Raw genomic sequence first — 114,157 nt, 5'->3', positions numbered from 1 at the left:
GGAGCGGCACGGTCTTCTCCGCCGGTGCCGGCTCCTCCTCGGGGCGGACGTTCACTGGCTGGGCCTTTCGGGCGGGGCGAGCGGGCGACACGTACGGGCCGGGGCGGCCCCCGGCTCAGGACGCGAGCGCGTCGGCGGCGGCCTTGAGGTGGTCCTCGTTCTGCTTCTTGACGTCCGCGAGCGCCTGCGCGTTCTTGTCGACCGCCTGTTCCTGGTACGCGTAGTCGACGGCGAACCACACCCCGACGACGTTCTCCGACTTCCGGCACTCCTGGTCGGCGACCGCGACCTTCTTCTCGGCCTCGGTGGCCTGCGGCGTCTTGCTCCAGCGCGGGTCGCCGACCGCCTTGAGCGGATCGGGGTACTCGTAGCCGCGCTTGGCCATGCAGGCGGACCACTCGCGGAAGACCGCGAGCGTGCGCTTGTCCTTCTGGGCGGCCACGAGGGTGTCGAACTTGATGTCGTTGACGAAAGTCCCGTCCGTGCCGGGCTCCGCGGTGACCTTGCCGCCGATCTTCTTGTTCGCCTCGCCGAGGCAGCCGTGGTCGGGGACCTTCGCGCCGCCGATCATCATGCCGCCCGCTCCCCACTTCTCCTTGTCGCCGCGGGCGCCCGTGAGCACCTGGCGCATCTGCGCGGTGAGCTTGGCGCTCCCGTCCCCGCCGCCCCAGCCCTCGGTGGGGTCCTTCGTGCTCGTGGCCCCGTGGTAGCCGTACTGCCGCGCCTTCGCCATGCTCTGCGGGCCGAAGCGGCCGTCGACGCGGGTCGTGCGCCCCTCGCTCTCCTGCTCGGAGAAGTCGGAGACGGGCATCCGGTACTGGAAGCCGAAGCGGTTCATGCAGCGCGCGACGAGGTCGCTCTGCGCCTGCGAGAGGGTGCGCTGCTGCTCGGGGTTGAGGAGGTACGCGTCGAGCGGCATCCCCTTGTCGTCCGCGCTCGTCAGCTTCGGCGTCGCGCTGACCTTCGGCGCGGAGAGCGCGCGGTTCCCGCCCTTCGTGTCACCGCCGCCACCGCCACCGCCACCGCCGCCGTCGTCGTCGGAGGAGCAGGCGGTGAGCGCGGTGGCGAGGCACAGCGCGAGGAGGGCGCCGGTGCCGAGGGGGCGGAGCTGACCGGGACGGGCCACGCGGGTGTCCTTCCGAGGAGGCACAACTCAACGTCGGTGAAGGGATCTTGAAAAGAGGGCTCGCGCTGGCTCGGGGCCATCTCGCCCCGTGCGCGCGGCAGTTCACACGGTACGGGACGCGCCGCGCGGGCCGGGCGGTTTCCCCGAGAAGGGAGACCGCCCGGCCCGCGCCCGCTGCGGGAGCTGTTCAGCCGACCGGCTGTCAGGTGACGCGGCCGGACGCGTTGTTGTTCTTGATGTTGGCGTTCAGGTTGACCGTGTTGTACGCGCTCACGGTCTGGCAGGCGACCGAGCAGCCGTAGTTGGAGTTGAAGTACACGGTGAAGTTGGAGGCGACCCAGCTGTCCACCGCCGCCGCGTGGTTCTTGACCTCCACCCCGGCGCCCGCACTGCCGTTGCGGCCCGCGCTGAAGTAGCGGCCCGCGTAGTTCGGGACGTCGCTGGTCTGCCGGAACACGGCCCCGTAGCCGTAGGAGCTGCTGTTGTAGTAGATGCAGACCTGGCCCGTGCTGGTGCAGTCGTACGTGATGGCCGACGCCGCGGCCGACGCCGGTGAGGCGCCGAACGCGAGCGCGCCCGCCGCCGCCCCGGTGAGGGCGAGAGCGGTCATGGATCTCCGGATGTGCATGAATGTCCTCCTGTGCGGACCGGCCGCGAGGGGTCCGGTCCATGGGCACGACAGAGGGGGCACGACGTTCTCCCCCGAAAACGATGGTGCGAAGGGCCTACGGCACCCGGACGCGCTGATTGTGCGTTCCCGGTGACCGGCCGCCCGGAAGGTATCCACAATCGCGCCACGGAAACAACGATGTTTTCGCGCCAGAACAAGGGTTGTGGGAGGCGGAACGGGTCCGGATGGGCCGAAACTGGTCGTTCGTGTCCGGAAGCGGTGAAACCGGTTCCGACAATGATTGCCCGGCCTTTGCCGCCGGGCTCCCCGGTCCTTGCGGCGCCCCGGCCGAACCTTGCGCGACGAAGGACCGGCGCCGCACGGGCAGTGAACCTGCGCCGCACCGGTCCACGGCAGCGCCGACCCCCTAAGGTCGCTCCCATGACTGTGCAACGGATGGACAACGTCGCCGTCGTCGTGGACGACCTCCCCGCGGCTGTCGCCTTCTTCCTCGCGCTCGGGCTCGAACTGGAGGGCGAGGCGGAGATCGAGGGGCTGTTCGCGGACCACACCGTGGGGCTCGACGGCGTCCGCAGCGCCATCGCGATGATGCGGACCCCGGACGGCAACAGCCGCCTGGAGCTGACCAAGTACCACCACCCGGCACCGATCGGGGCCGGGCCCGCCGCGCCCAACACGCTCGGCCTGCACCGCGTGATGTTCGCCGTGGACGACATCGACGCCACGATCGCCCGCCTGCGCCCGCACGGCGCCGAACTCCTCGGCGAGGTGGCGCGGTACGAGGACAGCTACCGCCTGTGCAACCTGCGCGGCCCGGCGGGCATCATCGTGGCGCTCGCCGAGCAGATCGGCTAAGGCGGGGGCGGAGCCCGTACGGGGCGGGACGGGGCGGAGCCGCGCGACGGACCCCGCCCCGCCCCCTCCCGGACCCGCCCCGCCCGATCCCCCTACGACCCCACGATCGACGTCAGGAACTCCCCGACCCAGGAGAGCAGTTCGCGGTTCGCGAGCGGCTTCCCGCCGATCTTCGCCGTCTTGGGGCGCGGCACGAGCGCCGACTGCTGCGCCGGCTTGAGCACCGTGCCCGGGTAGAGCCGGTTGAGCCGCAGCTCCTGCGACTCGCGCAGTTCGGGCAGCGGCGCGAAGCGCACGTTGTTGCCCTGGAGGACGATCTCGCCGACCCCGCAGGCCCGCGCGAGCAGCCGCAGCCCGGCGACGAGGAGCAGGTTCTCGACGGGCTCGGGCAGCGGCCCGTACCGGTCGGTCAGCTCCTCCCGTACCGCCGTGATGTCCTCCTCCGAGGTGGCCGCCGCGATCGCGCGGTACGCCTGGAGGCGCAGCCGCTCGCCGGGGGCGTACTCGTGGGGGACGTGCGCGTCCACCGGGAGTTCGATCTTGACCTCGGGCGGCAGCTCCTCCTCGGAGGTGCCGTCGAGCTGCGCGCGGTAGTCGGCGACGGCCTCGCCGACCATCCGTACGTACAGGTCGAAGCCGACGCCCGCGATGTGCCCGGACTGCTCGCCGCCGAGCAGGTTGCCCGCGCCGCGGATCTCCAGGTCCTTCATCGCGACGTACATGCCCGCGCCCATCTCGGTGTGCTGCGCGATCGTCGCGAGGCGTTCGTGCGCGGTCTCCGTGAGCGGCTTCTCCGGCGGGTAGAGGAAGTACGCGTACCCGCGCTCGCGGCCTCGGCCGACGCGCCCGCGGAGCTGGTGGAGCTGGGAGAGGCCGAAGTTGTCGCCGCGCTCGACGATCAGCGTGTTGGCGTTCGAGATGTCGATGCCGGACTCGACGATCGTCGTGGAGACGAGCACGTCGAACTTCTTCTCCCAGAAGTCCACGACGACCTGTTCCAGGGCCTGTTCGCTCATCTGCCCGTGCGCGGTCGCGATGCGCGCCTCGGGGACGACGGCGCGGAGCCTGGCCGCCGCCCTGTCGATCGAGTCGACGCGGTTGTGGATGTAGAACACCTGGCCCTCGCGCAGGAGTTCGCGGCGGATCGCGGCGCCGATCTGCTTCTCGTCGTAGGGGCCGACGAAGGTGAGGACGGGGTGCCGCTCCTCGGGCGGGGTGGTGATGGTGGACATCTCGCGGATGCCCGTGACGGCCATCTCCAGCGTGCGCGGGATGGGCGTCGCGGACATCGTCAGCACGTCCACGTTGGCGCGCAGCTTCTTGAGCTGTTCCTTGTGCTCGACGCCGAAGCGCTGCTCCTCGTCCACGATGACGAGCCCGAGGTCCTTGAACTTCGTCTCGGAGGAGAAGAGCCGGTGCGTGCCGATGACGAGGTCGACGGAGCCGTCCCGCAGCCCCTCCAGGGTCGCCTTCGCCTCGGTGTCGGTCTGGAAGCGGGAGAGGGCGCGGATCGTGACGGGGAACTGCGCGTACCGCTCCGAGAACGTCGAGAAGTGCTGCTGCACGAGGAGCGTCGTGGGCACGAGGACGGCGACCTGCTTGCCCTCCTGGACGGCCTTGAAGGCGGCCCGTACCGCGATCTCCGTCTTGCCGTAGCCGACGTCGCCGCAGATGAGGCGGTCCATCGGGACCGTCTTCTCCATGTCGGACTTGACCTCGCTGATGGTGGTGAGCTGGTCGGGCGTCTCGGCGTAGGGGAAGGCGTCCTCCAATTCGCGCTGCCAGGGCGTGTCGGGCCCGAAGGCGTGGCCGGGGGCGGCCATGCGCGCGGAGTAGAGCTTGATGAGGTCGGCGGCGATCTCCTTGACGGCCTTCTTGGCGCGCGCCTTCGTCTTCGTCCAGTCGGCGCCGCCGAGCCGGTGCAGGGTGGGGGCCTCGCCGCCCACGTACTTCGTGATCTGTTCGAGCTGGTCGGTGGGGATGTAGAGGCGGTCGCCGGGCTGGCCGCGCTTGGCGGGCGCGTACTCGACGACGAGGTACTCGCGCGTCGCGCCCTGGACCGTGCGCTGCACCATCTCGATGTAGCGGCCCACACCGTGCTGCACGTGGACGATGTAGTCGCCCGTCTCCAGGGTGAGCGGGTCGATGGACTTGCGGCGGCGGACCGGCATCCGGGCGCCTTCCTTGCCCGCCGCCTTCTGCCCGGAGAGGTCCGTCTCGGTGAGGACGGCGAGTTTGCGCGCCGGGTCGATGAAGCCGTGGTCGATGGAGCCGCAGGAGACGTGCACGACGGCGGGCGAGATCGCGCCGAGGTCGGGGTCGAGGCGGGCCGGGATGCCCTCGGTGCCGAGGACTTCGGCGGTACGGGACGCGGGGCCCTGCGCCTCCGTGACGTACACCGTGCGCCACCCCTCGCTGACCCAGCGCTTCGTGTCGGCGAGGGCGCGCGCGGTGTCGCCGCGGTAGGTCTCGGGGGCGTGCATCGCGAGGCTGATCGTGTCGCCGTCCAGCTCCTCGTCCACGGCGAACGGCGAGACGGACCACCACGGGGTGCCGAGGTCGTGCACGGCGTGCTCGCGCACGTCGGCGAGCGACCACAGCGAGGCGGCGCCCACGTCGATCGGGGCCTCGCCGCCGGTCGCCGACGCGGCCCAGGAGGCTTGCAGGAACTCCTGGCTCGTCGCGACGAGGTCGGCGGCGCGGGTACGGACCCGCTCGGGGTCGCACACGAGCGTCAGCGAGCGCTCGGGCATGACGTCGAGCAGCAGCTCCATGTCGTCCACGAGGACGGGCGCGAGCGATTCCATGCCCTCGACGGCGATGCCCTCGGCGATCTTGCCGAGCAGTTCGTGCAGCTCGGGGTGCTCCTCGGCGAGCACGGCGGCGCGGCGGCGCACTTCCTCGGTGAGGAGGAGTTCGCGGCAGGGCGGGGCCCACAGCCCGTGCTCGGCGATCTCCAGCGAGCGCTGGTCGGCGACCTTGAAGTAGCGGACCTCCTCGACCTCGTCGCCCCAGAACTCGACGCGGAGCGGGTGCTCCTCCGTCGGCGGGAAGACGTCGAGGATGCCGCCTCGTACGGCGAACTCGCCGCGCTTCTCGACCAGCTCCACGCGCGCGTACGCGGCGGCGGCGAGCGCTTCGACGATCTCCTGGAGATCGACGCTCTGCCCCTGCCGCAGCGCGACGGGTTCCAGGTCGCCGAGCCCCTTGACCTGCGGCTGGAGCACGGAGCGGATCGGCGCGACGACGACGGAGACGGGCCCGGCCTCGGGGTCGTCCGCCTCGGGGTGCGCGAGGCGGCGCAGCACGGCGAGGCGGCGGCCGACGGTGTCGGAGCGGGGCGAGAGGCGCTCGTGCGGCAGCGTCTCCCAGGAGGGGAACTCGACGACGCCCTCGGTGGGGATGAGCGTGCGGAGCGCGGCGGCCAGGTCCTCCGCCTCGCGTCCCGTCGCGGTGACGGCGAGGACGGTACGGCGCGCCTCGCGCGCGAGCGCGGCCACGACGAAGGGCCGCGCGGCGGGCGGCCCGACGACATCCGCCTGGGTGCGGTGCCCGTCGCCCGCGGCCTTGACCGCCTCGGCGAGCGCCGGGTCGTCGAGTACCGCGTCGAGAAGACCGTGCAGACTCATGAATGCCATCCGTCCTTGGCCGGGGTCCGTGCTTGTCCCGGCGGTCCGTCCTGGGCCCGGGGCGGAGCGGCCCGGAGCAGCGCGAAAGACCGGCACGCGGTACGGGCCGGGGGTCTTCCAGCGTACGACGCGAGAGCGACGGACGGGCGAGACGGTCACCCTCCGTACGGAAACGGCTGCGGCGAGTCGGACAGCTGAGCGGCGCACGCACGGCCGCGCCGGACGGTTCCCCGGCCGCGGGCGCGGCGCTCTCACTCTTCGTACACGACCGCCCCGGGCGCCGTGTCCACGGAACGGGGTGTCCGCACGGGGAGGCGCGGTGGGTGGAGGAGGCCCTTCAGGTGGTCGATCTCGTGGTGGACGAGGCGGGCCAGGGGCTGGGTGTAGGTCGTGGTCAGGGGGTGGCCGGTCAGCGTCGTCGTCCGCACCGTGATCTCGTTCGGGCGGGACGTCGGTGTCCGGGGGCCCGAGCGGCCGGGGCAGCTCTCGTACTCCTCCGCCGTCTCCCGCGAGCCCGCGATCACGCAGGGGTTCAGGAGCGTCACCGCCGGCGCTCCCCACGGGGGCTGCACCAGCGCCGCCGCGCGCGGTACGCCGATCTGCGGTGCCGACAGGCCCACTCCCCCGGGAAACGGGTACGCCCGCAGCACGCGGTCCAGCACCGTCTCGATCTCCCGCACCGTCCTCGCCGCCTCCTCCCGCTCCCTCGGCAGATCGAACTCCCGGACCGGCGCCGCCAGTTCCGGCGCCCCCTCCAGCAGCACCCCCAGCTCCCCCATCCGCTCCGGCTCCCACCGCTCCGGCTCGGCGGCCAGGCACCGGCCCGGGTGCCCCTCGTAGAGCCCGCACCGCTCCTCGCGCGCACACGGCCGCAGCAGCCTCGCCTGGTACGGGGGCATTTCGCGCGTGAACGTCACCCACACCGCCCCCTCCCTCAACTCCCGTACCCTCCCCATGTGTTCGACCCCCTCGTGCGGCTCCAGCGCGCACCGCGTGCGGCTCGCCGGTTCCCCGCCCACCGTGTGGATGCTCAGCCGCTTCGCGAAGATCCGCATCAAGTGCGGCACATCCGTCTCCGCGTCACAACGCACCGGCCGCAACACCGCGTTCGCCAACGTCGTGTCACTCATGGGGGCTCCAGGTTTCCGTTCGTCCGCTTCGGTCGGTACGGGGATCGGTGCGGCGACCAGCTCGTACCAAGCGCCGTCCACGTCCGGGAACCGCACCCCGAACGGCCCCCCGCTCTCCAGCAGTTCCCCCACCGCCGCTTGCAGGACCACGTCCTCCGCCCACGCGCGCAGCGCCGTCGGCGCGTCCGGCCCCGGCGCGTACGTCGGCCGTACGAGCCCGCCCGGCGCCCACCGCACCCTCGGCCCCGGGTCGAGCCGTACCGCGAGCCGCAACGCCGTCGCCCGCAGCCACGACCCGCACTCCTCGCCGTCCCGCACCTCCCCAGCCGCCAGCACCCACGCCCCGCGCGCGTCCCCGCCCCTCGCCCGCACCGCGAACCCCCGCTCGACCGGCAGCCCGAGCCGCCCGGCACGCTCGGCGGCCACGCTCACCGCTCGCTCCCGGCGCCGCGCACCGCCGCCCCGCCCCCGGCGTGCGGGTGCCGTTTGCGGAGCACACGACAGTCCGTCTCGGCCGAGTAGTCACACCGCGCACGCGCGGCCCGCTCCTCGCGCAGAAGTTCGAGACACCTGGGGCAGTCCGTGACCGAAAGCCCGGAACGACGCTGTGCGGCTGTGTTCATGCCTCTACAGTGCGTCACCAGGATGCGGGCCGACAGCCAGAACCCCATGCACGTAGGGGTAGTCCCATTCCCCCTTGGGGAGCATTATTCAAACCGCAGATAGGAGAGGGGAGTTAGTACGCGTGAGCGAATCCTCTCGGCGAAGCAGGGCGATTGCCGCCTTCGCCGAAGAAGTGCGTCAGCAGCGGCAGCATTTGGGGATTAGTCAAACGGCATATGCCAATTTGCTGGCCTTCTCACAGCCCTTGGTTTCGAAAGTCGAACGCGGTGAAGTACCGGCGAGTCCGGAGTTCGCGCGAGCTATGGACAAGGCGGGGAAGACGGGTGGGGTGTATGTCCGACTGCACGGTGAGCTGTTCCGTCAGGACTACCCGGATTGGTTCAAGCCGTACGCGGACCTTGAGCAGGACGCGGCGGCGATAGTCGACTACAGCCCGACCCTGCTGGTCGGGCTCGTCCAGACGGAGGCGTACGCGGCAGCCGTGTTCCGCGCCTGGAACCCCACCGAGACGGTGGACGAGATCATGGCACGCGTCGAACTCCGTCTACAGCGACAGCAGATCCTCAACCGCCCCCACCCCCCGCGTCTATGGTTGGTGGTGACGGAGGGCGTGCTCCGCATGGAGGTGGGCGGCGCCTCAGTCATGCAGGAGCAGCTCGCCTATCTTGTGGACTTGGCCGAACGCCCGAACGTCACACTCCAGGTTCTCCGGGCCCGGGACGGCGCGCCTCCCGTCCACATGCCTTTCACCTTCCTCACTGTGGATGGCCAGCAAGTGCTCTACTCGGAAGCATGGGTAGGTGGCGGCTTCGTTGATCGGTCCCCCGAGGGAATCGCAAAGACGACGGCGGTGTGTGATCATCTGCGCATGACGGCGGCGTCCGCCCAGGATTCGCTGGACCTACTCCGCAGCATGGCAAAGCAACAAGGAGCAGACGAATGACGAAGAATTCCGCTCGGACGTGGACCAAGAGCACCTACAGCGGCGGCGACAACGGGAATTGCGTCGAAATCGCGTTCGGCGAGCCGATCATTCCTGTGCGTGACAGCAAGCGCGCCGACGAGAGCCCCGTGGTTGAATTCGGTCGTGAGGCGTTCGCCGCCTTCCTCGGGTCCGTGACGACGGACCGTTAAGACGTCGCGTGTCTGCCACTTCCCCCCCTCGGTGGCAACCCCTGCACGCGACCCCGAAGCCCGCCGCGCTCCCCGGACCAGGGAGCCCGGCGGGCTTCGCCTTGCGCAGGGCTGGGCAGGCTTCAAGCCCGTACGAGAGACGAGGGAGCGGCCCGATGACGGAGCAGACGCGCAGGTGGGTCAAGAGCAGCTACAGCGGTGCGGACAACGGCAATTGCGTTGAGCTCGCGGTCGGAGAGGCGGCCTTGCCCGTACGCGACAGCAAGTGGGGCGACGACAGCCCCGTGGTCGAGTTCGGCCGGGAGGCGTTCGCCGTCTTCCTCGGGTCCGTCGCCAAGGGGCGCTGACAGCGCGTCCGTTCGCTCACGCCGGGGTCTCCGGCCGGTGCGGGGGTGCCTGCGCCGGGCCGGTGACCGGTTTGCGGTAGCGGACGTACTCGTTGCGGCGCCGGAAGCCCACGCTCTCGTAGAGGTCGTAGGACCGGTGCGGGTTCGCGGTCCCGGTGTACAGGCGGGCGGTCTCGGCGCCGTGCGCGCGCAGGCAGCGCAGGCCGTCCAGGAGCAGGGCCCGCCCGAGGCCCAGCCGCCGCGACTCCGCCCGGACGCTCAGCTCCTCGACCTCGCCCACGGTGGGGTCGTGGCGGCGGAGGGAGCACAGGGCGACCCCGGCCATGTCCCGCCCGTTCCAGGCGGCCCGCCAGCAGGCCGGGTCGGCGGTGGCGAGGAAGCGCGCGAACGTCCACGTCTCGGTGAAGGCGGCGCCCGCGTACGAGTCGACGACCGTCCTCCAGGCCGTGTGGTAGCCGCTCGGCCCGACCGCGCCGACGCGCACGCCGACCGGCAAGGGCGGGCGTTCGGGGAGTTGGCCGAGGTCGTCCAGCTCCAGCTCGACCAGGCTGAACACGCGCCGGTACCCCGCGTCGAGCAGCAGCGCCGTCGCGTCCGCCTCCGAGGCCATGGCGTCCGCGCCGAGGACGGCCGCCCGCGCGGTGCCGTGCCGGCGTACGAAGTGGCGGACGCGGTCCTCCGCCCAGGCGAGCATCGCCGAGCCGGTGCCCCGGCGGCGGTGCTCGGGGAGCAGGTAGCCGCGGTGCGGGTACAGCCACGTACCGTCCGGCTCCTCCCACCACCGGATCGTCGCGTAGCCGACGACGCCCCCGCCGTGCTCCACCAGAAGCTGGTTGCCCGAGGGGTCGTCCAGGCGGGCGCAGTCCTCGGCGATCGCCGCCGCTGTCGGGAGCCCTTCCACCACCGAGCGGGCGTCGACCCCGTCCCGTCGCGCGCAGCCCCGCCGTACGGCGGCCATCGGGCCGTGGTCGTCGTCGCCCCGGTACGGGCGGAAGACGTAGCCGGGCCCCGGTGCGCTGTCGCCGCTCACGCCGTCCCCCCGTCGCGCTGCCTCGCGGTGTTCCCGGTCACGGCGGCGCAGGGCGTGCGGAACGCGCGGCGGAACCGGTTTCCGGGCCGGGGCCGGTGGGCCGCCTCGGGCGATCGGGTCCCGGAGCCCTTCAGCTCCGTCCCGTCCGGTCGGTGCGGCGGTGGGAGAGGAGCCAGTCGTAGAGGGCGGGGTTGTCGTAGGTGCGGGTCCAGGAGTCGTGGCCCACGCCCGGGTAGCGGGTGAAGCGGACGTCGGCGCCCAGCTCCTCGAGGCGCGCCACGATCTCCTCGGAGCGGCCGATCGGGACGGCCTCGTCCTCCTCGCCGTGGAAGGCCCAGACGGGCACGTCGCACATGGGGTCCGGGCGTTGCATCCACAGGCCGCCGCAGACGGGGGCGACGGAGGCGAAGCGCTCGGGGTAGCGGACGGCGAGGCTCCAGGTGGCGTAGCCGCCCATGCTCAGCCCGGTGACGTGGATACGGGACGGGTCGATGCGGTACTCGGCCTCGACCTCGTCCAGGAGCCCCGCGAGCGTGGTCACCTCGGGGACCCACTGGCTCGACGCGGGGCACTGCGGAGAGGCGACCACGAAGGGGAACTCCCGTCCCTCCTCGGCCAGTCCGGGTATGCCGTGGCGGGTGACCGCCTCCAGGTCGGAGCCGCGCTCGCCCGCGCCGTGCAGGAACAGCACGAGGGGCCAGGCGCGTGCGGGGTCGGCGTCGTAGTCCTCCGGGAGGTGGAGGAGGTAAGGCAGCACATCGGCCGGGGCGGGCTCGCCCTCGACGACCTCGTGCCGCCGCGCGAGCGGGGTCACCCTTCGTACCTTCCGCATCACATGTCCCTCCATCGGGTGAACCGTGCGCCCGGCCGTCGGCCGGGACCGGTCCATCCTGCCCACCCCGCACCGCCGGCGCTCCTCCACCCCTCCCACGAGTCCGGCTCTCACCGGCGATGGGGGGCCCACGAGGAGGTCGCCGCCGCCTCGGACCGGGCACGGGCCGGGGCGGACACAGCGGTCACGGAGGGGGCGAGGGGCTAGTCGTTGGTGGCGCGGTTCCAGAACTGATGCGTCAGGCCGCTCGTGGACGCCGTCGACTCGACGGTGAAGCGGTCCTGGATACCGTCAAGGCCCTCCCACAGCAGGACACCCGTCCCGAGCGTGATGGGGACGGTGACAAGGTGCATGAAGTCGACGAGGTCGGCGGCGAGGAACTGCCGGATGGTGGAGGGACCGCCGCCGATGCGGACGTCCTTGCCGTCCGCCAGTTCCTGGGCGCGGGCGAGCGCTTCCTTGGGCGTCGCGTCCATGAAGTGGAAGCTCGTCCCGTTGTCGAAGTGCAGGGGCTCGCGCGCGTAGTGCGTGAGCACGACGACGGGCGTGCGGAACGGGGGCTCCTCGCCCCACCAGCCCCGCCAGCCGTCGTCCGGCCACTCCCCCTCCTGCGGGCCGAACTTGCCCCGGCCCATGATCTCCGCCCCGATGCCCTGACCCCAGGTCGTCGTGAGCGCGCGATCGAGGGTGATCGGCGCGTCCACGGCGTCCACGCCCTCGATGAACCGGCCGTCGAAGGGCGCGAAGAGCCCCCCGGCGTCCCCGATGGGCTTGTCGAGCGTGACCGTCTCGCCCGCGCCGTAGCCGTCGAGCGAGATGTGGAAATTGTGTACACGGACCTTGCTGATGGCCGATCACTTCCAGTGTGTGCTTGCGGACCTCAATCAGTGAGCGCACTGTACGAGGAGAAGGGACAAGTCGTGACGAGTCAGGAAGTGCGTGTCGTTCCGGTGCCACGCGTCACGCCTCATCGGTCACCCGTCACGGGTGGGTGAAACGCGGGACGGCCCGGCGGTTTTCCCGCCGGGCCGTCCCGTTCCCCCTGGCGGTCGGTGTGGCCCCCCGTAGCGCCACACCGACCGCCGGTCCCCCGCTCACTCCGTGGCGATCGCCCCCAGGACGTTCATCCGCCCCGCCCTGAACGCCGGTACGAGCGCCGCGAGGAGCCCCACCAGCGCGGACCCGGCGAAGACGCCGCCGATCGTGGCCCACGGGATGTCCAGGACCTTCAGGCCCTCCAGCGAGAGGAGGGACTGCGCGCTCGCGCCCCAGCCGAGGCCCAGCCCCAGGCCGAGCGCCGCGCCGAACAGGGCGATGACGACCGATTCGAGGCGGATCATGCGGCGGAGCTGGCGGCGCGAGAGGCCGATGGCCCGCATGAGGCCGATCTCCCTGGTGCGTTCGACGACCGACAGGGCGAGCGTGTTCACGACGCCGAGGACGGCGACGACGATCGCGAGGGCGAGAAGCCCGTAGATCATGTTGAGGAGCTGGCCCACCTGGTCCTTCAGGAGCTGCTTGTAGTCGGCCTGGTTGGCGACCTCGTACTGCGGATACGGGTCCATGACCTTCTTCAGCTCCGCGTACGCCGCCTTCTCCTTCCCGTCGTCGGCCTTCGCGAAGAGCGCGACGGACGGCGGGACCTTCCCGGCCGGGAGGTGCGCGCGGGCGGTGTCGAGCGACACGTACCAGGCGCCCTTGTCGAAGACCGTCTCGTCCGAGGTGATCGCGCGGACCGTGAGCCGCGCGGTGCCGCCCTCGTGGAAGGCGACGGGCAGCTTGTCGCCGACCTTCACGCCGTACTTCGCGGCCGTGCCCTCGTTGAGCGACATGCCGTCCTTGCCGTAGGCGGCGGCCAGGCTGCCCGCGACGGTCTTCTGGTGCACGTCCTCCATGTACGTCGGCTCGGTCGCGGAGACGTCCTCGCGCTTCTCCGTGCCGTCCGGGAAGGTCACCGTCGCGCCGACCCGCTTGAGGTGCGAGACGTGCGCGATGCCGTCGATCCCCGCGATCGCCTTCTCGGCCTTCGGCACGAGCGGCTGGCTCATCGTGTCGACGATGAAGTCCGCGCCGACCGACTCGTCGAGCTGCTTGCTCGCGGACGTGACCATCGAGGAGCCGACGACGGAGAGGCAGGCGACGAGCGCGAGCCCGATCATCAGCGCGGCCCCGGTGGCGCCCGTCCGGCGCGGGTTGCGCAGCGCGTTGCGCTCCGCGAGGCGGCCCATGGGCCCGAAGACCCGCAGCACGACCGCGCCGATGACGCGGACGACGAGCCCGGCGAGCAGCGGCCCGACGAGGATCAGCCCGAGCAGGCTCAGGAAGATCCCGCCGCCGAGCCACGGCGCCCCGTCCCCCGCCTTCTCCACCGTGGAGACCTGGTAGAGCGCGGCGGCCCCGCCGAGGGTGAGCACCGCGCCGAGCGCGGAGCGCACCGCGCCCGCACGGCGGTCCGTGGGACTGCCCGTCTCGCGCAGCGCCGCCATCGGCGAGACGCGCCCGGCGCGGCGGGCCGGGAGGTACGCGGCGAGCACCGTCACCGCGATGCCGAGCACGAGCCCGATGACGGGCGTGGTCCAGGCGATCGTGAGGTCGTTCGTGGACAGGTTCATCCCGGCCGCGTTCATGAGCTTCATGAGCCCGACCGCGAGCCCGACCCCCGCGCCCGCGCCGAGCACCGAGCCGACGACCCCGAGCAGCAGCGCCTCCACGAGCACCGAGCGGTTGACCTGGCGGCGCGAGGAACCGACCGCGCGCAACAGGCCCAGCTCGCGGGTGCGCTGGGCGACGAGCATCGAGAAGGTGTTGACGATGAGGAAGATCCCGACGAGGAAGGCGATCCCGGCGAAGCCGAGCAGCGCGTACTTCATGACGTCGAGGAAGGACGCGGTGTCCTTGCTCGACTCGTCGGCGGACTCCTGCTGCGTGAGCAGCTTGTGCCCGGCCTTGTCCAGCACGGCGCTCGCGTCCGCCTTCAGCGCGGTGTCGCTCACGCCCTTCCCGGCGGTGAGGTTGATCTGCGTGAAGCGGCCCGGCGCGTCGATGAGTTCGCGCTGCGCCGTCGCCGTGTCGTAGTAGAAGACGGCCGCGCCCGGGTTGGTCACGGTGAAGGTCGCCACGCCGCTCACGTGCGAGGTGAAGTCGCCGTGCGCGGTGATCGTACGGACCTCGTCGCCGGACTTCAGGTGGTGCTTCTTCGCCGTGTCGGCGTCCACGACGACCTCGGCGCGCGAGCGGGGCAGGTGCCCGGAGGTCAGCTTCATGGACTGCTCGTCGGTACGGGTCCAGTTCCCCGCGAGCGTCGGGGCGCCCGTGGAAGCGCCGAGGCTCTTGTTGTCCGCGCCGACGACGGTGACGGACTGCGTGCTGACCGCGCCCTCGGCCCGCGCGACCCCGTCCACGCGGGCGAGCCGCGCGACCTCGGCGGCGGGCAGCGTGGCCCCGTTCTCGCTCTGCGCGCGGTCCTGCGCGGCCTTGCTCGGGCTGACGGTGACATCGGCCGCCGTCTTCGCGAAGAGCTTGTCGAAGGTCGTGGACATCGTGTCGGTGAAGACGAGAGTGCCGCACACGAAGGCGACGGAGAGCAGCACGGCCACGGCGGAGAGCGCCATACGGCCCTTGTGCGCCCAGAAGTTGCGCAGGGAGGTACGGAAGACGGTCACGAGGTCCGCCCCCGCGCGTCGAAGTCCTTCATGCGGTCGAGGACCTGCTCGGCGGTCGGCTCGTACATCTCGTCGACGATCCGGCCGTCCGCGAGGTAGAGGACCCGGTCCGCGTACGAGGCGGCGACCGGGTCGTGCGTGACCATCACGATGGTCTGCCCGAAGCGGTCGACGGAGGTACGGAGGAAGCCGAGCACCTCGGCGCCCGCCCGGGAGTCCAGGTTGCCCGTGGGCTCGTCGCCGAAGATGATCTCCGGGCGCGCGGCGAGCGCGCGGGCCACGGCCACGCGCTGCTGCTGGCCGCCCGAGAGCTGGTTGGGGCGGTGCTTGAGACGGCCCGCGAGACCGACCGTCTCCACGACCTGGTCGAGCCAGGCACGGTCGGGCGCGCGGCCCGCGATGTCCATGGGGAGCGTGATGTTCTCCAGGGCGTTGAGCGTCGGGATGAGGTTGAACGCCTGGAAGATGAAGCCGATCCGGTCCCTGCGGAGCCGCGTGAGCCGCTTGTCCCTGAGCCCCGTGATCTCGTCCTCGCCGAGGTACACACGCCCCTCGCTCACGGTGTCGAGCCCCGCGAGGCAGTGCATCAGCGTGGACTTGCCGGAGCCCGAGGGCCCCATGATCGCGGTGAAGCGCCCCTTCGCGATGTCCACGTCGACGCCGTCGAGCGCCCGTACCCGTGTCTCCCCCGAGCCGTACGCCTTGACGAGCCCCCGGGCCCGCGCGGCCACTGCCGCCTGCCCGCCCGCGCCGCCCTGGCGCGGGTGTGTGGTCAGTGCCGTTGTCACGTCATGTCTCCTATGTCGGTCATCAAGGCGCGTGAGCGCGCCCCGCGCCGCCCGCCGTTTCCCCCCGGGGGCGGCTCGCGGAGCGGAAATCCTGTGGTGCGGAAGTCCTGTGGTGCGGTGGTCCTGTGGTGCGGGAGTGCTGCGGTGCGGGACCGGGTGAGCGGTGGTCCCGCGTGAGCGGTGGTCGTGTGCGAGCGGGTGTGCGGCGGTGCGTGGCGGGCCGCGCCGGCACCGTACGTACGCGCCGTACGTGCCGTGACGCGGGCCCGCTCCGCTCCGCTCCCCTACCTGCTTACGTGCTCCATACTTCCCGTCCCCCGTGCCCCCGCGCAGTGCGGCTGAGCGCACAATCCGCAGGGGGGTTAGCCCCCCTGCGAGCCTGTGGTCAGCCTCGCTCCGCCAGGCTAGGCGCGCGCCGGGGCCGTCCACCTCCTCCGCCGGTACCACCGGACAGGGGCCGCCCTCAGGGGGATCCCCTAGGGGAGTCCCCTAGGGGACGGCTCGGGGTACCGGGAGCGCCGCGCGGCCCCGCGCACGTACCCCCGGCACCCGCGACCGATCCGGACCACAGAGGATCAGCGGATGGCGCGCGGTACACCCCCCTGCATCCTCTTTCCCGGCACGGGTTTTACGGGCACCGCACCGGCAGCGGTCGCGGTGCGGAATGGCACCGCCTCACGGGGCGCCGCGCAGCCCGTCCACCACGATGCGCCCCACGACCCCGATGACCGCGTCCGCCGCGGGGACGACGTGCCCCGTGTCGGCGGCGCGCGTGAAGACGGCCACCGCGTAGCGGCCCCCGTCCGGGTACTCCACGACGCCCACCTCGGCCCGCAGCGTCGGGAGCGTGCCCGTCTTGCCGAAGACCTGCACGTCGTCGAAGGGGAAACCCGAGGCGAGACGGTGCGGCCAGACCTGGAGGCCGAGCAGCCTGCGCACCGCCGCCCCGTGCGGCTCCGGCAGGAACTCGTCCCGCCACAACGCCGCGAGGAGGCGCGTGAGTTCGCGCGGGGTGGAGCGGTTGCCGTGCGCGGGGTCGAGGGCGCGCAGGCGCGCGAGCACGAGCGGGTCGGTGAGGGCACGGGCCCCGGCCGGGCCCGCGTCCTCGCGCATGCCCTCCTGCGTCGCGGCGAAGCTCTCCACCGCGCGGGTGCGGCGCAGCCCCAGCGCCTCCGTCGTGCGATTGACCTCCTCCAGACCGATCCGCGCGAGAAGCAGGTCGGCCGCCGCGTTGTCGCTCACGGCGATCATGAGGTACGCGAGGTCGCGCAGCGACATGCGCGGCGCGTCGAGCATCGCCGCGAGCCCCGTACCCCCCGGCGTACGCCCCTCGACGGGGCACTCGACCCGCTCCGTCAGGTCGATCCGGCCCGCCGCCGCGAGCCGGTGCAGCGCGAGGAGCAGACACAGCTTGTGGACGCTCGCCGTGCACACGAGCCGGTCCGCCTCCCACCCCGTCTCCGTCCCCCGGTCGATGTCCACCGCGTGGACGACGCCGTCCACCCCGGCGTCCGCGAAGGCGGCGGCGATACGGTCCGCGACGGCCGTGCGGGCGGGCGCGGTGCGTTCCTCGGATGCGTCGTTCACAGCCAGTACTCCGCCGCTGGACGTAGGTGCAAAGGTCGTACAGGGGTGCCGGACCCGGGGGCCGCCGGGTCCTCGTGCCGCTCGGCCCCCGTGCCCCCGGCGGCGGTCCCGCCCCCGTCCACCACGGCGCCCTCCCGCTCGCGCAGCGCCACCGTCACCGCCTCGGCGAACGCGGTGACGGCCGCGTCCTCGCGACCGGCGGGCCAGGCCGCCGAGTGGCGGCGGGAGAGGGGCGCCCCGGCGAGCGGGCGCCACACGAGCCCCGGCACGTCGACCGCCTCGGCGCGCGGGACGAAGGCGACGGCCTGCCCCGAGAGCACGAGGCCCCGGACGAAGTTCTCACCCCGGCCGTGCCGCACGGCGCGCGGTGTCCAGCCCTCGCGGGCACAGGAGTTGAGGAGCTCGTCGTAGAGCGCGGGGGCTCCCGCGCGCGGGAAGAGGACGAGTTCGCGGTCGCCGAGCGCCGCGAGCGGCACCACCGCGTCCGCCGCCGCGTCCGCCGACTCGGCGAGCAGCACGCCGAGTTCGCGCCGGAGCACGGGGCCGAGCGCCAAGCCCTGGAGCGCGCAGGGATGATGGACGAGGCCGACGTCGAGTTCCCGCGCCCGCAGCGCCGCGAGCTGTTCGGCGGTCGTCAACTCCCGTACCTCCAGCTCGACTCCGGTATCGGCCCGCCGGAAGCCCGCGAGGAGCGCGGCGACCGTCGGCCCCGCGAGGTCGGGCGGCAGCCCGGCCCGCAGGAGGCCGCTCCCGCCCTCGCGCACGCGCCGTGCGACGGCGCGCAGCGCCTCGTGCCGGTCGAGGAGCGTGCGCGCCTCCGGCAGCAGGAGCTGACCGGCCCTGGTGAGCGCGACGCGACGGCTCGTGCGCTCGAAGAGCCGTACCCCCAGCTCCTTCTCAAGACGCTGCACGCGCTGCGAGAGCGGCGGCTGCGCCATGCCGAGCCGGCGCGCGGCACGGCCGAAGTGTGACTCTTCGGCAACAGCCACGAAGCACTCCAGGTGCCGGATCAGGTCCACGAGCAGCAATGATACGCACATCCATATGGATGAATGATTGATAGCGAACTTGGACAGAGTGGGTGCCGCGCTGGTCTGCTCGGCCCATGACGACCCACCACAGCACCCCCGGCCCGCCGCTCGCCCCCTGGGAGCCGCAGGGCCCGCCGCGCCGCTCCCGCACCGCCGTCAGAGCGCTCCTCGCCGTCGTCCTGGTCCTCGCGCTGACGGCGCTCGGGCTGTACGTCGCGAAGGCGGGCCCCTTCGCACGGCCGGGCGCGGACAGGCCCGACCCGGCGGTGGCGGCGCAGGCGCGCGGCTTCCTCGCGGACTGGTCGCACGACCGCCTGGACGCCGCCGGAGCCCGTACGACGCACCCCGCCGAGGCGAGCCGCATCCTCGGCAGCTTCACCTCGGGCCTGGAGATCACCCGCCCGCGCCTCACCGCCGGGGTCCCCCGCGAGGCGGAGGGCGGCGCGGTGGAGGTCCCCTTCACGGCCCGGATGCCGGTCAAGGGTCTCGGCACGTGGACGTACACCTCACGGATGACCCTCAGACAGGCGAAGGACGGCGACGGCGGGCGCTGGCTCGTCGACTGGAAGCCCGGCCTCGTCCACCCGCGCCTGAGCGGCGTCGCGAAGTTCCGCCTCGACCGCGAGGACACGAGCGAGCCGAAGGCGAAGGACCGCCACGGCAAGCCCCTCACCTCGGCCGCCGCCCCCTCCCTCGCCCCCGTCCTCGCCCAGCTCGGCGCCGGCGGTGCGGGACCGCGCGGCGCGATCCGCCTCGTCGACCGCACGAGCGGCGAAGTCCTGCGCACGGAAGCGAGGTTCGGCGCGAAGGAGGCGACGGACAAGGTCGCCGAGACGACCCTCGACAGCACGTGGCAGACCGCCGCCGAACACGCGCTCGCCGCCGAGCCCGAGGACCGCAACGCCTCGCTGGTCGCGCTCCGCGGCGACACGGGCGAGATCCTCGCCGTCGCCAACTCCCCCGCCACCGGCTTCAACCGGGCGGTCTCCGGCACCTACGCGCCGGGCTCGACCTTCAAACTCGTCACGAGCAGCGCCCTGTTGATGAAGGGCGTCGTGCGCCCCGACACGGTCGTGGACTGCCCCAAGCAGCTCGTCGTGGGCAAGGAGTTCCACAACGTCGAGACGTCGTTCTTCCCGGACGCGACCTTCCGCAAGGACTTCACCGAGTCGTGCAACACGGCCTTCATCAGCCTGCGCGACAAACTCGCCCCGACCGCCCTCGGCGACGTCGCCCGCGAGTACTACGGCATCGGCCAGGAGTGGCACATCGGCGTTCCCTCCTACGACGGATCGGTCCCGGCCCCCAAGGACGAGACCGAGAAGGCCGCCTCGATGATCGGCCAGGCCCGCCTCCAGGCGAACCCCCTCATCATGGCCTCGGTCACCGCGACCGCCACGACGGGCCGCTTCCGCATGCCCCACCTCGTCCCGAACCCGAAGGACACGACGAAGACGACCCCGCTCCCCGCCCAGGTCACCACCGACCTGCGCACCCTCATGCGCGCCACGGTCACCGAGGGCACGGCGCACATCCTCTCCGACCTCCCCGGCGAGATCGGCGGCAAGACCGGCACCGCCGAGGTCTCCGACGACGCCCCCAACAACGGCTGGATGGTCGCGCGGCGGGGCAACGTGGCGATCGCCTGCGTCGTGGAGGGCGGCGTCACGGGCAGCGGCTCGGCGGGCCCGATCCTCCACGAGCTGCTGTCGCGGGTGCCGGGGGACGGGGAGTAGGGGGCGGGGGGCGCGGGGCGGGGCCGTACGGCTCCGGGGCGGGGCGGGGCCGCTGGGGCCAGGCGGCTGCGGCTGGGCGGCTGAGCGGCTAGGCCGCGTCCGCCCCGTCCCCGTACTCGTACTCGCTCGCCTGGTTGAAGACGACCGTGAGCGACACGATCCGGTCGTCCCTGATCGCGAAGTAGTTGCTCATGATCAGCTCCTCGGGCAGTCCGGACTTGTCGTAGTCGCCGTCGTAGCGGCCCCTGACGACGACGTCGCCGTAGTGGTCGAGGACCTCCACGGGCTCGACGGTGACGTGCTCGCCGACCATCTCCTTCTCCACCCAGCGGCGGATCGCGGCGGCGCCCCGGATCTCGCGCCGGTTGTCGTTGACGTACGCGTCCGGGGCGAACGTCGCCATGATCGCGTCGACGTCGAAGGCGTTGACCGCGCGGATGTGGTCGGCGACGACACCGCGCAGGGGGATCTCGGTGGTGGCCATTGCTTCTCGCTCCTCTCGTCCCGGGCTCTCCGGGAACGACTCCACCGTGGGCGCTCCCGCAGGGGCAGGGGCAAGCGCGCGCCGCTCCTGGTGTCTCCCCCTGGGGGAGGGGCCAGACTGGAGGGATGTCCGAGCTGCTGTCGATCGGGGACTTCGCCCGCGCCACCCACCTGAGCGTGAAGGCGCTGCGCCACTACCACGAGCAGGGCCTCCTGGAGCCCGCCGCGACCGACGAGGTCTCCGGGTACCGGCGCTACGACCTCGCCCAGATCCCCACCGCGCAGATCATCCACCGCTTCCGCGACCTCGACATGCCGCTCGCCGACATCCGCGAGATCCTGCGCACCCCCGACCCCGGCGCCCGCAACGCGCTGATCGCACGGCACCTGCGCCGCCTGGAGGACCAGCTCGCCCGCACCCACGACGCCGTCACCTCGCTGCGCGACCTCCTCGAACACCCCGAGGCGGCCGGGGCGATCACCCACCGGCGCCTGCCGGCCCGCAGGGTCGCCGCCGTCACCGCCGACGACCTCCCCGTGGCCGACATCGGCGCCTGGTACCACGGCGCGCTCGGCGAACTCTTCGCGACGCTCGCGAGCCAGGGCCTGCCGCCCTCCGGCCCGGCGGGAGGCGTCTACGACGACGCCCTGTTCACCCTCGAACACGGACGCGCCACGGTCTACGTGCCGGTCGCGACGGAGCCGCGCGCGGCAGGCCGCGTACGGATGACGGAACTCCCCCCGGCGGAACTGGCCGTCATCACCCACGAGGGCCCCGAGACGGGCATCGACCGCGCCTACGGCACCCTCGCGACGTACGTGACCCGCCACGCCCTCGCGGTGGCGGGCCCGATCCACGAGTTCTACCCGGTCACCTTCCACGACACCCCGGACCCGTCCCACTGGCGCACGGAAATCGGCTGGCCGGTCTTCACGACGACGGCCCCGGCGTGACGGCAGCCACGAAGGCCCTGAGCACCCGCCGCGAACGCTCTCAGCGCCCGCCGCGAAGGCCCCGCCCCCGCGCCACCGCCTCCCGTACGTCCGGCTCGCGGGGGCCGAGGGTCGGGGTGCGGTGGATCAGGGTGTCCAGGGCCGCCTTCGGGGCGGCCAGGAGCTCGCGCGTCGCTCCGTAGTACCAGGTGACGTCGCGCGGGTCGCGGGCCGCGACGCCCTGTGCGTCGATGCCCGCCGCGCGGCACAGCGCCACCGCCCGGCGGATGTGGAAGCCCTGGCTGACCAGCACCGCCCTGTCCACGCCGAAGACCCGGTGCGCCCGCACGCACGAGTCCCACGTGTCGAACCCCGCGTAGTCCCGCACCACTTGACGCCTCGGGACACCCGCCCGCGCCAGGTAGTCGCGCATCGCCGTGGGCTCGTCGTACGACGTGCGGCTGTTGTCACCCGTCACCAGCACCGCCGTGACCCGCCCCGCCGCGTACAGCCGCGCCGCCGCGTCCAGCCGGTGCGCCAGGTACGGGGACGGCTTCCCGTCCCACAGCCCCGCGCCGAAGACCACCGCGACCGGGGCCCGGTCCACGTCCGCCTCGGCCCGTACCCCGCCGTCGCTCGCCACCCGTATCCACGCCGAGGGCAGCAGCGCGAGCACACACAGCCCCACGACCGCCCACAACGCCCGCCGCCGCCCCCGCCGCGACCGCGGCCACCCCGGCACCCGCACCCGCGCCCACCAGCCCGCCGCCACCACCGCACCCCGTTCCCGCCCGGCCCCCGAGGGACCCGCGCACCCGCACCCCCGCGCCCGCGAACCCGCCCCCGCGCGCCCTCACCCGCAAGCACGCGCCCCGGAACCCCCCGGTTCCGCCTCACCCGTGCGCGTCCGCCGCCGCCCCGTCCGCCGCCTCGTCCGCGACCGCGCCGCCGCGCCCCGTCAGCGCCGCCAGCGCGCCCTTGATGTGCCGCAGATGCGCCCGCACCCGCTCGCTGTGCTCCGCCCGTGCCGCCGCGTACCGCTCCGCCTCGCGCAGCACCGTCGAGGCCCGCGCCGCCGCCTCCGCGCGCAGCGCCGTCGCCCGCGCCTCGCTGTCCTCCTGCCGGTGGCGGGCCGTCTCCTCCGCCTCCGCACGGGCCCTGCGCGCCGCCGCGAGCACCGACTCCGCCGTGTCCAGGCGCGCCGCCGCCGCCTCGGCCGCCTCCGTGCGCGCCGCCTCCGCCGCGCGCGCGAAAGCCGCCGCACGCTCGCCGTGCTCCTGCTCGACGGCCGCGCGGTGCGCCGCCGTCGCCTCCTTCACCTCGCGCAGCGCCGCACCCGCGTCGCCCCGCACCCGCTCCGCGTCCGCGCGCGCCGCCGCCCGTATCTCCTCGGCCTCCGCGACCGCCGCCGCGCGCCGCGAGTCCGCGTGCGCGTCGGCGCCGGTACGCACCGCCGTCGCCGCCTCGTGCGCCGCCGCCGCGAGCCGTACCGCCTCCGCGCGCGCCCGCTCGTCCAGCGCGTCGGCCTCCGCGCGCGCGGTGGCCGCCAGCTCCTCCGCCTCCTCCTCGACGAGACCGAGCAGATCGACGGCCCCGCCACCGAGCACCGCGTAATCCGCGGGCGGGAGCGCCGCGACCGCCTCCCGCAGCGCCTCGGCCTCCGCGCCGAGCCGCCCCGCCTCGGCCTCCAGCGCCTGGACGCGGGCGCGCGCGAGGGCGTACTCCTCACCGAGCCGGTCGAGGAACGCGTCGACCTCGGCGGGACGGTAGGCGCGGGGACGGACGGAGGGGGGCGCGGGCGGGAAATCGTGCTCGTTGCTGCTCACGCCGGGGGCCTCCGTCTCCGCTGATGACACTCCCAAGGATGCGTCATCGAAGCGCCGGAAGCGCCCCGCGCGAGTGAGCCCCACCGCACACCGCGAGCCCTACGACAGCCCGTCCCACAACTGCTCCAGGATCACCGACCACCACGACTCCGCCGAGGCCAGCGCCGCCGGGTCCAGCGCCGCCAGCTCCGCCTGGAAATCGACCGTCCAGCGGCCCGCCTGCTCCTGCGTGAGGCCGTAGCGCAGCCGCCACATGCGGCCCAGCATCGCCAGGCACCGCGTGAACTCCACGAGCCCAGAGTTCACGAACTGCGGCGGCACGGGAGCCCCGCCCGGACCCGCCTCCACCGGCACCGCGACGATGTGCCCCGTCCCGTACTGCACGCACAGCGCCTTGCCGAAGTCGCTGCCCACGACGAGGTACGTGCCCGCGTCCGGGGCCGCCGCGACACCGCGCTCCTGCGCCAGCTCCGCGAGCGTCGGCACCGGACGGCCCGGCTGCGCCTGCGCCCAGAAGAACGGCCCCATGTCGAACGGCAGCCCGGCCGTCGTCAGCGAGGCCGCGACGACCTCGGGGACCCCGGCCCGCGCGACCGCCTGCGGCTCGAAACGGAACACGCCCTGCGGCCCGAAGGCCCCCGCCAGCTCCCGCGCCACCTCGTCGAGCGGCACGGCGGGCGCCTGCGGCACCCGCGGCAGCGGCACCCGCACCGGCGCCGGACGCGCCGGACCGTCCGCGACCTGGTGCAGCTCGCCCTGGTGCGCGAGCAACTGCGCCATCCCGCGCTGCCTGCTCGCGTGATCCGTCCCGTACGGCGCGATCGACGTGATCCGCGCCTGCGGGAACGTCTCCCTTATCATCCGCGCGCAGTACGCCCCGGGCAGCTCGCACGACTCCAGCTCCGTGTGGAGTTCGAGCACCTGCTGCGGCGGCACGTTCATCGCCCGCAGCTCGTGCAGGATCTGCCACTCCGGGTGCGGCAGCCCCGGCGCCGAACGCCGGATCACCTGCTGCTCGGACCCGTCGGGCGCCCGGAACCGCAGCACCGCCTGGTAACCCGGGCCGACCGTCGGCACACCGGGACGCGGATAGCCGTAGCCCTGCGGGGACTGCGGGGACTGCGGGGACTGCGGGGACGCCACCGGGCCCGGCGGGGTCGCGGGTACGGGGCCGGGCGACGGCGGGACGGGGCCCAGCGGGGTGGGCGGTACGGGGCCGGGTGCCGACGGGACGGGGCCCGGCGCGGAGGCCGCGTTCCGCGGGCTGACGGGGGCCTGTGGGGCGGGGGACGGGGGCGGCGGGGGCGCGGCCGGGCCCGAGGGGCGCGACAGGACCGTGGCCGCGTGCGCCACCCCGTCCGGCGGGGTGTTCGCGGGCGGGGGCGGGGGCGTCGAGGGGGTCCCGGCGACGGGGCCGGGGCCGGGCGGAGGGGGCGCGAAGACGGTGGGGGCGTGGTGCACCCCGGCGCCGGAGCCGCCCTGGCCCGCACCGGCACCCTGACCTGTACCGGCACCCGGGCCCGTACCGGCACCCTGGCCCGCGCCGGGCCCGCTCTGACCCGTACCCGCGCCGCCCTGCCCCGTGCCGCCGGGACCGGCGGGACCGGCGAGCGGACCCGCCGGGGCCGGGCCGGGCGGTGGCACCGGGCCCCGCTCCTGACGCCTCGGCGTCGCCTTGCTCGTCGCGACCTGGCTCAAGTCCTCCGCGCCCGGAGCCGGACGCGGCGGCACCGCCGGAGGGCCGGGCACACCCGGCGCCTCGGGGAAACCGGGCGGCGCCGGTACGGTCCCGTCCAGCAACCGCGTCCGCGCCTCCGACGCCGGGACGCCCCCGGCCCCCGGGCCGCCCGCCGCCTCCTCGTCGCCCTGCGTGAACACCGTGTCCGGCGGCACGACCAGACGGCCCTGCGCCGCCCCTGTCGTGTCCGCCGCCTCCCACGCCCCCTCCCCCGCCACCGGCTCGGCGGGCCGCGCACCGCCCGCGACGGAACCGCCCGCCGCCGGACCGGTCGGCGCCGGACCGCCCGCGCCCGCGTCGCCCGCGGTCGCGTCGGCCGCGGTCGCGTCACCGCCGCGCGAAGCGTCCGCGCGCCCGCCCGGGATGCCGAGCTGATCCGCCGCCTCCTGCAACCACTCCGGCGGCGACAGCAGGAACGACGTCTGGTTCAGGTCGATCCGCTCCGGCGGCTCCGGCACCGCCTCGTCCGCCGCCGCGGCCCCGTACTCCTCCTCGTACCGCCGGATCACCTCCGCCACCGGAAGATCCGGCCACAACGTCACGTCACGGCCGTCCCGCGCGATCACCACACGCTGCCCGCCACCGTCCGAAGGCCCCGCCTCCGCGCGGTCCTCCGCCCACACCACGAAACCGAGCCCGAACTCCCGCACCCGCACCTCACGGTGCTGATAGCGCGGCACGTCCCCGTTGATCCAGCGCTCCCCGCGCTCCTGCGCCTGCGCGAACGTCACCACGTCACTCACTCCCCCACCGGGACCACACGCGCGAACCCACCGTCCACCATCAACTGCGCCACCGTCTCCAGCTCCGGCGGACTCCCCGCCAGCCGCGACAGGAACGCGTCGAAGTCCTCCCCGCACGGCAGCAGCAACTCCCGCACCCGCGCCGCCGCATCGAGCCCGTCCCGGTCCCGCGCGTCGTCGTACGGGCAGAACCACACCGAACCCGTCGCCTCACCCCGCACCTTCACCACCAGGAGCCCGCCCTGCACGAAGGCCACCCCCAGGTAGTCCTTCGTCACGTGATCGCGCAAGCACTTGTTGACGTACGCGAGATCGTTGACCGCCGCCTCCTCGCGCACCGTGAAGAACGGCTGGTCCACGAGCAGCCCCAGCTCCGCGTCGAGTGCCACCCCCACCGGCGCGCACCCGCCACCCGCCTTCAGGAACGAGCGGTACGCGCCCGGCAGCCGGTACCCCAGGTCCTCCTCCAGCGCCAGGACCTGCCGCTCCTCGACCGCCACCAGCTCACGCGGCAGCCCGAAATGCGCCGGCTTCGTCTGCTGGAGAGGCCGCGTCCCGCGCCGCCCGTGCTCCACCCGCGCCGTCGCCAGACCCCCGTGATGCCGCAGCAGCGCCTTCACCTCCACGGGCACGAGTTCGAGCCGCCGCGAATCCGCCACGTGGTGCCAGGTCCAGCCGTGCGGGGTCGCCACCGGGGACAGGCCCTCCCACAACTCGTCCCCCGAAGCCGCCATCGCCGCGTTCGCCGACACGTAGTCCGTCAGCCGCAACTCGTCCACACCGAACCCCGTCGGCGGCTCCGCGATCTCCACGGCGGCCCGCGCGTACGGCGTGAACACCGGCCGCCCCCCGCCGTCCACCACGACACCCGCCGGATACCGCGCCGCCCGCACCGGGTCGGGAAAACGCACCGCCTGCCCCGCGTACGCGGCGTTCGGCGGCACCCGGTCCGCAGACGCCGCCCGCACCGGAGAACCCTGCGCGGGCACCCCCTCACCGAGCCGACCTGTCGTCATGGCGGTAGCCCCCTGCACCCTCGCCGACACCAACACTGACACCAATGGACACCAACCGGACACCGCCCCGGAAGCGGTCGCCCCAGCCTATGCGGTGGGCCCCCCACGGTCACAGGGCCGACCGCAGCGGGAGCCGGGACGGACGGCTCCCGACGCCCGCGCGCGCCCGCGCCGAACCGTTCCCGCAGCCACCACGTGCGAAGCTGTAACCCCGGCAGGACACCCCCACCACCACCCGGGAGCGCACGTTTGGCAGGCTGTCAGCGCTCTCCAGGACCGGCCAGGGCACCACACGGTCCGCCCGGGAGAACAACACGGGGGAAGGTACGGAGGGGAAGAGCACCGCCATGCACACCGCACAACCAGGCCCCGAGGCCACCGCGCACACCGCCCCCGAGACCCCCGCGACCCCCGGCCCCCGCACCCCGCGCCCCTCCTCCCTCCTGCCGGCCCACGACCCCCGCGTCGACTGGAGCCACGACGGCAACCGGCCCCCCACCCTGCGCCACCGCCGCGACGGCATCCTCCCCGCCGTCGCCGCCGCCTTCTCCGTACGCGGCACCACCCTCACCGGCACCGGCGCACGCGGCGACCAGCCCCCCGCCCTGCACCCCCTCGTCCAGGACTTCCTCGACACCCTCACCAGCGAGAGACGCGAACGCTTCACCGGACGCTGCGCCGAAGCCGTCCTCCTCTCCCGCCACCTCACCGAGGCCGACGCCACCCGCACCGCCCGCTCCAAACGCGCCGCCCGCCGCCCCATGACCCTCGGCGAAGCCCGCAAAGCCCTCAAAGGCGCCAAACTCACCACCCGGCACATCCGCGAGGACGGCGACCCGCTCCACGGCGCCTTCGCCCCGCCCTGCCGCTCCTGCACCGCACTCGCCGAACACTTCGGCGTCCGCGTCATCGACCCCACCCTCCAGGACTGAACCCGGACCGGCGAATCCCATGAAAACCCCGCCCCACCCCCTCGAAGAACTCACCCGCCTCGAAGGACTCGACGCCCTCGGCGAAGCCCCCACCGGACGCTTCCCCGACGCCGCCGACTCCGCCCTGCGCACCGCGGGCTGGACCCCCGGCCGCTGGGACATCGCCCAGGCCGAGATCTGGGCCGACACCCTCCGCGCCCACACCTCACCCGCCGGACACCAACACCACGTCTCCCCCGCCGCCGTCGAAGCCTGGGCCGAATTCGGCGGCCTCACCCCGCACCCCACCGCCAAAGGCCGCCACCTCGCCCCCGCGAGCCTCGACCTCGACCCCCTCCACGGCCTCCACCTCGCCCGCACCCTCGGCGACCTCGGCCACGCCCTCGGCACCCACCTGTGCCCCCTCGGCCTCGACACCACCACCCACGCCGCCCTCGCCATCGACGACGAAGGCCGCGTCTACGCCCTCGACCACACCGGCGACTGGTACCTCGGCGCCGACATCGACCAAGGCCTCACCACCCTCCTGACCGGCACCGCCCCCGAACGCCTCACCCTCACCGTCACCGGCGACTGAACCCCGCGCTCACTCCCCCACCGGCAGCACCGCCGACACCCGGAAACCCCCCGCGTCCGTCGGCCCCGCCACGAAGACCCCGCCGAGCGCGAGCACCCGCTCCCGCATCCCCACCAGCCCGTTCCCCCCGCTCGGCAGCTTCACGTCCACACCACCCTCCGGCGGCGGACCGTTCTCCACCTGCATCGCGACCTCCCCCGCCCGCCGCGCGAGCCGCACCCGCGTCGCCGCACCCGCCGCGTGCTTGTGCGCGTTCGTCAACGCCTCCTGCACCACCCGGTACGCCGTACGCTCCACCCGCGCCCCGTACCCCGAGCCCTCGCCCTCCACCGAGAACTCCACCGCCATCCCCGCCGCCCGCGACTGCCCCACCAACTCCTCCAGCTCCGCCAGCGACGGCCCCTGCTCCTCCTCCACCAGCACCGCACGCGGCTCCGGCACCGCCACCACCGGCTCCGGCTCCGGCTCCGCCGCGCGCGCCACCGGCACCCCCGACGACGCCCGCATCACGCCGAGCATCTCGCGCAACTCCGTCAACGCCTGCCGCCCCATGTCCCCCACGAGCGCCGCGTTCTTCGCCGCCGTCTCCGGGTCCTTCAGCGCCACCGCCTGCAAAGCCGTCGAATGCACCACCATCAGACTCACCCGGTGCGCCACCACGTCGTGCATCTCGCGCGCGATCCGCCGCCGCTCCTCACCCCGCGCCCACTCCGCCCGCTCCTCCGCACGCTCGGCGAGCAGCTGAAGCTCCCGCTCCAGCGAGTCGGCACGCTCCCGCAGACTCTCCATGAGCCGACGCCGCGCCCCCACGTACAGACCGAGCAGCACCGGCGGCGCCGTCGTCCCGAGCGCCACGAGCACCGCCATCGACGGCGTGAACCACGGCGTCGTCGCCGCGCCGCTCTCGTCCACGTGCTGCCCCATGCGCACGAGCGAGACGAGGAGCGAACCCAGCCCCGACATCGACGCGAGCACGGCCGTGATCCGGCGCGGCACCTCCGAGGCGGCGAGCGTGTAGAGGCCCACGAAGCCGAGGACCATCCCCATCTCGGCGGGCGAGACCGCCAGCGCCACCAGCACGACGGCGACAGGCCACCGCCGCCGCAGGACGAGCACGGAACCGACCACGAGCCCGAGCAGCACCCCGAGCGCGGAGCCGAGCCCCACCCGGTCCGTGAACACCGCCCCCTCGACAGCGCACTCCAGCGCCGAGACCCCCGCCAGCACCACATCCAGCACGGCACTCCGCCGCCGCTGCCACCACCACGGCCCCCCGGCCGCCCGGTGCTCTTCCCCCGTCGTGGTCATGGCCCCCAGCGTACGGGCGTTCCGTCCCGAATCCCGGGGGAGTGCGCCAGCCCACAACGCCCACGACGCGCGCCGCGCACCACCCCCACCCTTCACCCGATCAGGCGAAAGCCACCCGAACCGTGCCGGAACCTGTGATTCCGCCATGAAGATCGCCCTCATGGTCGCGGCACGCACAGACGCACGGAAAAAGGCACGAGAACTTCACCTGAAGGGATGGACCTACGACCGGATCGCGGAGGAGGTGGGCTGCGCGAAGAGTTCGGTGTCGCTGTGGGTGAGGGACCTGCCGAGACCGGCGCGGGATGTCGCGGCGCACATGGATCACATGCGGTCCGTACGGCTCCGCTCGCTGGCCGAGGCCGAGAAGGAACACCGGGACGCCCTCGCGACCGCCCGCACGACAGCCCACGTGCTGTCCGACGAGCAGCTGCGGACGGCCGGGGTCGCGCTGTACTGGGCGGAGGGCATGAAGGACAAAGGGCACCCCGGCCGTCGCGCGATTCAGTTCACCAACAGCGACCCCGACGTCATCCTCGTCTTCCTGCGCTGGCTGGAACTGAACGATGTCGCACGAGACCGCTGGCGCCTCCACGTGGCGATCCACGAGACCGCCGACGCCGCGCGGGCGAAAGCGTTCTGGGCAGAGCTGACAGGGGTTCCCGCCGAGGACTTCAACCGCACCACCGTCAAGCGCCACAACCCACTGACCAATCGCCGGAACACCGGCGACAACTATCGGGGTTGCCTCGTCGTCTACGTAACGAAAAGCAATGATTTGTACCGTCGCATGGAGCGGGCCTGGTACGGCATAGTAGGGGGCGCGCACAGACGGGTGGTCGAAATGCCCGATTCACCCCCTATGCAGTCCCCTGTGGTGTAATTGGCAGCACTGAGGCTTTTGGTGCCTTATGTCCGGGTTCGAGTCCTGGCGGGGGAGCACATTCGAGCGCCTCCCCCCGAACCACCCCACAAGGCTCTGACCCCCCAGGTCAGGGCCTTTCCCGCGTTCCCCCGCACACCCCCCGGTATTGTTCGCGTGTCATCCGCACCGAAGCCGAAGGGCCCGCTCGTGAGTGCCACCAATCGCCCGGCAGCCGTCGTCGTCCTCGCAGCGGGTGAGGGCACCCGCATGAAGTCCGCCACGCCCAAGGTCCTGCACCGCCTCGCGGGCCGCACCCTCGTCGGCCACGTGCTCCAGGCCGCGAGCGAGCTGGAGCCCAAGGAGGTCGTGGTCGTCGTCGGCCACGGCCGCGAGCAGGTCACCGCGCACCTCGCGGAGAGCGACGCGGCGGTCCGTACCGCCGTGCAGGAGGAGCAGCGCGGCACGGGCCACGCCGTCCGCACCGCGCTCGCCGAGCTGGGCGGCACCGTCGAGGGCACGGTCGTCGTGCTGTGCGGCGACACGCCCCTCCTCACCGGCGCGACGCTCGACGCCCTGTGCCGTACGCACTCCGCCGACGGCAACGCCGTCACCGTCCTCACCGCCGAGATGCCCGACGCGAGCGGCTACGGGCGCATCGTGCGGGACGGCTCGGGCGCCGTGACGGCGATCGTGGAGCACAAGGACGCGAGCCCCGAGGAGCTGGCGATCCGGGAGATCAACTCGGGGGTCTTCGCCTTCGACGGGCGGCTGCTCGCCGAGGCGCTCGGTCAGGTGCGCACGGACAACGCGCAGGGCGAGGAGTACCTGACCGATGTCCTGGGCATCCTGCGCGGGGCGGGCCACCGCGTCGGCGCGGCGCTCGCGGGCGATCACCGGGAGATCGCGGGGATCAACAACCGGGTGCAGCTCGCGCAGGCGGGCCGGGTGCTCAACGAGAGGCTTCTCGAGGCCGCGATGCTGGGGGGCGTGACGGTGGTGGACCCGGCGAGCGTCTTCGTGGACGTGACGGTCGGTTTCGGGCGGGACGTCATCCTGCACCCGGGGACGCAACTGCTGGGTGCGACGCGGGTCGAGGACGGTGCCGAGGTGGGGCCGAACTCGCGGCTGACGGACACGGTGGTGGGCGCGGGCGCGCGGGTGGACAACACGGTGGCGGTCGGGGCGGAGATCGGCGCCGAGGCGAGCGTGGGGCCGTTCGCGTACCTGCGTCCGGGGACGCGGCTGGGGACGGGCGCGAAGGCGGGCACGTACGTGGAGATGAAGAACGCGACCGTGGGGGCGGGCACGAAGGTGCCGCACCTGTCGTACGTGGGGGACGCGACGATCGGCGAGCACACGAACATCGGGGCCGCGAGTGTCTTCGTGAACTACGACGGTGTGAACAAGCACCACACGACGATCGGCTCTCACTGCCGTACCGGTTCGGACAATATGTTTGTGGCACCCGTCACGATCGGGGACGGCGTGTACACGGCGGCGGGCTCGGTGATCACGAAGGACGTGCCGGCCGGTGCGCTCGCCGTGGCCCGTGGCCAGCAAAGGAATATCGAGGGCTGGGTGGCCCGTAAGCGTCCCGGGAGCGCGGCGGCGAAGGCCGCCGGGGACTCCTCCCGGGGTTCGGAAGGCGAAAGCTGACCGAAAACAGGTGCGTCCTTCACGGCGTACCGTGATAGATGCACGCGATTCGGCTGGCTCGTTGGTTCTGGGTGTCGTGATGGGGTCCGGGATGCCCGACGGGTGCAGCAGCGAAAGAACTCGTCCGAGGAGACAAGTGCTGTGACCGGAATCAAGACGACCGGCGAGAAGAAGCTCATGTTCTTCTCCGGCCGCGCCCACCCGGAGCTGGCGGAGGAAGTGGCGCACCAGCTCGGTGTCGGCATAGTTCCGACCAAGGCCTTCGATTTCGCCAACGGCGAGATCTACGTGCGGTTCCGTGAGTCCGCGCGCGGTGCGGACTGCTTCGTGATCCAGAGCCACACGGCTCCGATCAACAAGTGGATCATGGAGCAGCTGATCATGGTGGACGCGCTGAAGCGGGCTTCCGCGCGTTCCATCACCGTGATCGTGCCGTTCTACGGTTACGCGCGGCAGGACAAGAAGCATCGCGGGCGTGAACCGATCTCGGCGCGTCTGATGGCGGACCTGCTGAAGACGGCGGGTGCGACGCGGATTCTCACCGTGGACCTGCACACCGACCAGATCCAGGGCTTCTTCGACGGCCCGGTGGACCACCTGTTCGCGCTGCCGATCCTGGCGGACTACGTGGGCGCGAAGGTGGACCGTTCGAAGCTGACGATCGTGTCGCCTGACGCGGGCCGGGTGCGTGTCGCGGACCGCTGGTGCGACCGGCTGGGCGCGCCGCTGGCGATCGTGCACAAGCGGCGAGACAAGGACGTCGCGAACCAGGTCACGGTGCACGAGGTCGTCGGTGACGTGAAGGACCGTGTGTGTGTCCTGGTGGACGACATGATCGACACGGGCGGGACGATCTGCGCGGCGGCGGACGCGTTGTACGCGCACGGGGCGGCGGATGTCATCGTGACGGCGACGCACGGGGTGCTGTCGGGTCCGGCGGCGGACCGGCTGAAGAACTCGAAGGTGAGTGAGTTCGTGCTGACGAACACGCTGCCGACGCCGGGTGAGCTGGAGCTGGACAAGATCACGGTGCTGTCGATCGCGCCGACGATCGCGCGTGCGGTGCGTGAGGTGTTCGAGGACGGTTCGGTGACGAGCCTCTTCGAGGAGGAGCCGGTGGGCTGAGGCCCCTGGTGAGGGTGCGGCCTCGGGTGCAGGAACGGTTCTGCACCGGGGTTCGCGGCCTGAGGTGATCGATTTCCGGGGCGGCCCCCCGGCCGGGTAGACTCGCGAGAGTTGCTCGGCGAGGGAGGCCGTCCCGTCCGTTTTCCGGACGTGGTTCCGGCGCTCCGTTATCGACGCGCTCTTCGTAGCAGGCCGTTCGTGGCCGGGTGACCGCCCCTGTGAACCGTCTGTTGAGGAGAAGAGCCATGGCCGAGGTCAAGCTCGCCGTTGAGACCCGTACCGAGTTCGGCAAGGGTGCGGCCCGCCGTATCCGCCGCGAGAGCAAGGTGCCCGCCGTGGTCTACGGCCACGGCACCGAGCCCGTCCACGTGACCGTCCCGGGCCACGAGCTGATGATGGCCCTCAAGACCTCGAACGTGCTGCTCGCCATCGAGCTGAACGGCAAGAACGAGCTGGTCATCCCGAAGGCCGTGCAGCGCGACCCGCTGAAGGGCTTCCTGGAGCACGTCGACCTCCTCCTCGTGAAGCGCGGCGAGAAGGTCCAGGTCGACATCCCCGTGCTCGCCGAGGGCGAGCTGGCCCCGGGTCAGTTCCTCCTGGAGTACGTCCTCAACTCGCTTCCCGTCGAGGCCGAGGCCACCCACATCCCCGAGCAGCTGACCGTCTCGGTCGCCGGCCTGGAGGCGGGTGCCTCGATCGAGGCGAAGGACATCGAGCTTCCCAAGGGCGTCTCGCTCGCCGTCGAGCCCGACGCGGTCGTCATCCAGGTCCTGGCCGCGCAGGCCGAGGAGGCCCCGGCCGAGGAGGACGCCGAGGAGGGCGCTTCCGAGGAGGGCTGAGCCCTCGCGGGGGCCCGCGGGCTCTCACGGATCGATGTGGCGGGGTGGTGCGTCCGGTGGGCGTGCCACCCCGTCGTCGTACGTACCAACAGCGGTGGAGGACGCAATGGCAGCGAGCGCGGGCGCGGACGAGAACGCGCCGTGGCTGGTGGCGGGGCTCGGCAATCCGGGCCCCGAGTACGCGGGCAACCGGCACAACGTGGGGTTCATGGTCGCCGATCTCCTCGCGGCGCGGCTGGGCGGGCGCTTCAAGCGCGCGGCGCGGGCGCAGGCGCAGGTGGTGGAGGGGCGGCTCGGGGTGCCGGGGGTGTCGAGTACGCGGGTGGTGGTCGCGAAGCCGCTCTCGTACATGAACCTCTCGGGCGGTCCGGTGACGGCCTTGCGCGATTTCTACAAGGTGCCGCTGGAGCGGGTCGTGGCGGTGCACGACGAGCTGGACATCGACTACGGAGTGCTGCGGCTGAAGCTCGGGGGCGGGGACAACGGGCACAACGGGCTGAAGTCGATGACGAAGGCGATGGGTCCGGCGTACCACCGGGTGCGGTTCGGGATCGGCCGGCCGCCGGGGCGGATGCAGGTGGCGGATTTCGTGCTGAAGGACTTCTCGTCGGGCGAGCGCAAGGAGCTGGACTACTTCGTGGACCGTGCGGCCGACGCGGTCGAGGCGCTGGTGACGCAGGGCCTGGAGCGGGCGCAGGGGTCGTACAACTCCTGAGGGGCTGTCACGGGTACGGATACGGGGCCGGCCCCGGCGACGTGGTGTCGCCGGGGCCGGTCGCGTGTGCGGGGCGGGGGTCGGCCCGTGCCCGCCCGTGGGGGCGGGGCGGGGTGCCGCCCGTGCCCGCGGGTGTGCTCAGCCGGTGTTCTTGAGGCCCGCCGCCACGCCGTTGACGGTGAGGAGGAGGGCGCGGGCGAGGAGCGGGTCGGGTTCCTCGCCGGCCTCGGCGGCGGCGCGCTGGCGGGCGAGGAGGGTGACCTGGAGGTAGGAGATCGGGTCGAGGTAGGCGTCGCGGATGTTGAAGGTCTGCTGGAGGGGCTTGTTGGAGTCGAGGAGCTGTTCGCCGCCGGTGATCTTGAGGACCTCGGAGACGGTGAGGTCGTGCTCGGCCGTGATGAGGTCGAAGACGTGCTTCAGCTCGTCGGGGACGAGGGTGTCGACGTAGTGCTGGGCGATCCGCAGGTCCGTCTTGGCGAGGGTCATCTCGACGTTGGAGAGGAAGTTGCGGAAGAAGTGCCAGTGCTCGTGCATCTCGTCGAGCACGCCGTCGAGCCCGGCTTCGCGCAGGGCCTTGAGGCCGGAGCCGACGCCGTACCAGCCGGGGACGATCTGCCGGGACTGGGTCCAGCCGAAGACCCAGGGGATGGCGCGCAGTCCGTCGAGGCCGCCGCTGGAGTCGGGGCGGCGCGAGGGGCGGGAGCCGAGGTGGAGGTCGCCGAGCTGGTCGACGGGGGTCGAGGCGAGGAAGTAGGCCGAGAGGTCGGGGTCGGAGACGAGGTCGCGGTAGGTGGTGTGGGCGGCCTCGGAGACGAGGTCCATGGCCGCGTCCCAGCGGGCGAGGGCTTCGTCGGACTGGCGCGGCGCGGTGTGCAGGGCGCTGGCCTGGAGGGTGGCGGCGACGGTGAGTTCGAGGTTCTCGCGGGCGAGTGAGGGGACGAGGTACTTGTCGGAGATGACCTCGCCCTGCTCGGTGACCTTGATCTCGCCTTCGAGGGTGCCCCAGGGCTGGGCGAGGATCGCGTCGTGGCTGGGGCCGCCGCCGCGGCCGACGGTGCCGCCGCGGCCGTGGAAGAGGCGCAGGCGTACGCCGTGGCGGTGGGCGACGTCGCGCAGGCGGCGCTGGGCGCGGTGGATCTCCCACTGGGAGGTGGTGATGCCGCCGAACTTGGAGGAGTCCGAGTATCCGAGCATGACCTCCTGGACGTCGCCGCGCAGGGAGACGAGGCGGCGGTAGGAGGGGTCGGAGAGCATGTCGTCGAGGATGGTGTCGGCGGCGCGCAGTTCGTCGGTGGTCTCCAGGAGCGGGACGATGCCGATCTTGGCCCAGCCGGAGTGGAGGTCCATGAGCCCGGCCTCGCGGGCGAGGACGGCGGCGGCGAAGACGTCGTCGGCGCCCTGGCACATGGAGATGATGTAGGACTCGATGACTTCGGGGCCGAAGACGTCGAGTGCGCGGTGGATGGTGTGGAAGACGCCGAGGGTCTTCTCGCCGGCCGCGTCGAGGGGCGCGGGGGTGGGGGCGAGGGGGCGGCGCGAGCGGAGTTCCTTGGCGAGGAGCTTGGCGCGGTACTCGCGGGGCATGTCGGCGTAGCGCCAGGATTCCTCGCCGAGGCGGTCGAAGAGCTGGCCGAGCGCGTGGTGGTGGGCGTCGGCGTGTTCGCGGACGTCCATGGTGGCGAGCTGGAGGCCGAAGGCGGCGAGGGTGCGGATGATGCGGCTGAGGCGGCCGTCGGCGAAGAGTCCGCCGCGGTGGGCGCGCAGGGAGTCCTGGACGAGGGCGAGGTCGGTGAGGAGTTCGCTCGTGCCGAGGTAGTCGCGTCCGGGCTCGTGGGGGGTGCCCTTGGCGAGGCGGTTCTTGGTGTTCTCCAGCTTCTGGCGGACGCAGGTGACCTTGAGCCGGTAGGGCTCCTCGGCGTTGAGGCGCTTGTAGCGGGGGCTGATCTCGGGCAGGTGCGCGAGGTCGTTCTCCAGCGAGGCGGTGAGTTCCTCGGTGACTCCGGTGTAGCGGATGGAGTTGGAGAGGAGGCCGCGGAGGTAGTCGATCTGTTCGAGCGCGTCGTTTATGCCGTGCTCGTGCTGGAGGATCAGGACGTCCCAGGTGACCTGCGGGGTGACGTTGGGGTTGCCGTCGCGGTCGCCGCCGATCCAGGTGCCGAAGGTGAGGGGGCGGGTGTCGTCGGGGATCTTGACGCCGATGCGTTCGAGTTCGGCGCTGAGGTCTTCGAGGACGTCCCCGACGGCGTCGGCGTGGAGTTCGTCGAGGTAGTAGATGGCGTTGCGGGCCTCGTCGGCGGGTTCGGGGCGGACGACGCGGAGTTCGTCGGTCTGCCACACGAGGTCGATGTTCTCGGCGAGGCGGGTGTCGACGCGGCGGCGGTCGGCGGGGTTCGCCGGGGTGTCGAGGAGTTCGGCGACGCGGCGGAGCTTGTTGAGGACGCTGCGGCGGGCGGCCTCGGTGGGGTGCGCGGTGAAGACGGGGCGGACGTTGAGGTGGGCGACCGTCTCGCGCAGGTGTTCGGGGTCGGCGTCCTTGAGGCGGTCGGCGGTGCGGGCCAGGAGGCTGCCGTCCTCGGCACGTCGCTCGCGCAGTTCGCGTCCGCGGTGGACCTGCTCGGCGATGTTGGCGAGGTGGAAGTACGTGGAGAAGGCGCGCACGAGCTGCGCCGCGGTCTCCAGTTCGGTTTCCCCGAGCAGACGGGCGGCGGCCTCGCCGTCGCTGCGGGTGAGGTGGCGCACGCGTTCGACGAGTTCGAGGAGTTCGGGGCCTTCCTGGCGGACGAGGGTCTCGCCGAGGAGGTCGCCGAGCCTGCGGATGTCGGCGCGCAGTTCCGGTGCGGCGGCCGGGGCGGGAAGACGGTGGTCGTCGGCACTGCTCACAGGTGCGGCTCCTTGCAGTGTGGTGGCTGAAGAGGAGGGAACCCGGGCGGTGGGGCCCGGGCGGGTTTCCGAGCGGACCGCGCTGTCCGACCGTCCCCACAATAGGTGGCGCGGTGGTAGCACGGGCGTTCGGCCTCTTGCCGGGGCGCTGCGCGCTGCCATACTTACGTCACCGTAGGTTACGTATCCGTAGGAGCGGAGCTGTGCGTGGCCGCGCCGTGGCGTGGTGCCGTGAGTCTGCCGTCGCTCGGGCGTATCTACGTGTACGGGTCTACGGAACGGGATCTTCCCGGTCGCACGGCTTCCCACACGCACGACCTCGTCACACGGTTCCCGCCGTGGGTAGGCGTAGGGGAAGGGCCGTGCGCCGGCCCGTCGCGGGACCTTCGGGACAGACAATCCTCGACACACGCAAGGGGCTCATATGACCTCGACCGCATCGCCCGCCGAGGCGGGGACGGAAGAGCAGCAGCCGGGCGGCGGCGCGGCGGCGACGATGGGGGGTGACCGGAAGGGCTCGGTGGAGCAGTTCGCGCTGCTGGCCTTCATCGTGGTGCCGTTCGCGGCGCTGCTCGCGGCGGTGCCGCTGGCCTGGGGCTGGGGGCTGAGCTGGCTCGACCTCGGCCTCATGGTCTTCTTCTACTTCCTGGGCTGCCACGGGATCACGATCGGTTTCCACCGCTACTTCACGCACGGTTCGTTCAAGGCGAAGCGATGGGTGCGGGTCACGCTGGCGATCGCGGGGTCCATGGCGGTGGAGGGTCCGGTGGTGCGCTGGGTGGCGGATCACCGCAAGCACCACAAGTTCTCCGACGCGGAGGGCGACCCGCACTCGCCGTGGCGGTACGGGGAGACGCTGCCGGCCCTGATGAAGGGGCTGTGGTGGGCGCACCTGGGGTGGATGTTCGACGAGGAGCAGACGCCGCAGCACAAGTACGCGCCCGACCTGGTGAAGGACCCGGCGATCCGTCGCGTCTCGCGGCAGTTCGCGCTGTGGACGCTGGTGTCGCTGCTGACGCCGCCGCTGGTCGGGGGGCTCGTGACGTGGTCGTGGTGGGGGGCGTTCACGGCGTTCTTCTGGGGCTCGCTCGTCCGGGTGGCGCTGCTGCACCACGTGACGTGGTCGATCAACTCGATCTGTCACGCGGTGGGCAAGCGGCCCTTCCGCTCGCGGGACCGTTCGGGGAACGTGTGGTGGCTGGCGGTGCTGTCGTGCGGGGAGTCGTGGCACAACCTGCACCACGCGGACCCGACCTCGGCGCGGCACGGTGTGGAGCGGGGGCAGATCGACTCCTCGGCGCGCATCATCCGCTGGATGGAGCTGGCGGGCTGGGTGCACGACGTGCGCTGGCCCTCGGCGGAACGCATTCGCTCCCGCCGCAGGGACAAGGCGGCCGAACCGGCATGATGGGACCGTGGCGACGGATGCGGTCTCAGGTGTCTCAGGTGTTCCCGGCAAAGGTCCTTCCGGCAGGGGCGTCTCCGGCAGGGGTGTCTCCGGTACGAGCGGGGAGAAGTCCCGGCGGACGCGCCGTACCCGGATGACGGGTGCGCAGCGCAGGGAACAGCTGCTCGACATCGGGCGCACGCTGTTCGCCGCGAAGGGGTTCGAGGGGACGTCGGTGGAGGAGATCGCGGCGAAGGCCGGGGTCTCCAAGCCGGTGGTCTACGAGCACTTCGGTGGCAAGGAGGGGCTGTACGCGGTCGTGGTGGACCGCGAGATGCGGCAGCTCCTGGACATGGTGACGGGTGCCCTGACCGCGGGGCACCCGCGGGAGCTGCTCGAACAGGCGGCTTTCGCGCTCCTGGACTACATCGAGACGTACACGGACGGTTTCCGCATCCTGGTCCGTGATTCCCCGGTGGCCCAGTCGACGGGCACGTTCGCCTCGCTGATCAGCGATATCGCGACGCAGGTCGAGGACATCCTGGGCAGCGAGTTCAAGAGCCGCGGTTTCGACCAGAAGCTGGCCCCGCTGTACGCGCAGGCGCTGGTGGGGATGGTCGCGCTGACGGGCCAGTGGTGGCTGGACGTCCGCAAGCCGAAGAAGGCGGAGGTCGCGGCACACCTGGTGAACCTGGCGTGGCACGGACTGGACGGGCTGGAGCAGAAGCCGAGGCTGATAGGGCACCGGCGGCAGTGAGGTTCTGTGCGGGGCGGTCGTGGGGGGCGGGTGCCTGAGGGCTGGGGGCCGGTGTCCGGGGGTGGGGGCTGGGGGCTGAGGGCTGGGGCGTCAGCTTCGGGGTGTTGATCACTCTTTGTACTGACGCACGGCCAAAGCGCCCGTTACCGTGGCTCCAGCGCTCAAGACTCGCGTCCATGGGAGGAACGATGACCGCCGATTCCCCGCAGGACGCTGGTTACCGCTGGCCGGTGCCGCCCCCGGGTGGGTGGACCGTGGAGGACCTTTTCACGCTGCCCGATCTCCCGCCGCACACCGAGTTGCTCGACGGGAGCCTGATCTTCGTGAGTCCGCAGCGAGACACCCATTCCGTGATGATCGACCTGTTGGTCGCGGGACTGCGCGACACGACCCCGCGGCAGTTCCGGGTGCGCCGGGAAATGACCGTCATCCTGGACGAGGCCAATGGACCCGAGCCGGACGTCACGGTACTGCGTGCCGAGGCCGTGTCCAGGGAGAAGACGCGGTACACGGCCGCGGATGTCGTGCTGGCGGTGGAAGTGATCTCCCCCGAGTCGCGGCGCCGTGACGAACAGTACAAACCGCGCAAGTACGCCGCCTCGGGCATCCCGCACTTCTGGCTCGTCGAGATGCCTCCGGACGACACGCACCCCGTGGTGCGCACGTACGAGCTCGACCCCGTGACAGGCGCGTACGGCCTGACCGGCATCCACCACAAACGTCTCCAGGTCTCGGCTCCGTTCGACGTCGATCTCGACATCACCTGGGACGCTGTGGACTCCCTGTAAGGGGTTCGAGGAACTCCAGCCTGTTGCCCACCGGGTCGTCGGCGTAGAAGCGGCGGTGGCCCGGGAGGTTGTCGTCCCAGGTGACGGGGATGGCGTGGGTGGTGAGGCGGGTGGCGAAGGCGTCGATGGCGGTGACGCGGAGGCCGGGGTGGGCCTTGCGGGCGGGGCGGAAGTCCGCCTCGATGCCGAGGTGGAGCTGGACGGACCCGCTGCCGAACCAGCAGCCGCCGCGTGCGGCGAGGGCGGGCGGCTTGGGGAGTTCGGTGAGGCCGAGGACGCCCGCATAGAAGGCGCGGAGCGCGTCCTCGCTGCCGGGTGGGGCGGAGAGCTGCACGTGGTCGAGTGCGGTGATCATTCGTACCCCCTGGTCAGGCGGCGTGGGCGACGGCGAAGAGGCGGCGGAAGGGGAAGACGGTGCCGTGCGGGCCCGCCGGGTAGGCGGCGCGGAGGGCGTCGCGGTAGGTGGTGAGGAAGTCGGCGTGGGCCTCGGGGTGGGGGGCGAGGGCGTCGAGGACGGGGCGCAGCCCGGTGCCCTTGACCCAGTCGAGGACGGGGTCCTCGCCGGTGAGGAGGTGGAGGTAGGTGGTCTCCCAGACGTCGGCGGCGAGGCCGAGCGCGGTGAGCCGGGCGAGGTAGTCGGCGGGTGCGGCGACGGCGTCGCCGTGGCGCAGCACCCCGTCGAGGAGCGGGCGGAAGCGCGGCAGAGCGGCGGTCTCGCGCATGAGGACGTGGCTCGGGGCGCCGAAGTTGCCCGGGACCTGGAAGGCGAGAGTGCCGCCGGGGTGGAGGGACTCGGCCCAGGCGGGGAGCAGGTCGAGGTGGCCCGGGACCCACTGGAGGGCGGCGTTGGAGACGATGAGGTCGTAGCCGCGGTCGGGGTGCCAGTCGGCGAGGTCGGCCTCGGCGAAGTCGAGGGAGCCACCGCCGTCGAGGGGCCCGGCGTACTCGGTGCGGGCCCGGTCGAGCATCGCGGGCGAGTTGTCGAGCCCGGTGATGCGGGCGGCGGGCCAGCGGGCGGCGAGGAGCGCGGTGACGTTCCCGGCACCGCAGCCGAGGTCGACGACGCGGGGCCGCTCGGTGGCCGGGTCGGGCACGCGGGCGAGCAGCTCGGCGAAGGGCCGGGTGCGGTGGTCGGCGTGGCGCAGGTACTGGGCGGGGTCCCAGCTGGGGGCGAGAGGCATGACGTACTCCTGACGCGGGCCGGTCAGACGGCCGGGACGGCGAGCGCTTCGATCTCCACGCGGAAGGCGGGGTGCACGAGGGCGGCGACCTGGACGAGGCTGGAGGCGGGCGGACGCGCGGGGTCCTGGTGCTCGTCGCGGACCGCGCGCAGGGCGGGGAGGTCGCGGGCGAGGTCGGTGAGGAAGAAGGTGTACTTGACGACGTGCGCGAGGCCGGAGCCGGCCGCTTCGAGCGCGGTGGCGAGGTTCGCGTACACCTGCCGGACCTGCGCCTCGGTGTCGTTCTCGCCGACGAGTCCGCCCTCGGCGTCGAGGGGGACCTGGCCGGAGACCACGACGAGCGGCCCCGGTACGGCGACGGCGTGGCTGTAGCCGTTGACGGGCGGGGAGCCCTCGGGGCGTACGTGGTGGCGCGGCACGACGGTACCTCCTCGGCAGGGGATCGTGTGCTGTCATCATGAAGCCGAGTTATCTCGACGTCAAGAGACTTCACGTCGAGCGACCCACTACACTGGGGGCATGGAGGACGAGGTCGACCGGCTGGTCGCGGCCTGGCGCAGGGAGCGCCCGGACCTCGACGTGGAGCCGCTGGAGGTGCTCAGCCGCGTCAGCAGGCTGGCGCGTCATCTGGACCGGGCCCGCAGGCTCGCCTTCGCGGAGCTGCACCTGGAGACGTGGGAGTTCGACGTGCTCACGGCGCTGCGCCGCGCCGGGCAGCCGTATCAGCTCTCGCCGGGCCAACTGCTCACGCAGACGCTCGTCACCTCGGGCACGATGACGAACCGCATCGACCGGCTCACGAAGAAGAACCTCGTCGAGCGCCTCCCCGACCCGAGTGACCGCCGCGGCGTCCTGGTCCGTCTCACGCCTTCGGGCCGCGAGGTCGCCGACGCGGCTCTCGCGGGACTCCTGGCCCAGGAACGCGCCCTGCTCTCCGAACTGAGCCGCACCCAGCGCCAGGACTTGGCCGATCTTCTCCGCCAGCTCACGGCGCCGTTCGACAACACTCCGAACTGACGGTCGGCGGCGGTCGGCGGCCCCTGTCCGGAAAACGGTCCTCACTCGAAAGTGTGAGAGGTTTTCTGGGTTTCGCGAAGTTATCCACAGATTCGCGGTTGTGGTCGGGAGGGGTGTGGGCGAGCCGGAAGAATTGATGGCAGCGGGTGGCCCACCTCCCCTTTGGGAGGGTGGGGTCTGTCCGCGTCGGGAGAACGGTCGGGTCTGTCCGCCTCGGGAGAACGGTCGAGTCTGTCCGCGTCCGAAGAACGGTCGAGTCTGTCCGCGTCCGAAGAACGGTCGAGTCTGTCCGCCTCGGAAGAACGGTCGGGTCTGCCCCCCTCACCCCACCCGCTGATCCACCGGCCCCACTCCCGCCCTCCGCGCCAGCGCCACCGCCGCCAGTGTGGAGTGGACGCCGAGCTTGCCGAGGACGTTCTGCATGTGGGTGCGGACCGTGTGCGGGGAGAGGTAGAGGCGGTCGGCGACAGCTTTGCGGCCGAGGCCCGCGACCATGCAGCGCAGGACCTCGCGTTCGCGCGGGGTCAGGGACTCGACCAGGCGTTCCGACTCGGTGCGGTGGCGGCGGGCCGCCGTCAGTTCGCGCAGGACGCCGGTGAGCAGCGCGGGCGGGAGGTGGGTCTCGTCGCGCAGCACTCCGCGTACGACCGTGAGCAGCCGGGAGAGCGAGCAGTCCTTCGCGACCCAGCCGCTCGCCCCCGCCTGGAGGGCCAGTGCCGCGCGGCGCGGGTCGTCGCGCTCGGCGAGGACCACCGTGCGCACGCCGGGCTGGGTCGCGCGCAGGCCGCCCACCAGGGAGATCCCGTCGAGCGGCTCCTCCGCGGCGGGGGCGCCCTGCGGGCGGGGCTGGCGGGGGACGGGGCCCACGCCGAGGTCGGCGTCGACGAGGACGACGTCGAAGGGGCGTTTCTCGGTCGCGGCGCGTTCCAGGCTGCGCAGCGCCGCCGGGCCGCTGCCCGCCGCGCCCACGTCGACGTCCGGCTCGGCCGCCAGCGCGGCGGCGAGCGACTCCGCGAAGATCCGGTGGTCGTCGACGACAAGCACCCTCGTACGCATCCCGGCCTCCCCCTCCCTCCGTCCCTTGACGGAGGTGACCCCGCCTCAGAGTACGGACGTGGGCTCTTCCCAGGAGAGGATTTCCCCGATTCCCGCCCGAAACACCCCCGGCCGAGGGGGCCTGCGGGACGGCGGTGACCCGCCACCCCTCTCACGGTGCGCCGTCGTCCCTCTCAGGGGGCACCGCCGTCCCTCTCACGGTGACCCGCCATCCCTCTCACGGGGCATCGCCGCCCCGCCCGGGGGTCAGCGGACGCGGCGCGCGCCCTCGCTCGGCACCGCCGAGAACACCCTCGGCTCCCGGTGTCCCGCCTCCGCGAACGTCCGGCGGACCTCGGCCTTCACCGGCTCCGCCAGCCCCGCGTCGACCAGCACGATCGCCGAGCCGCCGAAGCCGCCGCCGGTCATGCGGGCGCCGAGCGCCCCGGCGCGTACCGCCGTCTCCACGACGAGGTCGAGTTCGGGGGCCGAGACGCGCAGGTCGTCGCGGAGCGAGCGGTGGCCTTCCGTGAGGACCTGGCCCACGGCCCGGATCTCGCCCGCGTCGAGGAGCCGCGCGACGTTCTCGACGCGCTCGTCCTCCGTGACGACGTGCCGCACGTAGCGGCGCACGCGCTCGTCGTCGAGCTTTTCGAGCGCCTGCGGCAAGGTCTCGAAGGGCACGTCCCGCAGCTGGTCCACGCCGAGGAGGCGCGCCCCCTCCTCGCAGCCCGCGCGGCGTTCCGCGTAGGCGCCGTCGCCGAGGGCGTGCTGCACGCGCGTGTCGAAGACGAGCAGGTCGAGGCCGTGCGCGGGCAGGTCGAAGGGGACCTGGCGGGCGCTCAGGTCGCGGGTGTCGAGGTGGAGCACGTGCCCGGCGGCGCAGCGTGCCGAGGCGGTCTGGTCCATGATCCCGGTCGGGACGCCGACGAAGTCGTTCTCCGCGCGCTGTCCGATCCGGGCGAGTTCGGCGCGGTCGATGCCGAAGGAGAAGAGGTCGTCGAGCGCGAGCGCCGTGACGACTTCGAGCGCGGCCGAGGAGGAGAGCCCGGCGCCCGTGGGGACGGTCGAGGCGAGGTGGATGTCGGCGCCGCCGACGTCGTAGCCGGAGGTGCGCAGGACCCAGACGACGCCGGTCAGGTAGCCGGCCCAGCCGGTGTCGGCGCCGGGCGCGAGCGTCGCGAGGTCGAGGCGGAGCGCGGGGCCCTCCATGTCGGCCGAGTGGACGCGCAGCACCCCGTCCGTGCGGGCGCTGACGGCGGCGACCGCCGTGTGCGGGAGCGCGAGCGGCATGACGAAGCCGCCGTTGAAGTCGGTGTACTCGCCGATGAGGTTGACGCGTCCCGGGGCCGCCCAGATGCCCTCGGGCTCGCTCCCGTACAGCTCGCGGAACCCGGCGGCGACCTCGTCGGCGTGTGCGAGGGCGGTGTCCTGCGGGAGGGCGGTGTCCTGCGCGGGCGCGGGGCCGTTGCCCTGGCCGGGGATGAGGTCGCTCATCGGGCGGCCTCCGCGAGCTGCTGGGCGAAGGCCCAGGCGTCGGCGACGATGCCGGTCAGGTCGGTACGGGAGGGCTGCCAGCCGAGCGCCTGCCGGGCCCGTTCCGCCGAGGCGACGAGGACGGCCGGGTCGCCCGCGCGGCGCGGTCCGCTCTCGGTGGGGATCGCGTGCCCGGTGACCTTGCGGGCCGCCTCGATGACCTCGCGGACCGAGAAGCCGGTGCCGTTGCCGAGGTTGCAGATCAGGTGCGTGCTCCCGGCGGCGGCCTTGAGGGCGAGGAGGTGGGCCTCGGCGAGGTCGGCGACGTGGATGTAGTCGCGTACGCACGTGCCGTCCGGGGTCGCGTAGTCCTCGCCGAAGACGGAGACGGCGGCGCGGCGGCCCTGGGCGACCTGGAGGACGATCGGGATGAGGTGCGACTCGGGGTCGTGGCGCTCGCCGAAGTCGCCGTAGGCGCCCGCGACGTTGAAGTACCGCAGCGAGACGGCGGCGAGGCCGTGGGCGCGGCACTCGTCGGCGATCATGTGGTCGACGGCGAGCTTCGTGTTGCCGTACGGGCTCGTGGGGATCGTCGGGTCGGTCTCGACGATCGGGGTGTTCACGGGTTCGCCGTACGTCGCCGCGGTCGAGGAGAAGACGAGGCGGCCGATGCCCTTCTCGCGCATCGCGTCGAGGAGCGCGCGGGTGCCGCCGACGTTGTTGCCCCAGTACTTCTCCGGCTTCTCGACGCTCTCGCCGACCTGCGAGGACGCGGCGAAGTGGAGGACGCCGTCGAGTCCGTCGGGCAGGAGCGCGGCGGCGTCCTGGATGCGGCCCTCGATGAACGCGGCGCCCTCGGGGACCGCCGCCCGGAAGCCCGTGGACAGGTCGTCGAGGACCGTGACCCGGTGCCCCGCGCGCAGCAGGTGCGCCGTGACGACGCTGCCGACGTAGCCGGCCCCGCCCGTGACGAGGTAGTGGCCGCTCATGCGTGCCCGTCCTTCCGAAGTCGCTGGCCGCAGCTCACGCGTGCGCCGCCTCTCGCAGTCGCTCGGCCGCCTTCTCCGGCGGCACGTCGTTGATGAAGACGCTCATGCCGGACTCGGAGCCGGCGAGGTACTTCAGCTTGTCCACGGTCCTGCGGATCGTGAACAGCTCCAGGTGCAGCCCGTAGTCCGCCCGTTCCAGCGGTCCGCCCGCGCCCGTGCTGTACGCGGCGTACTCCTCGGGCGTGAGGAACGGTGCCTGGTGCCAGCCGGAAATATACGGGGTGCGTCCGGCGTCGGGTCCGAAGAGGCGGTCGAAGCGGCGCAGCAGGTCCAGGTAGATGACGGGCCATTCGGCGCGCTGCGCCTCGTCGAGTTCGGTGAGGTCGGCGACGCGGCGGTGCGGGTAGAGGTGCACCTCGTAGGGCCAGTGGGCGGCGTACGGGACGAAGGCGGTCCAGTGGGCGCCCTCGATCACGACGCGTTCGGAGGCGGCGCGTTCCTCGGCGAGGACGTGGTCGAAGAGGTTCCCGCCGCCGGTGGCGGCCTTGTGCGCGGCGGCGGAGCGGAGCATGAGGGCGGTGCGGGGGGTGGTGAAGGGGTAGCCGTAGATCTGCCCGTGGGGGTGGGCGAGGGTCACGCCGATCTCCTCGCCCCTGTTCTCGAAGGGGAAGACCTGGCGCACGGCCGGGTGGCGGGAGAGGGCGGCGGTGCGGTCGGTCCACGCGTCGAGGACGAGGCGGGCCCGGGTCTCGTCGAGGTCGGCGAAGGAGGCGTGGTGGTCGGAGGTGAAGCACACGACCTCGCAGCGCCCGGTGGGGCCGGAGAGCGAGGGGAAGCGGTTCTCGAAGACGACGACGTCGTAGTCGGAGGCGGGGATCTCCGTGAGGTGCTCGCCGCCGCGGGTCGGGTCGAGGGGGCACAGCTCGGCCGGGGGGTGGTACGTGCGGCCCTGGCGGTGCGAGGCGATCGCGACGGCGTCGCCGAGGAGCGGGTCGCGGCGCACCTCGGAGGCGGTGCTGATCGGGTCGAGGGGGCGCTTGTCGACGGCGTCGCGCACGGCGTCGGTCGTGTCGAGGTCGTAGTAGATCAGCTCGCGGCCGTCGGCGAGCCGGGTCGGGGTCTTCTTCAAGGCAACCGTTCTTTCTGGCGAATCGCCGCACGCGGGTGGGGCGCCGCCGCGTCGTCCGTCGCACCGTCACCTCGTAACGAACATAATTCAACATAACAAACCACGTCTACGGGCAGGCACTACGCCACGAGGGACGCCACCTGCGCCATACAGGGGCCAACCATCGCCAAGAGAACATCACGATCGAACAAAGAACACCACCTGAGGAGTTCATCGCGCGCGAGCGCGGGCACGCGCACCCCCGTCCGAAGCACCACCCCCCGGCGTCCCCGCCATCCCTTCCTCCCTTTCCTCCCCCTCCCCAACGCACAAAGCGAGTTCCCCCATGTACCTTGCGGACGGGCTCAGACTCCCGACCAACTGGCTGGACTACACGATCCTCGCGCTGTACTTCGTCGTCGTCCTCGGCATCGGTTTCGCCGCGCGGCGCAGCGTGAAGACCAGCCTCGACTTCTTCCTCTCCGGGCGCTCCCTGCCCGCCTGGGTGACCGGTCTCGCCTTCGTCGCGGCGAACCTCGGCGCCACGGAGATCCTCGGCATGGCGGCGAACGGCGCGCAGTACGGCGCCTACACCGTGCACTGGTACTGGATCGGGGCCATCCCCGCGATGGTCTTCCTGGGCCTCGTGATGATGCCCTTCTACTACAACTCGAAGGTCCGCTCGGTGCCGGAGTTTCTCCTGCACCGCTTCGGCAAGTCCTCGCACCTGCTGTCGTCGATCATCTTCGCGGTGTCCTCGGTGCTCATCGCGGGCGTGAACCTGTACGCGATGGCGATCGTCCTGGAGGCGCTGCTGGGCTGGCCGCAGTGGGTCGCGATCGTGGTCTCGGGCGCCTTCGTCCTCGTCTACATCACGGTCGGCGGCCTCTCCTCGGCGATCTACAACGAGGTCCTCCAGTTCTTCGTCATCCTCGCCGCGCTCATCCCGCTCACGATCGTGGGCCTCAAGCGCGTCGGCGGCTGGGGCGGCATCACGGACAAGCTGGACGCCTCGAAGGGGGACAGTTTCCTCACGGCCTGGCAGAACACCGGGATCGGCTCGGACAACCCGCTGGGCGCCAACTGGCTGACCATCGTGCTGGGTCTCGGCTTCGTGATGAGCTTCGGGTACTGGACGACGAACTTCGCCGAGGTGCAGCGCGCGCTCTCCGCGAAGAACCTCTCGGCCGCCAAGCGCACGCCGCTCATCGCGGCCTTCCCGAAGATCTTCATCCCCGCGATCGTCGTCATCCCGGGCCTCATCGCGCTCATCCTGGAGCCGTCGCTCGGCCAGAAGGGCAGCGACTTCCAGTACAACGACGCGATCCCGCTGCTCATGCGCGACCTGCTGCCCAACGGTGTCCTCGGCATCGCCGTCACCGGTCTGCTCGCCGCGTTCATGGCCGGGATGGCGGCGAACATCTCCTCGTTCAACACGGTGTTCACGACCGACATCTGGCAGCCCTACCTCAAGCCGAACATGCCGGACCGGCACTACCTGAAGGTCGGCCGCGTCGTGACGGCCGTCGGCGTCGTGATCGGCATCGGGACGGCGTTCATCGCCTCCAGCTTCAGCAACATCATGAACTACCTCCAGACGTTGTTCTCCTTCTTCAACGTCCCGCTGTTCGTGGTGTTCATCATCGGGATGTTCTGGAAGCGGACGACCGGCGCGGCCGGGTTCTGGGGGCTGCTCTCGGGGACCGTCGCCGCGATGGTCAACTACTTCTGGTTCTACAAGCAGGGCGTCATCGGCATCCCGAGCGACCAGGGAGCCAACTTCGTCTCCTCGATCGTCGCGTTCGTCGTGGGCGCGGTCGTCATGGTCGTCGTGACGATGGTGACGAAGCCGAAGCCCACCGCGCAACTGCAGGGGCTCGTGTACGGGACGAAGTCGCCCGGCGTCGAGGAGCCGCCCGCCGAGGGCGACGACGCCTGGTACCGCAAGCCGGCGCTGCTCGGCTGGGGCGCGCTGATCCTGGCGGCCCTGTGCTACATCCCGTTCTCCCTGTGAGCCCCTTCGAGCCCTCACCGTCTGACCCGGCAAGGACGAACCGACCATGAGCGACCACAGCAACCCCAGAGACGACAACACCCCCGGAACCCCGCACGGCCACAAGCCGGCGAACCTCGACGACATCCAGGCCGTCGAGCGGCTGGAGCGCGAATCCGCCACCGCGAGCCGCCTTTTCGACGTGCGGCTCATCATCGGCGGCCTCTTCACGGTCTACGGGATCATCGTCACGATCTCCGGCATCACCGCCTCGGACGCCGACCTCGCCAAGGCCCAGGACATCAACATCAACCTGTGGACGGGCCTCGGCATGCTCGTCCTCGGCCTGCTGTTCCTGGCCTGGATGGTGTGGCGCCCGCAGACGCCGCCGCCGGTCGAGGAGATCGTCGAGGACCTCCACCGCGAGGAGTAGCGGCGGTCCGACGAGTGTGGGGGCCGTTCCGCCCGGGTGCGCCCGGCGGGGCGGCCCCTTTCCGCTGCCCGGGGGTGCTGTCTCGCGTGCCCGGCCGCCGTCAGTCGGTGCCGGTGTGCCGGGGGCCGAGGAGGGGAAGGGCGTGGTCGAGGAGGCCGGTGCGGGCGGCGAGGGCGGCGGCTTCGAGGCGGGAGCCGACGCCGAGCTTCATCAGGACGCGCTGGACGTGGGTACGGGCCGTGGAGGGGGCGATGCCCATACCGGCCGCGATGAGGCGGGTGTCCTCGCCCTCGGCGACCCGGGCCAGGACCTCGACCTCGCGGCGGGTCAGCAGGTGCAGGAGGCGTCTGCCCTCGTCGTCGGGCTCGGCCTCCGGGTGGAGCAGCGCGTCGAAGGCGCCCTGGAGCAGCCCGGGGGCCACCGCCACCTCGCCCGCGCGGGCCTTCATGATGGCCCGCTCGACGCCCTCGATCCGCTCGTCGTGCCGTACGTAACCGCACGCCCCGGCCGCGAACGCCGCCGCGATACCGCGCGGGCTCGGCACCGGGCCGAGGACGAGCACCGCGATCTGCGGGCGCTCCCTGCGGATCTTCGCGACCGGGTCGAAGGCGCCCGGCTCGGCCGGGGCCGCCGTGCCGAGCAGGCACACCTCCGGCGCCCGGCTCACCACGAGGTCGGCGGCGCCCGCCGCGGGGGCCGCGGCGGCGAGCACCCGGTGCCCGCGCAGTTTCAGCGCGGAGGCGAGCGCCTCCGCGAGCAAGCGGTGGTCGTCGACCACCATGAGCCGCACTCCCATGGGCATCCCCCGCGTCCCCCCGAGTCCCCGCGTCCCGACCCCGCTCCCGCCGGGGCTGTCCCCCGGCCGGTCCGTCGTGCACCGGAAGCTACACGGATGTTCGACCTCGCGCGCCCCCTCCGGTGAAGAAGTGCCCCGTAATGCTGAAATCCCCCGCTTTTCGGGGGTGTTGCGTGTGGACGTGAGAGTTGTACGGGCGCGGAAGGGCAGCGCGTACGGGGGCGGGGGCGCCCTTGCGCGCGCCCCCGCCCCCTACCGTGCGGCCTCCTCAGCGCGCGGACAGCGGCCCGCGCGCCTCGGTACCCGGCCTCAGTGCGTGCCGCCGAAGGACAGCGCCAGGTAGGGGACGCCTTCCTCGGGGTCGACCGGCTTCTTCTCCTCCTCGGGCATGGTCTGCCCGAAGTACAGGCGGCCGTTCGCGAAGAGGATCTCGGAGAACTCGTGCACGAAGTGGCGGATGGTGCTGCCGCTGCGCTGGTCGTCCGGGGTCTTCAGGAGCACCTCGGTCTTCATCGTCCTCGTGTCGACCGAGACGACCTGGCTGCCCTGGTCGTAGGGCCCGGCCCGGTAGGCGAGCAGTCGGGGGCCGTCCATGCGCAGCGGGCGCAGCTCCCAGTCCTCGCCCGCGTCGAGGCGCTGGCCGGTGAGCTTGCCGGTGGCGAGGTCGAAGGCGACGATCTCGTTGGTGCGGGAGTACGCCTCCTTCTTGCCCTGGTGCTCCTCCGTCGGCACGTAGAGCCGGTCGCCGCCGACCGCGAAGTTGGCGCAGCCGGAGACGGCGACCGCGTCGCACGAGGCGCCGTACGTCTTCGCGTCGGCGGGCCAGCGCGCGCGGAGCGTGCCGGTGCGCCCGTCGATGGAGAAGAAGTCGGAGATGCCGGAGCCGTCCTCCGCCGCCTCGTTGACGTCGGCGCCGACGACGAGCGGGCTGACGGAGAGGATGTGCGCGAAGTCGATGCCGGGCGGCATCTTGTACTCGGAGCTGACCGAGCCGTCCTTCGGGTCGAGCTTCTGGACGAACAACTGGTCCTGGTCGGTGTTGATCGTGCACTTGCGGATCACCGCGAGGCCGCCGCTGCCGCCCTGGTAGCCGACGTCGTAGCACTCGTCACCCGGCTTCGGGGACCACACCTGGTCGCCGGACTCCAGGTCCCAGCCGTAGCCGCCGCGAGAGCCGCCCGCCGCGACGGTGCCGCCGCCGACGGTCACCTCGGTGAAGACCGCGCTGCCCTCGCCCGAGCCCACGCCCTTCGTCCACACCGTCTTGCCGGTGCGCACGTCGAACACGGTGATCCGGTCGCACTGGCCCCCGTCGTCCTTCGTGGGCCGCGCGCTCTTGTGCAGGACGGCGGTGAGTCCCTCGTCGGACTGGAAGCCGCTCGCCGAGCACACCGGGCCCGGCAGCTTCAGGTTCCACACGCGGTTGCCCGCCACGGCGTCGTAGCCGTTGATCTCGGAGAGCCCGGTCTTCGCGTACACCTTGTCGGTGAGCCAGGAACCGGGCAGCTCGTACACCCGCGAGCCGGCGCCGGTGTAGATCATCGGCACGCTGAAGAGCTGCCGGGCCGAGGGATCGGCCGGGGCCTTCTCCTTCGCGGGGCCCGCCGCCGGATCGTCCGTGCCGGTGCCGTCGCCCTTCCCGTCCTTGTCCTTCTTGTCGTCCTTGTCCTTCGCGACCGGGGTCGCGTCGGTGCCGGAGTTCGCGTACCAGACGCCGCCGCCGACGATGAGCGCGATGACGAGCACGGTCGCCCCGATGATCCAGAACACGGGCCCGGGACGGCGGCGCCTGGGCGCGGTGGGCGGCTGACCGGCGCCGTATCCCTGCTGGGTGTACGGGGCGGTCGCGTACGGGGGCGCGGGGTGCGGGTAGCCGTAGGCGGCCTGACCGCCCTGGGCGGGGCCGGGGTGGGGGGCGCCGTAGGCGGGGGCGGGGGCGGGGTGCGGGGTGCCGTAGGCGGGTGGGGCCGGGGCGGGGTGCGGGGTGCCGTGGACGGGAGGTGCGGAGGGCGTGGGGGGTGGGCCGAAACCGGCGGAGGGGGGCGGGGTGCCGGGTGCTGCGGGGGGCGTGGCGGGGGCCGGGGGCGGCGTGCCCTTACCCGTACCCGTGCCCTCAGCCGTACCGGGGCCTTCCGCCGGTGGCGGGGGCGTGCCGGAGCCGCCGCGCGGTGCGGGTGGGCCGAAACCGGGCGGGGTGTCCTGCGGGGGCTCGCCGCCCGGAGGCTCGTGCGGGGGCCGGGGCGGTGGCTGGGGCGGCTGAGTCATCAGCGCTACCTCGTGGCGGGCTCGCGCCCCCCGTCCGGCTCCCCCGCCGTTCCGTGGGTGATCACCCCGCGGAACGGAGCGGATCGGGACGCGCTCCCCCGCGGTCCTTGGTCGGTCGGGCGGGGAACTCTTTCTACCATCGACCACCCGTGCCGCACCCGGCGCCCGCTTCCCCGTGCCCAAGGAAGAACCGGCGCGTGATCCTCCCGTGACCGTCACGCGCCGGTGGAGCCCCTATTCGGCGAGTTCGAGCCAGCGCAGCTCCAGCTCGTCCTTCTCCCCGACGAGGGCGCGGAGTTCGGCGTCGAGCCCGGCGACCTTCTCGAAGTCCGTGGCGTGCGTGGCGATCCGCTCGTGGAGCTTCGCCTCCTCGGTGGCGATGCGGTCCAGGCGCCGCTCGATGCGCTGCAGTTCCTTCTGGCGCTCGCGGTCCTCCTTCGCGGAGCCGGCGGCGGGCTTGGGGGCGGCGCTCGCGGGCGCGGCCTGGGCCTGCTGCTGCGCGCGGGCGCGGCGGCGTTCCACGTACTCGTCGATGCCGCGCGGCAGCATCCGCAGCGCGCGGTCGCCGAGGAGCGCGAAGACGCGGTCGGTGGTGCGCTCGACGAAGAAGCGGTCGTGGCTGATGACGACCATCGAGCCGGGCCAGCCGTCGAGGAGGTCTTCGAGCTGGGTGAGGGTCTCGATGTCGAGGTCGTTGGTGGGCTCGTCGAGGAAGAGGACGTTGGGCTCGTCCATGAGGAGGCGCAGGATCTGCAGGCGGCGGCGCTCACCGCCGGAGAGGTCGCCGACGGGCGTCCACTGCTTCTCCTTGCCGAAGCCGAAGGTCTCGCAGAGCTGCCCGGCGGTCAGCTCGCGCCCCTTGCCGAGGTCGACGCGCTCCCGTACCTGCTGCACGGCCTCCAGCACCCGGAGGTCCGGGTCGAGTTCGGCGACCTCCTGGGAGAGGTAGGCGAGCTTGACGGTCCTGCCGACCTTGATCCGGCCCTTCTCGGGCTGCTCCTCGCCGTCGCCGCGCGAGGCGGCGGCCATGGCGCGCAGCAGCGTCGTCTTGCCCGCGCCGTTGACGCCGACGAGACCGACGCGGTCCCCGGGCCCGAGCTGCCAGGTGAGGTGCTCGATGAGCGTCTTGGGCCCGGCCGAGACGGTCACGTCCTCCAGGTCGAAGACGGTCTTGCCGAGCCGCGCCGACGCGAAGCGCATCAGCTCGGAGTTGTCGCGGGGCGGCGGGACGTCGGCGATCAGCTCGTTGGCGGCCTCGATCCGGAAACGGGGCTTGCTGGTACGGGCGGGGGCGCCGCGCCGCAGCCAGGCCAGCTCCTTGCGGACGAGGTTCTGCCGCTTGGTCTCCTCGGTCGCGGCCCGGCGCTCGCGCTCGGCGCGCGCGAAGACGTAGTCGCTGTAGCCGCCCTCGTACTCGTAGACGTCGCCGCGCTGCACGTCCCACATGCGGGTGCAGACCTGGTCGAGGAACCAGCGGTCGTGCGTCACGCAGACGAGCGCGGAACGGCGGCTCGCGAGGTGCGCGGCGAGCCAGGCGATGCCCTCGACGTCGAGGTGGTTGGTGGGCTCGTCGAGGACGAGGAGGTCCTGCTCGTCGATGAGGAGCTTGGCGAGCGCGATCCTGCGCCGCTCACCGCCGGAGAGCGGGCCGATCACCGTGTCGAGCCCGTCCGTGAAACCGGGCAGGTCCAGGCCGCCGAAGAGACCCGTCAGCACGTCGCGGATCTTCGCGTTCCCCGCCCACTCGTGATCGGCGAGATCCCCGATCACCTCGTGCCGCACGGTCGCCGCCGGGTCGAGCGAGTCGTGCTGCGTCAGCACGCCGAGCCGCAGCCCGCCGTTGTGCGTGACGCGCCCCGTATCGGCCTCCTCCAGCTTGGCGAGCATCCGGATGAGAGTGGTCTTGCCGTCGCCGTTGCGCCCCACGACGCCGATGCGGTCCCCCTCGTTGACCCCGAGAGAGACCCCGTCGAGCAGCGCCCTGGTCCCGTAGACCTTGCTGACCGCCTCGACGTTGACCAGATTGACCGCCATCCACCACTCCCGCTCGCGCTCCCCGCACCACTGGAACGGGCCGGGGGACAGACTCCCCAGGGTAGTCGGCGGGGGAACGCCGGTGGAGGGGGCGGCCGGTGGTGGTGGGCCGAGGGTCAGCGGATCTTCTTGAAGTCGGTACGCAACGTGACCGCCGCTCCCACGAGAGAGAAAGCGATCTCCTCACCGAACCGGTAGGGCACGGCAGAGGTGTACTCGTCCCCCTTCGGCACCTGGTAGAGGACGCACTCGCCGGTCAGCACGTCCACGATCAGGTAGGTGGGGATACCGCGGGCCGCGTACTGGTTGAGCTTGCGCCCGTAGTCCTGCCCGACCGTCGACCGGGAGACGCTCTCGGCCACGAAATGCACGTGCCGCTGGTCGACGAAGGCGTCACCAGGACCGAGCGCTCCGGCGTCGACCACCAGCACATCGGGCTCGGGCGTGTAGCCGTCCTTCTCCGGCAGGACGCCCTTGTCCCGCGTGACATGCAGACCGGAGCCACCGCCGAGTTGCTCCGCCAACTGCGAGCGGATCGAGTCGTCCGCCTCGCTGTGCGCCTCTGTGACCGGCGACATGTACAGACGCCCTTGATCGAACAGCAGTTTGACGGCTTTGGGCAGCTTCATCGAGCTGCGCACCTGACGCAACCACTGCGCATACTCCGGATACATCGCGGCCATCGCGTCTCCCTGATCGTCACGAGGTATCGCCATGGTACGGCCGGGCCCGGCGTCTCCTCGCGTCCTCGGCCCGCCGCCGGAGACGTCCGAGCACGCCGTGCCGGGGGCCTTTTACTCCCCCACCACGACCGCGCCCGGCGCCGGGGCCGTCGTCACGCGGGCCGTGCGGCAGTGCGGGGTCAGGGCGCGGGCGATCGTACGGGCGCTGTCCGCGTCCTGGGCGAGGAAGGCCGTCGTCGGGCCCGAGCCCGAGACGAGCGCGGCGAGGGCGCCCGCCTCCGTACCGGCGTCCAGCGTGCGGCGCAGCGCGGGGAAGAGGTCGAGCGCGGCGGCCTGGAGGTCGTTGTGGACGGCGGCGGCGAGCGCCTTCGCGTCGCCGCTCGCGAGCGCGTCGATCACCGCCGGGTCGGCCTCGGGCTCCGGGACCTTACGGCCCTCGCTCGCGGCGAGGCGGTCGTACGCGCGGTAGACGGCCGGGGTGGAGAGGCCCCCGTCCGCCTGCGCGAACACCCAGTGGAAGGTGCCGCCGACCGCGAGCGGGGCCAGCCGCTCGCCGCGGCCCGTGCCGAGCGCCGCGCCGCCCACGTAGCTGAACGGCACGTCGCTGCCCAGCTCCGCGCAGATCGCCAGGAGTTCGTCCCTGCTCGCGCCCGTGCGCCACAGCGTCTCGCAGGCGAGCAGCGCGCCCGCCGCGTCGGCGCTGCCGCCCGCCATGCCGCCCGCGACGGGGATGTCCTTGGCGATGTGCAGGTGGACGTCGGCGGGACGGCCCGCGCGGGCGGCGAGGGCGAGGGCGGCGCGGGCGGCGAGGTTGCTCCCGTCGAGGGGCACCTGCTCGGCGCCGGGGCCCTCGCAGGTGAGACGCGGGCTCTCGGCGGGCGTCGCGGTCACCTCGTCGTACAGGCCGACCGCGAGGAAGATGTTCGCGAGGTCGTGGAAGCCGTCGGGCCGTGCGGGGCCGACCGCGAGCTGGACGTTGACCTTGGCGGGGACGCGGACGGTGACGGCGGCGGGGCTCACGCGGGGGTCTCCTTCCCGGCCTGCGGCTTGTGCTCGGCGATGCGGGCGAACTCCTCGACGGTGAGCGACTCGCCGCGCGCCTGCGGGGACACCCCGGCCGCGCGCAGCGCCTCCTCGGCCGCCGCCGCCGAACCCGCCCACCCGGCGAGCGCGGCCCGCAGGCCCTTGCGGCGCTGCGCGAACGCCGCGTCCACGACCGCGAAGACCTCGCGGCGGCTCGCGCTCGTGGTCAGCGGCTCCTCGCGCCGTACGAGCGAGACGAGCCCGGAGTCGACATTCGGCGCGGGCCAGAAGACGCTGCGCCCGATCGACCCGGCGCGCTTGACGTGCGCGTACCAGGCCGCCTTGACCGAGGGCACCCCGTACACGCGCGAGCCGGGCGGGGCCGCGAGCCGGTCGGCGACCTCGGCCTGCACCATCACGAGGGTCCGCTCGACGCTCGGGAAGTGCTCCAGCATGTGGAGGAGGACGGGGACCGCGACGTTGTACGGGAGGTTCGCGACGAGCGCCGTGGGCGCGGGGCCCGGCAGCTCGCGCACGCGCAGCGCGTCGGAGTGCACGAGCCGGAAGTGCGCGGCCTTCTCCGGGAGCCGGGCGGCGACGGTGGCGGGGAGCGCGGCGGCGAGGGTGTCGTCGATCTCGACGGCGGTGACGTCGGCGGCGACTTCGAGCAGGGCGAGCGTGAGCGAACCGAGCCCGGGACCGACCTCGACGACCGTGTCCGTCTCGCGCACCTCGGCGGTGCGGACGATGCGGCGCACGGTGTTGGCGTCGATGACGAAGTTCTGTCCACGCTGTTTGGTGGGACGTACGTCGAGCGCGGCGGCCAGCTCACGGATGTCGGCCGGGCCGAGCAGGGGGTCGGTGCGAGTCACCCGGCAAGGGTACGGGGTGCGTGCCTGCGGAGGGGTAGAACGTTCGGTCTGCGGGGGCGGGGCGGGACGCGAGGGCAAGGGGGGCAGAACGTTCGGTATCGCTCACGCCGGACGCCACGCCCACGAGGCAGAACGTTCGGTCCCGCCCGGCAGACGCGTCCCGGCCCCGGGCGGGATTCGGCGGGGCGCCGTGCCGCCTCAGCCCTCGCCGCGGAGCCGGACGAGTCCGGCCGCCGTGGCGCCGAAGCCGCATCCGTCCTCGTAGAAGGGGCGCAGGCGCTCCTCGTAGTCGACGTGCAGCCAGTCGCAGCCCGCCTCGCGGGCTCCGGCCGCCGCGACCGCGACGAGCGCGCGGCCGAGGCCCCGGCGGCGGTGGCTCCCGGCGACCGCCGTGTCGAGGAGGAAGGCGTGGGCGCCGCCGTCCCAGGCGACGTTGACGAAGCCCACGAGGCGGCCGGAGGCATCGCGCGCGGCGGCCCAGCCGAGGCTGTGCCGCGCGAGTCGCACGGCGAGCCCGGGAGCGGGAGCCCCGCCGAACGCCTCGGCGAGAAGGGCCCGCAGCTCGCCGTCCCGCACGGGGGCGCGCCATGCGGGCGTCAGGGGGTCGGGGTACGAGGTCACGGGACGGCAGTGTGGTGGGCGGCGGGTGCGGGAGCCAACGGTTTTCGCGGACCGCGATTCCGCCGCGTCGGGCCCCGTACCGCAACCGTCCGTTCCGGCACGAACCGCCCGTTCCGTCACGCCTCGAACAGCCCCGGTACCCCGAAGGCCCGCGCCGTGTTGCGGGACAGGGCCTCTGCCAACTCGTCCTCCGCGATGTTCCTGACCTGGGCCATCGCGCGCAGCGTGACGGGGATCAGGTAGGGGGCGTTGGGGCGGCCCCGGTACGGGGCCGGGGTGAGGAAAGGGGCGTCCGTCTCGACGAGGACGAGGTCGAGCGGCGCGACCGCCAGGGCGTCGCGGAGGTTCTGGGCGTTCTTGAAGGTCACGTTGCCCGCGAAGGACAGGTAGTAGCCCTCGCGCGCGCAGATCTCCGCCATCTCCGCGTCGCCCGAGTAGCAGTGGAAGACCGTGCGTTCCGGCGCGCCTTCCTCCTTGAGGACGCGCAGGACGTCCTCGTGCGCCTCGCGGTCGTGGATCACGAGCGTCCGGTCGTGCCGCTTGGCGATCTCGATGTGCGCGCGGAACGAACGTTCTTGCGCGTCCTTGCCCTCAGGGCCCGTACGGAAATAGTCCAGGCCCGTCTCGCCGACCCCGACCACCTGCGGGAGCGCCGCGAGCCGGTCGATCTCGGCGAGCGCCTCGTCGAGCGCCGCCTCGCCGCCCCCTGGCCGCTCCCCCTGCCGCGACCAGCCGTCGGGATCGCCGTGCACGATGCGCGGCGCCTCGTTCGGGTGCAGCGCCACGGTCGCCAGGATGTCGTCGTACGCGCCCGCCGTCTGCGCCGCCCAGCGCGAGCCCGCCAGGTCGCAGCCGACCTGGACGAGCCGCGTCACCCCGACCGACGCGGCCTTGGCCAACGCCTCCTCGACGGTGCCCGCCTGCATGTCGAGGTGGGTGTGCGCGTCCGCCACCGCGACCCGCAGGGGCTCGGGCAGCGGTGGCGGCGCGGTCTTGTCGTCCTTGGCCTTCATGGGAACGATCCTACGAAGGCCGGGCGGACGAGGCGGAGGGGCGGGCGCGTGACCTGCCGGATGCGGCGGCCGGTCCCGTGGCGATCCGGCCTAGCGGCCCTGCGGCGGCTGCCGGTGGAAGACGTGGAGCAGGTCCGCGAGGACGTGCCAGTGGTGCGGGGCCTCCGACGGCTCCGCGCCCTCCGCGCCGGAAGCACCGGCCTCGCCGGAACGGGCACTCGCGGCCGTGCGCGACTTCGCCGGGGCCGCCCCGTGCCCGTACGTGTGCGCCTGCGAGGCCGCCGAGGTCACGCGGCCCGCCCGCATGATCCGGACGACGCCGCCCCCGCAGTTGAGGCACGACGGGCTGCTGAGCGGCGACGGCACGCGCTCGCCGCCCGCCAGGTAGACCACGTAGGGGTGGCCGTCCGGGTCAGCGTGCCGTTCTATCTCGTACGCCTGCTCCCAGCCGTGCCCGCAGCGCATGCAGGCGAAGGAGTAGGACTCCTGGACGGTTCCGGCGGTCCCGGTGGTCCCGGTGGTCCCTCCGGTACCGGTGGCCCCCGGGGTCGCGGTGGTCCCGGCAGTCCCAGGGGTCCCGGCGATCGCGGCGGGGCCGCTCGTGGTGGCGGGGTGGACGCTGCCTGCGAAGTCGCTCATGCCAGCTCCTCGTGTCGTGCCCGGCCGGCTGCGAACCGCCGGCCCCGGAGCGGCGCACCGCCCCGCACGACCAGTGCACTCCCGCCCGGCGGCCCGCACCATGGGGGCTGCCGAACGTTGGATCGGATTTGGCGAACCCGTGCACTTCGGGCCCTTCGCCGCGACCCGGACTTTGCCGAAACCCCGGGACGCTTTGCCCATGTTTGGCGCGAAGAAACGGTTACGTGCCCGGCAGCGCCCGCCGTGCCGGGCGCACCCCCGCCCCGCCTCTCCTCAGCCCGCGTTCCTCTCCGCGTTCTTCGCCGCCACCACCGCGTCGAAGACCTCCCGCTTCGGCACCCCCGCCTCCGCCGCGACCGCCACGATGGCCTCCTTGCGCCGCTCCCCCGCCTCTTCCCGCACCCGCACCCTGCGCACCAGCTCGGCCGCGTCGAGGTCGGCCGGGCCCGGCTCCGGGGCGCCCTCCACGACGACCGTGATCTCGCCCCGTACGCCCTGTGCCGCCCACGTCGCCAGCTCCGCGAGCGGGCCGCGCTTCACCTCCTCGTACGTCTTGGTCAGTTCGCGGCACACGGCCGCGCGGCGCTCGGCGCCGAAGACCTCCGCCATCGCGGCGAGGGTGTCGTCGATCCGGTGCGGGGCCTCGAAGTAGACGAGCGTGCGGCGCTCGGCGGCGACCTCGGCGAGGCGCGCGCGACGCTCGCCCGCCTTGCGCGGCAGGAAACCCTCGAAGCAGAAGCGGTCGACGGGCAGGCCCGACACGGCGAGCGCGGTGAGCACGGCGGAGGGCCCCGGCACGGCCGTGACGCGCACGTCGCGTTCGACCGCCGCCGCGACGAGCCGGTAGCCCGGGTCGGAGACCGAGGGCATCCCGGCGTCCGTCACGAGCAGCACGCGCGCGCCGCCCGCGAGCGCGTCGGCGAGTTCCGGCGTACGGGCCGACTCGTTCCCCTCGAAGTACGAGACGATCCGGCCGCCCACCCGCACGTCGAGCGCCTGCGTGAGCCGCCGCAGCCGCCGCGTGTCCTCGGCCGCCACGATGTCGGCCGTCTCCAGCTCGCGGGCGAGCCGGGGCGGCGCGTCCGCCACGTCCCCGATGGGGGTCCCGGCGAGGACGAGCAGCCCGGCGGAGGCATCGGACGGGACGGAGGCGCCGGACGGGGCGGGGGAGGTCTCGGAAGTCACCCCTCCATGATGACGCCCCGCCCCGCCCCCGCCCGACCGGCCCGGCAACTCCCCCCGCCCCCGCCCGGCATCTCCCCGCACCCACCCGGCGCCCCCCTCCACGCACCCACCCCGACCGGCCCGGGTCAGGCACCCGCCCGGCCCGGGTAACGCCTCCCCGCCCCCGGCCCGCCGGGACAACGCCTCCCCCGCACCCCCGCCCGACGCCTCGCCCACCCCTCCCCGCACGCACCTCCCGCCCACCCGGCGCCTCCCCCGCACCCCCACCCCCGCCCGTCTCCGGGACTCCCAAAGCCTCGTTCCCTACGATGACCCGGTGACCAGTACCGCGTCCTCGACCGAGGCCAGCCAGGGGCAGGCCGCCGATCCCCAGGCCCCGCCGCCCTGGCAGCGGCGTCTGCGCCGCTTCGGCTACGTGCCCAGGCGCCGTGAGGCGAGCGTCGCCGAACGCCTCGACCCGCCGTGGGCGGGGCCCGCCGATCCCGGGCTGTGGACGGCGGTCGGTCTCCCGTACCGCCTCTCCGCCTTCCTCGTCCGCTCCGCGAGCTGGCTCGGTCCGCTGCTGATCACCCTCGTCGCCGGGGTCACCCGTTTCTGGCACCTCGGCTCGCCGAAGGCGGTGATATTCGACGAGACGTACTACGCGAAGGACGCCTGGGCGCTCATCCACCGCGGCTACGAGGTGAGCTGGGGCGAGCAGGCCAACAAGCAGATCCTCGCCGACCCCTCCACGGTCGACATCCCGACGCAGGCCGCGTACGTCGTGCACCCGCCGGTCGGCAAGTACGTCATCGGGATCGGCGAGTGGCTCTTCGGCCTCACGCCCTTCGGCTGGCGCTTCATGACGGCGGTGCTCGGCACCGCGTCCGTGTGGATGCTGTGCCGGATCGGGCGGCGCATGTTCCGCTCGACGTTCCTCGGCTGCTTCGCGGGCGCGCTGCTCACGATCGACGGACTGCACCTCGTGATGAGCCGCACCGCGCTCCTCGACCTCGTGCTGATGTTCTTCGTGCTCGCCGCCTTCGGCTGCCTGCTCCTGGACCGCGACCGGGCCCGCGCCCGGCTCCTCGCCAAGCTCCCGGTGGACGCGGACGGGGTCGTCCGGGCGGACGCCACGATCGCCGAGACCGCCTTCCTCGGCCGGCGGCCCTGGCGCTGGGCCGCCGGGATCTGCCTCGGCCTCGCCTTCGGCACGAAGTGGAACGGCCTGTTCGTGCTCGCCGCGTTCGGCGTCATGACGGTGCTGTGGGACGTCGGCGCGCGCAAGATCGCGGGCGCGCGCCCGGGGCGCGGCTGGCTCGGCATGCTGCGCCGCGACGCGCCGGTCGCCTTCGTCTCGATCGTCCCGGTCGCGCTCGCCGTCTACCTCGCCTCCTGGACCGCCTGGATCGCCTCGCCCGACAACGGCAAGGGCGGCTACCTGCGCGACTGGGCGAGGACGGCGGGGCAGGGCGGCCACTTCACCTGGCTGCCCGACTGGCTGCGGAGCCTGTGGCACTACGAGCACGAGGTCTACCGCTTCCACGTCGGCCTCACCGACGGCCACCGCTACCAGTCCAACGCGTGGAGCTGGATGGTCGACGGCCGTCCCGTCTCGTACTTCTACGAGTCCCCGCCCCCCGGCAGCGACGGCTGCCCGAGCGGCACCTCCGGCGACTGCGCCCGCGAGGTCCTCGCGCTCGGCACGCCCGCGCTGTGGTGGGCGGCGTGCGCCGCGCTCGTCTACGTGCTGTGGCGCTGGGTCTTCCGCCGCGACTGGCGGGCGGGCGCGATCCTCGGCGCGGTGGCCATCGGCTGGCTGCCGTGGCTCCACTACCAGGAGCGCACGATCTTCTACTTCTACGCGGTCGTCTTCGTGCCCTTCCTGTGCCTCGCGCTGACCATGCTGGCCGGTGCCCTGCTCGGCCCGGCCGGTGCCTCGGAGCGCCGCAGGACGATAGGGGCGACGGCGACGGGCGTGCTCTTCCTCCTCATCGCGTGGAACTTCGTGTATTTCTGGCCCCTCTACACGGGTACGGCGATTCCCTACGGGTCCTGGCACGACCGGATGTGGCTCAATTCCTGGATCTGAGCGGGCGTCAGGGCGGAACAGCGGAAAGGTGAGCGATGACCGGAGAGCGAAGCGTCCAGGAACTGCGCCTGGGCCTGTACGCCACCCCGGCGCAGGCGCGGGAGCTGAAGCGGCGGATCGAGCACCTGCTCTGTCCCGACCCCGACCACGCCCCGCCCTGCCCCGTCCCCTGGTCGGCCATGCTCCTCGGCCTGTCCACCCAGGAGGCGCGCGAGGCGTACCCCGAACTCCTCGACCAGGCGCGGGCCGAACGCCACCCGGCCTGAGCGCTCCGGGCCGCCCGGCGGGGGCTACCGCCGGTTGCGTGATCGTCGCAATCCCGTAACGGGATCTCCACATGTCGCTCCCGCCCCATAAGCTCCCGACGACCACATGCGGGGAGGGGGAGTGCTGTCATGCGCACCGGGGTGAAGGTGTCGGTGGTGTCGGGGGCGCTCGTCGTGCTGCTCGGCGGGGGCGGGTACGGGGCGTACAACCTCGTGCACGCCGTCACCTCGGGCACGGCGGACCAGAATTCGGCCGAGGCGGTCGCCAAGCGCCTCGACACGCCACTGACGGCGAAGGACGTGCGGGAGACGGGGCGGAAGTTCCTCAGCACGTGGGGCGCGGGGCGCCTCACCGCGGCGGCGGCGCTGACCAGCCAGCCCGCGCCCGCGGGGGTCGCACTCCAGGGCGTGCGGGACAAGGCGCACGTCAGCAAGGTGACCCTGGAACCGGGCACCGCGACGGCCACGCGACTCCCGTACCACGTGAAGCTCACCGTGCGCGGCACGTCGCTCGCGTACGACACCGGGCTGACCGTCGTGCGCTCGGAGGCGACCGGGCACCCGGTCGTCAAGTGGACGCCCGCGCTCGTGCATCCGCGGATGAAGGACGGCGATCTTCTCGTCACCGGGGACGCCGACGCGCCGCCCGTCGCGCTCGTCGACCGCGAGGGCAAGGCGCTCGACGCCGGGGCGTACCCCTCGCTCGCGCCGATCCTCGCCCAGCTCAGGGAGCGGTACGGGGAGCGGGCGGGCGGCTCCGGGGCCGTCGAGCTGATGATCAAGCACCCCGACGACGCGCCGAACACGACGCTGCTCACGCTGGAGAAGGGCAAGCCGGGGCGGGTGCCGACGACGCTCAGCGCGGGCGTGCAGGCCGCGGCGGAGAAGGCCGTGGCGGCGTACGCGAACGCGTCCGTCGTCGTCGAACGGGCCGGTACCGGCGAGATCCTCGCCGTCGCCAATCACCGCGACGACCAGTTCAACGCCGCCTTCCAGGGCACCGTGGCGCCCGGCTCCACGATGAAGATGATCACTGCGGCCATGCTCATCGACAAGGGCCTGACCAGCGCGAACGGGCCCGCTCCCTGCCCCGACACGGCGCTGTCGGGCGGTCAGACCGTGCACAACCTCACGGGGATGAGGCCGGATCCGGGCGCGACGCTCGCCCACGCCTTCGCGATCTCCTGCAACACCTCTTTCGTCTCCTTCGCTCCCAAGCTCCAGCCCGGCGACCTCGGCACGGAGGCGAGCGAGAAGTTCGGGCTCGGGCGCGACAACTGGAAGACGGGCATCGCCTCGGCGGACGGGAAGGTGCCCGTCGCCGAGGGGGACGACAAGGGCGTCTCGCTCATCGGCCAGGGCAAGGTCCAGCTCAACCCGCTCAACCTCGCCTCCGTCGTCGCGACGATCCGCGACGGCGCCTTCCACCAGCCCGTCCTCGTCCCCGCGTCCTTCGACAAGCGGCCCCTGGCCACGGCCGCCGGGCTGCGTCCGGGCACGGCGGCGCAACTGCGGCAGATGATGAACCTCACCGCGACGAGCGGCACCGGGGCGACCGCGATGAGCGGGCTCGGCCCCGACATCGGCGCGAAGACCGGCTCGGCGGAGGTCGACGGGCAGACGCAGTCGAACAGCTGGTTCGCGGGCTACCGGGGCGACTTCACGGCCGCCGCGTACGCGGAGCAGGGCGGCCACGGCGGCGACGTGGCGGGCCCGATCGTGGCCGCGGTGCTGCGCGCGACGGGGTGAGGCGGCGCGCTGCGGGCCCCGGAACGGCCAACGCCGACCGCTATCGATCGGCCGCCCGCTCCGTACGGCCATTTCCGTCCTCGAACGGCTGTCTTCCGGACTCGCCGGATCGATAACGGTCGCGATCGGTCGCGGGCTTGGGGCGGTACGGGGCGGTGGGCCACGATGTGGCCGTCCGTACCCCGTACCGCCTCCCCCCGGGACGTCCCGTGCTCGACTTCGCTCTCCTGAATACGGTCCTCGCGGAGCACCTCGCCGGGCTGGGGCTCGACCCGGAGCCCCGGCGCGAGAAGGTGCGCGCCTGGACGCACGGCGGGATCGAGCGGCTCGTCTTCGCGGACGGCCTGACGCTCATCCACAAGTACGGTCACGCGCCGCTCGCGCAGGAGGCGGCGACGCACCGGGTGCTCCAGGCCGCCGGGGTGCCCGTCGCGACGCTGCACTCCAGCGAGGTGCGCGACAAGCACATGACGATCGTCATGGAGGACCTGGGCGAGGCCGAACGCCCCGCCACCGAGGACGAGGTGCTCGAACTGCTCCTCGTCCTCCACCGGGCGCCCTCGCCGCCCGGCAGCCCCTCGCTCTCCGAGTACACGATGATCACGCTGCCCGACCGCGCGCGCTGGCACCTGGACCGGCTCCAGGAGGCGGGCCGCTGGACCGCGCTCGCGGGCCGCCTCCTCGACGACCTCGACAAGGTGCGGAAGGTCTCCGAGGAGCGCTGCGCGGGCGCCGACCAGGAACCCTTCGGCTGGGTCCACACCGAGATCGCCGGGAACGGCGTGCACGTGGGCCCGAAGGGCATCCGCCTCATCGACTTCGCGCGCTCCTACGTCGGCCCCGTCCTCCTCGACCTCGTCTCCTGGGGCGACGGCCTCGACCGCCCGCGTCCGCGCGAGGCACGCGCGTTCCTGGAGAGGTACGTGGACCTGGGCGGCCCCGCCGCGACGCTCGACCGCCGCGCGGGCCTCTCCGCCGAACGCTGGGCGCTCGCCTGGCTGCGGGTCTGGCGCGTCGAGTGGTACCTCGAACAGTCCGCGATCCGCTTCGCCGACCAGGGCCTCGACCCCACACGCCAGGCCCTCGCCCGCCGCAACATGGACCAGGCGCTGGACCTGCTGGAGCTGTAGCGCGGGGGCGGGGCACGGGGCGCGGCGGGTCGGGGGCGCTGCGGGTCGGGCGGTACGGGGCGGGTCTGCCGTACGGGCCTCAGCCCGCGCCCGGCCCGTCGACCGCCCGTACCCCCGCGCCCTCGCCCGGCCCCGTCTCCCCCCGTGCCGTCGCCTCGTCGACCGCCGCCGCGCGCTGCCGGAAGCCCGACTGGACCGCCAGGATGCCGCCGTCCACGCGCAGGGTCGTGCCCGTGACCCAGGACGCGTCGGCCGAGGCGAGGTAGGCGACCGCCGCCGCGATGTCCTCGGGCTCGCCGACCCGGCCGAGCGGGTAGAGACCCGCGAACGCTTCGAGGTGGGCGGGGCGATCGGCCCAGGCCGTCGTACGGACCGTGCCGGGCTCGACGAGGTTGACGCGCACGCCGCGCGGGCCCGCGTGACCGGCGAGGGTGCGGGTCAGCGAGGTGAGCGCGGCCTTCGCGGCGCTGTAGGCGTGGCCGCCGAAATCGGCCTCGGCGTTGACCGAGCCGATCGTCACGATCGCGCCCCGGCCCGAGGCCACGAGGTGCGGGAGCGCGGCGCGCGCGCAGCGGAAGGCGCCGCCGAGGCACACGTCGATGTCGCGCTCCCAGACCTCGTCGCTCTCGTCCTCGAAGAGGTCCGCGTCCGCGCCCGCCGCGTAGGCGTTGTTGACGAGGACGTCGAGCCGCCCGAAGCGCTCCACCGCGTGCGCCACGGCGGCTTCGGCCTCGGCCCGTATCCGGACGTCGAGGCGGTACGGTTCCGCGCCCGGGATCGCCGCCGCGGTCGCGCGCGCCGCCACCTCGTCGGCGTCGGTGAGCAGCACCCGCGCCCCCTCGGCGGCGAGCCGGCGCGCGGTCGCGGCCCCGATTCCGCGCGCGGCGCCGGTGATCAGGGCGGCATGGCCCTCGAATCGCTGTGTCATGGCGCGGAAGCTACCCGGGGACCAGGGCGCGGGTACAGGGGCGGGGCCGAAGCGCTCCCCCGCCCCCGGGCCCCCGTCAGCCGCCCACCGCCCCCCGCACCGCCTTCACCAGCGCCTGCGCCCGTGGGTCGGCCGTGACGCCCTTGCGGAGGCCGTTCGTCACGTAGCCGAAGCCGATGCCCGACTCGGGGTCGGCGAAGCCGAGGGAGCCGCCGCGGCCCGGGTGGCCGAAGGAGCCCTCGGCGAGGAGGGGGCTCGCGGGACCGTGGAGCATGAAACCGGCGCCGAAGCGGGTGCGGGCGACGAGGACGCGGTCGGGGCCCTCGGACTCCTGGGTGCGGGCCATCGCGAGGGTCGCGGGGGTGAAGAGGCGGCGACCGCCGTCCACGTCGCCGACGAGCGCCGCGTAGAAGCGGGCGAGGCCGCGCGCGGTCGCGATGCCGTTCGCCGCGGGGAGTTCGGCGGCGCGGTGGGCGCGCGTGTTCTCGTCGGCCTCGGGGGTGACGGCGGCGAAGGCGCGGCTCGTGAGCGAGTCCGGGTCGGCGTACGCGGCGGCGATGTCCCTGCGCGGGCGCAGCCGCAGGCCGTTCGCGGCGGGCGGCGGGGCGAGCGGGGTGATCCGGCCGACGCGCCACTCCTCGTCCTCGGGCAGCCCTATCCACAGGTCGAGGCCGAGGGGCCGCTCCAGGTTCTCGGCGACCCAGGAGCCGAGCGTGCGCCCGGTGAGGCGGCGCACGAGTTCGCCGGTGAGGAAGCCGTACGTCTGCGCGTGGTAGCCGTGGTCGGTGCCCGGCTCCCAGAACGGGGCCTGCGCGGCGACGGCGGCAGCCGCGCGGTCGGGGTCGCGGGCGGCCTCGGGCGTGAGCGGCGCGTCGAGCGCGGGCACGCCCGCGCGGTGGCCGAGGACGTGGCGGACGCGGGTGCCGTCCTTGCCGTGCGCCTTGTACTCGGGCCAGTACGTGGCGACCGGGGCCTCCAGGTCGAGGCCGCCGCGTTGGTGGAGCAGGAGCAGGACGGTCGCCGCGATGCCCTTCGTCGCGGAGCGGACGATCTGCGCGGTGCCGCGGCGCCAGGGCTCGCCGCCTGCGGCGGGGGCGTCCCCGTCCCGCGTACCGCCCCACAGGTCCACGACCTTGCGCCCGTCGCGGTAGACCGCGACGGCCGCGCCCCGCTCCCCGAGCCGGGTGAAGTTCCCGACGAAGGCGTCCCTGACCTGTTCGTATCCCGGTGCGACGAGTCCTTCGACCGTCACGTCCCCGGCTTGGCGCACACTTTCGTTCACCTCTCCATGGTCACAGACCGCGGATCGAAGCCGAAGGGCAGTTCGAGGCGGTGGGCGCGCATCAGGTCCGGGTCGCTCAGCAGCTCGCCGGTCGGGCCGTCCGCCGCGATGACGCCCTCGCTGAGGATCGCCGCGCGCGGGCACAGCTCCAGGGCGTAGGGGAGGTCGTGGGTGACCATCAGGACCGTGACGTCGAGGCGCTGGAGGATGTCGGCGAGTTCGCGGCGCGAGGCGGGGTCGAGGTTCGAGGAGGGCTCGTCGAGCACGAGGATCTCGGGCTTCATCGCGAGGACCGTCGCGACGGCGACACGGCGGCGCTGGCCGAAGGAGAGGTGGTGCGGGGGGCGGTCCAGGTACTCCGCCATCCCGACCTGCTCCAGTGCCTCGCGCACCCGCGCCTCCAGCTCCGCGCCCCGCAGCCCGGAGGCCGCCGGGCCGAAGGCGACGTCCTCGCGGACGGTGGGCATGAAGAGCTGGTCGTCGGGGTCCTGGAAGACGAGGCCGACGCGGCGGCGGATCTCCGCCATGTGCTTCTTGCCGACGGGGAGCCCCGCGACGGTGACGCTGCCCGCACCGGCTTCGAGGATGCCGTTGAGGTGGAGGACGAGGGTCGTCTTGCCCGCGCCGTTGGGGCCGAGGAGCGCGACGCGTTCGCCCTTCCCGATGTGGAGGTCGACGCCGAAGAGCGCCTGGTGGCCGTCCGGGTAGGCGTAGGCGAGGCCGCGCACGTCGAGCGAGGGGGGCGGGGGCGCGGCCTCGGCGTCGCGGCGTACGGGATCGGTGGCTTGGTTCGTCACAGGGTCCATCCCAACAGGCAGATCACGAGCGCCGCGGCGGGCAGCGTGAGCGCGTGCGCCCACTGCGTGCCCGTCGCGGTGATCTCGTCGATGACGGGCATGCTGCCCGTGTAGCCGCGGCTGAGCATCGCGAGGTGGACGCGCTCGCCGCGTTCGTAGGAGCGGATGAAGAGCGCGCCCGCCGATTTCGCGAGGACGCCCCACTGCCGTACGCCCTTCGCCTCGAAGCCGCGCGATTCGCGGGCGATCCTCATGCGGCGCATCTCGTCGGTGATGACGTCCCCGTAGCGGATCATGAACGAGGCGATCTGGACGAGCAGCGGGGGCAGCCGGAGCCGTTGCAGGCCGAGGAGCAGCGCGCGCAGTTCGGTCGTGGAGGCGAGCAGGACGGAGGCGGCGACGCCGAGCGTGCCCTTCGCGAGGACGTTGAAGGCGCCCCACAGGCCGTTGACCGAGAGGGACAGGCCGAGGAACTCGGTGTGCGGGCCCTCGGCGACGAACGGCATGAGCACCGCGAAGGCCACGAAGGGCACCTCGATGAGCAGCCGTTTCAGGAGGTACCCGGCGGGGACGCGGGCCGCCGTCGCGACGGCGGCGAGCAGCACCGCGTACACGCCGAAGGCCCACAGTGCCTCGCGCGGGGTCGAGACGACGACCACGACGAAGGCGAAGGCGGCGGCGAGTTTCGTGTGCGGCGGCAGCCGGTGCACGACGGAGTGCCCGTGCCGGTAGAGCCGGTGGACGTGGCCCGCTCCCATGTGCTTATACGGTCCCTGCTGAGGTGGTGGCGCTGTGCTCGCCCGGCTGGTCCTCGTCGGCGCGGCGCTTGCGTACGGCCCAGAAGACGCCCGAGCCGACGACGATCGTCGCGCCGACACCGATCACGCCGGCGAGGCCGCCGGAGATCCGGGCGTCGGCGATGTCCTTGACACCGTAGTCGGCGAGCGGGGAGTCCTTCGCGGCGTGGTCCTTCTCGGAGCGGTCGATGCCCTTGTCGTGGGCGACCTTCTCCAGGCCGTCGGGGTTCGAGGAGGCGTAGAAGCTGACGAAACCGGCGAGGACGACGGACGCGGCGATACCGGCGATCCAGATCCTGCGGGTGGAGCGGGCGGCGACGGGGACGGGCGCCGCGGCCTTCGGGGCGGCGTCGACGAGTTCGCCGCCGACGCGCAGCTTGAGCGGCGCTTCGAGGCCGCGCGCGCCGTGCACGAGGTCGGGGCGGACGGCGATGACGGCGCCGACCGTCAGCGCGGTGATGACCGCCTCGCCGATGCCGATGAGCACGTGCACGCCGATCATGGCGCTCGCGACCTTGCCGATCGAGATGTCCGTCGTGCCGCCGATCCAGTACATGAGCGTGAAGGCGACGGCGGCGGCGGGCACGGAGATCAGCGCGGCGACGAAGGAGGCGGCGGTGATCGAGGAGCGGCGGCGCGGGAGGACCTTCACGAGGCCGCGGAAGAGCGCGTACGAGACGACGACGGTCACGATCGCCATGTCGGTGATGTTGACGCCGAGCGCGGTGAGGCCGCCGTCCGCGAAGAGGACGCCCTGCATGAGCAGGACGACGGACACGCACAGGACGCCCGTGTAGGGCCCGACCAGGATCGCGGCGAGGGCGCCGCCGAGCAGGTGTCCGCTGGTACCGGCGGCGACGGGGAAGTTGAGCATCTGCACGGCGAAGATGAACGCGGCGACGAGACCGGCGAGCGGCGCGGTGCGCTCGGCACCGGCGGCGCCGAGTTCCCGGCGGGCGCCGCGCAGCGAGACGGCGACGGCCGCGGCGGCGAGGACACCGGTCGCGGCGGAAACGGGGGCGTTGATGAATCCGTCAGGGACATGCATGGCGGGACTTCGCTTCCTGCGGGGGCGGGGACGCGCAAAACCGTACGATCATAGTGCTCAGTTGCGAGTGACTTGCAAGAGTGCGTGCGCCGCAGCTACTCCCCGAGGGCGGCTCCGCCGGGCGGATCGCCCGCATTCGTGCGAGTCTGCGACTGTGACAGGCATCGAGCAGTACGTACGGGTGCGGGTGTGCGCGAGCGGCCCCGACGAGGCGGAGACGCTTCCCGTGCTCCTGCGGTACGACCCCGCCACCGATCCCACGCGCGTCGGCCTGGGCTTCCCGGGCACGGAGGGGGCGCACGACCACGTCTTCGCGCGCGCCCTCCTGGAGGAGGGGCTGCGCAGCCCGGCCGAGACGGCGGCCCTGCGGATCTGGCCGTGCGGTCGCGCGCAGACGGTCCTCGAACTGCGGCGCGCGGCGGGGCTCCTGCTGGTCCTCCAGTTCGACAGCTCGGACCTGATCCGCTTCCTGCGCCGTACGTACACGGCGGCGGCCCACTACGAGGCGGGGCTCACGGGACCGGTGCGCGAGGCGCCGAGGGCGCCGGGCCGCCAGTCGCCGGGAGCCCCCGCCGGGCCGGTGCCGCCCGCCGGGCCGGTGCCGCCGGTCTCGACGCGGTCGCGGTCCTCGGCGTAGTACGGGTCCTCGGCGTAGTACGGGCCGCCGCCCCTCGGGAACGGCGGCCCGGTACGGGCGGGCGTGCCCTCGCTCCGGCCTCCCGCTCAGCGTGTCAGCGTCCCTGCCACGTGTAGCGCGTCTGGCTGAACACCGGCAGCTTGGCGAAGGCGAAGCCCCGGGTCGGCTCGACCCGGTACAGCCGGATGTCGCCCTTGGCGACGGCCTCGTCCATGCCGTACCAGGTGCCCTCGGGGTCGGTCAGGTGCGCGCCGTACTTGCGCGCGAAGTCCGCCATCGCGCGCTCCCGCTCGGCGCGTTCCCCCACCGCGGACGCGAGGCCCTCGACGACGAGGTCCACTCCGTTCAGCGTCCCCGTGCCGGTCGTCAGCACGCAGTGGGAGTTGCTGTCGAGGTTGAGCGCCTTGCGCTCCTGGCCGCCCGTGACGAAGCACAGGGCGCCCAGCGCCCGCGCGGCCAGCAAGGGCGTCACGTGCGGGCGCCCGTCGGGGCGCACGGTGGAGATCCAGAAGATCTCCGCCTCGTCCAGGATCGCCCGTGCCGAGGCCCACGGGGTCGCCCGCGCGCCCGGGTCGGAGAAGGCTCCCAGTTCCACGTCCGGTTCGGTGTCCATGCCGCGTCCTCTCCGGGGGCCGGGGCGCGGGCCGCGCCGCCCCGCCCGCCGTTCGTCGTGTCCCGCTCGGGTCCGCTGTCGGTCCCCTCGTGGTGACTCCGGCCGACGGCAGAACTCATCGGCCCGCGCCGGGGACACGGACGGTCGCGTGCGGGAGGCGGGGTCAGTCGCCGGTCTCGACGCGGTCGAGGTCCTCGGCGTAGAAGGCGATGGCCTTGCGGAAGGCGCGTACGCCCGGGTCGCCGCTCGTGTCGGCGAGGAGGGTGAGCAGGGCGCTCATGGCCTCGTGGTGGGCGCCGGTGTTGTGGCGGGCCATGGCGAGGAAGACGGTGAGCGCGCCGTCGCCGGGGTGGGCGGCGAGGCCCGCCTCCAGGGTCGCGACGGCTTCCGCGTACCGCCCGAGGATGCGGTACGTGCTGCCGAGCCCGAGGTAGACGCCGTGGCGGTCCTCGGCGCCGAGCGCGTCGGCGCCCGCGAGCGCGGTCTCGTAGAACGGCACGGCGGCGGCCTCACGCCCGAGCACGTCGTGCGCCCAGGCGGTCTGGTAGGCGAGCCCCGGATCACGGGGGTACGTCCCGCTCAGCGCGAGCAGTTCGCTCCGGGCGCTCTCGGCGTCCCCGGCCTCGCGCAGCCGGACGGCGGCGCGGAGGCGGTCGAGGGCGTGGGGCGGGAGCGGCGGAGGCGTGGAGGACATGCGGGGATTATGCCGGGCGGGTTCCGGGGCCCACCAGGTGGGTGAGTGCTCACTCACCTCGCGGCACCCTCCGGCTCCGTCACGAATTCGGCGTGCCAGTACGCCGCGGTGCCCGAGGTGCGGCGCAGTATGCCGCCGGGCGCCGGGGCGGCGGGCCAGAACTGGAGGAGGTAGTGGTCGGAGCCGGGCTCGCCGTCGAGGCGGGTGTCCTGGTCGCGCGCCTCGTCCATGCCGCGCGCGCAGTACCGCACGCGGTAGTCGCGTACGGGAAGGTCCAGGTCCCAGAAGGCGCCGCCGCCCCATTCGGCGAGGCCCACGTCCTCCGAGAGCGGCCGGAACGGCACCTCGACGGCCTCCTGCCAGTGCGGGGCCAGCGGGGGCGCTTCCTCGTGGACCTCGACGGTGAAGGCGACCGCGCCCGTGTGCAGCCCGGTGATGAGCCACAGGGCGCCGGGCACGGCGGCACCGCACAGGCCGTTCGCCTGTCCCTCGAAGGCCTCGTCGAGGGACAGGCCCTCGAACCCGGGATCGCTCTCCACGTAGATCTGGCCGTAACAGACGTACACCTGACGGTCCAGCAGTGTGCGCATCGCGTGACTCCCCCTCGGCTGTCGGAAACGCCGCCGTGGCGGCGGCGGTGCCAGCCTGCCGTACGGCACTGACAGCGCCGCCCCGCGGCAAGGGGAAGGGCCCGGCGAGAGCCTTGCCCTCTCGCCGGGCCCGCCGTGCCGGCCCCGTCCCCACGGACCTCGGCACGGTCACCGGGCGGGGAGTGGCCTCGGCCGCTCACCGCACCCGGTCACCGGGCGGGACACGGCCCTGGGGCCGCTCGCCCCGCCCGGGGCCAGGATCACTCAGACGCGGGTCAACTCCCGTTCCGCGTCCGGGTCCTGGGGTCCTTCACCGGGGGACGAGCCGTCCCCCAGCGCCTTGTGGAGCTTCTCGCCCTCGACGTCGACGTTCGGCAGAATCCGGTCGAGCCACTTCGGCAGCCACCAGGCGCGGCGGCCGAGCAGGGCGAGTACCGCCGGGACGATCGTCATGCGCACCACGAACGCGTCGAAGAGGACGGCGATCGCGAGGCTGAAGCCGATCATCTTGACCATCTGCTCGCTGGAGCCGATGAACCCGGCGAAGACGGCGATCATGATGACGGCGGCGGCCGTGACGACGCGGGCACCGTGCCGGAACCCGGTCTCGATGGCCTGCGCCGGGCTCTCGCCGTGGACGTGCGCCTCGCGCATCCGGGTCACGAGGAAGACCTCGTAGTCCATCGCGAGACCGAAGACCACGCCCACCATGAAGATCGGCATCATGCTCATGATCGGTCCGGTCTGCTCGACCCCGAAGAGCGAGCCGAGCCAGCCCCACTGGTAGACCGCGACGACGGAGCCGAGCGCGGCGACCACCGAGAGGAGGAAGCCGAGCGCCGCCTTGAGGGGCACGAGGATCGAGCGGAAGACGAGCATCAGGAGCAGGAAGGCGAGGCCGACGACGAGCACCAGGTACGGCAGCAGCGCGTCGTTCATCTTCTGCGAGACGTCGATGTTCATCGCCGTCTGCCCGGTGACGAGCACCTCGCCGCTGTCGGACGCCTTGACGTCCTTGCCGACGTCGCGGATGGAGTGGACGAGCGTCTCGGTCTCGTGCGAGGACGGCTTGGAGTCCGGGACGACGGTGATGGTCGCCGTGTCGCCCGCCGGGTTGAAGGCGGCCGGGAGGACCGCGGCCACGTCGGGGAGCTTCTTGATCTCGGCGACGACGTGCGCGGCCTCCGCCTGCGGGTCGGAGACGCCCTTGCCGTCGTAGACGGTCATGAGCGGGCCGTTGAAGCCGGGACCGAAGCCGTCCGAGAGCAGGTCGTAGGCGCGGCGCTGCGTCGTGGAGGTCGGCTGCGAGCCGTCGTCGGGCAGGCCGAGTTCGAGCTGCGTCGCGGGCACGGCGATGACGCCGAGGCCGATCACGCCGAGGAGCAGGACGCGGACGGGGCGGCGCAGGACGAAGCGGGCCCAGCGGGTGCCACCGTTGACCTTGTGCCCGCCGTCGTCGCCGCGGTGGGCCTCGGCGACGGCGCGGGCCCGGGCCTCGGGGCCCTGATCCTTGACGGCCTTCGCGGCCTTGCGGGCCTTGCGGCCGAGCACCTTGTCGCCCGCGAAGCCGAGCAGCGCGGGAATGAGGCTGAGCGCGACGATCACGGCGACAGCGACCGTACCGGCGGCGGCGACGCCCATCTTGGTGAGCATCGGGATGTTGACGACGGCGAGACCGCACAGCGCGATGATCACCGTGAGCCCGGCGAAGACGACGGCGGAACCCGCCGTGCCCGTCGCCCGTCCGGCGGCCTCCTCGGGCTGTTTGCCCTCGGCGCGTTCGGCGCGGTAGCGGGAGACGATGAAGAGCGCGTAGTCGATGCCGACCGCGAGGCCGATCATCATGGCGAGGATCGAGGTCGTCGAGTCGAGGTGGAGGGTCGCGGCGAGCGCGGTGATCGAGCCGACGCCGACACCGACGCCGATGAGCGCGGTGAGCAGCGGGAGCCCGGCGGCGACGATCGCGCCGAAGGTGATGACGAGGACGACGGCCGCGACGACGATGCCGACGACCTCGGTGGAGCCGGTCTCCGCCTCGGCCTGGAGCGCGTCACCGCCGATCTCGACGGTGAGGCCCTTGTCCTGGGCCTGCTCGGCGGCGTGTTCGAGCGAGTCCTTGCTCGCGTCCTCCAGCTCCATCGAGCTGACCTTGTAGCTCACGGTGGAGTAGGCGATCTCACCGTTCTTGGAGACGGCCGCGTTGTTCTCGAAGGGGTTGGCCGCGCTCGCGACCTCCTTCGAGCCGTGCTCGATCGCGGAGATCGTCCTGGTGACCTCGGCCTTGTTCGCCGGGTCGGTGATCTTCTGGCCCTCGGGCGCCTTGAAGACGACACGGGCGCTCGCGCCGTCCGCGCTGGCGGAGGGGTTGCGCTGGTCGAGGAGGTCGAAGGCCTTCTGGGCCTCGACGCCGGGTATGGAGAACTGGCTCGGGCCGGGACTGCTGGCGGACGCGGCACCGAAGCCGACGAGCGCGAGCAGCACGACCCACACGAGGGCGACGGCGCGTCGCCGCCTGAAGGCGAACCGGCCGAGCCGGTAGAGGAATGTGGCCACGGGGGTGGAACTCCCGATCGATCAGGGGCGGAAAAGGGACAAGGCTCTGCGGAGTGCGTCCGGCCCTGACGGGAGGCGGTCACGTCAGGTGGTACGGGTCGCGGCGGCTCGTACACGGCGGGTACGGGGGCGCGGTGCGCGGGCCGGTGCCCGCCCGGCTCACCCTGTCCGGGCAGGCCGGCTCGGCGGCGCGGGGTACGCGTCGCGGGGCGTCCTGGCCCGGTGGGGAGGGGAGATCGAGGGGCGCGCGTCGGTCCGCGCGGGGTCTTCGGGGTCAGACGCCGAGGGCGGGGAGCACCACGGCGTCGATGTAACGGGTGAGGAAGTCCCGGTCCAAGGGCCGCGCGTCGATCATCTGCCGCGCGACGAAGGCACCGACCATCATGTGCACGACGAAGTCGATCGCTGGTCTGTCCGCGTCCACCTCGCCGCGCTCCACCGCGCGCCGCAGCACCTGGGCGAGCCCCGTGATCTCGGGCTCGATCAGCAGTTCGCGGAAGGCGCGGTGCAGATCGGGGTTGCTCTTCATCTCCATGGCGATCCCGCGCATGAGCGCGGCGTCCTCCGCCATGCGGCAATCGTCCTGGCTGCCCACCATCGCGTGGAAGTCCCCACGCAGGCTGCCGGTGTCGATGTCGGCGATCGAGTGCGGTTTGTGATGGCGCAGCGCCTTCACGACCAGCTCGGGCTTGCTCCCCCACTGGCGGTAGAGGGTGGCCTTGCTGGACCGGGTGCGGGAAGCCACGGCGTCCATGGTGAGCGCCTCGTAGCCGACCTCGCGGAGCAGGTCGAGCACGGCGCCGTACAACTCGGCCTCGCGCTCCGGCGTCAGACGGCTGCGACGCGTCGTCGCGCCCACTGCTCCAGCCATCCGGCCCACCTCCTGCTCGCTCCCGCGTGTCCGCCCCGCCCCGGGGAGGGACGGTCGAGCGACACGCGTCGGTCTGCGCACCCTAGCTCCAGGAGCGGAGCCGAGTGCGCTCTCGCACACTGTGAGCGTACCCGCCCACCAAGCGAAACGAAACAGTTTCGTACGTGAGCTGGGCCACGCGTGCTGCGCTGCCCTTATTTATCCGGTACGTACACGCGTGGCCCGCGGCGGGTACGGGGCCGCGCCGCCCCGGGTCCGCGCGGGCCCGGAGCGCGGGTTCACTTCCCGTCGTCCGGGCCGGGCAGCCTGCCGCGCAGGGTCTCGGCGAACTCCTCCGCCCGCGCGAGCTGCACCCGCAGCCGCTCGACCTGCGCCCCCGCCTCGCGCTCGTAGCCCCGTACGCACGCGAGCAGCGCCTCGCGCTCCTCCGGCTCCAGGGACCCGGCGCCCGCGTCGAGGCGGTCGGTCGCGGCGAGCAGCTCGCGCATCTGTTCCAGGGTGAATCCGAGCGGCTTCATGCGCCGGACCACCATCAGCCGGGCGACGTCGGCCTCGGTGTAGAGGCGGAAGCCGCCCTGGGAGCGGGCCGAGGGGATGACGAGGCCGGTCTCCTCGTAGTGCCTGATCGTGCGCAGCGACAACTCCGTGCGCTCCGCCACCTCACCGATCCGCATGCGCTCGCCCGTCACGCGGGCATTGTCGCACCGGCGCCCCGGCAACGGTCATCCCTACCCTTACGTAAAGGTAGAGTGTGGGCGCTCCCCCGCCCCTCTCGTCCCCCGACAGGTACCCGTGACCTCTTCGCCCGGCCTCGCGGACGCGCTCCCCGACGACACCGCGCCCGTCGCCGCAGTCCCCTCGGGCCCCGACCCCTCGGGCCCCGGCCCGCGCCGCCGGTTCCTCCCCGCCTGGTGCTCCGACCCGCGCGTGTGGCGCACCGAGGTGCTCGCCGGGCTCGTCGTCGCGCTCGCGCTCATCCCCGAGGCGATCTCCTTCTCCGTCATCGCGGGCGTGGACCCGGCCGTGGGCCTGACCACGTCCTTCACGATGGCCGTGACGCTCGCGCTCGTCGGCGGGCGCCGCGCGATGATCTCCGCCGCGACCGGCGCCGTCGCCCTCGTGACCGCCCCGCTCAACCGCGAGCACGGCTTCGGCTACCTCGTCGCGGGCGTGATCCTCGCCGGGGCCTTCCAGGTCGTGCTGGGCGCGCTCGGCGTCGCGAAGCTCATGCGGTTCGTGCCGCGCGCGGTGATGACCGGCTTCGTCAACGCGCTCGCGATCCTGATCTTCCTGGCGCAACTGCCCGAGCTGCGCCACGTGCCGTGGGCGGTGTACGCCCTCTTCGGGGCCGGGCTCGCGCTCATGGTGCTGCTGCCGAGGCTGAGCCGGATCGTCCCCGCGCCGCTCGTGTCGATCGCCGTGCTCACCGCGCTCACGGTGGGCGCGGGCATCGCCGTGCCGACCGTGGGCGACAAGGGCGCACTGCCGTCCTCGCTGCCGACGCCGGGGCTGCCCGACGTGCCCTTCACGGCCGAGACGCTGCGGATCGTCCTCCCGTACGCGTTCGCCATGGCGCTCGTCGGGCTCATGGAGTCGCTCATGACCGCGCGCCTCGTCGACGAACTGACCGGGACACCGTCGTCGAAGACGCGCGAGTCGGTCGGCCAGGGCGTCGCCAACGTCGTCTCCGGGCTCCTCGGCGGCATGGGCGGCTGCGCGATGATCGGCCAGACGATGATCAACGTGAAGGTCTCCGGGGCCCGCACCCGCGTCTCGACCTTCCTCGCGGGCTCCTTCCTCATGGCGCTGTGCCTCGCGCTCGGGCCCGCCGTCTCCGAGATCCCGATGGCGGCGCTCGTCGCGATCATGGTGATGGTCTCGCTCACGACCTTCGACTGGCGCTCGATCACGCCGAGGACGCTGCGCCGCGCACCCGTGGGCGAGAGCGCCGTCATGGTCCTGACGGTCGCGGTCGTCGTCGCGACGCACAACCTCGCGATCGGCGTCGTGTGCGGCACGTGCCTGACACTCCTCGCGCGGCGGTACGGCTGGTGGGGGGCGGCGCGGCGCGGGGACTGAGGCGGCGCGGGGACTGAGGCGCGGGAACTGAGGCGCGGGGGCGGGCGGTAGCAGGGCGGTAGGCGCGGCGGAGCGCCGCGTGACCGGGTGCGGTACGGGCGGCGGGGCGCCACGTGACCGGGTGCGGTACGGGCGGCGGGGGCGGCCTGTGGCCGGGCGGTACGGGGGCGGAGGGGGCGCGTAGCCCGGCGGCACGGGGGGGGTGGAGGGGGGCCCATAGTCAGGCGGCACGGGGGGCGGGGCGGTCCGTTACGCGTACGGTCCTCCGCCCGCGACCCCGTACCGCCCCGCCGCCCCCGCCCCGCTCCCGAGTTGCCGCGCCCCGCCGCGCGTAGAGCATGGGAGAGGTGAGCGCGCACCCGAGGGACCCGTACCCGCGGGGCGGAGCGGCCTACCTCCGCCACCCCGCCCTCCACGCCGACCTCCTCTGCTTCGTCGCCGAGGACGACCTGTGGCTCGCCCCGCTCCCCGCCCCCGGCGCGACGGAGCCCTCCCTCGCCCGCCGACTCACGGCGGACCGCACGAAGCTGAGCCACCCCCGCTTCTCCCCGGACGGCGCGCACCTCGCCTTCGTCTCCTGGCGCAGCCTGGACCCCGAGATCCACCTCGCCGAGGTCGCGGGCGACACCCCCGTGCGCCAGCTCACCCACTGGGCCGGGCGCGACACCCGCGTGTGCGGCTGGAGCCCGCCCGACGCGGACGGGCGCAGCGACATCCTCGCCGTCTCCTCGCAGGGACAGCCGTTCTCGTACTTCGCCTGGGCCTACAAGGTCCCCACCGACGGCTCCCCCGGCGGCCCCCTCCCCTGGGGCCCCGTCGCCGCGCTCGCGCAGCGCGGCCACGACGGCGACGAGCGCACCCTCCTGCTCACCGGCACGCCCCCGCACGAACCGGCCGCCTGGAAGCGCTACCGGGGCGGCGCCACCGGCCGCCTGTGGCTGCACGGCGAACGCCTCCTCGCCGACCTCGACGGGCACCTCGACTGCCCCATGTTCGTCGGCGACCGCGTCGCCTTCCTCTCCGACCACGAGGGCGTGGGCAACGTCTACTCCTGCCGCCCGGACGGCTCCGGCCTGCGCCGCCACACCGACCACGACGCCTTCTACGCCCGCAACGCGGCGAGCGACGGCGAGCGGATCGTCTACCAGTGCGCGGGGGAGCTGTGGCTCGTCGACGACCTCGCGCCCGACGCGGTCCCGCGCCGCCTCGACATCCGCCTCGGCGGACCCCGCTCCGGCCGCCGCCGCCACCAGGTCCCCGCCGCGCGCCACCTCGACGCCGTCTGCCCCGACGAGACGGGCCGCGCGAGCGCCGTCGCGGTGCGCGGCAGCCTGTACTGGCTCACGCACCGCGACGGGCCCGCCCGTACCCTCGCGGACACGCCGGGCGTCCGGGTGCGGATGCCGGTGCTCTACGGGGGCGGGGGCTCGGTCGCGTACGTGAGCGACGCGGGCGGCGCCGACGGCATCGAGATCGCCCCGCTCCCCCGCGCGGGCACCCCGGGCCCGGTCCGCCGCTGGGCGCACGGGCGGCTCGGACTCGTCGAGGAACTGGTCGCCTCACCGAAGGGCGACCGGCTCGCCGTCGCGACACACGACGGACGGCTCCTCCTCGTGGACCCGCCGGTCACGGGGAGCGGGTCGGCGGGTGGGGGCGATGCGGAGGCGGGGGACGCTGACGAAGGCGGGGCGGGGGAGGCCGGGGAGGCTGAGCGGGCCGAGGGGGCTGGGGCGGCCGGGGCGGCAGAGGGGGCCAGGGCGGCAGAGGGGGCTGAGCAAGACGGGAGCGCCGAAGCCGCCAAGTCTGCCGAGTCCGCTGAAGCCACCGAATCCGCCGAAGGCCCCGAGCCCGAGTCCGCCGAGACCCCCCAGTCCTCCGAGCCCTCCGTGCCCTCCGAGCCCCCCGAGGCGCGGGTCGTCGAGGTCGTGCGGTCGTTCAACGGGCCCGTGCGGGATCTCGCGTTCTCGCCGGACGGGGCGTGGCTCGCGTGGTCGCACCCGGGGGTCGGGCGGAGTCTGCGGCAGATCAAGCTCGCGCGGATCAGCGAGAGAGAAGGACCGTTCTCCCTCATCGACGTGACCGACGGGCGGTTCGAGGACGAGAACCCCGTCTTCACGCGCGACGGCCGCTACCTCGCCTTCCTCTCCTGGCGCGGCTTCGACCCCGTCTACGACGTGCACACCGGCGACCTCTCCTTCCCGCTCGGCTGCCGCCCCCACCTCGTCACGCTCTCCTCCGCGACCCCCTCGCCCTTCGCGCTCAGCGCGGACGGCCGGCCGGCGGCGGGCGGCCTGGACCCGGACGACCGCGCCTCGGGATACGAGGGCGTCGTCATCGTCGAGGCCGAGGGCCTCGCGAGCCGCGTCACGCCCTTCCCCGTACCGGCGTCGAAGTACTCCTCGCTCTCCCCCGTCGCGGGCGGCGGCCTCGTGTGGCTGCGCTGGCCCATCTCGGGCGCGCTCGGGCAGACCTTCGTCAACCCCGCCGACACCTCCAGCCGCCCCACGCTCGAACACTTCGACCTCGCCCGCGCCCGCCGCACCCAGCTCGTCGACCACATGGACGCCTTCGCCGTCAGCGGCGACGGCAGCCGCCTCGTCGTCGTGGACGACGGCGAACTGCGCGCCGTCCCCGCCAACGACCTGCCCGACGACGCGGGCACCTCGTACATCGACCCGCGCCGCATCCTCCACGAGGTCGACCCGCCCGCCGAGTGGCGGCAGGCGTACGACGAGGCCGGACGCGTCATCCGCGCCTACTTCTGGGACCCCGGCCTCAGCAACATCGACTGGGACGCCGTCCTCGACCAGTACCGCCCCCTCCTCGACCGCGTCGCCTCCCCCGACGAGTTCGCCGACCTGCTCCGCGAGGCGTACGGCGAACTCGGCACCTCGCACGCCTACGTCACCGCCGCCCGCCGCAGCGAGGGCCCGCCCCACTACCAGCGCGCGCAGGGCCTCCTCGGCGCCGACTTCACCTGCCGCGACGGGGCCTGGGAACTGCGGCGCATCCTGCCCGGCGAGTCCTCCGACCCGCGCGCCCGCTCCCCGCTCGCCGGTACGGGCATCCGCGAGGGCGCCGTCCTCACGCACGTCGACGGGCGTCCGGTGGACCCCGTGACCGGCCCCGCGCCGCTCCTCGCGGGCGCGGCGGGTACGAGCGTCGAACTGACCTTCGCCAGCACCACCGGGGGCCCGCCGCGCCGCGTCGCCGTGCTCCCCCTCGTCGACGAGCGCCCGCTGCGCTACCACGACTGGGTCGCCAAACGACGCGCCGTCGTCAGGGAGTTGAGCGACGGGCAGTGCGGCTACCTGCACATCCCCGACCTCGGCGGCTCCGGCTGGGCGCAGTTCAACCGCGACCTGCGCCTGGAGATGTCGATGCCCGCGCTCATCGTCGACGTGCGCGGCAACGCGGGCGGCAACATCAGCGAACTCGTCCTCGAGAAACTCACGCGCCGCATCATCGGCTGGGACCTCACGCGCGACGCCATGCCCGTCTCGTACGCGTCGAACGCCCCGCGCGGCCCCCTCGTCGCGCTCGCCGACGAGGCCACGTCCTCGGACGGCGACATGATCACGGCCGCCTTCAAACTCCTCGGCCTCGGCCCCGTCGTCGGACAGCGGACCTGGGGCGGCGTCGTCGGCATGACAGGCCGCCACCGGCTCGTCGACGGCACGGTGGTGACGGTCCCGATGAACGCGGCGTGGTTCGACGCGTACGGCTGGGGCGTCGAGAACCACGGCGTCGACCCCGACGTCCCCGCCCTGCGCACCCCCCTCGACTGGGCCGAGGGCCGCCACGCCCAACTCGACGACGCGGTCTCCCTCGCACTGGACCTCCTGCGCTCCCAACCCCCCGCGGAACCCCCCACCGTGGCAACCGTCCCGGACCGCGCCCGCCCACAACTGCCGAAGCGGGGGACGCGGGCGGGGGCGGGGGGTTCAGCGGGAGGGGGGCCGGGGGCGCCAGGACCGGTGGAGCGGGGCTCGGGGGCGCGAGGAGCGGCGGGGCGGGGGTCTGCAGGGCGAGGCTCGGCGGGGCAGGGAGCTGCGGGGCGAGGCTCGGCGGAGCAGGGTTCGGCGGGCTCAGAGGCGCGGGGGTCCGCGGGGCCAGGCTCGGCGGAGCAGGGAGCTGCCGGGCGAAACTCGGCGGAGCAGGGTTCGGCGGGCTCAGAGCCGCGGGGGTCCGCGGGACAAGGCCCCGCAGGGCGGGGTTCCGCGGGGCGGGGTTCCGCGGGGCAGGGAGAGGGGACGGCGCCCGAGTCGGCCTAGCGGTTCTGGGCCGCTTCGAGGTCGCCCACCCGGGCCGATCCCCGCTCGTGCCACCAGTCCGGGCACATGACATCGGCCGACGCGGGCAGATCACGGCGCAGGTCGGCGCGTCCCTGCGCGATGTCGCGGCCCAGGTCGCGCCCGACGGCCTCGTCGGCGCGGTGGAGTTCGGCCCAGTCCGCCTCCGGACGGTCCGACGTGCGCACGAGTACATGCTCACCGGCCTCGACGGGTTCGTCCCCCGACTCCCGCGCGGAGGCGACCAGCACCCGCAATGGCGCCTCCCGCAACGCGGCCCCCGGCGCGGCGGGCTTGTACCAACGCGTCACCCGCACGGTCAGCCACACGGACATCCCCTCGTCCTTCGCCGGTCGCGTCCGCACGACCTCCCCCTCGACGACGTACGGCGAGCAGGCGAGCGCCTGCGTACGGCTGAGCCCCCGATCCGGCTCCTCACCGGGCGCCGCCCGCACGGCGAGAACGACGAGCGCGAGGGGAGCGGCGAGGGCGAGGAGGACGCCGAGTCGCCGGAGGCGGGGGCGCGAGGGGCGGGGGCGCGAGGAGCGGGGCTGACGGGGCGGAGAGGACAGGCGCGACGCGCGGGGCAGACGGGGCAGGAGGTGCAGGCGCGACGGGCGGGGCAGACCGGGCATAAGGGGCTGGCGCGACGGGCGAAGTAGGCACGACGGGCGGGGTGGGCGCGACCGACGGGATGGGCGCGGGTTGGCGGTCACGGGCTCCTCCTCCGGCGGCGGCGTTTACCCCATGACGGAGGAGCGAGGCAGAACGTTCGTTACGCGCGCCAGCGCAGCCGGACCGGATGAGGCAGAACGTTCGTTACGCGCGCCGACGCAGCCGGACCGGATGAGACAGAACGTTCGTTACGCATGTCCGCGCAACGAACGTTTTGCCCGATGGCGGCCACCAACCGGCGAGCGCAGAACGAACGTTCTGTCTTGCTGGACCGGAGGCGGCGGTGCGGAACGAACGTTCTGTTCCCCCGCCTGCTCGGCTCGCAGGTGGCCGGAACGAACGTTCTGTCTGCTGCGGGCTCCGCACCAGAACGCCCGCATACGAGCGCGGCGGCCGACCGTTCCCGGTCCGCCGCCGCGCCTCCACCGCCCTCCATCGCCCACGCACCGCCCGCGCGCTCAGCCGCGCACGCGCACCGCGCGGACGCCGGTGTCACTTGTCGTCGTGACCCATCTTCCCCCGCAGGTCATCGGCCGTGTCCTGGCCCTTCTCGCGGGCCTGGTCCGGGGCGTCGGACGACTTCTCGGACGCCTGATCCTTCGCGTCCTTCGCCTTCTGCTTGAGCTGCTCGGCCTTGTCCTGGAACTGGTCCTTGATGCCCATGTAGCGCTCACTCCTCAAGAGGGGTGGGGAAGAGAAGGGGGCGCCCCTGACGAACGCCCCGTCCCAGCCTGGCACGGGCGGACCGGCCCCGCATGTCGATCAGACGCCGCCCCTGCTCCGCTCGTCGGCCGCCCCACCGGCCCCCACCAGACCCTTCGGCACCTGCGCGAGCCGCTCCCCGTACCGGGCGACCTCGTGCGCGCCGACCGTCCCGATGAGCATCGGCAGCGCGCCCCGTACCGACTGCATGTGCCGCAGCCACCACTGCCCGTACACGTGCGCCGAGCGCCGCTCGATGCCGTGCAGGATGCGGTCGACGGCGGGGCTCAGCGGATACGTCTTGTTCGCCGGCCACGGCAGCCGGGAGCGCAGTTCGCGCATGACGTCGTCCTGGTCCGCGCCGCGCACCATGTCGGTGTCGGTCCAGCTCAGGTAGGCCACGCCGACCTTCACACCGAGGTGCCCGACCTCGGCGCGCAGGCAGTGCGCGTACGCCTCGACCCCCGACTTCGACGCGCAGTAGGCGCTCATCATCGGGGCCGGGGTGACGGCGGCGAGCGAGGCGACCTGGAGCAGGTAGCCGCGGCTCTCGGCGAGCAGCGGCAGGAAGGCGCGGGCGGTCGCCGCCGCTCCGAGGAGGTTCACCTCGATCACGCGCCGCCAGGAGTCGGGGTCGGAGTCCATGAAGGGGCCCCCGGTCGCGACCCCGGCGTTGGCGACGACGATGTCGACCTTCCCGAACCGTTCCTTCACCTCTGCGGCGACCTGGGTCATCGCGGCCTGGTCGGTCACGTCCGCGTACCAGTGGTCGCTGTCCGCGTACAGCCGTGTGGACAGGTCCTTGAGCGCCTCGGGCTCCAGCCCCACGAGCGCGACGCGGACCCCGTGCGCGGAGAGCTTGCGCGCGAGCAGCTCACCGACCCCGCGCGCGGCCCCGGTGACCACCGCGACCTGCCCCTCCAGAGGGCCGGGGCGCCGACGGCGGTCGGAACGCGAGGTGAGAGGACGGCCGGTGCCGGGCGGCTGGGTGCTCATGCGGACTCCTTGGCGGTCTTGGCGGCGCGCTTGGCGGGGGACGTGGCAGCGGGCGCTGCGGCGCCGGACGCGCCGGAACCGGCAGCGGCGCCGACGACTGACGGGGCCTCGGCCGCAGCCGCTTCGCCCGCCACGACGTACGTCGTGACGAGGTCCCGTATCGCTCCCGTCACCGCTGCCGGGCCCTCCATCGGCGTCATGTGGCCGAGGCCCGGGAGGGTCGTGAGCCCGAGGGAGTGCGGCAGCGACTCGTCCATGAGGCGGGCGTGCACGGGCGGCGTGAGCTTGTCGGCCGAGCCGACGAGGACGGCCGTGGGCGCCTCGATCGCGCGCAGCCCCGCCTCCTCGTCGAAGGCTTCGAGCACGCGCGACCACCCGTACCGCACCGGGCTCGGGCAGGCGTGCACGATCCGCGCGCAGGCGTCGACCTGCTCGGGGCTCGCGCCCGGCCCCATCACCCCGTACTTGAGAACCTTCTTCCCGACCGGCGTCACGGGCCCGAGCGGCGCGCGCGCCCCGAGCACCGCGCCGGTGAGCCGCCTGCGAAGGGGGCTCTTCGACAGCGGGAGGACGGTTGCCTCGCCGACGAGCCGGGCCGGGCCGGTGGAGCAGAGCAGCACGGCGGCGGCGTGCTCGCGGAAGGCGGGGCGTTCGGCGGCGGCCATGAAGGTCATGCCGCCCATGGAGTGCCCGGCGAGCACGGCGGGCTCGCCGGGGCCGAGGGTCGCTTCGAGCACCGCTTCGAGGTCGTCGGCGAGCGCCTTCGGGCTGTACCCGAGGGGGCCGAGCGGCGCGGGGCTGCGACCGTGGCCGCGCTGGTCGTAGGCGATGACGCGGTGGTCGGGGGCGAGCGCGCGTATCTGCGCCGCCCAGAAGGCGATCGAGCAGGTCCAGCCGTGCGCGAGCACGACGGCGGGCGCGTCCTCGGGCCCGAAGACCTCGACGTGCACGAGCGAGCCGTCCGCCGAGACGACGCGCGGTTCGCGTACGGGCGCGGGCGGCACGTACGTACCGCGCACGGCGTGACCGGGGCTCCTCAGCAGCGGACTCATGCGGCTGCCACCTCCTGCGCGTCCTGGGCGTCCTTGGTGTCCTTGGTGTCGTCGTCGGCGGTACGGGCGGTGCCTGCGGGGTCCGGCGCGGAGCCCGTGCGCGGGGGCCGCCGTACCTCGTACTCCAGGAGGTCCACGCGCCGGGTCGCGGCGCGGAACTCGGCCGTCGTACCGGGCCAGATGGTCGTGTTGCGCCCCGAGGCGTCGAGGTACCAGCTCGTGCACCCGCCGGTGTTCCACACCGTGCGCTCCATACGGGTCTGGACGCGCTCGTTCCAGGCGTCGACCGAGGCGGGGCGGGGATCGAGCGCGGTCCCCGGGCCGAGCACGTCGAGCTGGCGGAGGTAGTCGGCGAGGTAGTTCAGCTGGGCCTCGATCATGAGGATCATCGAGGAGTTGCCGAGCCCGGTGTTGGGGCCGATGACGGTCATGAAGTTCGGGAAGCCGCTCGCGGTCGCGCCGCGCAGCGCGGCCATGCCGTCCTTCCAGTTCTCGGCGAGCGTGTGCCCGTCCGCGCCCACGACGCGCTCGGCGATCGGCATGTCCGTCACGTGGAAGCCCGTGCCGAAGACGATCGCGTCGACCTCGGCGGTCGAACCGTCGGCGGCGACAAGGGTGTTGCCCCGGATCTCGCTGAGCCCGGAGGCGACGAGGTCCACATTCGGCCGTGCCAGGGCCGGGTAGTAGGCGCTGGAGAGCAGGATGCGTTTGCACCCGATGCGGTACGAGGGCGTCAGCTTCGCGCGCAGCGCCGGGTCCTTGACGGACCGGTGCATGTTCGCCTTCGCGAGGCGTTCCACGAGCCCGAGTTCGTCGGGCCGCTTCGTGAACGCCTGCACCTGGAGTTCGCGGATGCCCCACAGCGCCGCGCGGCGGGCGGCCGTCGTGAAGGGCAGCGCGCGGTGCAGCCGCCGCTCCAGACCGCTCACCTCGCGGTCCATCCGGGGCATGACCCAGGCGGGCGTGCGCTGGAAGAGCGTGAGCCGCTCGACCTCGGGCTGGATCGCCGGGACGATCTGGATCGCCGAGGCGCCCGTACCGATCACCGCGACGCGCTTGCCGCGCAGCTCGTAGTCGTGGTCCCAGCGGGCCGAGTGGAAGACCTTGCCGGGGAAGGTGTCGAGCCCGGGGATGTCCGGGATCTTCGGGTCCGAGAGCGGCCCGGTCGCCGAGACGACGACATCGGCGGTGTACGGCCCCGAGGCCGTGTCCAGTTCCCAGCGCATCCGCTCGCCGTCCCAGCGCATGTGCCGCACCTCGCTGTCGAAGCGCAGGTGCGGGCGCAGGCCGAAGGTGTCGGCGACGCGCTCCAGGTAGGCGCGGATGTGCGGCTGGCCCGAAAAGGTGCGCGGCCACTCGGGGTTGGGCGCGAAGGAGAAGGAGTACAGGTGCGAGGGCACGTCACAGGCGCAGCCCGGATACGTGTTGTCGCGCCAGGTCCCGCCCACGGAGCCCGAACGCTCCAGGACGACGAAGTCGGTCACCCCCTCGCGCCGCAGCCGCACGGCAGCGCCGAGCCCCCCGAACCCCGAACCGACCACGGCCACCCGCACATGGGTGCCGCTGCTTGTCTTCGCCATCGAGCCGCCTCCCGCACTCTCCCGACGATGCTGCCAGCAATCACTGGCACGGTTGGAGCGTAGAACAGACCCGTACTCATGGGTAGGGGTCGAACGCGACTTGTTACCGCCGGTACGAATTCCCTCCGGGGGGGGGAGCGGCGCGGGGATGCCCGCGGGCGGGCGGACCCCTCGGCGGGCGGGGGCGCTCCTCGGCGAGCGGGGGGCTCCTCGGCGGGCGGGGGGGCTCCCCGGCGGGCGGGGGGGGCTCCCCGGCGGGCGGAGCGGCGCGGAGACGGCGTTCGGTGGGCGTGGCGGCGCGGAGGCATCTATCCGCAGGAGGGGCCGCGCGGGGACGGCGTTCGGCGGCGGGGGAAGCCCCCCGGCGGATCGGGCGGACGGGGCGGCTTTCGGCGAGCGGGCTGCGCGGAGACGTCTATCCGCAGGAGAGGCTGCGCGGGGATGCCCCTCGACGGCGGGGGCATGGACAGCATTCGGCGGGCGGGACAGGGACGCCGTTCGGCGGGCGGGACAGGGACGCCGTTCGGCGGGCGGGACAGGGACGCCGTTCGGCGGGCGGGGCGGCGCGGCGACATCTATCCGCAGGAGCGGCGGGGATGCGGCTCGGCGGGCCGGGCGGGGCGGTGTTCGGCGGGCGGGGGGATGCCCCCTCGGCGGGCGGAGCGGGGATGCGCCTCGGTGGGTCGGGCGGGCGGGGCGACATTCGGCGAGCGGGCAGCGCGGATACGCCTGTCCGCAGGAGGGGCGGCGAGGGACGCACCTGAGCGGGCGGGGTGGGGCGGGGACGCTCCCCGGTCGGCGGCGCGGGGACGGCGTTCGACGGGCGGGCGGAGCGGGCCGACGTTCGGCGGGCGGGCGGAGCGGGCCGACGTTCGGCGGGCGGGCGGAGCGGGCCGACGTTCGGCGGGCGGGCGGAGCGGGCCGACGTTCGGCGGGCGAGGCGGCGCGCAGGCGCCTCTCCGTAAGAGGGGCTGCGCGGAGACGTCTCCCCGGGACGGGGCGGGGCGGAACGGAGCGGGGGCACCTCTTTACAGAGGGCCGCGCGGAACCATCCCCGGGGCCGGGGAACGGCGGAAACGACGAAGGGCGGGCGGGCGCCCACGCCCACCCGCCCGCCACCGCGCCTTCCGACGCGAGGTGAACCGCCGTCAGCCGACGATCTCAGCCCGCTCGATGACCACATCGTCCTTCGGGACGTCCCGCATCCCGTTCCGGACGCCGGTCGGCACGACCTTGATCCCGTCAACCACGTCCTGCCCCTCGACGACCCTGCCGAAGACCGCGTATCCCCAGCCCTGCACGTTCTTGCCGCTGTGGTTGAGGAAGTCGTTGTTCGCGACGTTGATGAAGAACTGCGCCGTCGCCGAGTGCGGATCGCTCGTACGGGCCATCGCCACGGTGTACTTGTCGTTCGTCAGCTTGTTGTCCGCCTCGTTCTGCACGGCACCCCGCGTCGGCCGCTGCACCATCTTCGCGTCAAAACCACCGCCCTGGACCATGAAGTTGTCGATGATCCGGTGGAAGATCGTCCCGTCATAGTGGCCGTCCTTGACGTACTGGACGAAGTTCGCCACCGTCTGCGGCGCCTTCTCCTCATCCAGCTCCAGCACGATGTCCCCGCGATTCGTGATCAGCTTCACCTGCGTCATACGGCTCTCCTTCGGTGCATCCGGAACAATCCCCGCATTGTGCCAGCGTGGGGGTGGGGCCCCCTCCCCCCTCCCCCACCCCGCCCCACCTCCACCACCCCTCCACCCCGCATAAGGTGCGCCACGTGGACGAGCACCCGACGACCGAGCCCACCCCGGCACCCAAGCCCACCCCGGCGCCCACCCCCGCACCGGGCCCCACCCCTGCGGCGCCCCGGGCAAGCACGCCGACCCCAGCCCCGGACCCCACCCAGGCGACGCCCTCGGCAGACACACCGACCCCGACCTCCGCCCCGACCCCGGCGACGCCCCCGGCCCCCACCCAGGCCAAGGTCCAGGCCCCAGCCCCAGCCCCAGCCCCAGCCCCAGCCCCAGCCAGGGAGTACCGCACCGCCGAGCTGGCCGAGGCCGCCGGCATCACGACCCGCACCCTGCGCTTCTACCGCGAACGCAAGCTGCTCGCCGCGCCCCGCCGCGAAGGCAGGATCGCCTGGTACAACGAGCACCACCTCGCCCGCCTGCGCACCATCGCGGCGCTCCTGGACCGCGGCCACACCCTCAACGGCATCGCCGAACTCGCCGAAGCATTCGAGCACGGCAGGGACGTCGCCGATGTCCTCGGCGTCGGCGAGACCCCGACGGAGGAGACCCCGGTCCGCCTCTCACCCGAGGAACTGGCTGACCACTTCGCGGGCGAGGTCACCCCGGAGAACCTCGCCGCCGCGCTCGACCTCGGCTACCTCGCCGTCGACGGGGACGCGATCGTCCACATCAGCCGCCGCCTCCTCGACGTCTCCACGACCCTGGTCCGCGAGGGCGTCCCGCTCGCCACCGTGCTGGAGGCCGGCCGCCAGGTCCGCGTCCACGCCGAAGCCCTCGCCACCCTCTTCCTGGAGACCCTCCGCCCCCACGCGCTCGCCACCGACTCCGCCAAACTCCGCCCGCTCGCCAAAGCCGTCGTGGACGCCGAACTCTCCCTCGCCCTCGACCGCCGCCTCACCGACCCGGCCCCGGACCACGAACCCGACGCCCCCGCCGGACCCACCCCCGAGACCCCACCCACCTCACCCCCTCCTGCCTGACCACACCGACCGAACCCGCCTCCGCACCCGAACCGAAAGACGCCCCCGACCTCGGACGAACCCCGTACCCGGGCAAGGCACCGAACCCCACCCGACCCTGACCCCGGACCCCGACCCGCCACCCCAGCCGCTCTTCCCCTCTCCTCCCTCCCCCTCTCCCACCCCCTCCTCACATCTCGTACGTCACCGTCACCGGCGCGTGGTCGCTCCACCGCTCCTCGTGCGTCGCCGCCCTCTCCACCTCCGCCTTCAGCGCCCGCCCGGCGAGCCCCGCGCTCGCCATGTGGTAGTCGATCCGCCACCCCGTGTCGTTGTCGAAGGCCCGCCCCCGGTACGACCACCACGAGTAGGGCCCCTCCACCCCCGCGTGCTGGGCGCGCACCACGTCCACGTAGCCGCCGTCCGCCGGGTCGAGCACCCGCGACAGCCACTCCCGCTCCTCCGGCAGGAAGCCCGCGTTCTTGCGGTTGCCCCGCCAGTTCTTCAGGTCGGCCTCGGTGTGCGCGATGTTCCAGTCCCCGCAGACCAGCACCTCGCGCCCCTCCGCCGCCGCCCGCTCGCGCAGCTCCTTGAGGTAGGTGAGGAACTCGTCCATGAAGCGGTACTTCTGCTCCTGCCGCTCGGTCCCCACCTCACCGCTCGGCAGGTACAGGCTCGCCACCGTCACACCCGGCAGGTCCGCCTCCACGTACCGCCCGGAGCCGTCGAACTCCGCGCTGCCGAAGCCCGTCCGCACCCGGTCGGGCTCCCGTCGCGTGTAGAGCGAGACCCCGGCCCTTCCCTTGTCGGCGGCCGGCGCGTGCAGGCTGAACCAGCCCTCGGGGCGGGCCACCTCCTCCGGCAGCTGGTGGGCCTCGGCCCGTACCTCCTGGAGGCACAGCACGTCCGCCGAGGTACCCGCCAGCCACTCGGTGAAGCCCTTCTTGGCCGCGGCACGCAGCCCGTTCACGTTCACACTCGTCACGATCAGCACACTCAAAACCCTAGAGCACGCGCTCGGACATTCGTCCGGAGTTATCCACAGATGCGACCAGCGGTACGATCATCCTCATGCAGATCCGCCCCGTCCCGTACGACCACCCGGACGCCGTCAAGCTCAACGACCAGGTCCAGCTCGAATACGCCGAGCGCTACGGTGACGACGGCGACATGACCCCGCTGGACGCGGCGATGTTCACCCCGCCGCGCGGCCTCTACCTCCTCGCCTACGACGAGCGCGAACGCCCCGTCGCCACCGGCGGCTGGCGGCGGCAGGACACCAGCGAGGAGGGGTACACGGACGGCGACGCCGAGCTGAAGCGCATGTACGTGGTCCGCGAGGCCCGTGGCCTCGGCCTCGCGCGCCGCATCCTCGCGCTCCTGGAGGAGGACGCCCGCGAGGCCGGTCGCACGCGCATGGTCCTGGAGACCGGCACGATGCAGCCCGAGGCCGTCGCCCTCTACCTCTCCAGCGGCTACACCCCGGCCCCCGCCAAGTTCGGCCTCTACCGCGAGTACGACACGAGCCTCTGCTACGTGAAGCCCCTCCACCACTGACGGCGACGGTCCGCGCGCCGCCCCGGAGACCGCACCACACCCGAGCCCCGCGCTACCCTCCGGGCCCGCGTCACCTCCAGCCCACGTCCCGCTCCGCCGGGCCTCCTCGCTCCACGGCGGGAACCCGCATCACCCTCCGGCGGAAACCCGCATCACCCTCCGGCGCCCCGCACCGCCCACCGTCAGCTGCCGGACCACCCCCTTCCGTCTCCCTCACCCCCGCCGCCATCCCCCCGCGGCGCCGACCGCGGAAACCCGATGGTCGTGGTGCCGAAGTCCCGCCCCTGCACGACTAGGCCGCCGTGCACGGTGCCGCTCACCGAGTTGTACGTGTCGCCGCTCCCCGTACGGCTCCGCTCCGGCGCCAGTTCGTCGAGCAGGGCGCGCAACTCGCCCGCAGCCTCCGGGTGCTCGCGCAACGCCCGGCGGAACCGCAGCCGCCACGCCGCCTCGACGTCCTCGGCGATCTCACGGTCCTCGCCCGCGTCCACGAGATCCGCCCGCGCCTCCTCCAGCTCGGCCTCGACCCGCTCCACCTCCCCCGCGCCGTCGTCCCCGCGCGAGAAGAACCGCGCCACCCGCTCCCTGACGGCCGTCCACCCGTCGGCGACCATCAGACCGACGAGCGCGCTCGCCCCCTCACCGGCCAGCAGACTCACGTCCATCGCTACCTCTTCCCCCATGCCGGAAACCGTGCCGGAGCCCGTTGCCTGGACCGGCTCTCCTACGTCGTCCCACCGTAGGGAGAACGGCGGGCGCCGGACAGACCACCAGCGGCCGAGCCCCACCGCCCGGCGCCCCGCACCCGCGGACCGCCCGAAGTGCCCCCACCCTAAAGTCCCCCACCGACAAAGGCTCCTGATTAGGAGAAACCCGCACGTCACAGGGCAGACCAATGTCAGCCGGGCGCCCTCGGCGGCGGCCGCCGCGTCCGGCCCGTACCCCTTTGTCGGACCCGTCGCCTAGGGTGTGGGCACGCCGGGGACGTGGGGTTCCTGGCGGCCGGGGCGTGACACGGGGGAGCACGATGAACGACGGCCGGTACGCAGAAGAAGGCGCGCCCGCGCGCGTGCGCCGCCCCTTTCCGGGGATCTCACCACGGGCGTACGAGCACCCCTCGGACCGCTCGGCGCTCGTCGCCCTGCGCCGCCTGACCGGATTCGACACGGTCTTCAAGGCGCTCAGCGGCATGCTCCCCGAGCGCAGCCTGCGCCTGCTCCACCTCTCCGACTCGGTACGGGTGGACGAGGAGCAGTTCCCCTCCCTGCACGTGATGGCCGTCGACGCCTGCCGCATCCTCGACGTGGAGCGTCTCCCGCCGCTCTTCGTGACGCAGGACCCACGACCACAGGCGATGTGCGTGGGGATGGACGAGCCCGTCATCGTGCTGACGACGGGCCTCGTCGAGCTGCTCGACGAGGAGGAGATGCGGGCCGTCATCGGCCACGAGGTGGGGCACGCGCTCTCCGGCCACTCCGTGTACCGCACGATCCTGCTGTTCCTGACGACCATGGCACTGAAAGTGGCGTGGATACCGCTGGGCGGCGTGGCGATCAACGCGCTCGTCGCCGCGCTGCGCGAGTGGTTCCGCAAGTCGGAGCTGTCCGCCGACCGCGCCGGGCTCCTCGTCGGCCAGGATCTGGACGCTTCGCTGCGCGGCCTCATGAAGCTCGCGGGCGGCAAGCACCTGTCCGAGATGAACACCGCCGCTTTCCTGCGCCAGGCCGAGGAGTACGAGGCGGGCGGCGACCTGCGCGACTCGGTGCTCAAGATCCTCAACGTGCTGCCCCGCTCGCACCCCTTCACCACGGTCCGCGCCGCCGAACTGCACCGCTGGGCCGCGACCCGCGACTACCAGCGCCTCATGGACGGCCACTACCCCCACCGCGAGGAGGACGCGAGCGCCAAGATCGGCGAGTCCTTCCGCCAGTCCGCGAGCGCCTACGCCCACGACGTACGCACCAGCAAGGACCCCCTCATGCGCCTCGCCACCGACTTGGCCGGCGAGGCCAACAGCCTCACGAGCAAGGCCCGCTCCCGCCTCTCCGGCCTCTCCCCCGCCGCCCCGACAAGGACGACAAGCCGGGCTACGACGAGAGCGCGCACTGACACCCTCGCGGGAAGGCCCCGGCCACCCGGACCCGACCAGCACGCCGAACAACCCCGCACAGGAAAAGACCCCACACGGGCAAGGGCCCCGCACACGCGAGGCCCCGCACACGCAAAAGATCCCGCCCGATCATCAGATCGGACGGGATCTCGTGAACCCTTCCCGAGCGAACTCGGGAACAGTTGTCTGTGGACCTGAGGGGATTCGAACCCCTGACCCCCTCGATGCGAACGAGGTGCGCTACCGGACTGCGCCACAGGCCCTTGCGACGAGTGAAACTCTAGCACCCCCGAAGGGGTGCTCGGTAATCCGTTCCGCACAGGTCAGGAGCCCCGGCGCGGTCACCGGCTCACTCGCCCGCCGCGCGGCGCGGGGGCTTCTCCTCGTACTGGTCGAAGAGCGGGGTGTTGCGGCGGCGCCCGCGCGTGCGGCGCGAAGGACGGGACTCGACGGGCTGCTCGGGCTCCGGCCGCGGAGTGGGTTCCGCGGAGGTGGAGCGGGCGGAGGACCAGACGTCGGGGGCGCCCAGGTCGACGTCCTGGGTCGCGCGCGGGGCGACGGGCGCGGTCACGTACGTCGGCAGGGGGACGGGTACCGGATCCCAGCCCGCGCCGCGCGGCTCCCTGCCCGGGGCGCGCTGCTGGTCGACCCACTCCGCGTGGTCCGTCTGCTCCACCAGGGCGCGGCGGCCCGCGGCGAGCGCGGAGGCGTCGGGGTGCCCGGCGGGCTCGGGCCGCCGCGCCTCCTCGGCGGCGGCGCGGCGCGCGGACGCGTCGGGCTGCGGAGCCACCGGCTCGGTCGGACGGTCGTCGGCCGCGGGGCGACGCTCGGGCGCCGGACGACGCTCGGGCGCCGAACGCCCTTCGTGGGCGGGCCGCCGCTCGGGAGCCTGGCGGCGGTCGGGCGCGGGACGGCGGTCAGGCGCGGGACGGCGGTCAGGGCCAGGGCGCCGCTCGGCCGCCGGATGCCGTTCGGCCGCGTGATGCCGTTCAGCCGCCGGGGCGTGATCCTCGGTCCGTTCGCCGCGGCCGTGGTCGCGCAGGCGGGCGGCGGCGTCCTCGGCGCGGCGGCGGTCCATCGTGTAGGCGAAGCGGCGGCGTTCCTGGCCGCGCAGGTAGGCGATGTACGAGCTGAGCAGCACGGCCGGGACTGCGGGCACCCACAGGAAGCCGAGCCCCCACACGGCCGCGGCGACCGAGCCGAGCGTGAAGACGAGGAAGAGCAGCACGGTGGTGCGCCGGCGGCGGGCGAGCACGCGGGTGCGGCGGGCACGCGCCTGCACTTCGGCGGCACCCGGGCTCCACACGGTACGAGGCCGCTCATCCCGCACCGCCTCGGGCTCCGCCGGGACCCGTGCCGCCTCAGCGTGCCGGGTCTGCTCGCGTCCGCGCGGCTCCTCGGCGACCGGCTCGCGCACGGCCTCCGGGGGCGACGACGCGGCGGGCGAAGGGCCGGGCGAGGCGGGGTGCGGGGCGGCGGGCGGCTGCTGCGGGGTCTCGCGCAGCACGGTCCTGGGCGCGGCGAAGGCGCGGACGTCGACCGATTCGGTCGGCTCCGCTTCGCCCGCGAGGGCCTGCGCCGGTTCGCCCGGGGCGCGCTCCCGCAGCTCCTTGGCGTAACGGCGTTCCATTCCCGCGCGTCCGGACAGCAACCGGATGGCGGTACTGAAACGTTCCGTCGGACGGGCCTCGTTCAGCTCGTCCTGCCTGCGGAGCCACATGGGCACCAGATAGGCCGCCCAGGCCCCGACGATGACTGCGTAAATGAGGCCACTGCTGCTCACCTCTCACACGGTAGAGGGGTTTTCGCCGGGCGATCCGCCAATTGAGTCGGTGTGTCGCACGAACCGACTGATAACACGGGCATTTTTAGGAACGATCCGATCAGCGGAAAGGCATGAATGGTATGTAAGGATCAGATCACCCTTCCATTCGAATAACTTTTCGAATTACGAGGAGGGGCTTTTCCATTCCCCCCGCTCGCCCCGCGCCTCACCTCGCGCGTCACCCCGTCCGTCGCCCCGCCGCTCCCCCTGTGAGCTGCGCCGGGACCGCCACCGGGTCAGCAAGCCGTGCGGTACTTCCTCCGCCGTCAGCGCGAAGACGAGATGGTCGCGCCAGCCGCCGTCGATGTGCAGATAACGGGGGCGCAGGCCCTCCTCGCGAAAGCCGAGTTTCTCCACGACGCGGCGGCTCGGTCCGTTCTCGGGGCGGATGCAGACCTCGATGCGGTGCAGGCCCATGCGGAAGAAACAGTGGTCGACCGCGAGCGCCACGGCGGTCGGCATGACGCCCCGTCCGGCGATGTCCTGATCGACCCAGTACCCGACGTGCGCCGAGCACATCGAGCCCCAGGTGACCCCGGCGACCGTCAACTGGCCCACCAGGCGCCCCTGGTACTCGATGACGAAGGGCAGCATGCGGCCCGCCTTCGCCTCCGTGCGCAGGTGCCGCACCATCTGGCGGTAGGTCGGGCGGTGCGTGATGGGACCCGAGGGGGTCGGGGGCGGGATCGTCGCCTCCCAGGGGCGCAGCCAGTCGCGGTTGCGCCGGTTGACCTCGCGCCAGGCGCTCTGGTCGCGCTGTCTTATCGGGCGCAGGGTCACGTCGCCCTCCGTCAGCACGACGGGCCACGTGGACAGATACCCGTTCAGCTCGGGCTCCCGGCGTTCTCGGCGGGGCCGGAGGTGCCCGGCCCCGGGTGGGTGCCGGCACCGGTCTGCCCCGGTGCCGGGCGGTGGTCGCCGCCGTGGATCTGGTCGACGGCGTGCGGCAGCCAGCGCTCCAGGACGGCGAGTCCGTCGCGGACCCCGCCCGTGGAGCCCGGCAGGTTCACGACGAGGGTCGTCCCCGCGACCCCGGCGAGCCCGCGCGAGAGCGCGGCGCTCGGGACCTTGCCGAGCCCCTCGGCGCGGATCGCCTCGGCGACGCCCGGGATCTCGCGGTCCAGGAGGGCGCGTGTCGCCTCGGGCGTGAGGTCGGTGGGCGTGAGCCCGGTGCCGCCCGTCGTCACGACGACGCCGTAGCCGGTCTCGATCGCGGCCCGCAGGGCGGCCTCCACGGGTGCCCCGTCCGGCACGACCTGCGGGCCCTCGGTCGCGAAGCCCCAGGCCCGCAGCGCCTCGGCGATCAGCGGCCCGCCGCGATCCGGGTAGACCCCGGCCGCGGCGCGGTTCGACGCGGTCACGACGAGGGCGGTACGGGCTCCGAGCGGGGTACGGGGCGCCGCCTCGCGCGGACGGCCCCGCTCGGCCTCGCCCGTACCGGCGGACTGCCCGTCGCGGTGCCAGTCGCCCGACTTGCCGCCCGTCTTGGTCTCGACGCGGATGTCGGTGATGGTCGCGGCCTTGTCGACGGCCTTGACCATGTCGACGACCGTGAGGGCGGCGACGGAGACGGCGGTGAGGGCCTCCATCTCGACGCCCGTGCGGTCGGCGGTGCGGACCGTGGCGGTGATCGCGACGGCCTCGTCCGTGACCTCCAGGTCCACGGTCACGCCGGAGAGGGCCAGGGGGTGGCACAGCGGTACGAGGTCCGGGGTGCGCTTGGCGCCCATGATCCCCGCGATGCGGGCGGTCGCGAGGGCGTCGCCCTTGGGCAGGCCCTCGCCGCGCAGCAGGGCGACGACCTCGGGGGTGACGAGGACGCGTCCGGTGGCGCGTGCGGTGCGGGCGGTGACGTCCTTGCGGGTCACGTCGACCATGCGGGCCGCGCCCGAGGAGTCGAGGTGCGTGAGCCCGCCGGACGGCGGGTCCGCGGGCTCGGGGGCGGCGGCCCCCGCGGGCGTGGCGGTCATGAGGCGAAGTGCTCCCGTTATGGGCTCGCGGGCGTCCCGCGCGGGCCGGTGTCGGGCAGACACGGTACTCGCCCGAGCCCGGTGGAATCAGGGCAGCACCGGTCCCGGGGCGCCCCACGCGCCGCGCGGACCCGCCCCGTACCGGAGCCGTTCAGCCGAGCAGGACGACCTCGGCTTCCTCGCCCGGCTCCACCGAGGTGCGCTCCTCGGGCACGACGAGGAGCGCGTTCGCCCGCGCCAGGGCGCCGACGAGGTGCGAGGAGGCGCCGCCGACGGGCGTGACGCGGCCGTCCGCGTGGCGGGCGCGCAGGTACTGGCGGCGGCCCGCGGGGGAGGTGAGGGCCTTGGGGGCCTCGACGAGGGCGCGGACGGTGGGGCGGTGCAGGTCCGCGAGGCCCGCGAGGGCGCGGATGGCCGGGCGGACGAACAGCTCGAAGGACACGTACGCGGAGACCGGGTTGCCCGGGAGGGCGAGGACAGGCGTCGCGTCGCGGCCGATCGTGCCGAAGCCCTGGGGCTTGCCCGGCTGCATCGCGAGCTTGCGGAAGACGACACCGCGCGGCCCGGCACCCTCGGTCTCCTGGGCGGGGGTGTTCTCGCCCGTGTCCGCGTCCTCCCCTTCGGCGGCCGGTTCCGGCAGGCCCGTCCAGTCGGTCAGGGCCTCCTTCACCACGTCGTACGCGCCCACGCTCACGCCGCCCGAGGTCACGACGAGGTCGGCGCGGATGAGCTGGTCCTCGATCGTGGCGCGCAGGGTCTCCGCGTCGTCCCCGATGGCGCCGACGCGGAAGGCGAGCGCGCCCGCGTCCCGGGCCGCCGCGGTGAGCGTGAAGCTGTTGGAGTCGTGGATCTGGCCGGGGGCCAGGGACTCGCCGGGCTGGACGAGTTCGCTGCCGGTGGCGAGGACGACGACACGGGGGCGGGGGCGTACGCGGACGGTGTCACGGCCCACGGCGGCGAGCAGGCCGAGCTGGGGCGGGCCGAGGACGGTGCCCGCGGCGAGCGCGAGGTCGCCCTCGCGCACGTCGCTGCCCGCCTCGCGCACATGCGCGCCCGGCTCGGCGGGGCGGAAGACGCGGACCGTGCCCGAGGCGCCCTCGGGGGCGGTGCTGTGCGGGGTCATGCGGTCGACGGGGCCGCCCCCGAGGCCGCCGTCGGTCCACTCGACGGGCACGACGGTGTCCGCGCCCTCGGGCAGCGGCGCCCCGGTCATGATGCGGACCGCCTCGCCCTCGCCCGCCGGGGGCGGGGTGAGCAGGCCGGCCGCCACGTCCCCGACGACGCGGAGCGCGACGGGCGCGTCCTCGCCGGCGCCCGTGAGATCGGCCGCCCTGAGCGCGTACCCGTCCATGGAGCTGTTGGCGAAGGGGGGCAGCGAGAGCGGCACGGTCACGTCCTCCACGAGGACGCAGCCCTGGGCGTCGAGCAACTGGAGCTCGATCGGCTCCAGGGGGCGCACCGTGGCCAGGATGTCGTCCAGGTGCGCGGTCACCGGCCAGGTGGCCTCGGGGCCCTGGGGCTGCGTCGTCGTGCTCACTACGGCTGCATCTCCTCGTCGACGTAACTGCGGAGCCAGGCACGGAAGTCCGGGCCCAGGTCCTCACGTTCGCACGCGAGCCGGACGATGGCGCGCAGGTAGTCGCCGCGGTCACCGGTGTCGTAGCGACGGCCGCGGAAGACGACGCCGTGCACGGGGCCGCCCGCGTTCTCGTCCTCGGCGAGGTGCTGGAGCGCGTCGGTGAGCTGGATCTCGCCGCCGCGGCCCGGCTCGGTCTTGCGCAGTATGTCGAAGATGCGCGGGTCGAGGACGTAGCGGCCGATGATCGCGTAGTTGCTGGGCGCGTCGGCGGGACTGGGCTTCTCGACGAGCCCGGTGATGCGGACGACGTCGTCGTCCGCGGTCGTCTCGACGGCCGCGCTGCCGTAGAGGTGGATCTGCTCGGGCGGGACCTCCATGAGCGCGACGACGCTGCCGCCCTCGCGGGCCTGGACCTCGATCATCCGGGCGAGGAGCGGGTCGCGCGGGTCGATGAGGTCGTCGCCGAGGAGCACGGCGAAGGCTTCCTGGCCGACGTGCGGGGCCGCGCAGAGCACGGCGTGCCCGAGGCCCTTGGGGTCGCCCTGGCGCACGTAGTGGATGTCCGCGAGGTCGGAGGACTCCTGCACGCTCGCGAGGCGACCGCCGTCGCCCTTGCGGCGCAGCGCCTCCTCCAGCTCGTAGTTCCGGTCGAAGTGGTCCTCGACGGGGCGCTTGTTACGGCCTGTCACCATGAGGACGTCGTTCAGACCTGCGGAGACGGCCTCCTCCACGACGTACTGGATCGCGGGCTTGTCCACGACCGGCAGCATTTCCTTCGGGGTGGCCTTGGTCGCCGGGAGGAACCTGGTACCCATGCCGGCGGCGGGGATCACGACCTTGGTGATCCTCGTGTGTGCGGAAGTCATGACGTCACCATAGCCAGGGCTTTGCCCTCGGCCTCACAGTTGTCCACAGGTAGCAGTCATATTGACTGATATGACGTAATAAGGAGCGCGCATTGAGCCCAGTGCCAGGTGAGGCGGCGGAGGCGAAGAGGGTCCTGCGGCGCTCTCTGCTGTCGGAACGGAGGGCCAGACCGGCCGCCGAGGTGCGGCGCCTGGGGCACGCGCTGGCCGAGGTCGCGGCGGGGCTCCCCGAGCTGGACGGGGTACGGACCGTGGCGGCGTACGTGTCGGTCGGCGGCGAGCCGGACACCGGGCCGCTGGTCGCGCGGTGGCACGCGCGCGGCGTACGCGTCCTGCTGCCGGTGCTGCTGTCCGACGACGACCTCGACTGGGCCGTCTACGAGGGCCCCGCGTCGCTGCGCGAGGTGCGGCGCGCGGGCCGGATGACGCTGCGCGAGCCCGCCGGGCCCCGGCTCGGGCCCGGCGCGGTCACCGAGGCGGGAGCGGTGCTGCTGCCGGGGCTCGCCGTGGACCGGGCGGGGCTCAGGCTCGGGCGCGGCGGCGGCTCGTACGACAGGGTCCTGACGCGCCTCGCGGCCTCCGGAGCCGATCCGCTCCTCCTCGTCCTGCTGTACGAGGAGGAGCTGCGCGAGAGCGTCCCGGCCGAGCCGCACGACCGCCCGGTGCACGCGGCGGTGACACCGGCGGGGGTGCGGCGGTTCGGGAGGTAGGGCGGTACGGGTGCGCACCCTGTGGCCGCGAGGGCGAGGGACGGTACGGGTGAGGGGCGCCCCCCGTCATGGGGGCGCCCCTCACCCGTACCGCCGTGCGGACCCGTACCGCCGCTCGCTCGCGGCGGGTGGCTCAGGGTTCCAGGACCAGCGTGTCCTTGGTCCCCTTCTTCACCGCGGACTCGCTGTAGGCCCAGGGCAGCGTCTCGCCCTCGGTCCACTTCTTCGTCTGGTCGGTGTAGTGGGCGCTGTAGGCGTGGCCGGAGGCGCCCGTGAGGTTGATCCAGCGGGATTTGTCGAGGTCGGCGAGGTTCACGATCATCCGCATCGACGGGACCCAGACGACGTCGTAGCCGCCCGCCGCGTTCCAGCCGGTCGCGTCGACCGCCGCCTCACCGCCGCCCAGCTTGTAGGGGCCGCGGTTGAGCATCCGCTGGAGGAAGCCGGGACCCTCGGTGCCGAGCGTCTGGTTCTTCAGCGTGAGCTGGTGCAGGCGGCCCCAGCTCCAGGTGTCGATGTCCTTGCCGAGCTTCGCGGTCAGCTCCCAGCGGGCATCCTTCATGGCGCGCGCGAAGAGACCGTCGCGGGTGGCGGTCGCCGTGTCCTTGCGGGTCTTGGGCGAGGACCACCACTCGCTCTTCGGGTCCTTGACGAGCTTGCGGACGACCTCGTACCAGCGGTCGCCGCCGTCCGGCTGCGCGCTGTCCGCGTCGCGCTGCCCGCACTCGCGCACCCGGGTGTCCTCGTCGACGGGGCCCGTCGTGCCCGCCGGCTCGACGTTGAGGCACTCGTCCTTGACCCGTACCTCCTTCGGCAGCTTCTGGCCGAAGGCGAGGGTCAGGATGTTGCGCCACACGCCGTTGAAGTACGCGGCTGCCGCCGAGTCGGGCTCCTGCGTGTAGTCCCAGCCCTCCAGGAGCTTCTGCGCCTGGCGGACGTACGGGTCCTTGACGTCGATCTTCAGCAGGTAGGGCGTGAGCAGGCGCGCGATCTCGCTGCTGTTGTCCATCTGCATGGAGGTCATGTCGTCGGTGGAGATCTTGCCGCCGTCCTTGATCTTCGACTTGATCAGGTCGGTGATGCGCTCGCTGCGGGTGCCGTATCCCCAGTCCTTCGTCAGTTCGTAGGGATAGTTGTCCTTGTCGACGACGGCCTGGTTGGCGGTGACGATGTAGCCGCGCGCGGGGTCGTACTCCCAGGGCAGTTCGTCCTGCTTGATCCAGCCCTGCCAGTTGTAGTCGGAGTCCCAGCCGGGCGCGGGCAGCGAACCGTCGTCGCCCTTGGCGCGGACCGGGATCTTCCCCGGAGCCTGGTAGCCGATGTGGCCCTCGGTGTCCGCGTAGATGAGGTTCTGCGAGGGGACCTCGAAGAGCGCGGCGGCGGAGCGGAACTCCTTGAAGTCCTTCGCCTTGTCGAGCGCGAAGACCGCGTCCATGGAACGGCCGGGGTCGAGCGCGGTCCAGCGCAGCGAGACGCCGTAGCCGTCGCCCCGGTCGGGTGCCGCGTTGGCGACGGGCGCCTTCTTGCCGACCTTGCTCAGCTCGTCGTCGCGGTCGGAGATCAGCGGGCCGTTGTCGGTCTCCCGGACGGTGATGACCTTCGAGGTGCCGCCCGCGACCTTGATCGTCTCCTTGCGGGACGTGAACTTCTTGATCTTGCCGTCGACCTGGTAGCCGTCGCTCGTGACCTTCTCCAGGTAGAGGTCGGTGACGTCGGCGCCGAGGTTCGTCATGCCCCAGGAGATATCGCCGTTGTGGCCGATGATCACACCGGGCATCCCGGAGAAGGTGTACCCGGAGACGTCGTACTGGCACTTCGCCGAGACCGTGCGGCAGTGCAGCCCCATCTGGTACCAGACCGAGGGGAGCTGCGGGGCGAGGTGCGGGTCGTTGGCGAGCAGCGGCTTGTTCGTCGTCGTGTACTTGCCGGAGACGACCCAGGAGTTCGAGCCGATGCCGTTGCCGCTCGGGCCGAGCAGGTCGGGGACGCGGTCGAGCGCGTCGTAGACGCCGGTGAGCTTGTCGCTGATGGCCTCGGCGTCGGTGGAGGCGAAGCTGCCCTGGGCGGTGGTGCCGGTGGAGGTCCCGGTGGAACCGGTCGAGGTGCCGGTGGTGCCGCTGCTCGTGCCGGTCCCGCCGGTGCCGGTGCCCGTGCCGTCGGCGCCCGTACCCGTGCCGGTCCCCGTACCCGTACCCGTAGTTCCCGTGGACGTGCCGTCGCCGACGCCCGTGCCCATCTCCGTGGGGGACCCCTTGTAGTCGGGGTCGTACTTGCCGGTGACCGGGTCGACGCCGCCGCCCTGGATGATCGGCGCGTTCTTCGCGTACGGGTACTCGGGGTAGAGGTCCTTGATCTGCTTCGCGCTGAGGCGGCTGCTCATCAGGGAGCGGTCGATCTCGTCCTGCATGTTGCCGCGCAGGTCCCACGCCATCGCCTTGAGCCAGGCCACGGAGTCGACGGCGTCCCACTTCTGCGGCTTGTAGTCGTTGGTGAAGCCGAGCGCGGCGTACTCCACCGAGATGTCCTTGCCGTCCTTGCCCGCGAGGTAGGCGTTGACGCCCTTGGTGTAGGCATCGAGGGAGCGCTTCGTGGCGGCCGACAGCTTCGTGTCGTACTCCTTCTGCGCCACGTCGCGCCAGCCGAGCGTGCGCAGGAAGGCGTCGGTGTCCACCTGGCCGTCGCCGAACATCTCGGAGAGGCGGCCCGAGGTCGTGTGGCGGCGCACGTCCATCTCGTAGAACCGGTCCTGCGCCTGGACGTAGCCCTGAGCCATGAAGAGGTCGGCGTCGCTGTCCGCGTAGATCTGCGGAATCCCGTACGCGTCGCGGCGGACCTCGACCTTGCCGCTCAGGCCCTTGAGCTGCAGCGACCCGCTCGTCTGCGGGTACGAGGCCCGTACGGTGCTCACTCCCCACCAGCCGCCGTACCCGACTCCCGCCACGACGACGAGGACCAGGAGAATCACGAGGAGGCGGGCTCGACGCCCTTTCTTCTTGCCGGACTTATGACCGGAAGAGGGGGTTGTATTCGCGGGCATCGCTGTCCTTGCTGTCCTTCGAGCGGCCGAGCGGGCGGAATCGTCCGGGCGGAGAGTCACCCCAACGCTGGAGCAACCATAGGCGCAGCGCCTGTAGGCCAAGGACGCGGTACGGGGGCGGAGGCCAGGCCCGGGAGCCCGTTCGCCCCGCTTCGCACGGCACTTGAGCACTCCCCCGCCCGACCGGCTTGCCCCTTGTGTGCCGACTTCTCCGGTGCAAGGCGGTCGTATCTCCGCATGGTCAGACGCACCCGCGCGGTGGAGCCGGTTCGCGAAGACGCATCAAGAAACCGTTAACGATTAGGTAAGGTAACGAAGTAACCGGGTCGTCTCTGTTCCGGAGTCGCCCCCTCCGCCCGGCTCGTACCCCTTGCCGGCACCTCCTCCCCATCCGCCCCCGGTGGATGCGGGCTCCCGCCCCCGCGGAAAGGAACCGGCCCCTGACTGTCGACCACCTCAACCAGCTCCTGCTCGTCTCCGCCGTCGTCCTCCTCGTCGCCGTCGCGGCCGTGCGCCTCTCCTCGCGCAGCGGTCTGCCGAGCCTGCTCGTCTATCTCGGCATCGGCGTCGTCATGGGCACCGACGGACTCGGCAACGTGTCCTTCGACGACGTCCGGCTCACCCAGGTCATCGGCTACGCGGCCCTTGTGGTGATCCTCACCGAGGGCGGGCTCGGCACGAAGTGGAAGGAGGTCCGCCCGGCGCTGCCCGCGGCGGCGGCCCTCTCCACGGTGGGTGTCGGCATCAGCGTCGGGATCACGGCGCTCGGGGCGCACTACGTGGTGGGGCTCGACTGGCGGGCCGCGCTGATCATCGGCGCGGTGGTCTCCTCGACGGACGCGGCGGCGGTCTTCTCGGTGCTGCGCAAGGTGCCACTGCCCTCCCGCATCACGGGCACGCTGGAGGCGGAGTCGGGCTTCAACGACGCGCCTGTCGTCATCCTCGTCGTGGCCTTCTCGACGGCGGGCCCCGTCGAGCACTGGTACGTCCTGCTCGGCGAGATCGCGCTCGAACTGGCCATCGGGGCCGCCGTGGGACTCGCGGTCGGCTGGCTCGGCGCGTACGGGCTGCGCCACGTCGCACTGCCCGCCTCGGGGCTGTACCCGATCGCGGTCATGGCGATCGCGGTCACCGCCTACGCCTCGGGCGCCCTCGCCCACGGCAGCGGTTTCCTCGCGGTCTACCTCGCCTCGATGGTGCTCGGCAACGCCAAGCTGCCGCACTGGCCGGCGACCAGGGGCTTCGCCGAGGGGCTCGGCTGGCTCGCGCAGATCGGCATGTTCGTCCTGCTCGGGCTGCTCGTCACGCCGCACGAACTCGCCTCGGACATGGTGCCCGCGCTCCTCATCGGCCTCATCCTGACCGCCCTCGCCCGCCCGGCCTCGGTCCTGCTGAGCCTGCTGCCCTTCCGGCTGCCGTGGCGGGAACAGGCGCTCATGTCGTGGGCCGGACTGCGCGGCGCGGTGCCGATCATCCTCGCGACGATCCCCATGGTCGGCGGGATCAAGGACAGCCAGCACATCTTCAACATCGTCTTCGTGCTCGTCGTCGTCTACACCCTCGTCCAGGGCCCGACCCTGCCCTGGCTCGCCCGCCGCCTCGGCCTCGGCAACCGCGCCGAGACGGCGGACCTGGGCGTCGAGTCCGCGCCGCTGGAGCGCCTGCGCGGCCACCTCCTGTCGGTCGCGGTCCCCGGCGACTCGCGGATGCACGGCGTGGAAGTGAGCGAACTGCGCCTGCCGAAGGGCTCCGCCGTCACGCTCGTCGTCCGCGAGGGCACGAGCTTCGTCCCCACCCCGACCACGACGCTGCGGCGCGGCGACGAACTCCTCGTCGTCGCCACCGACCCCGTCCGCGAGGCCGCCGAGGACCGCCTCCGCGCGGTCGCCCATGGCGGCAAGCTCGCGGGCTGGCTCGGCCACGAGGACGACGGGGGCCCGACCTCGGGCGCGGTGGCCGGAGCGGGACGCATGGGGGCGGGCTCGGGCGCGGGACGTGCGGGAAGCGGGGCGGGAAGGTCCGGGGCGGGTGCGGGTTCAGGGCGGTCCGGGGCGGGTGCGGGTCGGTCCGGGGCAGGTGCGGGTGCGGGAAGGTCCGGGGCTGGAGGCGGTGCGGGGCGGCCGGGGGCCGGCGCTGGGCGAGCTGGGGCCGGTGCTGGGCGCGGGGCTGCGGGGAAGGGGCTGGTCGGCGCGGGTACGGAGCGTGCGGGTACGGGTGCGGGGCGGGCTGATGCCGGTGCGGGTGCGGGAGGTGCGGGTGCGGGTGCCGGTACGGGTGCGGGTGCCGGTACGGGCGCGGGGCGGGCCGACGCAGCCGGGCGGGGGGCTGCCGTGCGGAAGCAGGAGGCCGGACAGGCCGGGGGGCGCTCGCTGGGTCGGCTGCGGTTCAGCCGCTCCTCGGACGTGAGCGGGCGTGGCGCGAACGGGCGTGGCGCGAACGGGAAGGTCCGCTCGGAGTACGGCGAACCGGGCGCTGCGGGTGAGGGTGGCGCGGACACCGCGACTGGCGCGGGCGCGAATGGCGCGCGTACGGGCGGCACGGATACGGACCGCGCGGGCGCGCGACGCCAGGGCGCGGGCAGCTCCGGCGCGGACCGGGCGGGTGCTGCGAGCGCGAGCGCGGGCGGCCAGGGTGGGGGAAGCACGGGTGCGCGCAGCTCAGTCGCGGGCGGCCAGGACGTCGACAGCGCGGCCCGGACGGATGGCTCGGACGGCAGGGGCGGCGCCTTCGTGCCCGAGGAGCGGGAGGCTCCGGCGGCCGAGCGGCGCGGTACCGGCTCCGTGCCACCGCTGCCGCCCGCCCCCTCCGTACGTGAGAAGGCGCGTGGACAGGCAGCCCGGGGCGCCGCCGCCGGAGAACCGACGCCGGAGGACCTCGGCCCGGCGGAGGATCGCCGGGCCGAGGAGGCCGGGGTCGACGAGCCGGACGGGGAGCGGGACCCGGCCTGAGCTGGCGGGACCGGCCCTCGGCGCCGCCGGCCGGCTGTCGGCGGCGAGGGCGCGCCGACGCCCGCACCCGTCATACGATGGGTGCGCATCACTGACCGACCAACTCTGCCTGACGCAGAGCTGGCGCGACCGTATGGCGGCCGTGACGCCCTCCCGGGCGCTGGCATCTACCGCAGTTCCGCGCGAGTGGACAGCTCTCGGTGCCTCCCCGCTGAGGCGCTACCAGGCGGCAGAAAGGCAGCACCGTGGCAACCACGGTCGCCTCCTCGTCCGGCACCGGCTCCCCGAAGGACGCGCCCCCGCGTCGCCCCGGCTACGGACAGCTCCTGCGCACCCCCGGCATCGCCGGCTTCCTCCTCTCGGGCTTCGCCGCCCGGCAGCCCTTCGGGATGCTGACCATGGGCATGGTCATGCTCGTGGAACATACCACCGGCTCGTACGGCAACGCGGGCGCCGTCGCCGCCGTCACCGGTGTCTCCATGGCCGTCTTCGCCCCGCAGAACGGCCGGCTCGCGGATCGCCACGGACAACGCGCCGTCCTCGTCCCCGGCGTCATCCTCCACGCCGTCTCGGTCGCCGCGCTGGCCGCGCTCGCGCTTGCCGATGCCCCGCTGTGGGCCCTGTTCCTGCTGGCCGTCCCGGCGGGCGCGTCAGTGCCGCAGGTCGGCCCGATGGTGCGGGCGCGCTGGGCGGGCAAGCTCGCCGGCAGCCCGCTCCTCCCCACGGCAACCGCCTTCGAATCGGTCACCGACGAGTTCACGTTCGTCATCGGGCCGGTCCTCGCCACCGCGTTGTGCACGGGCGTGCACCCCGTCGCCGGTCTCGCCGCCGAGGCCACGCTCACCCTCGTCGGCGGCCTGCTCTTCGCCGCCCAGCGCGCGGGCCTGCCGGGCGACGGTCACCCCGGTCCCGCGACCGGTCCGGACAGCGGCACGGAGCCGGGCGCGGCGGCCCCGGGTCAGGCAGGAAGGGGCGCTGCGGGGCCCCGGGCGGGGACGGCGGGCCCGTCCTCGGCACTGCGGGTCCCGGGCGTCCGGGTGCTGATCGTGGCCTTCCTCGGGATCGGGGTGGTCTTCGGCGGCATGCAGGTGTCTCTCACGGCCTTCGCCGAGGAGTCGGGTCACTCCGGTGTCAACGGCCTCCTCTACGGGATCTTCGCCTGCGGGAACATGCTCTCGGGCGCCGCAGTGGGCGCGATCGCCTGGAAGCGGCCCGCGCACGGCCGGCTGCTCGTCGGCTACACGGCACTCGCCGTCGTGGCCTCGACCCTGTGGGCCGTGCACTCCGTTCCTCTCTTCGCGGTGGTCGGTTTCCTGACGGGGCTCTGCGTCGCTCCCTCCCTCGTGACCGGGTACACCCTTATCGACGCGCTGGTGCCGAGCCGGGCCAGGACCGAGGCGTTCACCTGGTTGACCGGGGCGGTGGCCCTGGGCCAGGCGGCGGCCGTGACGGCCGCGGGGAGACTCGCGGACGCGCACGGTTCGCAGGCCGGTTTCCTGGTCCCGGCCCTCGGCACACTGGCCGCCCTCCTCACGCTGGCACTCCTGCGCGAGCGACTCGTACCGGGCGGCGCGAAGCCCCCGGCCGAGGGCGCCGAGGAGCCCGCGCCGGGCGTGTGATCGGTCACCGGGGGACGTCGGCAGTGGACTGACGGCGCGGAATACGTCACTATGGAGTGTCGTTAGCACTCATCGAGTCAGAGTGCCAGGAGGAAGCAAGTGCCGACGTACCAGTACCAGTGCACCGAGTGCGGTGAGGGCCTGGAAGCCGTCCAGAAGTTCACGGACGACTCGCTCACCGAGTGCCCGAACTGCGGGGGACGCCTGAAGAAGGTCTTCTCCGCCGTCGGCATCGTCTTCAAGGGCTCGGGCTTCTACCGCAACGACAGCCGAGGCTCGTCGAGCAGCAGCTCCCCCGCGGCCAAGCCCTCGACGTCGACCGGTTCGGACACCTCCGCGAAGCCCGCGACGGAGAAGAAGTCGGACGCCGGTTCCAGCTCGTCGAGCAGCAGTTCCTCCAGCAGCAGCTCGCCGGCGCCCGCCGCCTGAGACCTGCCTGCGAACCCCTTCGACGGACGGGCCTGTCCCCCGTAGTGCGGACAGGCCGGTCCCCGCGCCGTGGACAGGCGTCTTCGCCGGGTCGCGGGCAGGACTTTCCCGGGCGCGCGGGCAGGTCCGTCACCTGTAGCTCGCGCGTGCGCGCGGCCTCCGGCCTCGGCCGGGATCGCCGACTCCTCCCATCCCGAGTCGGCCCCGCAGTGACGGTGACGAACCTCCAGCTTCCTCGTCCGGGCCCCTTCCCTCCGCTCCGCCGGAGGGGCGGGGCCCGGACGTGTTCCTGGTGGTGTCCCGATAATGTGCCGCCATGTCGAACACCACCTCCACCAGCCCCGCTGTACCCGGTGCCGCGGGCCCCTCGGGGCCCCGGGCCGATATCGGGGTCATCGGCGGTTCAGGCTTCTACTCCTTCCTCGAAGACGTCACGGAGGTCTCGGTCGAGACTCCGTACGGGCCGCCGAGCGACTCCCTCTTCCTTGGCGAGGTGGCGGGTCGGCAGGTCGCGTTCCTGCCCCGGCACGGGCGGGATCACCACCTGCCGCCCCACCGCATCAACTACCGCGCCAACCTCTGGGCCCTGCGCTCGGTCGGCGTGCGGCAGGTACTCGGACCCTGTGCGGTGGGCGGGCTCCGGCCCGAGTACGGTCCTGGCACCCTGCTCGTTCCCGACCAGTTCGTCGACCGTACGAAGAGCCGGGCCCAGAGCTACTTCGACGGCGAGCCACGTCCGGACGGCGCCGTGCCGAACGTCGTGCACGTCTCCCCCGCCGATCCGTACTGCCCGACGGGCCGTGCCGTCGCACTCACCACGGCCAGGCGGCACGACTGGGACGCGGTGGACGGCGGAACGCTCGTCGTGGTGGAGGGTCCGCGGTTCTCCACCCGTGCCGAATCACGCTGGCACGCGGCGCAGGGCTGGTCGGTGGTCGGGATGACCGGGCATCCGGAGGCGATGCTCGCTCGTGAACTGGAGCTTTGCTACACCTCGTTGACGCTGGTCACCGACCTGGACGCGGGCACCGAGACAGGGGAGGGTGTCTCGCACCAGGATGTGCTGGAGGTCTTCGCGGCGAACGTCGACCGACTGCGGACGGTCCTTTTCGACGTCGTGGCAGATCTTCCGGCTACGGAGGACCGGGCCTGCCTGTGCACGAAGGCCCTCGGGGGATGGGACCCCGGGTTCGCGTTGCCGTAACCGTAGAACACCTCGGGCGATCCGTGTCGAGCCGGAAAGAAAGCGATCACTCGTTCGGGTTGTGGATATCTCAGCAAGCCCCGAGTTATCCACAGGCGTTCATCGAGTGTCAGTCCTCTCGGGCAGGGTGTGCTTGTCCGTTTCGTACCGGCGCTCAGTCGGCCGCGCGGCGGACGCGGTGGTGGCACGTCCCGTGTCACCACCGGGCCCATCCCTCCGTACGAACGGACCGCCCGCCATGACGCACACGCCTCCCGGCCCCCTCTCCTCGCCCTCCCCCCTGTCGCACGAGCCGGCGCGAGCGCCGCACGAACCCATGCGCCTCGGGCACGAGTTCCCGGGGCACGAGGTCCTCGGGCATGGCTTCACGAAGCACGACTTCCTAGGTAGCGAGGCCTCGGGGCCTGGCTTCGGGGGCCACGAGGACGCCGTTCCCGGCTTCACGGGGCACGAGGACCCCGGCAAGGAGCTGTACGGCGCGGGGTCCGGCGGCGGTGCGGGGACGGGGCCGCCGGGGCGAGAAGTACCTCCGACCGGCACGGTTCCGCTCTTCCCTCCGTTGCCGCCACGCCGTGCGGGACTGGGCCGGCTGTGGCCACGGCGCCACGCGGGCCGGGGCCTGGCGCTCGCGCTCCTCGCGCTCTGCGGCGGCCTTCTCCTCGCCGTTCCCTCGACGGGCGCCGACGCTCCTCCGACGAAGGCCGCCCCAGGGCCGCAGCGCCTCGGGGCGCACACCTCCGGGACGCGGCCCGCGCCCGACCGGCGTCCCGTACGCACGGCGGTGCGGATCGCCGAGCCCGCGGGGCTGCGCCTGGTGCGGCCCGGGGACCGGGTGGACGTGATCGCGGTGAGCGGTACGGGCCCGCGCGCGGCCCGCGTCGTGGTGGCCGGCGCGCGAGTGGTCGCCCTCCCGCGCCCGCCCAGCTCCACGCCCTCGCCGTCCCGGGGGACGGCGACGTCCCTCACAGGCACCTCGCCGGAGAGCGCCGGGGTGGAGGTTTGGCCGGAGGCGGACGCGGAAACGCGCTGGGACGCGACGGATTCCGGCGCCGTCATCGTGCTCACGGTGCCCCGCGCCTCGGCAGTGGACCTCGCCGCGGCATCCGCCTCCTCCACACTGGCGGTGGTCGCGTGCTGAGGAGCCTGCTGCGGAAGGTGGCCGGGGTGTTGCTCCGGAAGCGCGGGAGGAAGTCGGTTCCGGGCTCCGGGTCCGTACGCGAGACAGTGGACCGGGCCGTGTCAAGTCCCTCGATAGAGGGAGGCAATTGGACAGGGGCCGGGACGGATGTCGTAGGTTGCGGGACTGTTTGCACCGCACAACATACGCATACGGAAAGGTCCTTGGGTGAGCGAGAACAGCAAGCCTGGTGTGTGGGAAGGCTTCAAGTCCTTCCTCATGCGTGGCAACGTCATCGACCTCGCGGTCGCCGTGGTCATCGGGGCCGCCTTCACGAACATCGTCAACGCGGTGGTCAAGGGCATCATCAACCCGGTGGTCGGCGCCTTCGGGACACAGGACCTGGACAACTACAGCTACTGCCTGGAAAGTCCTTGCAACCCCGCGCGTGGGGGCGAGGAGGCAGAGGGCATCCAGATCATGTGGGGCACGGTCCTCAGCGCGGCCCTCACCTTCCTCATCACGGCGGCCGTCGTGTACTTCCTGATGGTCCTGCCGATGTCGCGCTACCTGTCGCGACTGGCGGCCCGCCGGGAGGCGAAGTACGGCACGCCCGAGGTGCCGGTCTCGGAGCTGGACGTACTGAAGGACATCAGGGACGAACTCGTCGCGGCCCGGATCGCGCGCGGCGAGTCCGCGCCGAACGGTCCGGCGGCGCCCGGAGCGACGGCGGGACCGCCGCCGGAGGGGCCGGGCACGCCGGAAGGCCCGGCAGGGGGCCAGGGGCCCACGAAGCGCTGAGCCAGGCCCGGGGGTGCACGCCCGGCCTTCTCCACGGCCGGGGGTGCGCGCCCGACCTCATGCGGCGCGCTCGGCGGTCAGATGTGGTGCGGGGGCTTCTCGTCGAGGAAGCGGGCCAGGTCGGCCGTCGAGCCACCGCGCGGGACCGGGCGGTCGCCCCAGCCCCGGTCGGAGTCGTCGCGACCCCGCCCGTAGAGCGGGTCGTCGAAGACCAGGCGCGCCTTCGCCCGCCGCAGCCGGGCGGCCTCCACGTCCTCTGCGGGTGCGGCTACCGCTTCCGTGGGGACGGGTACAGCTTCGATGGTCCCCTCTGGGGAGGCCACAGCGGATTCACCCGTGCCCGGAGCGTCCTGGGACGTCTGGCCCTCCTCCGGGCCGTTCGTCTCCTCTTCCGCCGAACCGGTCGTGCCGGCCTCCGCCGGGCCCGGCAGGGGCTGCGGGGAAGGGCTGGTCATCGGCTCGGGGGTCTCGCTCATTCCTCCAGCGTACGTCCGTGCTCCGGTTTCCCGGCGGGCGAGCGGTACGGACCGGAGCGGCGGGCGCCGGTGATGCGGGCCCGGAGGCGCGGGGGCGAGCGGGACGTACCGGCCGAACAGACCGGACAGGCCGAACGGGCCAGAGAGGCCGCGCGAACGCAGGACGAAACTGCGCGAGGGTCTTCATGGGGGCGCTCACGCCCTCCTCGGCGCCCCCTGGGCCCGCCGTGGCGCCCCTCGCGCGCATCCGCACCACCTTGGATGCCGTGCGACCCCGCAGCCCCCGCTGGCCTCCCCCACGGCGGGCGGCCGGGCCGGGCGTCGAGGTGCGAGCGACCATGCGCCGCACGGCTCCCGGGGGCGGTGCTCTTGCCCCGCCAAGGGCACGGCGTCGGCGAGGGACGGCGGGCTCGACATCGCCGCCCGGGTTTGAGCGGCGGAGGGCAACCCTTTGGGTGGACGAGGCGTCAGTTTCCGTACAAGCGTGCCGTCTTCCGCCTCGGCGACACTTGGCGCTACCTTCCGAGCGTCGCTTCCGGATTCGGGGCATACGACGACGGCATGTGCGGGAACTTCCCACGGCCTTCGTTCGTTTTCACGATTCCCGGACATGATGTCCAACCATAGGGCTACGGTATGCACCCACGAGGTGACATGCAGCAACGCCGGGAGATGCCTTGAGCGTTCCGTACGAGACACCTGAGTCGCCGGAGAACCCCCTCAT

The 114,157-nt window shown here is 73.1% G+C and carries 98 protein-coding genes, 2 tRNA genes and 1 pseudogene (2 of these 101 cut by a window edge); 38 read left to right on the top strand and 63 right to left on the bottom strand.

Annotated elements, in window-relative coordinates; all coding sequences use genetic code 11:
- The 3 genes from STTU_RS19135 to STTU_RS19125 form a co-directional block, all read right to left on the bottom strand.
- Positions 1-55 carry the start of a hypothetical protein gene (locus STTU_RS19135; RefSeq protein ID WP_007825865.1) on the bottom strand. 1,736 nt of this gene lie to the left of the window's left edge, so only the first 55 of its 1,791 coding nucleotides appear in the window; the start codon lies at positions 53-55; its stop codon lies beyond the left edge, outside the window.
- A 60-nt stretch (positions 56-115) separates the two neighbouring features.
- Positions 116-1,126 carry a hypothetical protein gene (locus STTU_RS19130; protein WP_007825863.1) on the bottom strand — a complete coding sequence of 337 codons (1,011 nt, stop codon included), beginning with the start codon at positions 1,124-1,126 and terminating at the stop codon, positions 116-118.
- 202 nt (positions 1,127-1,328) lie between these two features.
- Entirely contained in the window at positions 1,329-1,754 is a 426-nt protein-coding gene (locus STTU_RS19125; RefSeq protein WP_234019269.1) for a hypothetical protein, read from the bottom strand.
- Between the two features lie 423 nt (positions 1,755-2,177).
- On the opposite strand from STTU_RS19125, the gene STTU_RS19120 reads away from it, so the two are divergent.
- Positions 2,178-2,612, top strand: a complete 435-nt coding sequence (locus STTU_RS19120) for a VOC family protein (protein ID WP_009066384.1) — start codon at positions 2,178-2,180, stop codon at positions 2,610-2,612.
- 92 nt (positions 2,613-2,704) lie between these two features.
- Here STTU_RS19120 and mfd read toward each other — a convergent pair whose 3' ends face one another.
- Positions 2,705-6,241, bottom strand: a complete 3,537-nt coding sequence (gene mfd / locus STTU_RS19115; RefSeq protein ID WP_043255704.1) for a transcription-repair coupling factor — start codon at positions 6,239-6,241, stop codon at positions 2,705-2,707.
- A gap of 251 nt (positions 6,242-6,492) precedes the next feature.
- Positions 6,493-7,803, bottom strand: a complete 1,311-nt coding sequence (locus tag STTU_RS19110; protein ID WP_052862386.1) for a peptide deformylase — start codon at positions 7,801-7,803, stop codon at positions 6,493-6,495.
- A 313-nt stretch (positions 7,804-8,116) separates the two neighbouring features.
- On the opposite strand from STTU_RS19110, the gene STTU_RS19105 reads away from it, so the two are divergent.
- The 3 genes from STTU_RS19105 (at position 8,117) to STTU_RS34985 (ending at position 9,476) form a co-directional block, all read left to right on the top strand.
- On the top strand, positions 8,117-8,938 hold the full coding sequence (locus STTU_RS19105) for a helix-turn-helix domain-containing protein (protein WP_043255702.1): 822 nt from the start codon (positions 8,117-8,119) through the stop codon (positions 8,936-8,938).
- The gene (locus STTU_RS19100; RefSeq protein ID WP_043255701.1) at positions 8,935-9,129 is read left to right on the top strand and encodes a DUF397 domain-containing protein; all 195 of its coding nucleotides are present in this window, start codon (positions 8,935-8,937) and stop codon (positions 9,127-9,129) included. The genes STTU_RS19105 and STTU_RS19100 overlap by 4 nt, the downstream gene beginning before the upstream one ends.
- A gap of 155 nt (positions 9,130-9,284) precedes the next feature.
- Complete coding sequence (locus tag STTU_RS34985) at positions 9,285-9,476, top strand: DUF397 domain-containing protein (protein WP_007825849.1); 192 nt, start codon at positions 9,285-9,287, stop codon at positions 9,474-9,476.
- Positions 9,477-9,492: 16 nt separating this feature from the next.
- On the opposite strand, the gene STTU_RS19090 is transcribed toward STTU_RS34985, so the two are convergent.
- The 7 genes from STTU_RS19090 to STTU_RS19060 form a co-directional block, all read right to left on the bottom strand.
- Positions 9,493-10,506 (bottom strand): GNAT family N-acetyltransferase, encoded by a 1,014-nt coding sequence (locus STTU_RS19090; protein WP_007825847.1) that lies wholly within the window; start codon positions 10,504-10,506, stop codon positions 9,493-9,495.
- A 130-nt stretch (positions 10,507-10,636) separates the two neighbouring features.
- On the bottom strand, positions 10,637-11,320 hold the full coding sequence (locus tag STTU_RS19085; protein ID WP_052862385.1) for an alpha/beta hydrolase-fold protein: 684 nt from the start codon (positions 11,318-11,320) through the stop codon (positions 10,637-10,639).
- Positions 11,321-11,541: 221 nt separating this feature from the next.
- The gene (locus STTU_RS19080) at positions 11,542-12,186 is read right to left on the bottom strand and encodes a dihydrofolate reductase family protein (RefSeq protein ID WP_043255699.1); all 645 of its coding nucleotides are present in this window, start codon (positions 12,184-12,186) and stop codon (positions 11,542-11,544) included.
- Positions 12,187-12,432: 246 nt separating this feature from the next.
- Positions 12,433-15,000 carry an ABC transporter permease gene (locus STTU_RS19075; protein WP_043255697.1) on the bottom strand — a complete coding sequence of 856 codons (2,568 nt, stop codon included), beginning with the start codon at positions 14,998-15,000 and terminating at the stop codon, positions 12,433-12,435.
- A complete protein-coding gene (locus tag STTU_RS19070; RefSeq protein ID WP_009066406.1) occupies positions 14,997-15,788 on the bottom strand; it encodes an ABC transporter ATP-binding protein in 792 nt (263 codons plus the stop codon). Before STTU_RS19070 ends, STTU_RS19075 begins: the two co-directional genes overlap by 4 nt.
- Before the next feature lie 675 nt (positions 15,789-16,463).
- Positions 16,464-17,375 carry a serine hydrolase gene (locus STTU_RS19065; RefSeq protein WP_043255694.1) on the bottom strand — a complete coding sequence of 304 codons (912 nt, stop codon included), beginning with the start codon at positions 17,373-17,375 and terminating at the stop codon, positions 16,464-16,466.
- Positions 17,372-18,415, bottom strand: coding sequence for a LysR family transcriptional regulator (locus STTU_RS19060; protein ID WP_007825839.1), 1,044 nt, complete (start codon positions 18,413-18,415; stop codon positions 17,372-17,374). Before STTU_RS19060 ends, STTU_RS19065 begins: the two co-directional genes overlap by 4 nt.
- A 65-nt stretch (positions 18,416-18,480) precedes the next feature.
- Between STTU_RS19060 and STTU_RS19055 the strand changes: the two genes are divergently transcribed.
- Entirely contained in the window at positions 18,481-20,142 is a 1,662-nt protein-coding gene (locus tag STTU_RS19055; RefSeq protein WP_007825837.1) for a penicillin-binding transpeptidase domain-containing protein, read from the top strand.
- An 88-nt stretch (positions 20,143-20,230) separates the two neighbouring features.
- Here the strand turns inward: STTU_RS19055 and STTU_RS19050 are convergent, their stop codons facing one another.
- On the bottom strand, positions 20,231-20,626 hold the full coding sequence (locus STTU_RS19050) for a nuclear transport factor 2 family protein (RefSeq protein ID WP_043255692.1): 396 nt from the start codon (positions 20,624-20,626) through the stop codon (positions 20,231-20,233).
- Positions 20,627-20,751: 125 nt separating this feature from the next.
- Between STTU_RS19050 and STTU_RS19045 the strand changes: the two genes are divergently transcribed.
- Positions 20,752-21,579: a MerR family transcriptional regulator gene (locus STTU_RS19045; RefSeq protein ID WP_078519009.1), complete on the top strand. Its 828-nt coding sequence runs from the start codon at positions 20,752-20,754 to the stop codon at positions 21,577-21,579.
- A gap of 40 nt (positions 21,580-21,619) precedes the next feature.
- On the opposite strand, the gene STTU_RS19040 is transcribed toward STTU_RS19045, so the two are convergent.
- From STTU_RS19040 to STTU_RS19025, 4 genes are all read right to left on the bottom strand, one after another.
- Positions 21,620-22,330, bottom strand: coding sequence for a SanA/YdcF family protein (locus STTU_RS19040; RefSeq protein ID WP_043257547.1), 711 nt, complete (start codon positions 22,328-22,330; stop codon positions 21,620-21,622).
- Between the two features lie 121 nt (positions 22,331-22,451).
- Entirely contained in the window at positions 22,452-23,384 is a 933-nt protein-coding gene (locus STTU_RS19035) for a DivIVA domain-containing protein (protein WP_007825827.1), read from the bottom strand.
- A gap of 99 nt (positions 23,385-23,483) precedes the next feature.
- Positions 23,484-25,856: an SUKH-4 family immunity protein gene (locus STTU_RS19030; RefSeq protein ID WP_007825826.1), complete on the bottom strand. Its 2,373-nt coding sequence runs from the start codon at positions 25,854-25,856 to the stop codon at positions 23,484-23,486.
- Positions 25,857-25,861: 5 nt separating this feature from the next.
- Positions 25,862-26,881 (bottom strand): HNH endonuclease, encoded by a 1,020-nt coding sequence (locus tag STTU_RS19025; RefSeq protein ID WP_007825825.1) that lies wholly within the window; start codon positions 26,879-26,881, stop codon positions 25,862-25,864.
- A 347-nt stretch (positions 26,882-27,228) separates the two neighbouring features.
- On the opposite strand from STTU_RS19025, the gene STTU_RS19020 reads away from it, so the two are divergent.
- Positions 27,229-27,813 (top strand): YwqJ-related putative deaminase, encoded by a 585-nt coding sequence (locus STTU_RS19020; RefSeq protein ID WP_007825824.1) that lies wholly within the window; start codon positions 27,229-27,231, stop codon positions 27,811-27,813.
- 19 nt (positions 27,814-27,832) lie between these two features.
- The gene (locus STTU_RS19015) at positions 27,833-28,390 is read left to right on the top strand and encodes an SUKH-3 domain-containing protein (RefSeq protein ID WP_007825823.1); all 558 of its coding nucleotides are present in this window, start codon (positions 27,833-27,835) and stop codon (positions 28,388-28,390) included.
- A gap of 9 nt (positions 28,391-28,399) precedes the next feature.
- On the opposite strand, the gene STTU_RS19010 is transcribed toward STTU_RS19015, so the two are convergent.
- On the bottom strand, positions 28,400-29,698 hold the full coding sequence (locus STTU_RS19010; protein ID WP_007825822.1) for a sensor histidine kinase: 1,299 nt from the start codon (positions 29,696-29,698) through the stop codon (positions 28,400-28,402).
- Between the two features lie 145 nt (positions 29,699-29,843).
- Here STTU_RS19010 and STTU_RS32485 point away from each other — a divergent pair, with 145 nt between their 5' ends.
- The 6 genes from STTU_RS32485 to pth all read left to right on the top strand — a co-directional run bounded on the left by STTU_RS32485 (position 29,844) and on the right by pth (position 34,898).
- On the top strand, positions 29,844-30,581 hold the full coding sequence (locus tag STTU_RS32485) for a terminase gpP N-terminus-related DNA-binding protein (RefSeq protein ID WP_007825821.1): 738 nt from the start codon (positions 29,844-29,846) through the stop codon (positions 30,579-30,581).
- Positions 30,567-30,638, top strand: a tRNA-Gln gene (locus STTU_RS19005). The genes STTU_RS32485 and STTU_RS19005 overlap by 15 nt, the downstream gene beginning before the upstream one ends.
- A gap of 132 nt (positions 30,639-30,770) precedes the next feature.
- The gene (glmU, locus tag STTU_RS19000; protein ID WP_078519008.1) at positions 30,771-32,219 is read left to right on the top strand and encodes a bifunctional UDP-N-acetylglucosamine diphosphorylase/glucosamine-1-phosphate N-acetyltransferase GlmU; all 1,449 of its coding nucleotides are present in this window, start codon (positions 30,771-30,773) and stop codon (positions 32,217-32,219) included.
- A gap of 141 nt (positions 32,220-32,360) precedes the next feature.
- Positions 32,361-33,344, top strand: a complete 984-nt coding sequence (locus STTU_RS18995) for a ribose-phosphate diphosphokinase (protein WP_007825819.1) — start codon at positions 32,361-32,363, stop codon at positions 33,342-33,344.
- A gap of 245 nt (positions 33,345-33,589) precedes the next feature.
- The gene (locus STTU_RS18990) at positions 33,590-34,183 is read left to right on the top strand and encodes a 50S ribosomal protein L25/general stress protein Ctc (RefSeq protein ID WP_007825817.1); all 594 of its coding nucleotides are present in this window, start codon (positions 33,590-33,592) and stop codon (positions 34,181-34,183) included.
- 106 nt (positions 34,184-34,289) lie between these two features.
- On the top strand, positions 34,290-34,898 hold the full coding sequence (gene pth / locus STTU_RS18985) for an aminoacyl-tRNA hydrolase (protein WP_007825815.1): 609 nt from the start codon (positions 34,290-34,292) through the stop codon (positions 34,896-34,898).
- Positions 34,899-35,036: 138 nt separating this feature from the next.
- On the opposite strand, the gene ppc is transcribed toward pth, so the two are convergent.
- Complete coding sequence (gene ppc, locus STTU_RS18980) at positions 35,037-37,778, bottom strand: phosphoenolpyruvate carboxylase (protein WP_007825813.1); 2,742 nt, start codon at positions 37,776-37,778, stop codon at positions 35,037-35,039.
- A 424-nt stretch (positions 37,779-38,202) separates the two neighbouring features.
- On the opposite strand from ppc, the gene STTU_RS18975 reads away from it, so the two are divergent.
- The 3 genes from STTU_RS18975 to STTU_RS18965 all read left to right on the top strand — a co-directional run bounded on the left by STTU_RS18975 (position 38,203) and on the right by STTU_RS18965 (position 40,710).
- Positions 38,203-39,186, top strand: coding sequence for an acyl-CoA desaturase (locus tag STTU_RS18975; RefSeq protein WP_007825812.1), 984 nt, complete (start codon positions 38,203-38,205; stop codon positions 39,184-39,186).
- Positions 39,187-39,319: 133 nt separating this feature from the next.
- Positions 39,320-39,922 carry a TetR/AcrR family transcriptional regulator gene (locus STTU_RS18970; RefSeq protein WP_043255687.1) on the top strand — a complete coding sequence of 201 codons (603 nt, stop codon included), beginning with the start codon at positions 39,320-39,322 and terminating at the stop codon, positions 39,920-39,922.
- A 188-nt stretch (positions 39,923-40,110) separates the two neighbouring features.
- On the top strand, positions 40,111-40,710 hold the full coding sequence (locus STTU_RS18965) for a Uma2 family endonuclease (RefSeq protein ID WP_234019268.1): 600 nt from the start codon (positions 40,111-40,113) through the stop codon (positions 40,708-40,710).
- Here STTU_RS18965 and STTU_RS18960 read toward each other — a convergent pair.
- The 3 genes from STTU_RS18960 to STTU_RS18950 are packed head-to-tail and all read right to left on the bottom strand — an operon-like array spanning position 40,682 to position 42,310.
- Entirely contained in the window at positions 40,682-41,065 is a 384-nt protein-coding gene (locus tag STTU_RS18960; protein WP_007825809.1) for a hypothetical protein, read from the bottom strand. The two genes, STTU_RS18965 and STTU_RS18960, sit on opposite strands and share 29 nt — an antisense overlap.
- Before the next feature lie 13 nt (positions 41,066-41,078).
- Positions 41,079-41,891: a trans-aconitate 2-methyltransferase gene (locus STTU_RS18955; RefSeq protein WP_007825807.1), complete on the bottom strand. Its 813-nt coding sequence runs from the start codon at positions 41,889-41,891 to the stop codon at positions 41,079-41,081.
- 23 nt (positions 41,892-41,914) lie between these two features.
- The gene (locus STTU_RS18950; protein ID WP_007825805.1) at positions 41,915-42,310 is read right to left on the bottom strand and encodes a RidA family protein; all 396 of its coding nucleotides are present in this window, start codon (positions 42,308-42,310) and stop codon (positions 41,915-41,917) included.
- Between the two features lie 100 nt (positions 42,311-42,410).
- On the opposite strand from STTU_RS18950, the gene STTU_RS18945 reads away from it, so the two are divergent.
- A complete protein-coding gene (locus tag STTU_RS18945; RefSeq protein WP_007825803.1) occupies positions 42,411-42,908 on the top strand; it encodes a MarR family winged helix-turn-helix transcriptional regulator in 498 nt (165 codons plus the stop codon).
- Between the two features lie 321 nt (positions 42,909-43,229).
- On the opposite strand, the gene STTU_RS18940 is transcribed toward STTU_RS18945, so the two are convergent.
- From STTU_RS18940 to galT, 4 genes are all read right to left on the bottom strand, one after another.
- Positions 43,230-43,964, bottom strand: a complete 735-nt coding sequence (locus STTU_RS18940) for a LuxR C-terminal-related transcriptional regulator (protein WP_007825801.1) — start codon at positions 43,962-43,964, stop codon at positions 43,230-43,232.
- A 246-nt stretch (positions 43,965-44,210) separates the two neighbouring features.
- Entirely contained in the window at positions 44,211-45,440 is a 1,230-nt protein-coding gene (gene galK, locus STTU_RS18935; RefSeq protein ID WP_043255685.1) for a galactokinase, read from the bottom strand.
- The gene (gene galE / locus STTU_RS18930) at positions 45,437-46,408 is read right to left on the bottom strand and encodes a UDP-glucose 4-epimerase GalE (RefSeq protein WP_007825797.1); all 972 of its coding nucleotides are present in this window, start codon (positions 46,406-46,408) and stop codon (positions 45,437-45,439) included. The genes galK and galE overlap by 4 nt, the downstream gene beginning before the upstream one ends.
- Before the next feature lie 34 nt (positions 46,409-46,442).
- Entirely contained in the window at positions 46,443-47,537 is a 1,095-nt protein-coding gene (gene galT, locus STTU_RS18925) for a galactose-1-phosphate uridylyltransferase (protein ID WP_007825795.1), read from the bottom strand.
- A 325-nt stretch (positions 47,538-47,862) separates the two neighbouring features.
- On the opposite strand from galT, the gene STTU_RS18920 reads away from it, so the two are divergent.
- Together STTU_RS18920 and STTU_RS18915 are read left to right on the top strand one after the other, a co-directional pair.
- Positions 47,863-49,530, top strand: coding sequence for a sodium:solute symporter family protein (locus tag STTU_RS18920; protein ID WP_007825790.1), 1,668 nt, complete (start codon positions 47,863-47,865; stop codon positions 49,528-49,530).
- A gap of 46 nt (positions 49,531-49,576) precedes the next feature.
- Positions 49,577-49,942, top strand: a complete 366-nt coding sequence (locus tag STTU_RS18915; RefSeq protein WP_007825788.1) for a hypothetical protein — start codon at positions 49,577-49,579, stop codon at positions 49,940-49,942.
- 100 nt (positions 49,943-50,042) lie between these two features.
- On the opposite strand, the gene STTU_RS18910 is transcribed toward STTU_RS18915, so the two are convergent.
- The 10 genes from STTU_RS18910 to rsmI all read right to left on the bottom strand — a co-directional run bounded on the left by STTU_RS18910 (position 50,043) and on the right by rsmI (position 61,073).
- Positions 50,043-50,738: a response regulator transcription factor gene (locus STTU_RS18910; RefSeq protein WP_007825787.1), complete on the bottom strand. Its 696-nt coding sequence runs from the start codon at positions 50,736-50,738 to the stop codon at positions 50,043-50,045.
- A 309-nt stretch (positions 50,739-51,047) separates the two neighbouring features.
- Positions 51,048-53,003 (bottom strand): PQQ-binding-like beta-propeller repeat protein, encoded by a 1,956-nt coding sequence (locus STTU_RS35920; RefSeq protein WP_267881230.1) that lies wholly within the window; start codon positions 53,001-53,003, stop codon positions 51,048-51,050.
- A 234-nt stretch (positions 53,004-53,237) separates the two neighbouring features.
- A complete protein-coding gene (locus STTU_RS18900) occupies positions 53,238-55,037 on the bottom strand; it encodes an ABC-F family ATP-binding cassette domain-containing protein (protein WP_007825780.1) in 1,800 nt (599 codons plus the stop codon).
- A 116-nt stretch (positions 55,038-55,153) separates the two neighbouring features.
- Positions 55,154-55,666, bottom strand: a complete 513-nt coding sequence (locus tag STTU_RS18895; protein WP_234019267.1) for a Uma2 family endonuclease — start codon at positions 55,664-55,666, stop codon at positions 55,154-55,156.
- A 165-nt stretch (positions 55,667-55,831) separates the two neighbouring features.
- Positions 55,832-56,740: a 4-(cytidine 5'-diphospho)-2-C-methyl-D-erythritol kinase gene (locus tag STTU_RS18890; protein WP_043255682.1), complete on the bottom strand. Its 909-nt coding sequence runs from the start codon at positions 56,738-56,740 to the stop codon at positions 55,832-55,834.
- Positions 56,737-57,615, bottom strand: a complete 879-nt coding sequence (gene rsmA, locus STTU_RS18885; RefSeq protein ID WP_007825774.1) for a 16S rRNA (adenine(1518)-N(6)/adenine(1519)-N(6))-dimethyltransferase RsmA — start codon at positions 57,613-57,615, stop codon at positions 56,737-56,739. Before rsmA ends, STTU_RS18890 begins: the two co-directional genes overlap by 4 nt.
- A gap of 198 nt (positions 57,616-57,813) precedes the next feature.
- A complete protein-coding gene (locus STTU_RS18880) occupies positions 57,814-58,236 on the bottom strand; it encodes a GNAT family N-acetyltransferase (RefSeq protein WP_420713558.1) in 423 nt (140 codons plus the stop codon).
- Between the two features lie 116 nt (positions 58,237-58,352).
- On the bottom strand, positions 58,353-59,249 hold the full coding sequence (locus tag STTU_RS18875) for a TatD family hydrolase (protein WP_007825770.1): 897 nt from the start codon (positions 59,247-59,249) through the stop codon (positions 58,353-58,355).
- A 90-nt stretch (positions 59,250-59,339) separates the two neighbouring features.
- Positions 59,340-59,888: a hypothetical protein gene (locus STTU_RS18870; protein ID WP_007825768.1), complete on the bottom strand. Its 549-nt coding sequence runs from the start codon at positions 59,886-59,888 to the stop codon at positions 59,340-59,342.
- A 273-nt stretch (positions 59,889-60,161) separates the two neighbouring features.
- The gene (gene rsmI / locus STTU_RS18865; RefSeq protein WP_007825766.1) at positions 60,162-61,073 is read right to left on the bottom strand and encodes a 16S rRNA (cytidine(1402)-2'-O)-methyltransferase; all 912 of its coding nucleotides are present in this window, start codon (positions 61,071-61,073) and stop codon (positions 60,162-60,164) included.
- Positions 61,074-61,389: 316 nt separating this feature from the next.
- On the opposite strand from rsmI, the gene STTU_RS18860 reads away from it, so the two are divergent.
- From STTU_RS18860 to STTU_RS18845, 4 genes are all read left to right on the top strand, one after another.
- Positions 61,390-63,144 carry a dolichyl-phosphate-mannose--protein mannosyltransferase gene (locus STTU_RS18860; RefSeq protein ID WP_007825762.1) on the top strand — a complete coding sequence of 585 codons (1,755 nt, stop codon included), beginning with the start codon at positions 61,390-61,392 and terminating at the stop codon, positions 63,142-63,144.
- A 35-nt stretch (positions 63,145-63,179) separates the two neighbouring features.
- Entirely contained in the window at positions 63,180-63,410 is a 231-nt protein-coding gene (locus STTU_RS18855) for a hypothetical protein (protein WP_009066485.1), read from the top strand.
- Positions 63,411-63,539: 129 nt separating this feature from the next.
- On the top strand, positions 63,540-65,159 hold the full coding sequence (locus tag STTU_RS18850; protein ID WP_007825749.1) for a penicillin-binding transpeptidase domain-containing protein: 1,620 nt from the start codon (positions 63,540-63,542) through the stop codon (positions 65,157-65,159).
- A gap of 209 nt (positions 65,160-65,368) precedes the next feature.
- Complete coding sequence (locus STTU_RS18845; protein ID WP_010273921.1) at positions 65,369-66,289, top strand: phosphotransferase; 921 nt, start codon at positions 65,369-65,371, stop codon at positions 66,287-66,289.
- Between the two features lie 79 nt (positions 66,290-66,368).
- On the opposite strand, the gene STTU_RS18840 is transcribed toward STTU_RS18845, so the two are convergent.
- The 5 genes from STTU_RS18840 to STTU_RS18820 form a co-directional block, all read right to left on the bottom strand.
- Positions 66,369-67,217: an SDR family NAD(P)-dependent oxidoreductase gene (locus STTU_RS18840; RefSeq protein ID WP_007825744.1), complete on the bottom strand. Its 849-nt coding sequence runs from the start codon at positions 67,215-67,217 to the stop codon at positions 66,369-66,371.
- A gap of 76 nt (positions 67,218-67,293) precedes the next feature.
- The gene (locus STTU_RS18835; RefSeq protein WP_199785030.1) at positions 67,294-68,499 is read right to left on the bottom strand and encodes a serine hydrolase domain-containing protein; all 1,206 of its coding nucleotides are present in this window, start codon (positions 68,497-68,499) and stop codon (positions 67,294-67,296) included.
- Complete coding sequence (locus STTU_RS18830) at positions 68,496-69,305, bottom strand: energy-coupling factor ABC transporter ATP-binding protein (RefSeq protein WP_234019266.1); 810 nt, start codon at positions 69,303-69,305, stop codon at positions 68,496-68,498. The genes STTU_RS18835 and STTU_RS18830 overlap by 4 nt, the downstream gene beginning before the upstream one ends.
- Positions 69,293-70,054, bottom strand: a complete 762-nt coding sequence (cbiQ, locus tag STTU_RS18825) for a cobalt ECF transporter T component CbiQ (RefSeq protein ID WP_007825738.1) — start codon at positions 70,052-70,054, stop codon at positions 69,293-69,295. Before cbiQ ends, STTU_RS18830 begins: the two co-directional genes overlap by 13 nt.
- Positions 70,055-70,058: 4 nt before the next feature.
- Positions 70,059-71,141 carry an energy-coupling factor ABC transporter permease gene (locus tag STTU_RS18820; protein WP_007825737.1) on the bottom strand — a complete coding sequence of 361 codons (1,083 nt, stop codon included), beginning with the start codon at positions 71,139-71,141 and terminating at the stop codon, positions 70,059-70,061.
- 154 nt (positions 71,142-71,295) lie between these two features.
- Here STTU_RS18820 and STTU_RS18815 point away from each other — a divergent pair, with 154 nt between their 5' ends.
- Positions 71,296-71,778 carry an SsgA family sporulation/cell division regulator gene (locus tag STTU_RS18815; RefSeq protein ID WP_007825735.1) on the top strand — a complete coding sequence of 161 codons (483 nt, stop codon included), beginning with the start codon at positions 71,296-71,298 and terminating at the stop codon, positions 71,776-71,778.
- 94 nt (positions 71,779-71,872) lie between these two features.
- Here the strand turns inward: STTU_RS18815 and STTU_RS18810 are convergent, their stop codons facing one another.
- The 6 genes from STTU_RS18810 to STTU_RS18785 all read right to left on the bottom strand — a co-directional run bounded on the left by STTU_RS18810 (position 71,873) and on the right by STTU_RS18785 (position 77,788).
- Positions 71,873-72,391 (bottom strand): pyridoxamine 5'-phosphate oxidase family protein, encoded by a 519-nt coding sequence (locus STTU_RS18810; protein ID WP_007825734.1) that lies wholly within the window; start codon positions 72,389-72,391, stop codon positions 71,873-71,875.
- A gap of 163 nt (positions 72,392-72,554) precedes the next feature.
- Positions 72,555-73,085 (bottom strand): tetratricopeptide repeat protein, encoded by a 531-nt coding sequence (locus STTU_RS18805; RefSeq protein WP_007825733.1) that lies wholly within the window; start codon positions 73,083-73,085, stop codon positions 72,555-72,557.
- 53 nt (positions 73,086-73,138) lie between these two features.
- Complete coding sequence (locus STTU_RS18800) at positions 73,139-73,675, bottom strand: hypothetical protein (protein WP_007825732.1); 537 nt, start codon at positions 73,673-73,675, stop codon at positions 73,139-73,141.
- A 264-nt stretch (positions 73,676-73,939) separates the two neighbouring features.
- Positions 73,940-76,228, bottom strand: a complete 2,289-nt coding sequence (locus STTU_RS18795; protein WP_007825731.1) for an MMPL family transporter — start codon at positions 76,226-76,228, stop codon at positions 73,940-73,942.
- Positions 76,229-76,502: 274 nt separating this feature from the next.
- Positions 76,503-77,099 (bottom strand): TetR/AcrR family transcriptional regulator, encoded by a 597-nt coding sequence (locus tag STTU_RS18790; RefSeq protein ID WP_007825727.1) that lies wholly within the window; start codon positions 77,097-77,099, stop codon positions 76,503-76,505.
- Positions 77,100-77,377: 278 nt separating this feature from the next.
- Positions 77,378-77,788 (bottom strand): MerR family transcriptional regulator, encoded by a 411-nt coding sequence (locus tag STTU_RS18785; protein WP_007825725.1) that lies wholly within the window; start codon positions 77,786-77,788, stop codon positions 77,378-77,380.
- Positions 77,789-77,891: 103 nt separating this feature from the next.
- Here STTU_RS18785 and STTU_RS18780 point away from each other — a divergent pair, with 103 nt between their 5' ends.
- Positions 77,892-79,178 carry a SulP family inorganic anion transporter gene (locus STTU_RS18780; protein ID WP_007825724.1) on the top strand — a complete coding sequence of 429 codons (1,287 nt, stop codon included), beginning with the start codon at positions 77,892-77,894 and terminating at the stop codon, positions 79,176-79,178.
- A 338-nt stretch (positions 79,179-79,516) separates the two neighbouring features.
- Positions 79,517-83,452, top strand: coding sequence for a S41 family peptidase (locus tag STTU_RS18775; protein WP_007825722.1), 3,936 nt, complete (start codon positions 79,517-79,519; stop codon positions 83,450-83,452).
- Here STTU_RS18775 and STTU_RS18770 read toward each other — a convergent pair.
- The 6 genes from STTU_RS18770 to STTU_RS18750 form a co-directional block, all read right to left on the bottom strand.
- A complete protein-coding gene (locus STTU_RS18770) occupies positions 83,449-84,105 on the bottom strand; it encodes a hypothetical protein (protein ID WP_234019264.1) in 657 nt (218 codons plus the stop codon). The genes STTU_RS18775 and STTU_RS18770 overlap by 4 nt on opposite strands.
- 532 nt (positions 84,106-84,637) lie before the next feature.
- Positions 84,638-84,808: a hypothetical protein gene (locus STTU_RS34980; protein WP_199785029.1), complete on the bottom strand. Its 171-nt coding sequence runs from the start codon at positions 84,806-84,808 to the stop codon at positions 84,638-84,640.
- Positions 84,809-84,907: 99 nt separating this feature from the next.
- Positions 84,908-85,771 carry an SDR family oxidoreductase gene (locus STTU_RS18765; protein ID WP_043257537.1) on the bottom strand — a complete coding sequence of 288 codons (864 nt, stop codon included), beginning with the start codon at positions 85,769-85,771 and terminating at the stop codon, positions 84,908-84,910.
- Positions 85,772-85,839: 68 nt separating this feature from the next.
- Entirely contained in the window at positions 85,840-86,895 is a 1,056-nt protein-coding gene (locus STTU_RS18760; RefSeq protein ID WP_043255674.1) for an alpha/beta fold hydrolase, read from the bottom strand.
- Positions 86,892-88,475: a flavin-containing monooxygenase gene (locus STTU_RS18755; RefSeq protein WP_007825714.1), complete on the bottom strand. Its 1,584-nt coding sequence runs from the start codon at positions 88,473-88,475 to the stop codon at positions 86,892-86,894. The genes STTU_RS18760 and STTU_RS18755 overlap by 4 nt, the downstream gene beginning before the upstream one ends.
- 1,148 nt (positions 88,476-89,623) lie before the next feature.
- Positions 89,624-90,124, bottom strand: coding sequence for a peptidylprolyl isomerase (locus STTU_RS18750; protein WP_007825712.1), 501 nt, complete (start codon positions 90,122-90,124; stop codon positions 89,624-89,626).
- Positions 90,125-90,522: 398 nt separating this feature from the next.
- Here STTU_RS18750 and STTU_RS18745 point away from each other — a divergent pair, with 398 nt between their 5' ends.
- Complete coding sequence (locus STTU_RS18745; protein ID WP_052862524.1) at positions 90,523-91,206, top strand: MerR family transcriptional regulator; 684 nt, start codon at positions 90,523-90,525, stop codon at positions 91,204-91,206.
- Positions 91,207-91,375: 169 nt separating this feature from the next.
- Here the strand turns inward: STTU_RS18745 and STTU_RS18740 are convergent, their stop codons facing one another.
- Entirely contained in the window at positions 91,376-92,179 is an 804-nt protein-coding gene (locus STTU_RS18740; RefSeq protein WP_007825706.1) for an exodeoxyribonuclease III, read from the bottom strand.
- A gap of 77 nt (positions 92,180-92,256) precedes the next feature.
- Between STTU_RS18740 and STTU_RS18735 the strand changes: the two genes are divergently transcribed.
- Positions 92,257-92,742 (top strand): GNAT family N-acetyltransferase, encoded by a 486-nt coding sequence (locus tag STTU_RS18735; protein ID WP_007825704.1) that lies wholly within the window; start codon positions 92,257-92,259, stop codon positions 92,740-92,742.
- 182 nt (positions 92,743-92,924) lie between these two features.
- Here STTU_RS18735 and STTU_RS18730 read toward each other — a convergent pair whose 3' ends face one another.
- The gene (locus tag STTU_RS18730; RefSeq protein ID WP_007825702.1) at positions 92,925-93,425 is read right to left on the bottom strand and encodes a hypothetical protein; all 501 of its coding nucleotides are present in this window, start codon (positions 93,423-93,425) and stop codon (positions 92,925-92,927) included.
- Positions 93,426-93,769: 344 nt separating this feature from the next.
- Here STTU_RS18730 and STTU_RS32260 point away from each other — a divergent pair, with 344 nt between their 5' ends.
- Entirely contained in the window at positions 93,770-95,050 is a 1,281-nt protein-coding gene (locus STTU_RS32260) for a M48 family metallopeptidase (RefSeq protein WP_007825701.1), read from the top strand.
- Here the strand turns inward: STTU_RS32260 and STTU_RS18720 are convergent.
- From STTU_RS18720 to galU, 6 genes are all read right to left on the bottom strand, one after another.
- Positions 95,042-95,115, bottom strand: a tRNA-Ala gene (locus STTU_RS18720). The two genes, STTU_RS32260 and STTU_RS18720, sit on opposite strands and share 9 nt — an antisense overlap.
- 86 nt (positions 95,116-95,201) lie before the next feature.
- Positions 95,202-96,635, bottom strand: coding sequence for a gephyrin-like molybdotransferase receptor GlpR (glpR, locus tag STTU_RS18715; RefSeq protein WP_007825700.1), 1,434 nt, complete (start codon positions 96,633-96,635; stop codon positions 95,202-95,204).
- A gap of 165 nt (positions 96,636-96,800) precedes the next feature.
- Positions 96,801-97,475 (bottom strand): GNAT family N-acetyltransferase, encoded by a 675-nt coding sequence (locus tag STTU_RS18710; RefSeq protein ID WP_007825699.1) that lies wholly within the window; start codon positions 97,473-97,475, stop codon positions 96,801-96,803.
- Between the two features lie 26 nt (positions 97,476-97,501).
- Positions 97,502-98,647: a bifunctional molybdenum cofactor biosynthesis protein MoaC/MoaB gene (moaCB, locus tag STTU_RS18705; protein WP_007825698.1), complete on the bottom strand. Its 1,146-nt coding sequence runs from the start codon at positions 98,645-98,647 to the stop codon at positions 97,502-97,504.
- A gap of 151 nt (positions 98,648-98,798) precedes the next feature.
- Positions 98,799-100,184 (bottom strand): gephyrin-like molybdotransferase Glp, encoded by a 1,386-nt coding sequence (gene glp, locus STTU_RS18700; RefSeq protein ID WP_007825696.1) that lies wholly within the window; start codon positions 100,182-100,184, stop codon positions 98,799-98,801.
- Positions 100,184-101,092, bottom strand: coding sequence for a UTP--glucose-1-phosphate uridylyltransferase GalU (gene galU, locus STTU_RS18695; protein ID WP_007825694.1), 909 nt, complete (start codon positions 101,090-101,092; stop codon positions 100,184-100,186). The genes glp and galU overlap by 1 nt, the downstream gene beginning before the upstream one ends.
- Before the next feature lie 92 nt (positions 101,093-101,184).
- Here galU and STTU_RS18690 point away from each other — a divergent pair, with 92 nt between their 5' ends.
- Positions 101,185-101,802: a 5-formyltetrahydrofolate cyclo-ligase gene (locus STTU_RS18690; protein ID WP_106432155.1), complete on the top strand. Its 618-nt coding sequence runs from the start codon at positions 101,185-101,187 to the stop codon at positions 101,800-101,802.
- Positions 101,803-101,935: 133 nt separating this feature from the next.
- Here the strand turns inward: STTU_RS18690 and STTU_RS18685 are convergent, their stop codons facing one another.
- Positions 101,936-104,839 carry a penicillin acylase family protein gene (locus STTU_RS18685; protein ID WP_199785028.1) on the bottom strand — a complete coding sequence of 968 codons (2,904 nt, stop codon included), beginning with the start codon at positions 104,837-104,839 and terminating at the stop codon, positions 101,936-101,938.
- Positions 104,840-105,243: 404 nt separating this feature from the next.
- Here STTU_RS18685 and STTU_RS18680 point away from each other — a divergent pair, with 404 nt between their 5' ends.
- The 6 genes from STTU_RS18680 (at position 105,244) to mscL (ending at position 112,957) form a co-directional block, all read left to right on the top strand.
- The gene (locus tag STTU_RS18680) at positions 105,244-107,787 is read left to right on the top strand and encodes a potassium/proton antiporter (RefSeq protein ID WP_007825686.1); all 2,544 of its coding nucleotides are present in this window, start codon (positions 105,244-105,246) and stop codon (positions 107,785-107,787) included.
- A 245-nt stretch (positions 107,788-108,032) separates the two neighbouring features.
- The gene (locus STTU_RS18675; RefSeq protein WP_007825684.1) at positions 108,033-109,406 is read left to right on the top strand and encodes an MFS transporter; all 1,374 of its coding nucleotides are present in this window, start codon (positions 108,033-108,035) and stop codon (positions 109,404-109,406) included.
- A 99-nt stretch (positions 109,407-109,505) separates the two neighbouring features.
- The gene (locus STTU_RS18670) at positions 109,506-109,835 is read left to right on the top strand and encodes an FmdB family zinc ribbon protein (RefSeq protein ID WP_009066551.1); all 330 of its coding nucleotides are present in this window, start codon (positions 109,506-109,508) and stop codon (positions 109,833-109,835) included.
- Positions 109,836-110,151: 316 nt separating this feature from the next.
- Entirely contained in the window at positions 110,152-111,039 is an 888-nt protein-coding gene (locus STTU_RS18665; RefSeq protein WP_007825680.1) for an S-methyl-5'-thioadenosine phosphorylase, read from the top strand.
- Positions 111,040-111,277: 238 nt separating this feature from the next.
- The gene (locus tag STTU_RS18660) at positions 111,278-112,177 is read left to right on the top strand and encodes a hypothetical protein (RefSeq protein WP_043255663.1); all 900 of its coding nucleotides are present in this window, start codon (positions 111,278-111,280) and stop codon (positions 112,175-112,177) included.
- 207 nt (positions 112,178-112,384) lie between these two features.
- Positions 112,385-112,957, top strand: coding sequence for a large conductance mechanosensitive channel protein MscL (gene mscL / locus STTU_RS18655; protein WP_007825673.1), 573 nt, complete (start codon positions 112,385-112,387; stop codon positions 112,955-112,957).
- A 77-nt stretch (positions 112,958-113,034) separates the two neighbouring features.
- Here the strand turns inward: mscL and STTU_RS34280 are convergent, their stop codons facing one another.
- On the bottom strand, positions 113,035-113,433 hold the full coding sequence (locus STTU_RS34280) for a hypothetical protein (RefSeq protein ID WP_043255661.1): 399 nt from the start codon (positions 113,431-113,433) through the stop codon (positions 113,035-113,037).
- Between the two features lie 677 nt (positions 113,434-114,110).
- Here STTU_RS34280 and STTU_RS18645 point away from each other — a divergent pair.
- Positions 114,111-114,157, top strand: a pseudogene (locus STTU_RS18645) (DUF6227 family protein) (it continues 689 nt past the right edge of the window).

This window comes from Streptomyces sp. Tu6071 (assembly GCF_000213055.1).
Taxonomy (GTDB): Bacteria; Actinomycetota; Actinomycetes; order Streptomycetales; family Streptomycetaceae; genus Streptomyces; species Streptomyces evansiae.
This window is presented reverse-complemented; position numbering and strand designations above follow the sequence as displayed.

What these genes read in the sequence shown, in the direction of transcription:
- STTU_RS19125 (WP_234019269.1), bottom strand. Translation starts at nt 1,754, where the DNA reads ATGCACATCCGGAGATCCATGACCGCTCTCGCCCTCACCGGGGCGGCG.
- STTU_RS19120 (WP_009066384.1), top strand. Translation starts at nt 2,178, where the DNA reads ATGACTGTGCAACGGATGGACAACGTCGCCGTCGTCGTGGACGACCTC.
- mfd (WP_043255704.1), bottom strand. Translation starts at nt 6,241, where the DNA reads ATGAGTCTGCACGGTCTTCTCGACGCGGTACTCGACGACCCGGCGCTC.
- STTU_RS19100 (WP_043255701.1), top strand. Translation starts at nt 8,935, where the DNA reads ATGACGAAGAATTCCGCTCGGACGTGGACCAAGAGCACCTACAGCGGC.
- STTU_RS34985 (WP_007825849.1), top strand. Translation starts at nt 9,285, where the DNA reads ATGACGGAGCAGACGCGCAGGTGGGTCAAGAGCAGCTACAGCGGTGCG.
- STTU_RS19060 (WP_007825839.1), bottom strand. Translation starts at nt 18,415, where the DNA reads ATGTGCGTATCATTGCTGCTCGTGGACCTGATCCGGCACCTGGAGTGC.
- STTU_RS19055 (WP_007825837.1), top strand. Translation starts at nt 18,481, where the DNA reads ATGACGACCCACCACAGCACCCCCGGCCCGCCGCTCGCCCCCTGGGAG.
- STTU_RS19050 (WP_043255692.1), bottom strand. Translation starts at nt 20,626, where the DNA reads ATGGCCACCACCGAGATCCCCCTGCGCGGTGTCGTCGCCGACCACATC.
- STTU_RS19045 (WP_078519009.1), top strand. Translation starts at nt 20,752, where the DNA reads ATGTCCGAGCTGCTGTCGATCGGGGACTTCGCCCGCGCCACCCACCTG.
- STTU_RS19025 (WP_007825825.1), bottom strand. Translation starts at nt 26,881, where the DNA reads ATGACGACAGGTCGGCTCGGTGAGGGGGTGCCCGCGCAGGGTTCTCCG.
- STTU_RS19020 (WP_007825824.1), top strand. Translation starts at nt 27,229, where the DNA reads ATGCACACCGCACAACCAGGCCCCGAGGCCACCGCGCACACCGCCCCC.
- STTU_RS19015 (WP_007825823.1), top strand. Translation starts at nt 27,833, where the DNA reads ATGAAAACCCCGCCCCACCCCCTCGAAGAACTCACCCGCCTCGAAGGA.
- STTU_RS19010 (WP_007825822.1), bottom strand. Translation starts at nt 29,698, where the DNA reads ATGACCACGACGGGGGAAGAGCACCGGGCGGCCGGGGGGCCGTGGTGG.
- STTU_RS32485 (WP_007825821.1), top strand. Translation starts at nt 29,844, where the DNA reads ATGAAGATCGCCCTCATGGTCGCGGCACGCACAGACGCACGGAAAAAG.
- STTU_RS18990 (WP_007825817.1), top strand. Translation starts at nt 33,590, where the DNA reads ATGGCCGAGGTCAAGCTCGCCGTTGAGACCCGTACCGAGTTCGGCAAG.
- pth (WP_007825815.1), top strand. Translation starts at nt 34,290, where the DNA reads ATGGCAGCGAGCGCGGGCGCGGACGAGAACGCGCCGTGGCTGGTGGCG.
- STTU_RS18975 (WP_007825812.1), top strand. Translation starts at nt 38,203, where the DNA reads ATGACCTCGACCGCATCGCCCGCCGAGGCGGGGACGGAAGAGCAGCAG.
- STTU_RS18970 (WP_043255687.1), top strand. Translation starts at nt 39,320, where the DNA reads ATGACGGGTGCGCAGCGCAGGGAACAGCTGCTCGACATCGGGCGCACG.
- STTU_RS18965 (WP_234019268.1), top strand. Translation starts at nt 40,111, where the DNA reads ATGACCGCCGATTCCCCGCAGGACGCTGGTTACCGCTGGCCGGTGCCG.
- STTU_RS18960 (WP_007825809.1), bottom strand. Translation starts at nt 41,065, where the DNA reads ATGATCACCGCACTCGACCACGTGCAGCTCTCCGCCCCACCCGGCAGC.
- STTU_RS18955 (WP_007825807.1), bottom strand. Translation starts at nt 41,891, where the DNA reads ATGCCTCTCGCCCCCAGCTGGGACCCCGCCCAGTACCTGCGCCACGCC.
- STTU_RS18945 (WP_007825803.1), top strand. Translation starts at nt 42,411, where the DNA reads ATGGAGGACGAGGTCGACCGGCTGGTCGCGGCCTGGCGCAGGGAGCGC.
- STTU_RS18940 (WP_007825801.1), bottom strand. Translation starts at nt 43,964, where the DNA reads ATGCGTACGAGGGTGCTTGTCGTCGACGACCACCGGATCTTCGCGGAG.
- galK (WP_043255685.1), bottom strand. Translation starts at nt 45,440, where the DNA reads ATGAGCGACCTCATCCCCGGCCAGGGCAACGGCCCCGCGCCCGCGCAG.
- galE (WP_007825797.1), bottom strand. Translation starts at nt 46,408, where the DNA reads ATGAGCGGCCACTACCTCGTCACGGGCGGGGCCGGCTACGTCGGCAGC.
- STTU_RS18920 (WP_007825790.1), top strand. Translation starts at nt 47,863, where the DNA reads ATGTACCTTGCGGACGGGCTCAGACTCCCGACCAACTGGCTGGACTAC.
- STTU_RS18915 (WP_007825788.1), top strand. Translation starts at nt 49,577, where the DNA reads ATGAGCGACCACAGCAACCCCAGAGACGACAACACCCCCGGAACCCCG.
- STTU_RS18910 (WP_007825787.1), bottom strand. Translation starts at nt 50,738, where the DNA reads ATGGGAGTGCGGCTCATGGTGGTCGACGACCACCGCTTGCTCGCGGAG.
- STTU_RS35920 (WP_267881230.1), bottom strand. Translation starts at nt 53,003, where the DNA reads ATGACTCAGCCGCCCCAGCCACCGCCCCGGCCCCCGCACGAGCCTCCG.
- STTU_RS18900 (WP_007825780.1), bottom strand. Translation starts at nt 55,037, where the DNA reads ATGGCGGTCAATCTGGTCAACGTCGAGGCGGTCAGCAAGGTCTACGGG.
- STTU_RS18895 (WP_234019267.1), bottom strand. Translation starts at nt 55,666, where the DNA reads ATGAAGCTGCCCAAAGCCGTCAAACTGCTGTTCGATCAAGGGCGTCTG.
- STTU_RS18875 (WP_007825770.1), bottom strand. Translation starts at nt 59,249, where the DNA reads ATGAAGGCCAAGGACGACAAGACCGCGCCGCCACCGCTGCCCGAGCCC.
- STTU_RS18870 (WP_007825768.1), bottom strand. Translation starts at nt 59,888, where the DNA reads ATGAGCGACTTCGCAGGCAGCGTCCACCCCGCCACCACGAGCGGCCCC.
- STTU_RS18855 (WP_009066485.1), top strand. Translation starts at nt 63,180, where the DNA reads ATGACCGGAGAGCGAAGCGTCCAGGAACTGCGCCTGGGCCTGTACGCC.
- STTU_RS18850 (WP_007825749.1), top strand. Translation starts at nt 63,540, where the DNA reads ATGCGCACCGGGGTGAAGGTGTCGGTGGTGTCGGGGGCGCTCGTCGTG.
- STTU_RS18840 (WP_007825744.1), bottom strand. Translation starts at nt 67,217, where the DNA reads ATGACACAGCGATTCGAGGGCCATGCCGCCCTGATCACCGGCGCCGCG.
- STTU_RS18830 (WP_234019266.1), bottom strand. Translation starts at nt 69,305, where the DNA reads ATGGACCCTGTGACGAACCAAGCCACCGATCCCGTACGCCGCGACGCC.
- cbiQ (WP_007825738.1), bottom strand. Translation starts at nt 70,054, where the DNA reads ATGGGAGCGGGCCACGTCCACCGGCTCTACCGGCACGGGCACTCCGTC.
- STTU_RS18820 (WP_007825737.1), bottom strand. Translation starts at nt 71,141, where the DNA reads ATGCATGTCCCTGACGGATTCATCAACGCCCCCGTTTCCGCCGCGACC.
- STTU_RS18810 (WP_007825734.1), bottom strand. Translation starts at nt 72,391, where the DNA reads ATGGACACCGAACCGGACGTGGAACTGGGAGCCTTCTCCGACCCGGGC.
- STTU_RS18805 (WP_007825733.1), bottom strand. Translation starts at nt 73,085, where the DNA reads ATGTCCTCCACGCCTCCGCCGCTCCCGCCCCACGCCCTCGACCGCCTC.
- STTU_RS18800 (WP_007825732.1), bottom strand. Translation starts at nt 73,675, where the DNA reads ATGCGCACACTGCTGGACCGTCAGGTGTACGTCTGTTACGGCCAGATC.
- STTU_RS18790 (WP_007825727.1), bottom strand. Translation starts at nt 77,099, where the DNA reads ATGGCTGGAGCAGTGGGCGCGACGACGCGTCGCAGCCGTCTGACGCCG.
- STTU_RS18775 (WP_007825722.1), top strand. Translation starts at nt 79,517, where the DNA reads ATGGGAGAGGTGAGCGCGCACCCGAGGGACCCGTACCCGCGGGGCGGA.
- STTU_RS18770 (WP_234019264.1), bottom strand. Translation starts at nt 84,105, where the DNA reads ATGCCCGGTCTGCCCCGCCCGTCGCGCCTGCACCTCCTGCCCCGTCTG.
- STTU_RS34980 (WP_199785029.1), bottom strand. Translation starts at nt 84,808, where the DNA reads ATGGGCATCAAGGACCAGTTCCAGGACAAGGCCGAGCAGCTCAAGCAG.
- STTU_RS18760 (WP_043255674.1), bottom strand. Translation starts at nt 86,895, where the DNA reads ATGAGTCCGCTGCTGAGGAGCCCCGGTCACGCCGTGCGCGGTACGTAC.
- STTU_RS18755 (WP_007825714.1), bottom strand. Translation starts at nt 88,475, where the DNA reads ATGGCGAAGACAAGCAGCGGCACCCATGTGCGGGTGGCCGTGGTCGGT.
- STTU_RS18750 (WP_007825712.1), bottom strand. Translation starts at nt 90,124, where the DNA reads ATGACGCAGGTGAAGCTGATCACGAATCGCGGGGACATCGTGCTGGAG.
- STTU_RS18735 (WP_007825704.1), top strand. Translation starts at nt 92,257, where the DNA reads ATGCAGATCCGCCCCGTCCCGTACGACCACCCGGACGCCGTCAAGCTC.
- STTU_RS18730 (WP_007825702.1), bottom strand. Translation starts at nt 93,425, where the DNA reads ATGGGGGAAGAGGTAGCGATGGACGTGAGTCTGCTGGCCGGTGAGGGG.
- STTU_RS32260 (WP_007825701.1), top strand. Translation starts at nt 93,770, where the DNA reads ATGAACGACGGCCGGTACGCAGAAGAAGGCGCGCCCGCGCGCGTGCGC.
- moaCB (WP_007825698.1), bottom strand. Translation starts at nt 98,647, where the DNA reads ATGACCGCCACGCCCGCGGGGGCCGCCGCCCCCGAGCCCGCGGACCCG.
- galU (WP_007825694.1), bottom strand. Translation starts at nt 101,092, where the DNA reads ATGACTTCCGCACACACGAGGATCACCAAGGTCGTGATCCCCGCCGCC.
- STTU_RS18685 (WP_199785028.1), bottom strand. Translation starts at nt 104,839, where the DNA reads ATGCCCGCGAATACAACCCCCTCTTCCGGTCATAAGTCCGGCAAGAAG.
- STTU_RS18680 (WP_007825686.1), top strand. Translation starts at nt 105,244, where the DNA reads ATGCGGGCTCCCGCCCCCGCGGAAAGGAACCGGCCCCTGACTGTCGAC.
- STTU_RS18665 (WP_007825680.1), top strand. Translation starts at nt 110,152, where the DNA reads ATGTCGAACACCACCTCCACCAGCCCCGCTGTACCCGGTGCCGCGGGC.
- STTU_RS18660 (WP_043255663.1), top strand. Translation starts at nt 111,278, where the DNA reads ATGACGCACACGCCTCCCGGCCCCCTCTCCTCGCCCTCCCCCCTGTCG.
- STTU_RS34280 (WP_043255661.1), bottom strand. Translation starts at nt 113,433, where the DNA reads ATGAGCGAGACCCCCGAGCCGATGACCAGCCCTTCCCCGCAGCCCCTG.